101 protein-coding genes and 1 other RNA gene (2 of these 102 cut by a window edge) are annotated in these 114,768 nt (G+C 67.9%); 55 read left to right on the top strand and 47 right to left on the bottom strand.

Translation table 11 applies throughout. The features are described 5' to 3' along the window. Both IPG50_26170 and IPG50_26175 read left to right on the top strand, forming a co-directional pair. A protein-coding gene (locus IPG50_26170) for a glycerol-3-phosphate dehydrogenase/oxidase (GenBank protein ID MBK6695666.1) crosses the window boundary here: on the top strand, positions 1 to 295 show its final stretch. It extends 1,454 nt beyond the left edge of the window; the window shows 295 of its 1,749 coding nt (coding positions 1,455–1,749); the start codon falls outside the window, past its left edge; it ends in the stop codon at positions 293 to 295. A 171-nt stretch (positions 296 to 466) separates the two neighbouring features. Next, entirely contained in the window at positions 467 to 1,495 is a 1,029-nt protein-coding gene (locus IPG50_26175; GenBank protein ID MBK6695667.1) for a hypothetical protein, read from the top strand. Here the strand turns inward: IPG50_26175 and IPG50_26180 are convergent. Further along, positions 1,452 to 2,804 carry a sigma 54-interacting transcriptional regulator gene (locus IPG50_26180; GenBank protein MBK6695668.1) on the bottom strand — a complete coding sequence of 451 codons (1,353 nt, stop codon included), beginning with the start codon at positions 2,802 to 2,804 and terminating at the stop codon, positions 1,452 to 1,454. The two genes, IPG50_26175 and IPG50_26180, sit on opposite strands and share 44 nt — an antisense overlap. Positions 2,805 to 2,916: 112 nt before the next feature. Continuing rightward, the gene (locus tag IPG50_26185) at positions 2,917 to 4,029 is read right to left on the bottom strand and encodes a tryptophan 2,3-dioxygenase (protein MBK6695669.1); all 1,113 of its coding nucleotides are present in this window, start codon (positions 4,027 to 4,029) and stop codon (positions 2,917 to 2,919) included. A 486-nt stretch (positions 4,030 to 4,515) separates the two neighbouring features. Between IPG50_26185 and IPG50_26190 the strand changes: the two genes are divergently transcribed. After that, entirely contained in the window at positions 4,516 to 5,970 is a 1,455-nt protein-coding gene (locus tag IPG50_26190) for a serine/threonine protein kinase (GenBank protein ID MBK6695670.1), read from the top strand. After that, positions 5,967 to 6,818: a hypothetical protein gene (locus IPG50_26195; GenBank protein ID MBK6695671.1), complete on the top strand. Its 852-nt coding sequence runs from the start codon at positions 5,967 to 5,969 to the stop codon at positions 6,816 to 6,818. The genes IPG50_26190 and IPG50_26195 overlap by 4 nt, the downstream gene beginning before the upstream one ends. Here IPG50_26195 and IPG50_26200 read toward each other — a convergent pair whose 3' ends face one another. Further along, entirely contained in the window at positions 6,819 to 8,171 is a 1,353-nt protein-coding gene (locus tag IPG50_26200; protein ID MBK6695672.1) for a S41 family peptidase, read from the bottom strand. 261 nt (positions 8,172 to 8,432) lie between these two features. Between IPG50_26200 and IPG50_26205 the strand changes: the two genes are divergently transcribed. The 4 genes from IPG50_26205 to IPG50_26220 all read left to right on the top strand — a co-directional run bounded on the left by IPG50_26205 (position 8,433) and on the right by IPG50_26220 (position 12,325). Further along, entirely contained in the window at positions 8,433 to 8,663 is a 231-nt protein-coding gene (locus IPG50_26205; GenBank protein ID MBK6695673.1) for a TIGR04563 family protein, read from the top strand. A gap of 253 nt (positions 8,664 to 8,916) precedes the next feature. Next, on the top strand, positions 8,917 to 9,711 hold the full coding sequence (locus IPG50_26210) for an alpha/beta hydrolase (GenBank protein ID MBK6695674.1): 795 nt from the start codon (positions 8,917 to 8,919) through the stop codon (positions 9,709 to 9,711). Beyond that, on the top strand, positions 9,708 to 10,682 hold the full coding sequence (locus tag IPG50_26215; GenBank protein MBK6695675.1) for a hypothetical protein: 975 nt from the start codon (positions 9,708 to 9,710) through the stop codon (positions 10,680 to 10,682). The genes IPG50_26210 and IPG50_26215 overlap by 4 nt, the downstream gene beginning before the upstream one ends. Further along, positions 10,679 to 12,325 carry an AMP-binding protein gene (locus IPG50_26220; GenBank protein ID MBK6695676.1) on the top strand — a complete coding sequence of 549 codons (1,647 nt, stop codon included), beginning with the start codon at positions 10,679 to 10,681 and terminating at the stop codon, positions 12,323 to 12,325. The genes IPG50_26215 and IPG50_26220 overlap by 4 nt, the downstream gene beginning before the upstream one ends. Before the next feature lie 151 nt (positions 12,326 to 12,476). On the opposite strand, the gene IPG50_26225 is transcribed toward IPG50_26220, so the two are convergent. Further along, positions 12,477 to 15,806, bottom strand: coding sequence for a serine/threonine protein kinase (locus IPG50_26225; protein MBK6695677.1), 3,330 nt, complete (start codon positions 15,804 to 15,806; stop codon positions 12,477 to 12,479). A gap of 403 nt (positions 15,807 to 16,209) precedes the next feature. Next, positions 16,210 to 16,408, bottom strand: a non-coding RNA gene (gene ssrS, locus IPG50_26230) — 6S RNA. 100 nt (positions 16,409 to 16,508) lie between these two features. Here ssrS and IPG50_26235 point away from each other — a divergent pair. Next, positions 16,509 to 18,224, top strand: coding sequence for a hypothetical protein (locus IPG50_26235; GenBank protein MBK6695678.1), 1,716 nt, complete (start codon positions 16,509 to 16,511; stop codon positions 18,222 to 18,224). Positions 18,225 to 18,304: 80 nt separating this feature from the next. Continuing rightward, a complete protein-coding gene (locus IPG50_26240) occupies positions 18,305 to 19,801 on the top strand; it encodes an AMP-binding protein (GenBank protein MBK6695679.1) in 1,497 nt (498 codons plus the stop codon). 25 nt (positions 19,802 to 19,826) lie between these two features. Here the strand turns inward: IPG50_26240 and IPG50_26245 are convergent, their stop codons facing one another. Together IPG50_26245 and IPG50_26250 are read right to left on the bottom strand one after the other, a co-directional pair. Beyond that, on the bottom strand, positions 19,827 to 20,357 hold the full coding sequence (locus IPG50_26245) for a TlpA family protein disulfide reductase (protein ID MBK6695680.1): 531 nt from the start codon (positions 20,355 to 20,357) through the stop codon (positions 19,827 to 19,829). Further along, positions 20,354 to 20,983: a hypothetical protein gene (locus IPG50_26250; GenBank protein MBK6695681.1), complete on the bottom strand. Its 630-nt coding sequence runs from the start codon at positions 20,981 to 20,983 to the stop codon at positions 20,354 to 20,356. Before IPG50_26250 ends, IPG50_26245 begins: the two co-directional genes overlap by 4 nt. Before the next feature lie 146 nt (positions 20,984 to 21,129). Here IPG50_26250 and IPG50_26255 point away from each other — a divergent pair, with 146 nt between their 5' ends. From IPG50_26255 to tilS, 9 genes are all read left to right on the top strand, one after another. Continuing rightward, a complete protein-coding gene (locus IPG50_26255) occupies positions 21,130 to 21,837 on the top strand; it encodes a sigma-70 family RNA polymerase sigma factor (protein MBK6695682.1) in 708 nt (235 codons plus the stop codon). 52 nt (positions 21,838 to 21,889) lie between these two features. Next, positions 21,890 to 22,210: a hypothetical protein gene (locus tag IPG50_26260; GenBank protein ID MBK6695683.1), complete on the top strand. Its 321-nt coding sequence runs from the start codon at positions 21,890 to 21,892 to the stop codon at positions 22,208 to 22,210. Positions 22,211 to 22,283: 73 nt separating this feature from the next. After that, positions 22,284 to 23,363: a tRNA 2-thiouridine(34) synthase MnmA gene (gene mnmA, locus IPG50_26265; protein MBK6695684.1), complete on the top strand. Its 1,080-nt coding sequence runs from the start codon at positions 22,284 to 22,286 to the stop codon at positions 23,361 to 23,363. A 132-nt stretch (positions 23,364 to 23,495) separates the two neighbouring features. After that, positions 23,496 to 24,230 carry a hypothetical protein gene (locus IPG50_26270; GenBank protein MBK6695685.1) on the top strand — a complete coding sequence of 245 codons (735 nt, stop codon included), beginning with the start codon at positions 23,496 to 23,498 and terminating at the stop codon, positions 24,228 to 24,230. A 171-nt stretch (positions 24,231 to 24,401) separates the two neighbouring features. After that, positions 24,402 to 25,229, top strand: a complete 828-nt coding sequence (locus tag IPG50_26275) for a tetratricopeptide repeat protein (protein ID MBK6695686.1) — start codon at positions 24,402 to 24,404, stop codon at positions 25,227 to 25,229. Positions 25,230 to 25,283: 54 nt separating this feature from the next. After that, entirely contained in the window at positions 25,284 to 27,632 is a 2,349-nt protein-coding gene (locus tag IPG50_26280) for a serine/threonine protein kinase (GenBank protein ID MBK6695687.1), read from the top strand. Then, positions 27,629 to 29,341, top strand: coding sequence for a hypothetical protein (locus IPG50_26285; protein MBK6695688.1), 1,713 nt, complete (start codon positions 27,629 to 27,631; stop codon positions 29,339 to 29,341). Before IPG50_26280 ends, IPG50_26285 begins: the two co-directional genes overlap by 4 nt. A 61-nt stretch (positions 29,342 to 29,402) precedes the next feature. Further along, positions 29,403 to 30,737 (top strand): class I SAM-dependent RNA methyltransferase, encoded by a 1,335-nt coding sequence (locus tag IPG50_26290; GenBank protein MBK6695689.1) that lies wholly within the window; start codon positions 29,403 to 29,405, stop codon positions 30,735 to 30,737. After that, on the top strand, positions 30,734 to 31,681 hold the full coding sequence (tilS, locus tag IPG50_26295; protein ID MBK6695690.1) for a tRNA lysidine(34) synthetase TilS: 948 nt from the start codon (positions 30,734 to 30,736) through the stop codon (positions 31,679 to 31,681). Before IPG50_26290 ends, tilS begins: the two co-directional genes overlap by 4 nt. Here the strand turns inward: tilS and IPG50_26300 are convergent. Further along, a complete protein-coding gene (locus IPG50_26300) occupies positions 31,630 to 32,121 on the bottom strand; it encodes a YkgJ family cysteine cluster protein (GenBank protein ID MBK6695691.1) in 492 nt (163 codons plus the stop codon). The genes tilS and IPG50_26300 overlap by 52 nt on opposite strands. Positions 32,122 to 32,523: 402 nt before the next feature. Here IPG50_26300 and ftsH point away from each other — a divergent pair, with 402 nt between their 5' ends. The 7 genes from ftsH to IPG50_26335 all read left to right on the top strand — a co-directional run bounded on the left by ftsH (position 32,524) and on the right by IPG50_26335 (position 40,058). Beyond that, positions 32,524 to 34,473: an ATP-dependent zinc metalloprotease FtsH gene (gene ftsH / locus IPG50_26305; GenBank protein ID MBK6695692.1), complete on the top strand. Its 1,950-nt coding sequence runs from the start codon at positions 32,524 to 32,526 to the stop codon at positions 34,471 to 34,473. Between the two features lie 205 nt (positions 34,474 to 34,678). Further along, positions 34,679 to 34,909, top strand: coding sequence for a hypothetical protein (locus IPG50_26310; protein MBK6695693.1), 231 nt, complete (start codon positions 34,679 to 34,681; stop codon positions 34,907 to 34,909). A 248-nt stretch (positions 34,910 to 35,157) separates the two neighbouring features. Further along, on the top strand, positions 35,158 to 36,174 hold the full coding sequence (gap, locus tag IPG50_26315; GenBank protein ID MBK6695694.1) for a type I glyceraldehyde-3-phosphate dehydrogenase: 1,017 nt from the start codon (positions 35,158 to 35,160) through the stop codon (positions 36,172 to 36,174). Positions 36,175 to 36,192: 18 nt separating this feature from the next. Further along, the gene (locus IPG50_26320) at positions 36,193 to 37,431 is read left to right on the top strand and encodes a phosphoglycerate kinase (protein MBK6695695.1); all 1,239 of its coding nucleotides are present in this window, start codon (positions 36,193 to 36,195) and stop codon (positions 37,429 to 37,431) included. Positions 37,432 to 37,469: 38 nt separating this feature from the next. Then, positions 37,470 to 38,198, top strand: a complete 729-nt coding sequence (locus tag IPG50_26325; GenBank protein ID MBK6695696.1) for a triose-phosphate isomerase — start codon at positions 37,470 to 37,472, stop codon at positions 38,196 to 38,198. Positions 38,199 to 38,233: 35 nt separating this feature from the next. Then, positions 38,234 to 38,698, top strand: a complete 465-nt coding sequence (gene secG, locus IPG50_26330; GenBank protein ID MBK6695697.1) for a preprotein translocase subunit SecG — start codon at positions 38,234 to 38,236, stop codon at positions 38,696 to 38,698. Between the two features lie 19 nt (positions 38,699 to 38,717). Next, positions 38,718 to 40,058 (top strand): hypothetical protein, encoded by a 1,341-nt coding sequence (locus IPG50_26335; protein MBK6695698.1) that lies wholly within the window; start codon positions 38,718 to 38,720, stop codon positions 40,056 to 40,058. Here IPG50_26335 and IPG50_26340 read toward each other — a convergent pair. Genes IPG50_26340 through IPG50_26360 form a run of 5 tightly spaced genes read right to left on the bottom strand, consistent with a single transcriptional unit; the run spans position 40,012 to position 43,916 of the window. Then, a complete protein-coding gene (locus tag IPG50_26340; GenBank protein ID MBK6695699.1) occupies positions 40,012 to 41,694 on the bottom strand; it encodes an ATP-binding cassette domain-containing protein in 1,683 nt (560 codons plus the stop codon). The two genes, IPG50_26335 and IPG50_26340, sit on opposite strands and share 47 nt — an antisense overlap. Then, complete coding sequence (locus tag IPG50_26345) at positions 41,691 to 42,029, bottom strand: lasso peptide biosynthesis protein (GenBank protein MBK6695700.1); 339 nt, start codon at positions 42,027 to 42,029, stop codon at positions 41,691 to 41,693. The genes IPG50_26340 and IPG50_26345 overlap by 4 nt, the downstream gene beginning before the upstream one ends. Further along, positions 42,026 to 42,310, bottom strand: a complete 285-nt coding sequence (locus IPG50_26350) for a PqqD family protein (protein ID MBK6695701.1) — start codon at positions 42,308 to 42,310, stop codon at positions 42,026 to 42,028. Before IPG50_26350 ends, IPG50_26345 begins: the two co-directional genes overlap by 4 nt. Further along, positions 42,307 to 43,086, bottom strand: a complete 780-nt coding sequence (locus tag IPG50_26355) for a hypothetical protein (protein MBK6695702.1) — start codon at positions 43,084 to 43,086, stop codon at positions 42,307 to 42,309. Before IPG50_26355 ends, IPG50_26350 begins: the two co-directional genes overlap by 4 nt. After that, a complete protein-coding gene (locus IPG50_26360) occupies positions 43,083 to 43,916 on the bottom strand; it encodes a hypothetical protein (protein ID MBK6695703.1) in 834 nt (277 codons plus the stop codon). Before IPG50_26360 ends, IPG50_26355 begins: the two co-directional genes overlap by 4 nt. A gap of 124 nt (positions 43,917 to 44,040) precedes the next feature. Here IPG50_26360 and IPG50_26365 point away from each other — a divergent pair, with 124 nt between their 5' ends. After that, entirely contained in the window at positions 44,041 to 44,493 is a 453-nt protein-coding gene (locus IPG50_26365; protein MBK6695704.1) for a hypothetical protein, read from the top strand. Positions 44,494 to 44,607: 114 nt separating this feature from the next. Here the strand turns inward: IPG50_26365 and IPG50_26370 are convergent, their stop codons facing one another. Next, positions 44,608 to 45,087 (bottom strand): tail fiber domain-containing protein, encoded by a 480-nt coding sequence (locus IPG50_26370; GenBank protein ID MBK6695705.1) that lies wholly within the window; start codon positions 45,085 to 45,087, stop codon positions 44,608 to 44,610. A 138-nt stretch (positions 45,088 to 45,225) separates the two neighbouring features. After that, entirely contained in the window at positions 45,226 to 46,065 is an 840-nt protein-coding gene (locus IPG50_26375) for a nucleotidyltransferase family protein (protein ID MBK6695706.1), read from the bottom strand. Between the two features lie 119 nt (positions 46,066 to 46,184). Here IPG50_26375 and IPG50_26380 point away from each other — a divergent pair, with 119 nt between their 5' ends. From IPG50_26380 to IPG50_26390, 3 genes are all read left to right on the top strand, one after another. After that, positions 46,185 to 46,619, top strand: a complete 435-nt coding sequence (locus IPG50_26380) for a tellurite resistance TerB family protein (protein MBK6695707.1) — start codon at positions 46,185 to 46,187, stop codon at positions 46,617 to 46,619. 73 nt (positions 46,620 to 46,692) lie between these two features. Then, positions 46,693 to 47,940 (top strand): M48 family metalloprotease, encoded by a 1,248-nt coding sequence (locus IPG50_26385; protein ID MBK6695708.1) that lies wholly within the window; start codon positions 46,693 to 46,695, stop codon positions 47,938 to 47,940. Positions 47,941 to 48,055: 115 nt separating this feature from the next. Continuing rightward, complete coding sequence (locus IPG50_26390) at positions 48,056 to 48,754, top strand: pirin family protein (protein MBK6695709.1); 699 nt, start codon at positions 48,056 to 48,058, stop codon at positions 48,752 to 48,754. Between the two features lie 17 nt (positions 48,755 to 48,771). On the opposite strand, the gene IPG50_26395 is transcribed toward IPG50_26390, so the two are convergent. From IPG50_26395 to IPG50_26410, 4 genes are all read right to left on the bottom strand, one after another. Beyond that, complete coding sequence (locus IPG50_26395; GenBank protein MBK6695710.1) at positions 48,772 to 49,224, bottom strand: hypothetical protein; 453 nt, start codon at positions 49,222 to 49,224, stop codon at positions 48,772 to 48,774. Between the two features lie 59 nt (positions 49,225 to 49,283). After that, a complete protein-coding gene (locus IPG50_26400) occupies positions 49,284 to 51,116 on the bottom strand; it encodes a radical SAM protein (protein MBK6695711.1) in 1,833 nt (610 codons plus the stop codon). Between the two features lie 88 nt (positions 51,117 to 51,204). Next, entirely contained in the window at positions 51,205 to 53,664 is a 2,460-nt protein-coding gene (locus tag IPG50_26405; GenBank protein ID MBK6695712.1) for a DEAD/DEAH box helicase, read from the bottom strand. 167 nt (positions 53,665 to 53,831) lie between these two features. Further along, the gene (locus IPG50_26410) at positions 53,832 to 54,710 is read right to left on the bottom strand and encodes a hypothetical protein (protein MBK6695713.1); all 879 of its coding nucleotides are present in this window, start codon (positions 54,708 to 54,710) and stop codon (positions 53,832 to 53,834) included. Between the two features lie 113 nt (positions 54,711 to 54,823). Between IPG50_26410 and IPG50_26415 the strand changes: the two genes are divergently transcribed. Then, on the top strand, positions 54,824 to 55,327 hold the full coding sequence (locus IPG50_26415; GenBank protein MBK6695714.1) for a CopD family protein: 504 nt from the start codon (positions 54,824 to 54,826) through the stop codon (positions 55,325 to 55,327). A gap of 15 nt (positions 55,328 to 55,342) precedes the next feature. Here IPG50_26415 and IPG50_26420 read toward each other — a convergent pair whose 3' ends face one another. After that, positions 55,343 to 56,083 (bottom strand): hypothetical protein, encoded by a 741-nt coding sequence (locus tag IPG50_26420; GenBank protein ID MBK6695715.1) that lies wholly within the window; start codon positions 56,081 to 56,083, stop codon positions 55,343 to 55,345. 154 nt (positions 56,084 to 56,237) lie between these two features. On the opposite strand from IPG50_26420, the gene IPG50_26425 reads away from it, so the two are divergent. After that, positions 56,238 to 58,316: a hypothetical protein gene (locus IPG50_26425; protein MBK6695716.1), complete on the top strand. Its 2,079-nt coding sequence runs from the start codon at positions 56,238 to 56,240 to the stop codon at positions 58,314 to 58,316. 20 nt (positions 58,317 to 58,336) lie between these two features. On the opposite strand, the gene IPG50_26430 is transcribed toward IPG50_26425, so the two are convergent. The 6 genes from IPG50_26430 to IPG50_26455 all read right to left on the bottom strand — a co-directional run bounded on the left by IPG50_26430 (position 58,337) and on the right by IPG50_26455 (position 66,910). After that, the gene (locus IPG50_26430; GenBank protein MBK6695717.1) at positions 58,337 to 58,663 is read right to left on the bottom strand and encodes a hypothetical protein; all 327 of its coding nucleotides are present in this window, start codon (positions 58,661 to 58,663) and stop codon (positions 58,337 to 58,339) included. A 61-nt stretch (positions 58,664 to 58,724) separates the two neighbouring features. Then, a complete protein-coding gene (locus tag IPG50_26435; protein MBK6695718.1) occupies positions 58,725 to 59,996 on the bottom strand; it encodes a hypothetical protein in 1,272 nt (423 codons plus the stop codon). 2 nt (positions 59,997 to 59,998) lie between these two features. Beyond that, the gene (locus IPG50_26440) at positions 59,999 to 63,637 is read right to left on the bottom strand and encodes a HEAT repeat domain-containing protein (GenBank protein ID MBK6695719.1); all 3,639 of its coding nucleotides are present in this window, start codon (positions 63,635 to 63,637) and stop codon (positions 59,999 to 60,001) included. Beyond that, positions 63,634 to 64,008: a response regulator gene (locus IPG50_26445; GenBank protein MBK6695720.1), complete on the bottom strand. Its 375-nt coding sequence runs from the start codon at positions 64,006 to 64,008 to the stop codon at positions 63,634 to 63,636. Before IPG50_26445 ends, IPG50_26440 begins: the two co-directional genes overlap by 4 nt. Beyond that, positions 64,005 to 65,399 carry a HAMP domain-containing histidine kinase gene (locus tag IPG50_26450; protein ID MBK6695721.1) on the bottom strand — a complete coding sequence of 465 codons (1,395 nt, stop codon included), beginning with the start codon at positions 65,397 to 65,399 and terminating at the stop codon, positions 64,005 to 64,007. Before IPG50_26450 ends, IPG50_26445 begins: the two co-directional genes overlap by 4 nt. Further along, entirely contained in the window at positions 65,396 to 66,910 is a 1,515-nt protein-coding gene (locus IPG50_26455) for a glycosyltransferase family 2 protein (GenBank protein ID MBK6695722.1), read from the bottom strand. Before IPG50_26455 ends, IPG50_26450 begins: the two co-directional genes overlap by 4 nt. 311 nt (positions 66,911 to 67,221) lie before the next feature. Between IPG50_26455 and IPG50_26460 the strand changes: the two genes are divergently transcribed. Further along, the gene (locus IPG50_26460) at positions 67,222 to 68,328 is read left to right on the top strand and encodes a hypothetical protein (protein ID MBK6695723.1); all 1,107 of its coding nucleotides are present in this window, start codon (positions 67,222 to 67,224) and stop codon (positions 68,326 to 68,328) included. Positions 68,329 to 68,387: 59 nt separating this feature from the next. Here IPG50_26460 and IPG50_26465 read toward each other — a convergent pair whose 3' ends face one another. Further along, complete coding sequence (locus IPG50_26465; GenBank protein ID MBK6695724.1) at positions 68,388 to 68,702, bottom strand: hypothetical protein; 315 nt, start codon at positions 68,700 to 68,702, stop codon at positions 68,388 to 68,390. A gap of 236 nt (positions 68,703 to 68,938) precedes the next feature. On the opposite strand from IPG50_26465, the gene IPG50_26470 reads away from it, so the two are divergent. Together IPG50_26470 and IPG50_26475 are read left to right on the top strand one after the other, a co-directional pair. Continuing rightward, entirely contained in the window at positions 68,939 to 70,060 is a 1,122-nt protein-coding gene (locus tag IPG50_26470; GenBank protein ID MBK6695725.1) for a beta-ketoacyl-ACP synthase III, read from the top strand. An 84-nt stretch (positions 70,061 to 70,144) separates the two neighbouring features. Beyond that, positions 70,145 to 71,140, top strand: a complete 996-nt coding sequence (locus IPG50_26475) for a DUF481 domain-containing protein (GenBank protein ID MBK6695726.1) — start codon at positions 70,145 to 70,147, stop codon at positions 71,138 to 71,140. On the opposite strand, the gene IPG50_26480 is transcribed toward IPG50_26475, so the two are convergent. After that, positions 71,137 to 71,550, bottom strand: a complete 414-nt coding sequence (locus tag IPG50_26480; GenBank protein MBK6695727.1) for a hypothetical protein — start codon at positions 71,548 to 71,550, stop codon at positions 71,137 to 71,139. The genes IPG50_26475 and IPG50_26480 overlap by 4 nt on opposite strands. 268 nt (positions 71,551 to 71,818) lie before the next feature. Between IPG50_26480 and IPG50_26485 the strand changes: the two genes are divergently transcribed. Then, positions 71,819 to 72,946 (top strand): GNAT family N-acetyltransferase, encoded by a 1,128-nt coding sequence (locus IPG50_26485; GenBank protein MBK6695728.1) that lies wholly within the window; start codon positions 71,819 to 71,821, stop codon positions 72,944 to 72,946. Positions 72,947 to 72,954: 8 nt separating this feature from the next. Here the strand turns inward: IPG50_26485 and IPG50_26490 are convergent, their stop codons facing one another. The 9 genes from IPG50_26490 to IPG50_26530 form a co-directional block, all read right to left on the bottom strand. Next, positions 72,955 to 73,995, bottom strand: coding sequence for a serine/threonine protein kinase (locus tag IPG50_26490; GenBank protein MBK6695729.1), 1,041 nt, complete (start codon positions 73,993 to 73,995; stop codon positions 72,955 to 72,957). An 83-nt stretch (positions 73,996 to 74,078) separates the two neighbouring features. Beyond that, positions 74,079 to 75,956 carry a chloride channel protein gene (locus IPG50_26495; GenBank protein ID MBK6695730.1) on the bottom strand — a complete coding sequence of 626 codons (1,878 nt, stop codon included), beginning with the start codon at positions 75,954 to 75,956 and terminating at the stop codon, positions 74,079 to 74,081. A 116-nt stretch (positions 75,957 to 76,072) separates the two neighbouring features. Next, entirely contained in the window at positions 76,073 to 77,215 is a 1,143-nt protein-coding gene (locus tag IPG50_26500) for an NnrS family protein (GenBank protein ID MBK6695731.1), read from the bottom strand. A gap of 86 nt (positions 77,216 to 77,301) precedes the next feature. Further along, entirely contained in the window at positions 77,302 to 77,568 is a 267-nt protein-coding gene (locus IPG50_26505; GenBank protein MBK6695732.1) for a high-potential iron-sulfur protein, read from the bottom strand. A 128-nt stretch (positions 77,569 to 77,696) separates the two neighbouring features. Further along, positions 77,697 to 78,362 carry an SCO family protein gene (locus IPG50_26510; protein MBK6695733.1) on the bottom strand — a complete coding sequence of 222 codons (666 nt, stop codon included), beginning with the start codon at positions 78,360 to 78,362 and terminating at the stop codon, positions 77,697 to 77,699. Continuing rightward, a complete protein-coding gene (locus IPG50_26515; GenBank protein MBK6695734.1) occupies positions 78,359 to 79,147 on the bottom strand; it encodes a formylglycine-generating enzyme family protein in 789 nt (262 codons plus the stop codon). Before IPG50_26515 ends, IPG50_26510 begins: the two co-directional genes overlap by 4 nt. A 23-nt stretch (positions 79,148 to 79,170) precedes the next feature. After that, positions 79,171 to 80,676 carry a nitrite reductase, copper-containing gene (nirK, locus tag IPG50_26520; protein ID MBK6695735.1) on the bottom strand — a complete coding sequence of 502 codons (1,506 nt, stop codon included), beginning with the start codon at positions 80,674 to 80,676 and terminating at the stop codon, positions 79,171 to 79,173. 60 nt (positions 80,677 to 80,736) lie between these two features. Continuing rightward, positions 80,737 to 81,453: a Crp/Fnr family transcriptional regulator gene (locus tag IPG50_26525; protein MBK6695736.1), complete on the bottom strand. Its 717-nt coding sequence runs from the start codon at positions 81,451 to 81,453 to the stop codon at positions 80,737 to 80,739. Positions 81,454 to 81,530: 77 nt separating this feature from the next. Beyond that, positions 81,531 to 82,163 (bottom strand): adenylate/guanylate cyclase domain-containing protein, encoded by a 633-nt coding sequence (locus tag IPG50_26530; GenBank protein ID MBK6695737.1) that lies wholly within the window; start codon positions 82,161 to 82,163, stop codon positions 81,531 to 81,533. A gap of 89 nt (positions 82,164 to 82,252) precedes the next feature. On the opposite strand from IPG50_26530, the gene IPG50_26535 reads away from it, so the two are divergent. The 6 genes from IPG50_26535 (at position 82,253) to IPG50_26560 (ending at position 87,525) form a co-directional block, all read left to right on the top strand. Beyond that, complete coding sequence (locus tag IPG50_26535; GenBank protein ID MBK6695738.1) at positions 82,253 to 82,582, top strand: hypothetical protein; 330 nt, start codon at positions 82,253 to 82,255, stop codon at positions 82,580 to 82,582. Continuing rightward, complete coding sequence (locus IPG50_26540) at positions 82,524 to 83,042, top strand: hypothetical protein (protein MBK6695739.1); 519 nt, start codon at positions 82,524 to 82,526, stop codon at positions 83,040 to 83,042. The genes IPG50_26535 and IPG50_26540 overlap by 59 nt, the downstream gene beginning before the upstream one ends. A 124-nt stretch (positions 83,043 to 83,166) precedes the next feature. Beyond that, positions 83,167 to 84,591 (top strand): benzoyl-CoA 2,3-epoxidase subunit BoxB, encoded by a 1,425-nt coding sequence (gene boxB / locus IPG50_26545; GenBank protein MBK6695740.1) that lies wholly within the window; start codon positions 83,167 to 83,169, stop codon positions 84,589 to 84,591. Further along, the gene (gene boxA / locus IPG50_26550; protein ID MBK6695741.1) at positions 84,591 to 85,793 is read left to right on the top strand and encodes a benzoyl-CoA 2,3-epoxidase subunit BoxA; all 1,203 of its coding nucleotides are present in this window, start codon (positions 84,591 to 84,593) and stop codon (positions 85,791 to 85,793) included. The genes boxB and boxA overlap by 1 nt, the downstream gene beginning before the upstream one ends. 8 nt (positions 85,794 to 85,801) lie before the next feature. Further along, positions 85,802 to 86,581 (top strand): CBS domain-containing protein, encoded by a 780-nt coding sequence (locus IPG50_26555; GenBank protein ID MBK6695742.1) that lies wholly within the window; start codon positions 85,802 to 85,804, stop codon positions 86,579 to 86,581. Positions 86,582 to 86,757: 176 nt separating this feature from the next. Continuing rightward, positions 86,758 to 87,525, top strand: coding sequence for a hypothetical protein (locus tag IPG50_26560; protein MBK6695743.1), 768 nt, complete (start codon positions 86,758 to 86,760; stop codon positions 87,523 to 87,525). A gap of 2 nt (positions 87,526 to 87,527) precedes the next feature. Here the strand turns inward: IPG50_26560 and IPG50_26565 are convergent, their stop codons facing one another. The 6 genes from IPG50_26565 to IPG50_26590 form a co-directional block, all read right to left on the bottom strand. Beyond that, complete coding sequence (locus tag IPG50_26565) at positions 87,528 to 88,352, bottom strand: NAD-dependent protein deacetylase (GenBank protein ID MBK6695744.1); 825 nt, start codon at positions 88,350 to 88,352, stop codon at positions 87,528 to 87,530. Positions 88,353 to 88,370: 18 nt separating this feature from the next. Next, positions 88,371 to 90,581: a hypothetical protein gene (locus IPG50_26570; protein MBK6695745.1), complete on the bottom strand. Its 2,211-nt coding sequence runs from the start codon at positions 90,579 to 90,581 to the stop codon at positions 88,371 to 88,373. A gap of 54 nt (positions 90,582 to 90,635) precedes the next feature. Then, positions 90,636 to 91,358: a hypothetical protein gene (locus IPG50_26575; GenBank protein ID MBK6695746.1), complete on the bottom strand. Its 723-nt coding sequence runs from the start codon at positions 91,356 to 91,358 to the stop codon at positions 90,636 to 90,638. Between the two features lie 54 nt (positions 91,359 to 91,412). Further along, on the bottom strand, positions 91,413 to 92,102 hold the full coding sequence (locus tag IPG50_26580) for a hypothetical protein (GenBank protein MBK6695747.1): 690 nt from the start codon (positions 92,100 to 92,102) through the stop codon (positions 91,413 to 91,415). A gap of 102 nt (positions 92,103 to 92,204) precedes the next feature. Continuing rightward, positions 92,205 to 93,035: a crotonase/enoyl-CoA hydratase family protein gene (locus tag IPG50_26585; GenBank protein ID MBK6695748.1), complete on the bottom strand. Its 831-nt coding sequence runs from the start codon at positions 93,033 to 93,035 to the stop codon at positions 92,205 to 92,207. 135 nt (positions 93,036 to 93,170) lie between these two features. Further along, positions 93,171 to 93,812, bottom strand: a complete 642-nt coding sequence (locus IPG50_26590; GenBank protein ID MBK6695749.1) for a hypothetical protein — start codon at positions 93,810 to 93,812, stop codon at positions 93,171 to 93,173. A gap of 173 nt (positions 93,813 to 93,985) precedes the next feature. On the opposite strand from IPG50_26590, the gene IPG50_26595 reads away from it, so the two are divergent. Then, positions 93,986 to 95,104 (top strand): hypothetical protein, encoded by a 1,119-nt coding sequence (locus IPG50_26595; GenBank protein MBK6695750.1) that lies wholly within the window; start codon positions 93,986 to 93,988, stop codon positions 95,102 to 95,104. 57 nt (positions 95,105 to 95,161) lie between these two features. Here IPG50_26595 and IPG50_26600 read toward each other — a convergent pair whose 3' ends face one another. Beyond that, on the bottom strand, positions 95,162 to 96,052 hold the full coding sequence (locus tag IPG50_26600) for a hypothetical protein (GenBank protein MBK6695751.1): 891 nt from the start codon (positions 96,050 to 96,052) through the stop codon (positions 95,162 to 95,164). Between the two features lie 138 nt (positions 96,053 to 96,190). Between IPG50_26600 and IPG50_26605 the strand changes: the two genes are divergently transcribed. The 8 genes from IPG50_26605 to IPG50_26640 all read left to right on the top strand — a co-directional run bounded on the left by IPG50_26605 (position 96,191) and on the right by IPG50_26640 (position 103,718). Then, positions 96,191 to 97,975 (top strand): serine/threonine protein kinase, encoded by a 1,785-nt coding sequence (locus tag IPG50_26605; GenBank protein ID MBK6695752.1) that lies wholly within the window; start codon positions 96,191 to 96,193, stop codon positions 97,973 to 97,975. 242 nt (positions 97,976 to 98,217) lie between these two features. Further along, positions 98,218 to 98,814, top strand: coding sequence for a hypothetical protein (locus tag IPG50_26610; protein ID MBK6695753.1), 597 nt, complete (start codon positions 98,218 to 98,220; stop codon positions 98,812 to 98,814). Positions 98,815 to 98,885: 71 nt separating this feature from the next. After that, the gene (locus tag IPG50_26615; GenBank protein MBK6695754.1) at positions 98,886 to 100,409 is read left to right on the top strand and encodes an SUMF1/EgtB/PvdO family nonheme iron enzyme; all 1,524 of its coding nucleotides are present in this window, start codon (positions 98,886 to 98,888) and stop codon (positions 100,407 to 100,409) included. Then, entirely contained in the window at positions 100,406 to 101,800 is a 1,395-nt protein-coding gene (locus IPG50_26620; GenBank protein MBK6695755.1) for an SUMF1/EgtB/PvdO family nonheme iron enzyme, read from the top strand. Before IPG50_26615 ends, IPG50_26620 begins: the two co-directional genes overlap by 4 nt. An 88-nt stretch (positions 101,801 to 101,888) precedes the next feature. Beyond that, on the top strand, positions 101,889 to 102,326 hold the full coding sequence (locus tag IPG50_26625) for a hypothetical protein (protein MBK6695756.1): 438 nt from the start codon (positions 101,889 to 101,891) through the stop codon (positions 102,324 to 102,326). Between the two features lie 134 nt (positions 102,327 to 102,460). Then, positions 102,461 to 102,988 (top strand): hypothetical protein, encoded by a 528-nt coding sequence (locus tag IPG50_26630; GenBank protein MBK6695757.1) that lies wholly within the window; start codon positions 102,461 to 102,463, stop codon positions 102,986 to 102,988. Beyond that, positions 102,985 to 103,575: an AMP-binding protein gene (locus tag IPG50_26635; GenBank protein MBK6695758.1), complete on the top strand. Its 591-nt coding sequence runs from the start codon at positions 102,985 to 102,987 to the stop codon at positions 103,573 to 103,575. The genes IPG50_26630 and IPG50_26635 overlap by 4 nt, the downstream gene beginning before the upstream one ends. Continuing rightward, complete coding sequence (locus tag IPG50_26640) at positions 103,572 to 103,718, top strand: hypothetical protein (protein MBK6695759.1); 147 nt, start codon at positions 103,572 to 103,574, stop codon at positions 103,716 to 103,718. Before IPG50_26635 ends, IPG50_26640 begins: the two co-directional genes overlap by 4 nt. Here the strand turns inward: IPG50_26640 and IPG50_26645 are convergent. Further along, positions 103,709 to 104,767 (bottom strand): hypothetical protein, encoded by a 1,059-nt coding sequence (locus IPG50_26645; GenBank protein ID MBK6695760.1) that lies wholly within the window; start codon positions 104,765 to 104,767, stop codon positions 103,709 to 103,711. The two genes, IPG50_26640 and IPG50_26645, sit on opposite strands and share 10 nt — an antisense overlap. 28 nt (positions 104,768 to 104,795) lie before the next feature. Next, positions 104,796 to 105,407, bottom strand: coding sequence for a glutathione S-transferase family protein (locus IPG50_26650; protein ID MBK6695761.1), 612 nt, complete (start codon positions 105,405 to 105,407; stop codon positions 104,796 to 104,798). 116 nt (positions 105,408 to 105,523) lie between these two features. Between IPG50_26650 and IPG50_26655 the strand changes: the two genes are divergently transcribed. Further along, complete coding sequence (locus IPG50_26655) at positions 105,524 to 106,837, top strand: hypothetical protein (GenBank protein ID MBK6695762.1); 1,314 nt, start codon at positions 105,524 to 105,526, stop codon at positions 106,835 to 106,837. A gap of 9 nt (positions 106,838 to 106,846) precedes the next feature. After that, positions 106,847 to 108,295: a hypothetical protein gene (locus tag IPG50_26660; GenBank protein MBK6695763.1), complete on the top strand. Its 1,449-nt coding sequence runs from the start codon at positions 106,847 to 106,849 to the stop codon at positions 108,293 to 108,295. Positions 108,296 to 108,352: 57 nt separating this feature from the next. On the opposite strand, the gene IPG50_26665 is transcribed toward IPG50_26660, so the two are convergent. Next, on the bottom strand, positions 108,353 to 112,027 hold the full coding sequence (locus IPG50_26665) for a hypothetical protein (protein MBK6695764.1): 3,675 nt from the start codon (positions 112,025 to 112,027) through the stop codon (positions 108,353 to 108,355). Between the two features lie 254 nt (positions 112,028 to 112,281). Here IPG50_26665 and IPG50_26670 point away from each other — a divergent pair, with 254 nt between their 5' ends. Both IPG50_26670 and IPG50_26675 read left to right on the top strand, forming a co-directional pair. Beyond that, entirely contained in the window at positions 112,282 to 113,790 is a 1,509-nt protein-coding gene (locus IPG50_26670) for a hypothetical protein (protein ID MBK6695765.1), read from the top strand. A 129-nt stretch (positions 113,791 to 113,919) separates the two neighbouring features. Next, positions 113,920 to 114,768, top strand: partial view of a hypothetical protein gene (locus tag IPG50_26675; GenBank protein ID MBK6695766.1) — the 5' portion only. The gene runs 78 nt beyond the window's last position; only the first 849 of its 927 coding nucleotides appear in the window; it begins with the start codon at positions 113,920 to 113,922; the stop codon falls past the right edge of the window.

Genomic DNA, 114,768 nt, shown 5'->3' on the forward strand with positions numbered 1-114,768 from the left:
CGAGGCGGAGGTGCGACACGTCATCGAGACGGAGGGCGCACGGACCGTCGACGATGTCTCGCGGCGCACGCGGCTCGGCCTCGGCGCTTGCGGCGGCATGCGTTGCGCGGCGCGATGCGCAGCCCTCGTCGGTCGCGCCCACGAGCTGTCACCGGCCGAATCGCTGGCGCAGGCCCGGCGCTTCCTGGTGCGACAGGCGCGTTCGCGCGTCGTCGCGCTGACCCCCGACCAAGCGCGACAGGAGGCGCTTTCGCTCGCGCACCTGAAGTCGTCGCTCGGCGAGGAGACGCCTTGAGGGCCGTCGTCATCGGTAGCGGCATCGCGGGCACCGCGGCGGCGTGGGCCCTCGCGAGACGCGGCGTCGCCACCACCATCGTCATGGGCGCCCCCCGGCGCAACGCAGCTCGCGCCCGGCGTCCTCGACGAGAGCGCCATCGGCGCACCGGCAGCGCCCGTTAGCGGAGCGGTGGGCGCGCTCCTCACGGCGCTCGGTGGATATGTTGCGAAGCCGTGTGCCGTCGCGACCGATGCGGGCGTTGTTCGAAGCGGTGCGGCGCGCGATGGCGCGCTCCTCGACGTCAGCGCACTCTCCGGCGAGGTCGCCGTGCCACGCTTCTCACGCGAAGGCTGGGACGCCGACGCGCTCGTTTGGCTATTGAGCGGCAGCGCCGCGACCAAAGGCCTCGCCTTAACGTTCCGCGCCATCGACGTCGGACTCGCGCGACTAAGCGACGAGCGCCACGTCGGCGACGCGGCGATGGCCGCGCGGCACGACGATCCGACTCGCCTCGCGTGGCTCGCAGAACGCCTTCGCCAGACCAACCACAAGGGCCCCTGGCTGCTGCCTCCGTGGCTCGGTCGCGACGAAGAGCGCGCGACGGCGCTCTCGAGCTCGCTCGGCGCGCCTTGCGGCGAGCTGGCGACGGGGCTCGCGGGCCCTTCGGGGTTTCGCTTCGGCGCAATGCGCGCTCGTGTCCTTGCCGCGGAAGGCATCGCCGCCGTGAGGGGCTTCGCAGAAGCAATCCGCGAGGGTGCCGATGACGTCGTGGTCACCGCAAGCAACGGAGCCCGGCTTCGCGTCGACGTGGTGGTGCTGGCGACGGGCGGCCTTGTCGGCGGCGGACTCGGCTACGCGCCCAGCGAAGCGGGCGTCGGCGGCGAGCTACCGCTTGAGCCCCGCCCTTTTCTTGTCGAGTCGTTGGCTTCGTCACGGGTCGGGGTCGACGACATGCCGCTCTTGGTGCCCGGCTCCATGTTCGGCCGAGCGCCGGAGACGATCGCGTGGCCCTTCGTCGCGCACGGCGCGCTCGAGCGCGGCGGTGCATTGATTCACGACGGCGGGCGGCTACGCGGGCGGCAGCGCATCTTCGCTGCCGGTGATGTCGTCGCCGATCAGGCCCGAACGTGGCTCGCAGCCGCCGCCTCGGGACTCGAAGCGGGCGCCGGTGCGGCTACTTTCGCGGCCGCGGAAGGTCGAGCGAGATCATCCGGTTGATGAGCGTGCGCCTCGAGATGCCCAGCAACTCGGCGGCCTTGGTCTGATTTCCGCCGACCTGGGTGAGCGCTCGGAGGATGCGCTCTTTCTCCTCCTCGTCACCGGCCGAGAGGGGCATGGCCGCCGGCGGAGGGACCGTCTCGCCACCGCCGGTGCTTGGTGCATCGTAGTAACCGCCGCCAAAGGACGGCACCTGCGGCACGGCGCCAACGCCCTCGAAGTGCAAGTCGGCCGTGTCGACGACGTCGCTCGTGGCAAAGAGCGCGGCGCGCTGCACCACGTTGCGAAGCTCGCGCACGTTGCCAGGCCACGGGTGAGCGGCGAGCTCCTTCACGGCGGCTGGCGAGTACCGCAGACGGCCCTTGCCCATCTCGATGGCCGCGTCGCGCAGAAAGACGTCAGCGAGGGGCGCGATCTCCTCGGTGCGATCGCGCAGCGGGGGGATGTGAATCGAGACGCCGTCGAGGCGGAAGAAGAGGTCCTGTCGAAAGCGGCCCGCACGTACCGAGTCGCGCAGATCCCGGTTGGTAGCGGCGACGAAGCGAACGTCGACGGTGCGCGGTTTGAGGCTACCGATGCGCGTCACCTCTCCACTTTCGAGAACGCGCAGCAGCTTCGCTTGCGTGGAGAGGGGAAGCTCGCCGACTTCATCGAGGAACAGCGTCCCTTCGTGGGCGCCCTCGACGAGGCCAACCTTCGCTTGGTTCGCGCCGGTGAAGGCGCCCTTCTCGTAGCCGAAGAGTTCCGACTCAAGCAGCGACTCGACGAGCGCCGCGCAGTTGACCTTGAGAAAGACCTTGGCCGCGCGCGGCGACTGCCGATGGATGCGCGAGGCGAGGACCTCTTTGCCAACGCCCGTTTCGCCGAGCAAGAGGACGCTGAGGCGGCTCCGCGCCGCCACGTCGAGCATCTGGTGCACTTTGCGCATCGTCGGCGACGCGACGACGAGCGGCTCTTCGCTGGGTGCGTTCGGGGGGCGCTCCGAAGCCTGCGCGTCGGCTTGCACCGCCAGCAGCGCCGACCCGAGCTCGAAGACGGTGCCGATGGGGAGCGCCACAGGCGTCCCGGGCACCAACGGCGCGCCGCTGACCCGTGTGCCGTTGGAGCTGCCAAGATCCTCGATGCGCAGCTCTGGGTCGAGGTGCAAGACGGCGTGCCGCCGCGAGACCGAGGCGTGCTCGATGCGCACGTCGGCCTCTTCGTCACGACCAATAACGAGCCGACCGCGTGGTGGCAGGTCAACGACGCGGCTACCGGCGCCCGACAGCACCACCAGGCGCCTCGGGGCTCGATCGCCACCACCGACGATATCCGTCGCGATGTCTCGCTCAAACCGACTCACGTTGGTGCGAGCATACCTGAATCGCGAAGGAATCTCCGCTTGAGATGCACCGCGGCGGGCGGTGCTGGGCCCCTAAAGCTTAGGCCGACGCGAACCCGTAGAAGGACCGTTCCGTCAATGCGGGCAGTTCGGCGTGACGAATGAGGATGGTGCGCACGGCCCATAGATCGCGGAAGACCCGGTACCGAAGCGCCGTTTGATCGAGGTAATCGACACCGCTCGAACCGCCGGTCCCCGTACGCCGCCCGATGATGCGCTCGACCATGCGCGCGTGGCGCTGGCGGAAGATGACAAACGCCTGCTCGAGAGAGAGAACGACATCGATGACCTCGCGCGGCCACGCGAGAAGTGGCAGCTCGCGGTAGCCCTCGATGAAGACCAAGGACGCACGCGCCCGGAGCGTCTTCGGGCGAACCGCTTCGTCGACGTCTTCGGCGAAGAGGAACGACCGTGCTGCGGCCATCTCCTTTTCGTAGCGAGCCGCGAGGCGCTCTTGGTCGGCCTCGGTCAGCGCATCGGTGCGCGCGAGCTCCATGGCCGCACGGGTCGCGCGTGCGTGGCCCTCCAGGTAGCTTTCGAGGAACGCCTTCACCCGCGCCGCGTCGTCGGGCTGCCCCGCAATAGAGCCATCGATGGGCGTACGGGCGAGCCAATCGGTCACGACTTCGCGCAGCGTCGGGCCGCCGGCGAGGCGCCGCGCGACGCGCTGCGACGCCGCAGTCTCCGCTCCGCCTTCGCCCTTGAGGGCGCTCATGTAGCTCTGCTCGTGCCCCAGCGGCATGCGCTCGCCCTCGGCGAGGCCGAGGAGGATCTCGAGTTCGCGCATCTGAGCCGACTGGAAGCCGCTCGCGGGGCTCAGCTTGTCTCGGAAGTCGAGGTAGTCGCGCGTCGTCATGGTCTCCATCAAGCTGAAGTGCGACTGGAGATGACCGAGCAGGTTCTCGACGCGCCGCAGGCCGCGTACGGCAGCCGCGAGGGCGTGCTCCGGCACGGGATTTTGCGCGAACAGGTCTCGCACCGCGGTGAGCTCGCGGAGGGCGAGCTTGAACCACAGCTCGTCGATCTGGTGGACCGTGATGAAGAGGACTTCGTCGTTCGACAACTTCGCATCCGAGTCCTCGAGCCCGCGTTGCAACGCGAGCAGCTCTTCGACACGGATGTAGTCCCAATAGGCGGTGGGCTTTCGAGCCATACGCGGGACGGTGCCACCAAGCGGCCCCCGCATGCAACGGGTACGGGCGGTGGCCTACCGTGGCCCCCCCTCGTCCTCACGCGCGCCGTCCTCCTCGTCCTCAAGGTCTCCGGCGGGACTCGAAGGACGATTCCGTGCGTCCAGAACCACATCCGACGACGAAGAGCGTGTGAGGGCCCTGGCCCAACGAATGAGCCGCCTCGAATCCATGCACCGGGTGCCCAGCGTCCAATCGTGCTCACCACCTCGTCGCATGAGCAGCCCACCAGCAAGGGCCGTTCCGGACAAAAGCCCGCAAAATCAGGCTCGTGGTGCACTCGGACAGCAGCGCGACCGGTCCTCCCCCTGCACGCCGAGTGCACCGCCCGATCGGCGACAAAGCGCAAACGCGCGTAAAAGCTCTGCAGCGCGAATCTTGCAGGATGGTGAAACGTGGCTCACGCTGCTCAAAGACTGCCGACGCCAGCGTCGCTCTCCCTTAGGCCCATGCGCGAGATCCGCCCCATCGATGCAACGCCGGCTGAACCGGTCTCGGGCGAGAAGTCGCGGCGCTCGCCGGCCCAGGTCATTGGGCGTTACGCGCTCTATGACGAGTTCGCCTCCGGCGGAATGGCGAGCCTCCACTTCGGCCGACTCTACGGCTCCGCGGGCTTTGCGCGGACCGTGGCCATCAAACGGCTGCATTCGAACCTTGCCGGCGAAGCCGAGTTCGTCTCGATGCTCGTCGACGAGGCCCGCCTCGCGGCGCGAATTCGCCACCCCAATGTCGTCCCCACGCTCGACGTCGTGTCGAGCGATGGCGAGCTGCTCCTCGTGATGGAGTACGTCCACGGGCTGTCGCTCGCGCAGCTGCTGTCGGCAGCGGCGACGGCAGGAAAGCCCTGCCCCGTCACCGTGGCCATGGCCATTGCCTGCGACGCGCTCCGCGGATTGCACGCGGCTCACGAAGCGAAGAGCGAGCTCGGCGAGCCGCTCGAGCTCGTGCATCGCGACATGTCACCGCAGAACGTCCTCGTTGGCGCCGACGGCGTCACGCGCGTGGTCGACTTCGGCGTCGCAAAGGCCGCCGGCCGCGTGCAAGAGACACGCGAAGGTGAGCTCAAGGGAAAGATCCCTTACATGGCTCCCGAACAGCTCCGGGGCGACGCCGCGACACGCCGCTCCGACATTTACGGTGCCGGCGTCGTTCTGTGGGAGTGTCTAACGGGCCGCCGACTCTTCCGCGGCGACAACGACGCGGCCGTATGGCTGCGCGTCTTGAACGACACCGTCAAGGCACCTAGCGCTTTCACGCGCGGCATCCCGCGCGACCTCGACCTCGTGGTCCTCCGAGCGACATCGAAGGATCCGGCACAACGCTTCGCGACGGCCATCGAGATGGCCAAGGAGATCGAGTCGGTCTTGCCGCTCGCGAGTCCCCTTGAAGTGAGCGCGTGGATCGAAGACCTCGCGGCGCCGGTGCTTCAGCGGCGCGCCGAGTTGTTGGCGCGCGTAGAGCACGCCGCAGCCCCATCCGAGTCGTCGTTGCCTCGCACCGAAATGGTCGGCGACGAGACGTCGGTGGCCGCGCCCCTTTGGCAGAACCGCCGCGTGCAGCCTAGGGCGTTGCTGCTGATTGCGCTTCTGGCCTTTAGCATCACGGCGCTCGTCTTGCGGGCCCCGGCCGATGCGCCCCCGTCGATCACGCCCGCCACGGCCCTTCCGAGCATCGAGGCTCCGCCGGCAACTCCAAGCGCGAGCACCACGCCCCCGACGGCGACGACACAGGCGGGTCCGCAGGAGCTCGTCGTGGACTTCCCCGAGACCGCCGCAAAGCCGCCTCCCGTCGTCCAAGGGACCGTGCGGCAGCGGATCGTAAAGAAGCCGCCGGCGGCCGACTGCGATCCCCCCTTCACAATCGACAGCGCGGGACGCAAGGAGTACAAACAACGCTGCCTGTGACAGCGAGCCGCCGCGCCCTTCGACTTGGTGTGTGTTGCGTTGCGGCGCTCTCGTGGAGCGTCGGCGCGGACGCGCAGAATCTGTCGCGGAAGACGTGCGCCGAGGCCGCGAGTCGCGGGCAGGTGTTGCGCGACGAGGGCAAGCTCATCGAGGCCCGCGCGCGCTTCGTGACGTGCGCGCAGCCAGGCTGCCCGCCGCTGATCCAGAAGGACTGCGCCGAGTGGCAAACCAACGTCGATGCGCGTCTGCCGGGTGTCGTCGTGGCGGTCAAAGACGTCGGCGGTCGCGACATCGGCACCGCCACGGTCCAGATGGACAAGCGCCCCTTCCCGCAGAGCGCCGACGGCCGGGCCGTGCCGGTCGATCCCGGCAAGCACCTCTTTCGAGCCGTCGCCGAGGGCTTCGTCGCCACGGAGGTCGAAGCCGTCATTCGCGAAGGCGAGCGCGCGCGCGCGGTTCAAATCGTGCTGCCGCGGATCGGCGGCGAGCCGGCCACAAAGCCCGTCCTCGTCGAGCCACCGCCGGAGGTGCCCGCGAGCGGAGTGGGGCCGCTCCCTTGGGTCTTCGCGGGCCTCGGCATCGCGGGCCTCGGCGCCGGGACGCTCCTCTATCTTTCCGCAAAGTCTGACTTCGACGCCCTGGCGGGTCCCGGCGGCTGCAAGCCTCGCTGCACCGACGGCGACGTCTCACCGGTCGAAACCAAGGCCACCCTCTCCTACGTCGCGTTCGGCATCGGCGGCGCCGCCGCCATCACCTCGATCATTCTCTTCGCCACGAGCGGTGGCACCCGAGTCCGTGCTGGCGCCAGCGGCAGCGGCGCGGCTGCCTCGTTCGAAGGCCACTTCTGATCATCGAACGCGCGCACCGCGCGGCATCACCTGCTTGGTGAGGACATCGAAGGCCACGTCGAGGCCGTAGTCGGGCCCGCCGCGCGGGTCTGTGGGGATCGAGCCCAGCTCCGCCGGCTCGAGGCCTCCGTCTTCGGGTGCGACGCCCGCGTCGACGATCGCGCGCGCCGAGCGAGAGCCGCCGGCGTTGCCGCTGGGCTCAGCCGGCAGATGGTTCGCATAGTCGCGCTCACGAAAGCGCGACTCCGGATCGTTCAACTTGGAGGCGATGAGCACATCGGGGTGGATGCCATCGGCCTGCACAGCACGCCCGCTCGGCGTGTAGTAGCGCGCGGTCGTGAGCTTGAGTCCACCGATCCCGGGCAGCTCGACGATGGCCTGGACGCTGCCCTTGCCGAAGGTCTGCGAGCCGACGACGAGCGCGCGGTTGTTGTCCTGAAGCGCGCCAGCGAGGAGCTCTGACGCACTCGCGCTCCAGTCGTTGACGAGCACAACCACCGGCACCTTGGTAAGCGCGCCGCCGCGACGGGCGCGCACGTCGTCAACGACAAACCCGCGGTGACGTGTCGTGTAGATGCCGCCTTCGTCCAAGAGCTCGTCGGCGATGTCCATCGCCTCGTCGACGAGGCCGCCGGGGTTGGCACGCAGATCGAGAATGAGCCCTTTGAGGTCTCCGGCGGCGGCGGCGCGAAGGCTGGCCGTGTGGCGCAAGAGCTCGCCATGAACCCCTTCTTGAAACTGACGGATGCGGAGGTAACCCACGCCAAAGGCGAGCGGCTTCGAGCGGACGCTCGCGACGCGAACGACGTCGCGAATGAGATCGAACGTCAGCGGCTGCGCCACCCCGGAACGCCGAATCCGTAACTTGACCTTGGTGCCGGCCGGACCGCGCATACGCTTCAGGGTCTTCTCGAGCGAGGGCGCAACCACCAGCTCGTCGTCGATGGCGACGATACGGTCGCCCCCTTTGATGCCAGCGCGCTCGGCGGGAGAACCTTCGATGGGCGCGATGACCGTGATGGCATCGCCTCGAAGATCGACCTCGACACCGACGCCGGCAAAGTGACCTTGGATCTCGTCTTGCGCGTCTTTCCACTCCTCGGTGGTCATGTAGACGGAGTGCGGGTCGAGCTCTGAGACCATGCCCTTGACGGCCCCGCGGAGGAGCTTGGTTCGTTCGACGGGGTCGACGTAGTAGCCCTCGACGGTCGTCAGCACGCGCGCCAACGCCTGGACGAGATCGTACGGCGTCTCGCGACTTGGACCGGCATGGGCCGCGGTGATGAAAGCCCCGCCGCCGGCCCCCAAGAGTGTCGCAAGGGCGAGCGGACCCCATCGGCAAATGGCGTTCATCGCCCGACGGTAGCAAGCCCCAACGGGTCGCGATGAGATGAAAACGCCGGAATTCCCCGCGCCGAGTTGGAGGTGGGACACGGCGGCGGCGGCGCCCGCCAGCGCTCGTGGGGCCGGGTCGCCTTTTCCCGTAGCAAGGCGCCAAATAACGCTGATAGCCTGCTCGGGTAGATAGACGGCTCACTCGCAGGCAAGGCCGCAGCATGGCGCGCGCGCGCGAGCGAGGTCGTTGGGCGACCAATAAGGAGGTTCACCTTGGCGATCGGTGACAAAGACGCAGGCACGAGGAACCAGGAGTCCAAGACCGACAAGAGGAAGCAGAGCCTCTACTTCCCCGAGTCGATGCTCCAGGAAATCAAAGAGGAGGCGGCGCGTCTCGACCGCTCGCTCTCCTGGGTCGTCCAGCGTGCGTGGAAGATCTCGCGCCTCGAGATCAAGAAGCTCCCCAGCGTCAACGACGTCGAGGGCAGCGACGACGACGACAACGAGTGACGCGGCCGGGCGAGGCGTCGCCCGCCCTCTGCACGCGCGCATCGACTCGCGGTGGGCATGGGCCCTTCGCCGCGGGTTGCTGTGGTCGAGCTCGGGGCTTCGTGAGGCCGCTTCCAGGCGACCCATCGTGAGGTGGAATTCGAACGAGCTCGAGGCCCTCGTCCCCTGACGGCGACGAGCAGTCTTTGCCGCCGGCGACGACGGCACGCGCCTCTACGTTCGTTCGAAGACAGGCGCGCATCCGCCAGAGGCGGTGCGCGCTTTTTTTTGCGACGGCATCGTCTGCGAAGGTTTCATCTGGAAGTACCTCTGGGAAGACCTCGCGACCCTCGCTCCGCTCGTCCACTGGAACTACCGAGGCCACGGGCGCAGCTCGCCCCCTCGCGATGCCGACCGCATCGATATCGGTGCACATTGCAGCGACCTCGTGGCGGTCCGCAAACACGTCGGCGATCCGCCGGCGGTTCTGGTAGGGCACTCGATGGGCTGCCAGGTCGCGCTTGAGTGTGCGCATACGAACCCCGACAAGGTTCGAGGGCTCGTCTTGATCTGCGGGACCTACGGCCGCGTGACGCGAACCGTTCGTGGCGTGCCGGTGCTCGAGTGGGTGTTGCCGAAAATCGTCGAGCTGGCGACCAAGCGATCGCACGTGCTCCGCGCCATTTGGTCGCGCATTCCTCCAGAGATGGCGTTCCGGCTCGCGCTCCGGACCGGCGACATCGATCCGGAGAAGATCCGCGCCGAAGACATGATTCCCTACTTTCGCGAGATGGCGCAGATCGACGCGACGATGTTCGTGCGCATGCTGAAGGCTGCGGGCGAACACGACGCCGAGCCGTACCTCAAGGACATCACGGTGCCGACGCTCATCATCGCCGGCGAACGTGACATGCTCACGCCGCCGTTCCTCTCGGAAGCGATGGCGCGCGAGCTGCCGAACTCGGAACTCTTCATTGTGCCTGGCGGAACCCACGTGGCGCCAATCGAGCAGCCGGCGATCTTCCAGGAGCGCATCCGCCAGTTCTGGCGCGAGAAGATCGCGCCGTGAGGGGCCATCACGGGCTTGCGCTCGCGCTCGCGGTAACGTTGCTCAACGCGTGCCGCGACCGCGCGACTCACACGACGACGGTGCGAGAGGCCGACGCGGGCACGACGCCGCCGCAGCCGAGCGACGCGACCGCCCCAAGGGCCGTCGATGCGAGCGTCAAAGACGCCGACGTTCTCTTGTCCGCGAAGTCCATTGGCAACACGTCGGTCGTCTTCAAGTTAACCTTCGCAAGCGGCGCGAAGTGCGCGTGGAAGCCCCGGTCGAAGCGCGGCAAAGACCGCTTCCGCGGCGAGATTGCCGCGTTCCGGCTCGCCGGCGCGCTCGGCGTTCGAGGTGTGCCTGCGGCCACCTTTGCGGCGTTGCCTTGGAGTCAGCTTGAGTCGGCGCTCGGCGCTTCTCCATCGTCGCTCGCTCTTGCGCAGCGCGAAGTCACCGCCGACGACGCGGGCCTCGTGCCGGGCGCCCGCATCGACTGGATCGAGGGCCTCGAGGTCCTCGGTCTCGAGAGCGAGCCTCTCCGGGGCCGTTGGCGAGGGTGGCTCCTCGACGACGCGCCCCTGACGGACGCCGACCGGCCCCTCGCCGCGCAAATCGCCACGATGATCGTGTTTGATTCGCTCGCAGGAAACTGGGATCGCTGGAGCGGTGCAAACGTAGGCTTCTTGCCGGCCAAGAGCGAGCTCGTCCTCATCGACAACGACGGGGCCTTCCTGCCCAAAGCGCCGCCGCCCATGGAACGGCAACGCGAGCTCATGCGCGGGCTGCGCGTGTTCCCAAAGGCCCTCGTCGACGCCATCAGGCTCCTCGACGACGCGTCGATGCAGCGCGCCGTTGGCGAGGAACGCCCCGGCGTGCCGCTCTTGTCAGAAGCCGCGATGCGAGGCCTCGCCGAGCGACGCCTTACCGTCCTCGAGGCTGTCGACGCTCGCGTCAAGGCCGTGGGCGCAGCCAAAGCCTTCGCCTTCCCATGATGGGCCCCCTGGAGCTCCTCGAAGCGACGCGCGGCGTGGCCGTTGGCGAGTTTCTGCGCGCACGAACCATCCTGCGCGTCGCCGCGTCTACGGGGCTCGCCGCCTCGCTCTCCCGCCGCGGCCTCCTCGAGATCGCGCGCTCACTGCCGGGCGGCCAGAATCCATCGCTGCTCTTCCGCATCTACGCCGCCGACCGCCCTGACAGCGCCGCACTCGTCTACGAGGGTCTGTCGATCACGTGGGCCAACCTTTGGCGCGACATCACGCGGGCCGCGGCGGGCCTCCTCGAAGCGGGGGCACGACCGGGCGCGTCGGTCCTCTTGGTCATGAGAAATCGCCCCGAGTTTATCGTGGCGCAAAACGCCGCGGCGCTCATCGGCTGCGCCGCCGTGAGCGCCTCGTTTCACGCCACTGCCGAAGAGCTCTCGTACTTGGCGGAGCACTCGCGCGCTGCGGTGGCCATCGTCGAGCACTCGCTCCGAGACCGCTTGCCGGCACTGGTGCCGGAGATCGTCACCGTCGGCGCCGAGTCAGCTACGTGGCCGGCACTCTTGAGACGTGGCGCCCGCTCGCCGGTGACCGGCGCGACCGGCGAACCGAGCGTCGTTGTCTACACGTCGGGCACGACGGGCAAACCTAAGGGCGCGGTCCGCAAATTCCCGCGCGACAGCATGGCCGGCGCCATGCGCTTCATCGAGATCACGCCTATGAGGGCTGGCGATCGACACCTCGTCGTCGCGCCGCTGTACCACTCGACGGCGTACGCCTTCGCGACCATGACGCTTCTGCTCGGAGGCACGGTGGTCCTTGGCGCAGACTTTGAGCCGGCGCGCTTCCTAGATGACCTAGAGCGGCACCACATCAACACGACGGCCGTGGTGCCTACGCTGCTGCATCGGTGCCTGGAGTATTTGGGCGCGCGAAGGACGCGGCCGATGGCGCTTCCGGACCTCCGGGCGATCTTCAGCGGCGGCGCACCGCTCTCAGGCGCGCTCGCGCTCCGCGTGATGGATCGCTTCGGCGACGTGCTCTTCAATTTCTACGGCGCCACCGAAACTGGGCTTGTAACCCTCGCCACGCCCGACGATCTCCGGCACGCCCCAGGCACCATTGGACGCGCGGTGCCGGGCGTCGCACTGCGGTTCGCCGGCGCTGACGGTCGCGAGGTTCGGGCGGGCGAGACCGGCGAGCTCTTCGTCAAGGGCTCGCTCGTGTCGGAGGGGTACCTCCGCGATGACGACGCCACGCGCGCCGCATCGCAGGACGGGTACACGAGCGTCGGTGATCTGGCGCGTCAGGACCCGCAAGGCCGCGTGTTTCTGGAAGGGCGACGCCGCGAACTCATCATCAGCGGCGGCGTCAATGTCTACCCCATCGAGGTCGAACACGCGCTCGAGACCCATCCGCAAATCGCCGAGGCGGCCGTCGTCGGCGTTCCCGATGACGAGTGGGGCGAGCGCGTGCGCGCTTACCTGGTCCTCCGCGAGCAGCACGCACCGCTCGACCACGACGAGCTTCGCGCGTACATGAAGGCTCGCCTCTCTGGCGCGAAGGTGCCCCGCGAATACGTCACCGTTGGCGAGCTGCCGCGGAACCCAACGGGAAAAGTCCAAAAAGCACGCCTCGCTCGGGAGTATCCATGAAAGAGTCGACCATCGCGGCCATCGTGTTCTTGGTCTTCGGCGTCATCGCAGCCGTCACGATCGTCTACATGCGAAGCCACGCGAAGGCGTCGCTTCCATCGACGAGCCTCGACGCCGGAGGCCGGTAGCGTCGCGCCGCACGCGCCCGCCGCTAGCCAGCGGTCAATATCGCGTCCAGCTGCTGCTTGACGACGCCCGACGCCGTGGCAGCGCGCTCGCGCACGAGCTCACGGCCCTTGTCACCCCCCAAGGTGACGAGCGCGCGTGCGCTCGCGATGAGCACCATGGAGGAGTCCGTCGGCGACGCCATCGCATCCTTAAGTAGCCCCACGAAGCTCTTTCGCTGCACTTTCACGACGCGCGAGAGGATCCCCAAGGCCGTGCCACGGACCTCCGGCGCCACGTCGACAAGCGAGGCGGCGGCGGCAGCTCGCAGTTCCTCGCCGGAGGGCGAGAGTCCGCTCACGATCTTGTCGATGCGTGCCACCACATCGACGTCAACGGCCTTGACGCGTCGCAGCCCGGCGAGGGCGCCGAGGCGAACGCCGTCGTCGGTGCCCTCGAGCAACTCGAGGAGGGCTCCTCGCGCCGCGGGTCCCGACAGCGCGGCAATGGCGGTCGCGGCAGCGCGCCGCACAGTCGCGACGGGATGCCGTACGAGGGGCTCGACGATGCGGCCCGCGGCCTCGTCGGCGACGTCGGGGACGGCGCGCAAGAAATCCTCCAAGAGCGTCGCATCGGCATCGGCGCCGAGCTTCTGGAGCGCCGAAGATACGACCGGAAGCGCCTCGTTGCCCACGGCGCGCAGTGCCGCGACAAAGCGTGCTCGCAGCGCCGCGTCGCTGCCGGAGAGCTGCTGCCGCGCCTCCGCGAGGGGAGCCGCGGCTTTGGCTCCCGCTGCCGAGAGCAGCGCCTGCGCCGGCTCACGCATGGCGGCAGCGCCACCGAGGAGCGTGTGGGCCACACACATGAGGACCTCCGGCTCTTCGACGAGGCGCGCTGCCGCAGCGGCCCGTTGACGCACGCGAGGCGCGCGACGTTCGTCGGCAGCGTGGGCCTTGAATCGCTCCACGATGGCGACAATGCTCGGCAGGTCGCCGCGCCGCGCGACAACGCGAGCCGTGTATTCGAGAACCGACGCCTCCCGGTCGTACGCGTCGGGTGACGCTGCCCCATCGAGCACGAGAAGCGTGCCGGCCTTGTCGGCCACGAGACTCGTGGCGCGCTGTTCAGCGAAGATCCAGAGCTGGAGATCTTTCGGGAGATCTTGCAGCGTCAAGACACTGCGCTCGTAGAGCTGGCGAAGAAGCGCGTCCGACTCCTCGGTACGCTCGCGGACGAAGCGCGCCGCAAACGGCGTGAGCAGCGTCGCTGCGCCCACCCGAGGCTCCGCTGTCGGCGGCGCCGCCAACTCCGCGAGCAGGACTTGCGCGAGCGCCACGGCGGGACGCGGCGCCAGCGCCTGAACGACGGTATCGACCACCTGCTCGGCGCTGAGCGCGTCGTCGTGGCTCGCCTCCGCGGCGATGAGATCGGCGTTGTCGAGGATGACGCGCAGTTGCTCCACCTTGGTCACGACGCGGAGCACGTCGCCGACCATCTGCGTCCGCAAGGCGCGACGCTCGCTGTCCGCCATGCCACGCAAGAGCGGGAGGGCACGGAGATCGCGCGCCAGCCGCGAGACACAAAGGTCAACCTGCCAGGGCAGCTTGCGCTTGCGTCCCAAGAGGTCGGCGACGAAGAGGATCGAGATTTCCGAGAAGCCGCGGGCCAGGAACTTGGCGCGGAGCTCCTCCGCCGGGATCTCGGGTCCCGAGAGGAGGTCGACGGCGTCCGAGAGCTCTTCCTCCGGAACGCCGTCTCGGACGACCAGCGAGACGACGTTTCGTCGCACGAAGACGTCGCCAAATTTCTCCGCGTAGAGCTCGTAGACCGAGGCGGGAACGGCCTTCTTGAGCTCCTTCACCTCACCGGTGCCTGTCACCAACGTGAAGGTCACGGCGCCCGCGACGTCACGCCGCGAAAACGAGATCTCGCCCCGATGATCGAGCACCCGTTCCGCCGCCGACATGAGGCGCGCGAGCGCCGTGCCGGCTTCCCAATAGTTCCAATCGTAGTAACCCGTGCGCATGACGGCCGACGCGATGGCAACGAAGAACTCGGTGAAGCCAGCTTGTGGATCTTCGAGGGGCAGCGCCTTCTGGGCGTCGAGCATCTCGCGACGCCGCTCGCGGCGCGCGCCGTCGGCTGCCGGCTCGACGAGGGCACGCAGCGCCGTCCGAAGCTCGCGCGCTGACGCGTAACGCTCGCGCCGGTCTTTGGCGAGGCACTTGAGAATGATCGCGTCGAGGCGAAGGTCGAGGTCAGCGTTGTAGAGCGACGGCGGAGGCACTTCGTCGGTAAGTGCGCGCGTGAAGACCTCGGTCTGGGTTTCTCCGGTGATCGGCACGAAGCGTGTGGCCATCTCGTAGAGCGTCACGCCGAGCGCGTAGATGTCCGTCCTCGCGTCGAGCTCCGCGGCCTGCCACTGCTCGGGCGACATGTACTCGGGCGTTCCGCAGATGACCCTGTCGTCGGCGCTTGCCCCCGCGACACGGGTCTGGGCGATGCCGAAGTCGCAGACCTTGGCGACCTCCGCGGCCTTGCCGTCGTCGTCAACGCCGGCCACGAGGATCACGTTTTCGGGCTTGATGTCTCGATGCACGATACCGGTGTCGTGGGCCACTGACAGGCCGGCGCAGATCTGCATGGCGATGGGCGCGAGTCGCCCGAGCGACAGCGGTCCCTCCTGTTCGATGACTTCGTGAAGATCCCGGCCTTCGAGGAACTCCATGACGATGTAGAGCAGGCCCGTCGGCTCTTGCCCGAAGTCGAGGATGCGGAGCACATTCAGGTGGTCGATGCGGCTCGCGGCGAGCGCCTCGCCTTGGAAGCGTGACGCGTAGTCGGCGTCGGACTGATAGAACGGGTGAAGAACCTTTACGGCGACAGCCTTCTGGAGATCGCGGTGGAGCGCACGGTAGACACGGCCCGCGGCACCACTGCCGAGGAGTTGGTCGATGCGGAACTTGCCGCCGCCGAGCGTTCGCCCGACCAGCGGATCGGGCGCGGGCTTCGCGCTGACCTTCGCGATGTCGGCCGCCGACGGCGGCGGTGGCAGACTGCTGAGACGGTCGCTGGACCGCTCAGCCGAGTCACCGACGGCGAGCGCCGCTTCGAGACGGTAACGTTGCTCCTCGTCAAAGGGTCGCAGCTGCAGTGGGAACTGGCCGCCCTTGGCGAACCCGACAGGCTCTGCCAGGAGAACGAACGGCACCGTCGCTCCGGCGACGTGAACCTCGAGGATGTGCGTGGTCTGTTCGAAGGGAGGCTGCTCAAGCGGCAGGAAGGCGACCTCGCCAGCGAGCGCGGCTTTCACGGTGCTCGTCAGCGGGGCGCCGTCCTCCACCCACGCAACGAGAACGGGGAGCAGCTCGTCCACGGCTGCAGCCTAGCGTGGCAGGCTCCCTGGGGCGCAAGGAAGGTGCTCGCTCGGCAACAGCACGCCGCATCCGCGCGCTGGAAAAATGCCGCAAACGTAACGCCGGCGAGCTAACGAAAGTTCATCGGCGCGCGTCAGGCCCCCCTTTGGCCCGGCTGCGTTGGGCAACGGCGCGAGCGCCTGAAGTCCGATCTCAGGGGCTGATCTTGTAGAGGATCGCCAGCACGATGAGGATCGTCACGACGCCAAGCGTCGCCAACTTGCGGGCATCCCACTCTTCTTCAGCGCGGGTCGGGTCGTCTTTGAGGTCAGTAGCCATCGAGGCCTCGTATACCACAACTGGTTCGGTGAGAGTTCGCGCGAAGAGCCCGTCAAAAACGCTCCAAACCGACAAAAAGAAACGTTCCAAACCGCCCTGGCCGTGTGCGGGATCATGAACCCCTAGCCACTCGGCTAGGTGGGAAGCGAGGGCCGCGCTTCAGGCTTCCGAGTTATCCGCCACCGAAGTGGAGGCCCGGCGTGCACACCGAACGACCGTTTGCCTCCCGGGTTCGAGATATCCGGGATTCATGGATCCGCATTCACGAACCGAACAGAAAGGAACGTTCCACCCATCATAGGGACCCAGACTCACGGGTCAACGCCTCATGCACGCGCACCGAAAAGTGGGCCACACGGGCGCCCACCTCGTAGGAGAGAGCTATGGGTCAGCCAGTTCTGCCCGCGGTGCCCATGGACGCACGAATTCACGCGCCCGTGTGGCCACGCACCCTGGAACACGCATCGCAACCGACGGCGGCGTCAGGCGGCGTGAGCTTTGGCTCGGGAGACGAGCGCGTCGCGCGCGTGACAGCGTTGGTCAACGCAGGCTGGGCCGTCGTCGAGCTTCGCCCCTCGCCGCTGATGCGAGGTCGACTCGCCGACGCGATCCTGACGGCGTGCGACGCGCTGCTCGTGGAGTCCGCTGCACCGCCACCAGGGATGGGCGACTTTGGAAGCGTCGAAGACCGAATTCGTGATCGGCTCTTTCGTGCGCACCGCATCGGCAAGCGCGGTCTCGCGCTCGTGCTCGCCTCGCTTGGCCCGCTCGCGCGGCTTGGTGAAACGCGGCTTGGGGAGACGGGCGGCGTCTTGGCGCCGGAAGACGGCGAGACGCTCACGGCGCTCTCGAGGATGAACGATCGGCTGGCGGTGCTCCTTGAAGCGCGAGACGAAACCCTCGCGGTCTTCCGCGCCCCGGTGCCACTGGTGGAGGTGCTGCGGGACGCGACGGTCGGGCAGAGCGAAACGCGGCTCGTGGCCGCCCCGCCCGCCGAGCCTGCGAGCTCGACCTCGACCTCGACCTCGACCTCGACCCCGACCCCGACCCCGACCCCGACCCCGACCCCGACCTCGACCTCGACCTCGACCTCGACCTCGACCTCGACCTCGACCTCGACCCCGACCTCGACCTCGACCTCGACCCCGATCTCTGCGCCGGCCGACATCGCTCCCAAGGTCGAACAACACGTCTACCTCCCCGTGGCGAAGGCCGTCGAGGCGGCCGAGGCCCGCGTGGTTCAGCGTCCCCCGGCGCCGACAGTCGCGCCGCGCTCGCCGTGGCACACGCACACGGCGGCGCTTGATGCGGCACGCGGACCGCAGCCGCTCGCGGAGTTCGAGCGCCTCTTCGCCGAGCACTACATGCCCCTTCGCACAGCCCTGGAGCTGGGCCTCGAGGACGCGAGCGCCAAGGAGAGCGCCGACGAGTTCCGCCACACGTTCGCGCGAAGCTATTCGGAGGCGTTTCCCACCTTCGTCGTCACGGGCAAGCGTCCGCGACTCGTCCTCGACGCACCCGAGGTGGCAGGCCGCATCGCGCGACTTCATGGGGCGCGGTCGGTTCAACTCCTGATGGTCGATGGCATGCGCTACGACCTGGGGCAGCTCGTGCGCGAGACGCTGGCCGTGCGCCTCGGCCCCCAAGCCATGCTCGCTGACGAAGGCTTTCTCCTGGCGGCGCTGCCGTCCACGACGCCGCGTCAGTTAGCAGGGCTGGCTCGAGGCATCGACGGACTCAAGATGCCCTCCAACGACACCGCCGAAGGCGACGCGCTCGGCGGACGCACCGGCGAGATCGTGCGCCGCGTGCGCCTCGGCTCGCGCGACATCCTGAAGCTCGACTTGCTCGAGAGCGGCGTCCGCGAGAGCCAAGGCGGTGCGCAAGCGCAGACGGCCGGTCACTTCCCTGCCCTCGCGCGACGCGCCGCGGAAGCCATCGTGCGACACGCCGCGACCTTGCCGGCGCGCACGCTGCTCTTCGTTTTCGGCGACCACGGCTTCTTCCTGGACGCGCGCGGCGAGGCGCACCAGGGCGGTGCGTCGCCAGAAGAGGTGCTGGTGCCGGCATTCGCGTTCATCCTCGGCATGGTGCAGTAGGCCGCGGCGCCCCCGAAACGCGCTAGTCGGTGTGCCCTCCCCCGGCTCGCCTCCGACGACGAGCGGCGGTATGGAGGCGCATGGAACTCGGATTGCGCGTAGGGCCCGGCAGCGTCATCGTCGACGCCAGCGGAGCGCACCGCTACGAAGACGTGGCCGAGCGAAGCCAACGCATCGCTGGAGCGCTCGGCGCCCGCGCGGTGCAGCCCGCCGACCGCGTGGCGCTCCTTCTGTTACCGACCGCAGAGTTCGTAAGCGCCTTCTTCGCGCTGCTGCGGCTCGGCGCCTGCGTGGTGGTGCTTTCGCCGCTGCATCCGCCGCCCGAGATGCGCGCCATGTTGGATGACGCCGGCGTGGGGCTCGTGCTCACGGAATCGGCACTCCTGGCGCACCTCGGCGAAGCGGCGATCGGGCGCCGCGTCGTCAGGCTGGAGGACCTCTCCAGTGGCGCGTCAGGGGAAGGTCCGCTGGCTCCTTCAGCTCGCAAGGACGCGCTCCAGCTCTACACGAGCGGAACGACGGGACGCCCGAAGGGAGCGATCCTAACGCACGAGAACCTGGCGACGCAGCAGCGCCTCCTCAGGGACGCTTGGGCGTTTTCTGAAGCCGACGTGCTCCTCCACGCGCTTCCGCTGCATCACATGCATGGCCTCGTCATCGCGCTCATGACGGCGCTGGGCTCGGGAGCGAGCGTTCGCATGCTGCCGCGCTTCGACGCCCGAGTCGTGTGGGACAGCTTCGCTCAGGTCAGCGTCTTCATGGGGGTGCCGGCCATGTACACGCGGCTCGTGGAGGCGTTCCACGCGGCCGATGGCGCAACGCAAACGCGGTGGCGCGAGGGGGCGCGAGGACTCCGCCTCGCCACGAGCGGCAGCGCAGCGCTCCCCGTGCCAGTTGCCGATGCGTGGGAGGCCATCGCCGGGAGCATCCCGCTGGAGCGCTTCGGCATGACGGAGATCGGCGTGGGCCTGACGAATCCCTTGGCACCGGAGGAGCGACGGCGAGGGTTCTGCGGCGTTCCGCTGCCCACCGTCGAGGCGCGCGTCGTTGACGACGCCGGCGTCGACTCCGATACGGGCGAGCTCTGGATCCGGGGCCCGAGCGTCTTCGGCGGCTACTTCGGTCGCGAGGAGGAGAACCGGAAGGCCTTCGTGGCTGATCCGCTTGGCGGCGCGCCGTGGTTTCGGACCGGCGACACGGTGCTGCGCGACACGGCAGCGGGCGGCGCGTTCCGCGTCCTCGGCCGCACGAGCGTCGACATCTTGAAGAGCGGCGGTTACAAACTCAGCGCCCTAGAGATCGAGGGCATCATCCTAGAGCTCGGCGCCGTGGCCGCTGTCGCCGTAGTGGGCGTACCCGACCCGCGGTGGGGTGAGCGGGTCGTCGCGTGCATCGTGCCCGCCGAGGGCCGCGAATCCGAGTGTGACGCAAACACCGTGCGCGAGCACGTCAAACACAAACTTGCACCTTACAAGTGTCCCAAGGACGTAATTCTCCTCGCGGAGCTGCCGCGCAACGCCCTCGGCAAGGTCGTCAAGCCCGAGCTCATCAGGCGCTTGGCACGGCTTGCGCCCTAGCGAGCAGCGTGCAGGCCGCGATCGCTCAATCGAGGCTCATGGCCCCACGGAGTTCGTCGGGCTTGGCCAGGCCGACCTTCTGAAACCTTACGTGCCCCGACTTGTCGAGGACGACCACCGTAGGCACCGCTTGAACGTCGCCGAAGGGCCCGGCGCCGGAGAGCGTCCCGCGGTCCGCGACGGCCACGGGGAACTTGATGCCGAGCGTTGTGCGATAGACCTCGATGAGCTCTCGATCCTTGCCCTCTTGCAGGAAAACCGCCGCGTAGGCGATCCGCTCGGAGGGGCCATCGCGGCGTGCCATCTCCACGAGAAAGGCGACCTGCGCCTGGCTCGGCAGGTCCCACGTCGCGACAAAGGCCAGCACGACGACCTTGCCCGCGAAGGCCTGTGAGCTCACGCGACGCGCGTCGAGCGACTCGAAGGCGTAGAGCGGCACCGCCCGCTCAGGGCTCCGCGAGACGCCGATGTCGCTCACCGCGTCTCGAGGTCGCGACGGCCCGCACGCGAAGGGCGCCAGCAGCGATAGCGCCGCCGCAAGTCGCCGGACACTCACGGGGGCGCTCCCCACCCGAACAAGTCGGCGAACGGCACGAGCGCTTCGTTGGGGGCGCGACCGAGCCGGGCGTCGGCCAAGATGGCGTGCGCCAGCTCCTCGATGACGTCGTCAAAGGGCGCCGTTCGCAACGCCACGCCATCCCAAACCGTTGGGAGTTCGCCCTGACGGCGCATCGGTTCGTGGACGGCGCGACTGATGCCAGAGCCGAGCGTGTAGCGACAAGCCACGATGTCGATGAACTCGAGGTAGGCAGGCCGCACGAGCACCGCCACCCGCATCCCCGACGCCTCGTCGGCGCCCGCGAGCGCCTCCGGCGGGCGGTCGGAGCGGGGAAGCTCACCGATGGCCTCGCGAATGCGAGCGCAGAGCTCGGCGTCGTGTTCGACGGCCAAGAGCGGCGCGTAGAGGGCGAAGGCCGGAGCTTCGAGGCGAGCTGCATCCTCGTCGAGCGCGTCGAGCCATGCCGTACGCGCCGCAACCGGGAGGCTCTTGTAGGTGAGCGACGCGGCAACGGCGCAATCGCCGTCGTCGGCCAAGGACTGCAGGTACCGCAGCCACGCCGTGTAAGCGGGCCCCGGTGTCGTCGCCCGCTCCGGCATCTCGATGTCGCCCCGCCGCCGCACGACAGCAGGTATACCGCTCGTCGTGCGGCGCGCGTGAGCTTTCGCGGACTCGCGTAACAATCGGCCGTTCGATGCGCGGCGCGCCCGGCGCGAGATTTCTTACGTCACGACTTGACAGAAGCAGAGGCTCCCTCCGATCGTCAGGCATGACTCGGCCCCCCCGGGCGACGGACAAGGAGATCGAGGCGCTGGTCCGCGACTCGCTCGACCTCGTTCCGATCATCGCCAAGCAAGTGCGCCGCCAACTGAGCCCGCGGCTCGACTTGGCCGAGCTCGAAGCGGCCGGTCGCGAGGGGCTCTTCGCGGCCGCGTTGGCCTTCGATCCGGAGCGGGGCGTTCCGTTCCGCAAGTGGGCGGCCATTCGCACGCGGGGCGCGATGCTCGACGGGCTCCGGGCAAGCGGCGGCTTGCCGCGAGAAGTTTACCGACGGCTCCGCGCGCTCCGCGCCGCCGACCTCGTGCAAGAAGGACGCGTCGAGGACGACGCGACGAGCCCACCGCCGAACAGCGCCGTCGGCGACGCCCGCGTGGAGGAGACCTTGCAGAGCATGGCCATGGCGATGGCCGCTGGCTTCCTGGCCGCGTCGAGCGAAGGGCTGGCCTACGTCGTCGACGAGGGCCTCGATCCAGAGGAGGCGGTCGCTGAAAAGCGCCTACTCGAAACCCTTCGCGCCCTCATCGCGGCGCGACCCGAAGCGGAGCGGCGCTTGCTAGAGCGGCACTACTTCGACGGCGTCACGGTCGACGAAGCGGCGCGGGAGATTGGACTCTCGAAATCGTGGGCCAGTCGCCTCCACGCGCGGGCCATGGTCTCGCTGGCGGCAGACGCGAAGAAGCTCTTGTCCAACGGCTGACTTTTTTCCCCTGCGACGCAACTTCTCGAGCGGTAGCGCCGAAGGGCTCTCCATGTCGCTGAGCCGCATCGAGACAGTCCCCGTCGCGCCCTCCAGCGAGGCCTCCGGCCGCCTGCCGGCGCGGGCGCCGCAGGCACCCAGCTCCTCGACCTCGGGCCCTTCCTTCGCACGGACCCTCGCCCGAGTCGCTGGCGCCGTCGACGCCGGAGAGAAAGCCATCGGCCAAACCCTCGCCATGGGCCGCGACGCCTCGCCGCTCGAGCTGCTCACCCTGCAAACACGCATCTACCGGTACGCGGAGGCGGTGGACCTCTCATCGCGGCTCGTCGAGCGCAGCACCAACGCCGTGCGAACCGTCCTCCAGGGGCAGTGAACGGTGGCCGCGCCGCGGATGCGCCCGCCGTCTCGCGTTTCCAGCCTCCGATGGCTGCGCTATACGAAGCGCCGTGCGTGTTCTCGTGGCCATGAGCGGAGGGGTCGACTCGAGCGTCGCGGCGGCGCGGCTCTTGCGCGACGGCCATGAGGTCGTGGGCGCTACCCTTCACCTTTGGGACTACCCCGACGAAGGTCAAAAGGGCTCCCACGGGAGATGCTGCGCGCCGGAAGACCAATACGACGCGAGGCGCGTGGCCGACGCTTTGGGTTTTCCGCACTACACCTTCGATCGGCGCGAGCTCTTCTTGGAGACGGTCGTTGAGCCCTTCGTCGACGCGTACCTCCGCGGTGAAACGCCGAGCCCTTGCACAAGCTGCAACCGAGGGGTGAAGCTCGGGGAGCTCTTCGCCATCGCCGATCGGCTCGGCTGCGCGAAGGTCGCCACGGGACACTACGCACGCATCCTTCTCGACGAGGGCGGCCTAAGCGTTCTCGCAACGGGCCGCGACGAGACCAAGGACCAAAGCTATTTTCTCTACGCGACGGCCCAGGAGCGGCTCGCGCGACTCGTCTTTCCGCTCGGTGAGAGCGGAAAAGCCGAGGTCCGAGCGGAGGCCGTCGCACTCGCCTTGCCGGGCGCTACCAAGGGAGAGAGCCAGGAGCTCTGCTTCGTTGGCGAAGGCTCCGGCGCCTACGCCAGCTTCGTCGAAGAGCGCGCCAAAGGGCGATTGCGACCGGGCCCCATCGTCGACGCCGACGGCCGCACCGTGGGGATGCACGCCGGGATTCATCGCTTCACCGTCGGCCAACGCAAGGGGCTGGGCGTCTCCCTCGGCGACCCAGCGTACGTCGCGGCCATCGACCCCGAGTCGGCGACGGTGCGCCTCGGAAGCGAGACTGCGCTCCTCGCAAGGGGCGCGCGCCTCGACGACGTGCACCTCGCAAGCGGCGTCGCCCTGCCGCGCGCGGCCCGCATTCGCGTGCGCTACCGGCACGGGGGGGCTGCGGGCACGATCGCCCGCGATCCGATCGGCGTGCGCGTGGACTTTGACGCGCCGACGCGCGCCGTCGCACGAGGCCAGATCGCCGTCTTCTACGAAGGCGATCGGGTCCTTGGTGGCGGACGCATCGCCGAAGCGCTCGGGAACTAGGCCCTTAGATTGTCTGCGGGGTCTAGCGCTCCACACGCCGTCTGGCACCACGACGCCGCCAGCGAGCTGCTACGCTCCGCCGGTTCCATGATCGCAAGGAACGGATCCCGCAAGAAGAGATCTCTCCTGGGTGTGGCCCTCGTGACCGCGCTGGCGGCGGGCTCAGGCGTCGCATGCTCCGTCGGCGAGGGGGTGGGGGGCGCCGAAGGTACGCTGAACGTGCCCGATTGCTGGTCCGGCAACTTCACCCTTGAGCCAGACTTCTTCGCCGGCGTGCCGTTTCGCAACAGCGTCGAACTCCGCATTCAGGAGGGCGGTGACTACACGACCTACAGCGACGGCCTCGACATTCTCGTGCGCAACCTTGACGCCATCTTGCCGAGCGCCTCGAGCCCGGGCCTGCTGGGCCGCCCCCTTCCTGTGCGCATTCCGTCGAACGTGACGCCGCCCGACGTGCCCCTCGAGGCAGACCCGAGCCCGGCACTGATCGACATCGCCCTCTACTTGCAGCGAACGTGCAAGACGCAGAACGTGGCGCTCTACGCTGGCACCGTCGCCGTGGGCAGCGACGGGGCGTGCGAGCTGACGCCAGCGCCGCCACCTATCTGCCGGGCAACCGCCACCTCGACGGCACCGCCGGTTCGAACGGCAGAGAGTCAAATCACGTTCCAACACTTATTTAACGGCATCCCGGAAGAGCCCGACGCGACCAAGCGCCTCACGGAGGCCACCTTCGATCTGTACTTCGCCGAGCCGCGCGAGATATGCCCCGGCGGCCTCGGACCACCACCGCGCTGCCGGGGTCACCTCAAGGGCTCTTTTCGCTTCACCTTCGAGCGTGGACGTCCCGCCCAGCGGTTTCCTTGAGCCGCCGCGAGCGAGGGGTCCCGTGTGGTTCCTTGCGACGGCCGCTTGCGACCGATAACCTTCGTCTTCGACGGTGTGGGTGTTTCTCTGACGACCAGCGGCGCCTCCGAGCCCTCTTCGCGACGTCGAAGTGGCCGTGACCCCGCGCGAGGTGCTCGCGCTGCGCTAGCGATGGTGGCCTTTGCGGCGATGCTGAGCGCGCCGGCGCGCGTTGACGCCCAGGCGGCACGGTCGAAGGGCGTGCGGGAGCGCGCCGTTGCGGCCTGGAGCCGCGGCGATTTCGACACCGCCGAAACGCTCTTCAACGAGGCCCTGGAGGGAGGCGGCTTGAACCGCGCCGACACCCTCGACGTCTACGTGCACCTCGGGTCCACACGAGCGGTGCTCGGCAAGAAAGACGCGGCGCTCGTCGCCTTTCGGCAGGCCGCGCTCATCGAGCCAACGTTCAAGACGCCGACAGAAGCGGGAAAAAAGGCGTCTCTATTGGCCGACTCCGCGAAGAAGCAACAGGCGTCGCTGGGCCGCCTCGAGCTCATGGCCACGTTTCCGAAGCGCGTTCCGGCCGGCAAGACCTTCGACGTGCCCGTCCGCATGGATCCCACCTTCTCGGCGATCCTCACCAAAGTCGCGATCTCGGTCACCGACCGGCTGAGCGACCGCACCTATTCGAGCGATCAGCCGGCCGGTCCGGAGATGAGCTTCATGGTGCCCGGCAAGCTGGTCACTGGCGAGACGAGCCTGGCTGTCCGGCTGGTCGGGCTCGACGGTCGCGACAACGAGCTCGTGGCGACCGAGGGACGCGTGGCGGTGGAAGGCGGAAAATCCCCAGGCGATGCGGTTCTGGCGCCCGCCGATGACAAGCCCAAGCGCAGCTTCTGGCAGACGCCTTGGCCCTATGTGCTGGGCGGCGTCGCGCTCGCGGCCGGCGGGGGAGCGCTCTACTATTTTGTGCTCCGTCCGTCAGACCAGATCGCCGTTACGGGCATCAAGGTCCAATAAGGACGGATCCAGGCTATTCTCCAACGACACGGGACGCGAAGAGAGGGGCACGAGTTGGTTCACGATCCGAGAACGTCTGCGGCCTCCTCCGGAGATCCGGGCGCCGGCACGTATTTTCTCGGACGCTACCGCGTCGTCGACGAGATCGGCATCGGCGGCATGGCGAGCGTGCACCTCGCCCGCATGGACGGGCCTGGCGGGTTCCAGCGCTGGGTCGCCATCAAGCGCATCCATTCGCACCTCATCGAAGACGAGAGCTTCGTCCAAATGTTCTTGGACGAGGCGCGCGTCGCCGCTCTGATTTCGCACCCCAACGTCGCCGCGGTCATCGAGCTCGGGAAGCATCAAGATTCGTACTGGATCGCCATGGAGTACCTCCACGGCGAGCCACTCCGCGAACTCATGCGGCGCACCGACGAGCTCGGCGCGCCCATGCCGCCGGAGATCGCCTGCCGCATCATCGCGGACGCCGCCGAGGGCCTGCACGCCGCCCACGAGCTCCAAGGGAAGAACGGCGAGAAGCTCGAGCTTGTGCACCGCGACGTGACGCCGCACAACCTCTTCGTCACGTACGACGGCAGCACGAAGGTCGTCGACTTCGGCATCGCGAAGTTTCTCACCCGAATGTCGAACACGCGGCACGGCACCCTCAAGGGGAAGATCGCGTACATGTCGCCGGAGCAAGTGCACGGCGAGCAGATTGATCGCCGCACCGACCTCTTCGCCCTCGGCGTCGTTCTCTGGGAGCTCACAACCGGCAAGCGACTCTTCCGCATGGAGAGCGATCTCGACACGCTCGCCAAGGTGCAAGAGTGCAACGTGCCAAAGCCGAGCACCATCGTGCGCGGCTACCCGCTCGACCTCGAGAAGATCGTCCTCAAGGCGCTCGCGAAAAAGCGCGACGACCGCTTCCGCACGGCTCGCGAGCTCTCGCGCGCGCTCCAGGGACTCCTCATGCGGCGCGGCCTCTTCATCGCTGGCGATGAAGTTGCGAGCTACATGCAATCGATCTTCGCGGAGCGCATCCAGAAGCGCGACGCGCACCTGCGGTGGGCCGCCGAGGTCACGCAGACGATCAACCTCGACGTGGGGCAAAAGGTCGAGACGCAGAGCGCGTTGCTCGTGGTGCCCACGAACGCAGGTCCGCCGTCGTCGAACGATCGACCGCTCGCGCCGCGCCCCGCGGCCGGCGCACCACCGCCGCGCGTGCCGCAGGTCCCCATCAAGTCGGCTCACCCGCCGACCGGCTCGTCGCAGGCCGCGACGGCCCCACGGCCACCGCCGATCGCAGCGCCCTCTTCCCCGGGCGCGCCGAAGCCCCCGGAGTTGAACGCGAGCACCGGCAGCGGTGAGGCCTACTACGAAGACGGCCCCACGATCATGGACGACGCCCCCATCGAGGCCGACTATCCCGGCACCGAAGAGGAGTACGACGACACCATCATCACGACGACGAAGGTCGAGGCCGGCGGCGCTGCGGCGGCGCAGCAAGGCAAGCCCCTCCCGGCGGCGGGCCGTCCCGCCGACCTGGCGAAGTCAGCACCGCGCAGCGGCAGCAACGGCAACAAGGGGGCGTTCAATCCTCTCGCGTTCGACGAGACGCGACCGGCGCCCTCGGAGTCGCTTCCGCAGCCGCTCGCCCCGCTCCTTGCGCAGCAGCCAACAATGCCGCTCGTCGCGCCGTCGCTCACGGTGGGTCCCGCCGGTCCGCAGATGCTGTTGCCGACGGTGCCGCGTGTCGCCGTGCCGCCGGAGAACCGACGTCGCGGCTTGCCCGTTTGGCTCGTGGCGGTGGCCTCGGGCGTCGTGGCTTTGACCTTCGTCGGCGTGCTCTACGTCTTCTTCGCGAAACCCTCGGGAAGCCGAGAGGTGCGGCTGCAGCCGGGCCCCGTCGCCGGCGGGGGGCCCTTCGGCGCCGCTCGCAATTCGTTCATGACGGCCATCGCTCCGCGGCCCCAGGGCGCGTTGCAGGCGCCCGTGCCCGCAACCGCAACGCCACCGCCGGGCCCGACCGCGGCCGTCGCGCCAGCGCCCGTTGCCCCTACCCCCGCGCCGCCGCCCGTGGCCCCGACCCCGCCAGCGGAGAGGGTCGCGCAAACGCCACCCACTCCGCCACGGCCAGCAGAGCCAAAGGTAGACCGCAGACCCCCAGCCCCGGCGCCGACGCCGACGGCTATGGGGTACCTCTCGGTGTTCTGTCGCCGCGGCGGCCGCGGCATCGACTGCGATGAGGTCATCGACAACGGCGCGTACCTCGGAGCGAAAATCGAGCGGGTCCGCCTGCGCGTCGGCGAACATCGCATCACCGTGAGGACCAAGAGCCCCGCCGTGGAGAAGACCTGGACCGTCTACGTGAAGGCCGACGGCATCGAAATGCTCCGCGCCGACATGGATCCGAAGTGAATCTCCGCGCGCCGCGCCTCTTGGGAGCCGGTGCGGGGCGGCGCGTCCTTCGCGGTGTGGGCCTTGCGCTGCTTTTGGCGGCGCCAGCGGGTCTCGCGCCATCGTGCACAAAGACGAGCGACGTCTCGTTCGTTTTGCGCCTTCCCGGCGAAGCGAAGGACGGCACGCAATGGATCGAGGTCGGCGCGTACAAGTCGGAGACGTGCCCGAGCATCGGTCAGCTTGGTGGAGGGCTGCCGCGCGGCGGACTTCTGCGGCGCGTCGGCTTCGAGAGCGGAGGGGCGGCGCCGACGTTCACCCTCGACAAGGGCACCTACTCGTTTGCCGCGACGGCCCGCAACTCCCAGTGCGAAGTGCTCGCCGCCGGCTGCACGGCCATCGACGTCCCCGGTAGCGACGAGATCACGATCAACCTGAAGGCCGCGACCGTGAAGGGCGGCAAGTGTTCCAGCGGCTCAGCCTGCAAAGACGCCGAGTGCGTGGCCGCGCCAACGGCGGCGACGGTCGGCGAGGGCTGCACCCTGGAGGTGGTCGGCGCCGGACCGCTCGAGGCCTTGAGCACCGGCGGGTCGAGTGTGAGCCGGCCCGCCATATCCGCCGTGAGCGACGGCTTCGTCATCGGCTACAGCCAAATTGACGGCGACAAGTACCGCGTGACGACCATGAAGGTCGGCTTCGACGGCGGTCCCGTGAAGGCCAACGAAGGGACGTCCCTGCCCTACAACCGCTACAACATTCCGGGCGCCTGCAGCGAGGACTCACAGACTGAAGGTCTCGGCCTGTTCTTCGATGCGCCCAACGCCCAGACCGGCCTCGCAGTCGTCCCGCGGGCGCCCACGTGCGTAGCGGCGCTGGTCTCCATCTTCCAGATCCTGCCCGACGCTCACTTCGCCGCCACGGAGGCAAAGACGCCGCCCCTTAGGACGGCCGCGCAGCAACACGTCGTGACGAATCACTCGCTGGCCTACAACGGGTATTTCGCCAACGTCGTCGACAAGCAGGCGTACCTCCAAGTCCTCAGCGCGGCCGGGTTCGGTGCCGACGCGCCGGTGCCCGTCGGTGGAGCGCCGCCCCACGCGCGAGCGTGGGCCGCCGCGAGCCGTGACGCCATCGCGGTCCTGGTCCAAGCGGAAGGCGAAGGCGCCGCGCCCAGCGGCGATGGCGGCAGCGGCTCAAGCGACATCGACGCGCCGGAGCTGCGGCTCGAGGTCGCGCGCCGCGACAACGCGCAAACCCTCGGCATGGTGGAGCCGGCGCTGCGGGGACGCTTCGGCGCCTTGGCGATGCAGGGCGCGCGCGCCGTGGTCCTTTCGAGCGGCGGCCTCGACGCGCCTGTACAATACAACCTTCTCAACGTCGGCGACTCGGCCTTCAAGACCGGCAGCGTCCCCGTGAATGAGACGGGCCGAACGCTCGCCGCCGACGTCGCGCTCGCCGGCGACCGCATGTACATCGCGTCGATGCTCACGAACGGCGTCTCGGTGCTCGCCTTCGACAAGTTCTCTGGCGAGCCGAAGCTCCTCAAGGAGAAGGCACTGGCCCGCGACTTTCGAGTGAAACAATTCATGGGCGGTATCTTCAACGAACTGCGCGACGGCTACATTGCCGTGGCCGCTGAGGGCGCTCGCGTCGGCGTCGTGTGGATGACCGGCGAGCGCATCAACGCCGGCGAAGAAGTCGGCGGCTGGGCCGTTCTCGCCTGCCGCTGATTGCCCCAAGAAGGCCCTTGCTTCGCGGGCCGAACCTTCGCTATCGCGTGGCGTGGCTCCCATGAACAAGCGAGGCGTACCGCCGGTGTTGGCCACTCTCACGGTCGAAAACGTCGTGGCCGGGGGCAAGGGAATCGCCTTCGCAAGCGCCAACGGCGTTCGGCGCGCGGTCCTGCTCCCGCTCGTCGCACCGGGAGACGTGGTCCGCGCTGACGTCGATTTTTCGCGCAGCCCCGCTCGCGGCGTGGTCCTTGAAGTGATTCAGTCGAGCGGCGCTCGCGTGGTTCCCCCGTGCGAAGTCGCTGACCGTTGCGGCGGCTGCGATCTGATGCACATCGCCGCCGCAGCGCGCCGCAGGGCCCTCCTCGGCATGGTGCGCGACGCGCTCCCGCCGCCGCTCCAAACCGTCGCCGTGAAGGAGCACCACCTCACGGAGGAACTCCGATACCGGTCACGCGCGAGATTTCACATCGACGCGAAGAAGCCACCCCACGTCCACGTTGGCTTTCGGGCCGCCGGCTCGCACGACCTCGCGTCGCCGCGCGAGTGCCGTGTGCTGGTGCCGGCCATCGAAGAAACACGTCGGGCCCTCGCCGCTTGGTTGAAGGGCGCGAGCGGCTACGGCGAGGCGATGCTCGCTGGCACAGCGCAGGAGCGCGTCGTCCTCGATCTCACGTTCGCCGGTGAGCTTCCAGCGACGTTCTTCGCGGCGCTCGAGCAAGCGCTCGTCGACGCGCGCCTCCTCGGTGGCGCGCGCGTCTGGACGCAGGGCGCCAAGAGACCGGCCACCTTTGGGAGCCCGACGCCGGTCATGGTCGGCGCCGACGGGGCGCCGCTCGAGCTCGCCCCGGGTGGCTTTGGTCAGGCGTCCGACGAGGGCAACGTGCTCCTCGGCCGGTGCGTGGCCGAGCTCCTTGCCCCTCTTCCGCTCCACGGGGCCTCCGTTGTCGAACTCTTCGCCGGCGCCGGCAACTTCACGAGCCTGCTGGCGCGAACGGGCGCGCGCGTCACGGCCGTGGAGGCCGACGCGGAGGCGACGTCCGCCGCGAGGAGAAACCTGGCAGCACGCGGCCTCGACGCAAAGATCGTCACCGCCGACGCGGAGACGTATCCCCTTCGCGGTGGAGCCGAGCGCCCGCGCCTCGTTTTCCTCGACCCGCCACGCACCGGCGCCAAAGGGGCCGCGGCGCTGATCGCGAAAGCACGCCCAGATTCGGTTCTCTACGTCTCGTGTGATCCGCCGACGTTGGGGCGCGACCTTGGTACGCTCCTCGACGCCGGCTACGGCGTGTCTTCCATCGACGTCTTCGAGCTCTTTCCCCAGACGAGCCATGTCGAAACGGTCGTGCTCCTCCGGCATCGTCGAACGGTGCGCGAGCCGGACGCGGGACCATGACGGGTGGTCTCCGCGGCTCTCACCCACCGACGCTCCTGACGCTGGCGCGGCGCGCCCTCGCGGGCGAGTGTGGACCGGTCGCGGGGATGTCGATCTGCGTGGCTGTGAGTGGCGGGCGCGATTCGATGGCCCTGCTTCAGGTACTGGCGAAGCTGGCGCCTCAGCACGGCTTCACGCTGAGCGCCCACGGCATCGACCATGGCCTTCGAGCCTTCGCGGCCCGCGAGCTCGAGGGCGCGAGCCTCTTTGCGAAGAGCCTCGGCGTCCCCTTTCGCATCACGCGGGTCGATGTGGAGCGGGGCGGAAACCTCCAAGCGCGCGCCCGAGACGCGCGCCACGCGGCGCTCGCCGCCGCGTTGCCCAAAGGGGCCCTGTTGGCGACCGCCCATCACCAAGACGATCGAGCTGAGACGGTACTCCTCCGTATCTTGCGCGGCGCATCGGCCGAAGGCCTCGCGGTCTTGCCCGCCCGCGATGGGATGCGCCTAAGGCCGTTCATCCGCGCCGGTCGCGAAGCCATCGACGCGCACGTGAAGCGGCACGCGATTCCCTACTTTGACGATCCATCAAACGACGACCCACGCTTCATGCGCACGCGCGTGCGCCGCGAGGTCCTGCCGCTCTTGGAGAGCCTCGACGCCGGCATCGTCGGCCACCTAACCGGACTGGCCGACGACATGATCGCGCACCGGCAGGAGAACCCGTCCGACGACGCCGACGAGAGCCTGCCCCTCCCCCGGGCGACGCGCGACGCCCTCGCCGCGCTGGTCTCGCGAAAGAGTTCACGCACCCGCATTGCGCTTCCGGGCGGCCTCAGCGCTCGCTTCGATGCGGCTACCCAAAGCGTGCGTATTGAAGCGGCGCGAGGGCGTCCGGCGCGGCGCAAGGCCGCTCAGCCCGACGGCTCGCGCGCTGACTCGGTCGGTTCCGGGCGCCGGAAGTGACGATCGACCAACGACTTGAGGCCCCCAAGGTTGAGCAGCCAGTCGACGCTCGCCTGAGCGGAGCGCTCCGCCGTCTTGGGCCCAAAGATCGCCTCGGCCTTGTCCAGCAGGCCTTCGGCCCGCACTTGCGCCGCGAGCCCCTGTACCGTCGCGACGAGCCGCTCGGCATCGGCCAGCGCGACGGCCCCCGCAAGGACCCCCTTCAGCAGCTCGCACTGGTAGGCTCGGCAAACGGCGGGGCGCGTCTCGTAGCTGGAGCACTGGCGCTCCTTCAGCAACACGCACGGCAGTGTGAACCCTGTCGTCTCGCCGCGACTGAGGAGCGGAAGCCGGTGCTTCGTCGCCCAGTCGAGCTCGCCAGCCTCGAGGGGAGCGCGGTCCAGGAAGGTCCCATCGCAACATAGGCCGCACTTGGTGCAGAGGGCGGAGGACGCGGTCATGGACAGCCGGAGACGCTACCACGGCACCTCACGCGATCTCGAAGGTGAAGAATCGTGAAGAGCGATCGACAGCAGGGGGAAATTTCCGCTCTGATCCGCCTCGCGATCCGCAGAATCAGCCCCGTCGTGGGACGCAGCCCTTGTCGGCATCACCTCGCGAGCGCACCTTGTAACGTGGACTGACCGAAAACTCAGTCACGCGCCCAGCGACTCGGCCAGCGGTTCGGGTTGGTGGGTGTGAGTGCGACGCCCAAGGTCCCCAAGTCGGTGGGCGGCTCATCCGCAGAACGTCGTGTGGATGAGCCGGAAGTTCAGTGGTAGTTCTATAAAGTCGGGGCGTTTGCTCCATCCTTCATTCCCTCTTCTCGCCTGTCTGCGCCCCCGCGTCCTTTTGAGGTCATCGTGAAGCAATCCCACAAGACGCTCCTGCTCTGGGTCCTCTTGATCCTGATGTTCGTCGCGATTTGGCAGTTTCTGCAGCCACCGCCGAGCAAGCAAGTCGTCAGCTGGTCTGATTTCCTCAACGAAGTCCACGCCGGGACCGTCGAGCAGATCACCATCAAGGATCGGAAGTACCTCTTCCGCGTCCGCGCGAGCGAGACCACGAAGACCTACGTCGAGAAGGAGACCAAGGGGCCCGCCGCCGACGGCAAGATCCTCGAGTCGCTTAAGCCCACCGCCGCGGAGAAAGCCGACAAGGCGCCGCGCATCGTCTTCGAAGAAGAAGAAGCCAACCCGATGTGGTCGGGCACGCTCATCACGCTCCTCCCGATGGTCTTCATCATCGTGATGTTCTTCCTCTTCATGCGTCAGCTGCAGGCCGGTGGTGGCAAGGCCATGAGCTTTGGCAAGGCCAAGGCCAAGATGCTTAGCGACTCGCAGAACAAGATCACCTTCGCCGACGTGGCCGGCGCTGACGAAGCCAAGGACGAGGTCGAAGAGATCATCGCGTTCTTGAAGGATCCGAAGAAGTTCCAGCGACTCGGCGGTCGCATCCCCAAAGGGGTGCTCATGATTGGCCCGCCGGGCACAGGCAAGACGCTGCTCGCCCGCGCCATCGCCGGCGAAGCAGGCGTGCCCTTCTTCAGCATCTCCGGCTCCGACTTCGTCGAGATGTTCGTGGGCGTCGGCGCGAGCCGCGTCCGCGACCTCTTCGAACAAGGGAAGAAGCACGCTCCCTGCATCATCTTCATCGATGAAATCGACGCCGTCGGCCGCCATCGCGGCGCCGGCTTGGGCGGTGGTCACGACGAGCGCGAACAAACGCTCAATCAGTTGCTCGTCGAGATGGACGGCTTCGAATCCAACGAAGGCGTCATCATCATCGCGGCAACGAATCGCCCCGACGTACTCGACCCCGCCATCCTCCGCCCCGGCCGCTTCGACCGACGCATCACCGTCAGCCGCCCGGACGTGCGCGGACGCGAGGCGATCCTCCGCGTCCACACCAAGAAGACGCCGCTTGCGCCCGACGTCGACCTTGAAGTCATTGCCCGCGGCACGCCCGGTTTCGCCGGAGCGGACCTCGAAAACCTCGTCAACGAGGCGGCTCTGCTCGCCGCGCGGATGGACAAGGACGCGCTCGGCATGAGCGACTTCGAGCTCGCGAAAGACAAGGTCATGATGGGCTCCGAGCGCCGCTCGATGGTCATGACGGAGGACGAGAAGTGGAACACGGCGGTCCACGAGGCCGGCCACGCGGTCGTGATGCTCACCAACGCGCAGCATGACCCGGTCCACAAGGTCACGATCATCCCGCGCGGACGCGCCCTCGGCCTCACCATGCCACTGCCCAAGGGCGACGTGCTGGGCCGAACGAAAGATCAGTTCGAAGCGCAGATCCAAGCGGGTCTCGGCGGACGAATCGCCGAGCTGCTCTTCTTCGGGAAGCTCACCACCGGCGCTGCTAACGATATTCGCCAGGTCACCGACATTGCCCGCGCGATGGTGTGTGAGTTCGGCATGAGCGACAAGCTCGGCCCGCTGGCCTACGGCCACGATGAGGGTTCGCCCTTCCTCGGGCGCGACTTCACCCAGCGACAGAGCGACTACTCGGAGCAGACGGCCCGCGAGATCGACCAGGAAGTGCGCCGAATCATCCAGGTGCAGTTCGATCAGGTCACTGAGCTGCTCACATCCAAACGCGACACCATCGAAGCCATCGCGAAGGCCCTGATGGACCGCGAGACGCTCGATCACGAAGAGCTTGTCGCGCTCCTCGAAGGGCGTGAGCTCCCCAAGCGCGAGCGCGTGATCATCCCGACCTACGCCGACAAGGAGCGCAAGGAGAAGGACAAGCGCAAGGTCGCGAGCATCTTCGGGACAACCCCGCCCAAGCCGGCGACGAGCTAACGGGTCGCGTAGGCGGTAACGTCAGGCCTCGCGCTTCTCCGACGGGCCAGCCCCCGGTCTTGCTAGCGATCCTCAACCTTGCCGACGTCGAGCGAGGCCTCGTGCGAGTGGTCGCCGAAGGTAGCCACCACTTGCCGCGTTTCTGACCGATTGCGTCGGATCTCCGAGGGACTGGCCAGGCACGGCGTTTGCGAGCCCGACGAGCATGACGCATGAACTCGCCGACTCAGAGCTGGAGATTGTCTGCGGAGGACTGAAGTGGGAGGGGCATGAGCAGTCCTCGAACATTGAGGATCGTCGCACGGGTGGCTGGACCGAAGCGATGGAGATCAGAACGACCGGCGACTTCGCACGATGGGACCGTCAGTTCGGCCCGAGCGTGGGGGGTGGGGGAGGCGGCTGCAAATTCTCCTTCTTCGACTTCTGCTTGTTCTGAGCGCCGCCGATTGAGCCCTGCCGCGCGTCGAGCTGCTGTAGGCAGCTCGGCGCGCGCCATAAGAAGGGGGAAAATCGCAGCGGCTCGGTCGCTGGGTTGACGCTCACCGTGTACCGGGGCGTGGTTACCTACGCGCCCAAGTGCCAGGTTCACCCCGCGAAAGCCCGCTCTTGCCGCCCCCCGGGGCCACGACTACGGTCCGCCTCCCGCCCGAAGATGGGGCGAGAAACGCACCGGAGGAGCTGCTTATGGCCACGAAGATCGCCATCAACGGATTTGGTCGCATCGGACGCTGCATCGCCCGCATCCTCGCCGAAAAGGGCGTGAAGGATCTGGAGCTCGTTTGCATCAACGATCTCACCGACCCCAAGACCCTCGCGCACCTCTACAACTACGACACCGTGCACCGCACGGCGAAGGTCCGTGGCACCGCCGGTGAGGGCTCCATCGACTTTGGCCGTGGCGCCGTGAAGATCCTCGCGGAGAAAGACCCAGCGAAGCTCCCCTGGAAGGACATGGGTGTGAGCCTCGTCCTCGAGTGCACGGGTCTCTTCACCGACAAGGAGAAGACCAAGGCGCACTTCGACGCGGGCGCCAAGAAGGTCCTCATCAGCGCGCCTGCGAAGGGCCAAGACGCGACCATCGTCCTCGGCGTGAACCAGGGCAACTACGACGGCAGCAAGCACCACCTGCTCTCGAACGGATCGTGCACGACCAACTGCCTCGCGCCCGTCGCCAAGGTCATGATGGACACCTTCGGCATCGAGCACGGCTTGATGACGACGATCCACTCGTACACCAACGACCAAGCCATCCTCGACATCCCGCACCGCAAGGGCGACCTTCGCCGTGCACGCGCGGCGGCGCAGAACATGATCCCGTCGTCGACGGGCGCCGCAAAGGCCCTCTCGGAGGTCGTGCCGGCCTTGAAGGGCAAGTTCGACGGCTGCGCCATCCGCGTGCCCACGATGGACGTCTCGCTCGTCGATCTCACGCTCACGACCGAGAAGCCCATGACGAAGGACGCCATCCACGCGGCCATGAAAGCCGCCGCCGAAGGCCCCATGAAGGGCATCCTTGGCTTCTGCGATGAGCCGCTCGTCTCCAGCGACTTCATTGGCGATCCGCGCTCCTCGATCTTCGATGCCACGCAGACGCACGTCCTCGGCGATCGCTTCGCCAAGATCTTCGCCTGGTACGACAACGAGTGGGGCTTCTCGAACCGCATGGTCGAGCTGGCGCAGCTCATCTCGTCGAAGATGTAAGCGGAGACCGAGGACAACATGGCCTACCTCGACGGCATCCGCCCGATCCGTGAGCTCCCCATCGAGAACAAGCGCGTCTTCTTACGCGTTGATTTCAACGTCCCCCTGGAGAACGGGGTCATCACAGATGACGCTCGAATCAAGGAAGCGTTGCCGACGATCAAGCATGCGCTCGAGCGGGGCGCGCGCCTCATCGTCGCGAGCCACCTCGGGCGTCCCAAGCCCGGCAAGACCGAAGGTTTTTCGCTCGCGCCGGCTGGCGAGCGGCTCGCGGAGCTCCTCGGCAAGGAAGTGAAGATGCCCGAGGACTGCCTCGGCGACGCCGCCAGGAAGGTCATCTACGACCTTCGCGGCGGCGAGATCGTGCTGCTCGAAAACCTGCGTTTTCATCCCGAAGAGGAGAAGGACGACGAGGAGTTCGCTCGCAAGCTCGCCGACTACGCCGACGTCTACGTCGACGACGCCTTTGGAAGCGTTCACCGTGCGCACGCGAGCGTTCACGCGCTACCAAAGCTCATGCGCGATCGTGGATGTGGCTTCCTCCTCGAAAAGGAGATCGCCTCCCTCGGCAAGCTCGTGACGGGTCCCGACAAGCCCTACGTGGCCGTTCTCGGCGGAGCGAAGGTCTCGGACAAGATCGAGGTCCTGGAGGCGCTCTTGGAGCGCATCGATGCGCTCGTTATTGGCGGCGCGATGGCCAATACGTTCTTGGCGGCGCGCGGCGTCGCGATGCAGAGGTCGAAGATCGAAGACGACAAGCTCGCCTTGGCGCGGACCATCCTCGACAAGGCGGCGTCACGAAAGATCGATGTGCTCCTGCCGACCGACGTGGTCGTGGCCAAGAGCCTCGACGCGACGGCCGGGGATGTCGTCGCCGTCGGCGCCATGCCCGAGGGCACGATGGCCCTCGACATCGGTCCTGCCACGCTCGAGGCCTTCGCGAAACGTTTCGCAACGGCCAAGACGATCTTCTGGAACGGCCCGATGGGACTCTTCGAGAGGGCGGCCTTCGCGGCGGGCACCTTCGGCGCGGCCAAGGCTATGGCTGCCTCGGGCGCATTCACCGTCGTCGGTGGCGGCGACAGCGCCGCCGCCGTTCGCGCGGCCGGCGAAGCCATCGCACCGAAGATGGGGCACATCTCGACCGGCGGCGGCGCGTCCCTTGAGCTCATCGAAGGGAAGAAATTGCCGGGCATCGAGGTTCTTCGCTCGAACGTGCCGGCCACGCCGACGGCGGGCGCCGAGAAAACCTCATGAACGGCAAGCGAAGGCCCCTCGTTGCGGGTAACTGGAAGATGTTCCACGGCGGCCTGTCGGGCGTCGAGCTCGGTGCGTCCGTCGTGGCGCAGACGCGCAGCTTAGGCCGCGTCGACGTCGTGGTGGCGCCGCCGTTCACGGCGCTCGCTGCCATCGCGCACGAGTGCGAAGGCAGCAGCGTCTCGCTCGCCGCACAGAACATGCACGCGAAGGACTCGGGCGCGTTCACAGGCGAGATCAGTGCACCCATGCTCAAAGAGGCGGGCTGCCGCTGGGTCATCCTGGGTCACAGCGAACGCCGTCAACACTTCGGGGAGACCGACGCCATCGTGGCCGAGAAGGTGCGCGCCGCGCTCGCCGCGGGCCTAGTGCCCATCGCATGCGTCGGCGAAACGCTCGAAGAGCGTGACGCCGGAAGGACGCTCGAGGTCGTCGAACGACAGGTGAAGGCGTTCTTGCCTCACCTCGCCGCGACCGCTTCTCTCCCCTGCGCCATTGCCTACGAGCCCGTCTGGGCCATCGGAACCGGGAAGACCGCGGGTCCCGCGGAAGCCGAGGAAGTGCACGCGAAGATCCGCGCGCTGCTGGGGCCTGCCCTGGCTGATCAGACGCGAATCCTCTACGGGGGCTCGGTGAAGGCGGAAAACGCCGCGGCCCTGCTCGCCTGCGCGAACGTCGACGGCGCGCTCGTTGGTGGAGCGAGCTTGGATGCGGCTTCATTCGGTGCTATCGCCAAGGCCGCCGAAGAGCTCGCCCATCGCGGCTAGCTGCCGAAAGCCCTAAGAAAGACCACGACTTCCCCATGCACTCGCCCATCGTCGAGACCCTTCTCCAGATCGTGCACGTCATCACGTCGCTGTTCCTCGTCTTGGTGGTCCTGCTCCAGCAGGGCAAGGGCGGTGGTCTCGGCGCGGCCTTTGGCGGTGGCGCGACGGCTCAGGTCTTTGGTGGGCGCGGGGCCGGCAACGTCCTAACGCGCGCGACGGCCATCAGCGCCAGCATCTTCATGCTCACGAGCGTCTCGCTGGCGTACAGCTCGGCGTCCGGCGACCGAGAGCTCAAGGAGCGCGCAAAGGTCGAAGAGGCCAAGCGAAGCAAGCTGAGCCCCAAGAAGGACGAGCCCAAGGCTGCGGAGCCGAAGGGTGCGGTCGGGCCGACGCCGGCACCGGAGTCGACGCCTGCCGAGTCGAAAACGCCGCCCGCCGAGGGCGACAAGACACCCGCGGCGCCGGCTACCGACACGCCGCCCGCCGCCCCGGCGAAGTGATCGGGGCCACTGACCGCTCGTGACGCCGTCGGCCACGAGGGCGCTGGCCTTCGACGTCGCGCTTGCCACGGGCGTCTTTGGGCTCAAGATACTCGTCTCGGTCCTTCTCCTGCGACTCGGGTTCCGCCAAATCTCCGACGACGACTACGCGCGCGTCGTCATCGCGCAGACCTTTGCGAACACACCACGGCTGGATCCGAGCGGAACGAGCTGGCTACCGTTCCCCTTCTGGATGACCGGCAGCGCGATGCTCGTGTTGGGTCGGTCACTGGCGGTGGCGCGGGGCGTCGCCCTCGTCGCGAGCGCCCTTGCATCGGCGATGGTCTTCGTTGTGCTGCGGCGAAGCGGCGCCCCGCGGAGCGCGGCGCTCCTGGCGACGCTGGCGGCGAGCCTCGTGCCCTGGGCCGCCTGGAGTGGTGCGTGTCCCGTTCCCGAGGGCTTCGCCGGTCCGCTTGTCGCGGTGGGCGTCTTCTCGCTGCTCGCGGCCAAGGGCGACAGTGCCGGTGGCGCGCGCACGCTCGCCTGGGGCGCGGGCGCGCTCGCCATCGCAGCGCTCTCGCGCTACGAGACCTGGCCCGCGTGCGCCTGTTTCGCCGCCGCGGCGGTCCATCGGGCACGACGCGACGGCCACCTTCCTCGCGTTGTGGGGCCGCTCGCGATCTCGCTGGCGGCGCCCGTCGCATGGGTAGCGTGGAACCAGTACGCCCACGGCGACGCCTTGCACTTCCTCGCGCGCGTCACGAGGTTCCGCCAGGCGCACGGGGACGCCGGCGTCGATACGTGGGCGCGTCTCTCGAGCGTGCCGCGAGCGCTTTGGGCTGCGAGCCCCGAGTCCGTGGTGGCGGGTCTCGCGCTCGCTTGGCTCGCGCTTCGCGACCGGCGCCTGCGCTGGCCGCTGCTGACCGCCGCGGCCATCGTGACATTTCTCATCGTGGGTGAGCTGGGCGACGGCGCACCGACGCACCACCGCGAGCGCGCGCTCCTTGCGATTCCGTACCTGATGCTCGGGGGCCTCGCCTGCGGTTGCGCGCCGGAGGTCGGCGCTTCGGAGCGGCTGCCGCGCGCGCACGTCTACGCCCGGCGAACCGCGGGCCTCGTCGTCGCGGCGACTTGGCTCGTCAACCTACCGAGCCTGGCCCGCGACTTCCCCGGGACCGGGGCTGCCGACCGAACCACTCAGGTGGCGCGCGGCACCGCGCTACGCGCTCTTTCGCCGGAAGGCTTCGCGGTCTCGCCCTGCGCCTTTGAGCACTTCGCGCTGATGGCGGCCTATGGCGCACCAGAGCGCGTACGCGTCGCGGCAGCGCCCGGGCCTAGGGAGCCTGCGGAAGAGTGTCCGAAGATTTCACCTGGGCGGTGACGACGCCGTCGGTGACAAGCACAACCTGGTCGGCAAGCGGCTGAAGCGACGACGAGTGCGCTGCGACGACGATGATGCGTGACGCCTTCTCCACGGCGAGGACGTCCCGCAAGATCTCAACGGCGTCGACGTCGAGAGAAGCATCTGGCTCATCGAGGAGCCATACGGGCCTATCGAGGAGACCGATGCGCGCCAGCGCGAGGCGTTGCCTCTGCCCCGCGGAGAGATCAGCCACCTTGACCGCAAAGGGATCACCCGCGCCCTTGCGAGTGAGCACGTCGAGCAGAGCAAGGCGTTCGAGCCATCGAAGGGCCTGAGCGTCATCGCCAGCGGGCGCGAGAAGCCGTAGACCCGAACCAACCGTGGCTCGATCGGAGAAGTGGGCTCGCTGCGGCAGGTAGGCGACGGCGCCGAGCAACCGCGAGCCTCCGGGCGCTGCTTCCAGAACGGACTCGCCGTCGGCCATCACGTGGCCCCGAGCGGGAGCCTCGAGACCCAGTAGCACCTTCAGCAGCGTGGACTTCCCCCCGCCATTTGCGCCGATGAGCAGCGAGACCGTGCCTCGCGAGAACGCACACGACGCGTCTCGCAGCACGTCGGGGCCCTCCCTTGAATAGCGGAAGGTAACGCCCTGAAGTTCAATGCGCTCCGGCGGACCAACGGCGGTCGCGGCTGCCGGCTCGCGCTCCACGGACTCGCACAACAGAGTCGCGAGTGGCACAACGCGAACTCGGACCTTCGAGACCTCCATGAGCGCCCGAACGATCCCGCCGAACGCCGGCAGTGCTGCGCCAAGGAGCAGGAGTTGTCGGGACAACGATGTTGCGCTCATCGACACCGACACGGGTGAGGCAACGAGGACGAGCACCACGAGCAGGAGGCCCGCCAACAGCAGAGGAAGGCGGGCCACGACGGAGACGGTGGCCTCGAATCGGACGACCGTGGCGCGCCACCGCTCGAGCGACGCCCAGAGCGCACGCTGCAATGCCCCCTCGGCGCCGTTGGCGACGATTTCGAGTCGTGCCGAGAGTACAGCCGAGAAGTGCTCAAGCACGGGGCGATACCCGTTCCATGCCCTTTCGGACTCGTTCGCCGCAACCCGCCGAGCTGCCACGAGCAGGAGAACGGCGAGAGCGGCCGGCGCCAGCCCCAGCGCGAAGACCCGTGCGGGGACGACTCGATGCATTAGCCACAACGCTGCGATCGCCGCGACCACGTCGGCCGCTAACGAGGGAATCATGTCCGCACAAATGCGAACCCCTATGTCAATGGAATCCACGAGCGCCGATTCGCGCTCGTTCTCGCCCTTTCCAGGTGCCGCGAGGAGGTCGTGGCCGAGCAGCGATGCCGAGGCCTTCGCGTGCAGGAGGACGTAGAGGTGCCCTTGCGCAAGGCTCCGCGCAACAGCTCGACCTGCGGCGACGGCGGCGAAGGCCCCCGTCATCGCGACGGCGACCAGCGCGTTCCCCTCCGACCATGCGCCGCGACCAAGCGCTGACGGGACGACCACGGCCGTCGTGAGAAGCACGAGTCGGTCGGCAAGCTGCGCGGCCGCGACCAACGCCATGAGCCGCCGTCCGCGGGCGTCGACTGCCAAAACGACGCGAGCGATGGCCTCGAATCGCGGTTCGTTCACAGCCGCACAATCTCGTCGCCACGAGGATCAGCCTCGCGCAGAGGTCTACCCTTGTACTCAACCCACGCATGGGCGTGCACCATCGGCCCGACGGGCGCTCCCGGCTCAACGCCAACAACGACCGCCGCGCCATCGAGCAGCGACGTGACGACGAGAGCGCGGCTCAAGCACGTGCCGCTGCCATCGAGGGCATCGGCAAGACGGCGCGCCTCGTCTCCCGAGCGCAGGCGCGGGAGGAACCGCGAACAAGCGTCAATCATCGCCTTCGCGTCCCGCGGTGCGCGCGTACGAAGGGCAACCTGGGCTAAGAGATGAAGCGCGCGCACGCGGATCACGGGGACTTGAGGACGAGGAGTCCGCGGTCGACGAGCTCACCCGCGAGAGCGACGAGATCCGCGAGGAGCCGTTCCCCCGTAACCTCGAACATCCCTTCCAGCGACTCCGCGACTTGCCGCGCCGACTTCCCTTGCAGCGCACCGTCCCAAAAGCGAGCGCCGAGGTCATTGAGCCCGAAGTAGTCACCTCGCTTGAGGTCGACAATGACGGTCTCTCCGTCAAAGGCGCGCGCGTGGACGTCTGCGGCAGCTGCAAAGCGGTCGTCGGGCCCCACGTTCATGCGAGTCTCTCCAAGAGGTCCAAGGTCAGATCGATCGATTCGCCGAGGCGTTCAAGGGCCCGCGGACGCACGAGAGAGTAGATCGGAACGGCCGACGCTAGGCGTTCCAGTTGCTCGATTTCGCGCATCTGCACGGCCGGGTCGTCGATGACGAAACGCACAACAGCTGGCACGAGTCCCGCGAGGACGGCAACGCCTCGGATTCGTTCCAGCGTCGGCCGCTGGACGTCACCGAACGCGGGAACGACGAGGAGGCGCAAGGGCGCTCCCTCTGCGACCCGCGGTGGCGAAGCTGCGCTCTTGTACTCGCCCGGCGGCAAGTTGAAAGCTGCCCGCGCATCAGGCAAGAGCCAACTCACGTGCTCCGTCGCCTTAACGAACACGCCGCCGTCCTGAAACTCGATGGCCAACGTATCGTCCGCGAGGAATGCCGCCCGAGGCCTCCTCGCGAGCGCAGCGGCGAACGTCGACTTTCCGTCCCCACTTCGCCCTACCATCGCGACGGCAACGTCGCCGATCTGAGCTGCGGCGCCGTGGAGCGTCAGCTTCGCCTCCAGGTGCCGGAGAAGCGCTCGCGCGAGGCTGGTCTCCACCTTGGCGACAATCTCGGACTCGGCGCCTGGTGCAGCTTCGAATGAACTTGTGCCGCGTTGTGGATCGGCGCGAAGTGTTCCGACGCCCGGCCAATCGGCAATGAGTCGATCGCCTTCGCGCCCGATGCGAAAGCGCAGCTCGCCGTTTTCTGCATACTCCGAGAGCCAAAGAGGCGGCGTCATGGCGCCCCCTTGCGGTCCTCGTTCGCGAGGAACGCCTCGACGGACAACATCGACCAAATGCGAGACCAGTCGCGCGTCGGTCCTAGCGGATCGTTGGCGAGCGCCCAAAACTCAGCCTCGAATCGTCTTGGCTCGACGAGACCGAGATCCGCGCAGCGCGAAACTGGCGCCAAGTCGCGAAAGGCCGCGAAGCCGCCGCCCGCCTCGACAGCGGCAAGCATGGCGCCCTCGTGCTCAAACTTGTCGGGTCGCAAGCGGACCGAGTCGGGGACCAGGCCGCGCACGCTCTCGCGCAGGAGGCCGCGCATCTGGCCATTCTGAGCGAGCTCGTAAGGCTCGAGCGCGGCCACGAAGTCGAGCACCGCCGCGTCGATGAGCGGCTGCGCGAAGCGTATTCCTGCGAGCCTCTCGAGCCCGACGCGAAGCGCGGCGATTTCCGCGAAACGTGCGGTTCGCATGAAACCTAGTTGGCGCTCCGCGGCGGACCGCGGCGCAACCTCATCGGCCAGGGCCATCAAGTGGGCACGAAGCACTCGTCCCGCCCAAGGCACACGCCGCAGAATTCGACGCCGCCTCACCGCCACGCGCAACGGTTTTGGCGCGCGGTCCGCAAGGGCGGGGCGGACAAGGAATTCGAACACACGGCGGGGCTTCGAGTAGCCCCACGAAGGCTCAAAAGTAGCCGCGTAGGAAGCGCTTCGTGCGAGACCTTCGCGGCGAATCGCGGCACCGAACGCAGGGACGCCGCCGAAGATGAAGTCGCCCTCGGTACCGTCGAGGGCAACTTCGGCGCCCAGGTCCTTCGCGGCAAACGCTAGGGGCGTGGTCATACGGAGAACTCGGCCAAGGGCATGGAGCCGAGTCGAGGAGGAACGCTGAGCGCAGGTAGGCGCCCCCCAACGCGGGCGGCACCAGCACAGGCTTCAAGCCCAGGGCCTTGGCCAGGACCGCAAGGTGCGGTCGGTCATCGCCGGGGCCGCCACAGTCGAGCGCTACCGGGACGACGTCGTCGATGCCACGCTCCTTGGCTACTTCGTTCGCGAGCGCGAGGATGACGGACGAATCCACTCCCCCGCCGCCGAACACGGCAACACGCCGAGCGTTGCCCATCGCGCGCGCCACAGCCCCTTTCACGGCTTCACGCAGCAAGCGGGCCTGCGACGATCGCGCCGGCGCGCGGCCAAGCGTACGAGTTGGCGCAACGGTCGCGTAGTGCAAAAGACGGCCGTCAAACTGTCCGCCGAGACCTGGCCGGACACGCCCAATGGCCTGGAACGGCGTGCGGTCCACCACGCCGCTCGTGTCGAGGGCCACCACGCCCGCAAGGCGCCGCACGTCGATGGGTCCGCGCGGCGACTCGAGGAGCGCGGTCAGACTTCGGTCCACGCGCCCGTCACGAAACCGTAGGTACCGCGGGTCAGCACCAGCGGGCTCGGGAGCAAAACGCAACACGCTTGTCAGCCGTTGTCGGCAGCCGGTTACGGGCGGGAGGAAGTGTGCCGACCAGCGTCGTCGCGCCGACTAGGCGCGCTTGAGAGCCGCGAGCTCCGCTTCGAGCCGCCGAATGCTGGCCTGCTGCTCCTGAACGACGGCCGCCAGCGCGGTGGCGAACGCGTAGACGTCAACGACCTTCTCCTCGGGACGGACGAACGCCGCCTCCGGCGAGTCTTCGATGATGAAGCCGAAGTGTCGGCCCGGGGCCTCACCCACCTCGGCGCGGTAGTTGTACGTCGCGAGGCGAAGGCCGAGAACGTCCGAAGCGACGCGGGTTCGTTCCTCTGCCGTGAGGTAGTGGATCGCTTCCTTCGCGTCACGCGTGGACGACTTTGCGCCCGAAGCGGAGAATTTGTCGCCCTTGCCGCCGGTCCCGCCGAGCGTGAGCGCACGCACGGAGCCCAGGTGACGAAGCCGCGGAGCCTCATAGGCCCGTTTGGACGTCTCGTTCGAAACGGTCTCGTTCGAAGCCCCACCCACCGAGCCCACCTTCTTCTCCACGTCCATCGAGTCCTCAATTCTCCTGCGCCCGCCAAGCTTCAGCGCCCGCTTTCAAGCGTTTGGTGCACCGCCGTGAACCACATTCAGGCCGCGCGAGAGAACAGGAGAGCACGGGAGCCGCCCGAGGGCAACCCCTCCCCGAGTTTAGGCAAGTCCACGCAATCTCATAAAATCTCTGACGAATCTAGCGACCGCAAGGCTCCCAGAGGAGAGGACGTTGCCGGGCGTGTCGCCCACGAGGCGAACCACGAGAAACGACAGCCTCTCGGAGCGGCCCGCGAAATCCACAATGGTGCGCGAGACGGCCGCCGCGAGGAGCTGCTCCGCCGCGGAAGCAGCGCAAGCATCACGGTATCTTTCCCAGGCGCGGTCCTCGGCGGCGAGGTGCGTGAACGTCAGGAGCCCCACGCGTCGCAGCTCATAGGCTGCGAGACGGGCCGCCAAGTCACGGGGCTCCAGGCCGCCGAAGCGCTCCATCAAGCCGAGGTCAGCGCGAATGTTCGGGCTGCCGAAGTTTCCAAGGGAGTCCTTCGCATAGTTGGCCACCGTGAAGACAGCGGCGTCGAGCGTGTCAGGGACCAAGACTCGGGAGCCAAAGGCCGCCCGGTCAACGCGAGCGTGCGAACGGAGCGCATCTCGTCCCAGGGAACCAAACCGTGGCGGCAGGACGCGCTTGTGCAAGTCCACGTGCGCACCCGTCTCGCGGTCCGTAAGCCAATGGGCCGACACATTTGTGTCGTCGAGGTGCCAGCGCGACAGTGCACGAATGCGCGCCCCAGCTCGCTCGAAGCTCCCGCTCAAGACGAGCGCGTCGGCATCCCTCGCGAATCGATAGTCGGGTGATGGCGCAACGCAGAAGCTCAAGTGGAGGCCCTTGAACACGAGCAGCGTTACGTCGACGGCGGCTAGATCTTCGGCGAGGGCGATGACCGCCGCGCGACCGCGCTCAGCCTGCACCCAGTTCGTCGCACGCTCGGCGTCCACGAGAGGAGAATAGCGGACGCTTCACCTCCCCTCCTCTCGATCGCCCCGGCCCCCGTTGACATCGTCGCCGATGCCGCGCGACGCTGCCGGCTCGACAGTCAGAAACACGGAGGAATTCGATGGGTCTCTTCAGCCGGATCTTGGGAACGCAGCCGCAGAAAAAGGCTTCCGATGACGTGCTCCTCTTGCACTCGATGATGCTCATGGCGTGCGCCGATGGCGTCTTGGAAGGCGCGGAGGCCGCGACGCTCGAAGCCTTCATCAACACGCTGCCCGAATTTCGCGAGGCGGACTTCGATGAGCAGATGATCCAGGCGAAGAAGATCGCCGCGAAGTTCAAGGACTCGAAGGAAGCCGTTCGCGCGCTCACCGACATCTCGAGCGAAGCCGTCCGCAAGAAGGCCTTCATCCTCGCAGCGGACATCGCCCTCGCGTCCGGAGACATCGACGAGCGCGAAGAGGAGCTCCTCGGAGCCATGCAGCGCGTCCTCAACATTGACGACGCGCTCGCGCAGAAGGTCGTCGAGGTCCTCGCGCTCAAGTACGCGCAGTAAGGGGCGCCACAGAGTTCATTTTTCTCGCGGGCCCGACCTTCGGGCCGGGCCCGCCTTGCCGCGCGAGTGACCCATGCCCGTCGACTTGACCGTTCTCCAGGCACGCCGCGACCGGACCCTCCGTGAACACCTGTCGAAAGACCGGGGCGTCGGGAAGGCCATGGAGCTGTTCCGCGAAAAGGCGAGCGGCTACGGCTTCCGCCACCGTCGGGACCTCCTGGCCGGTGCCCTTCGGCTGAACCGCTCGATGGCGCCAACGGTGTCAGCGGCGCTGGCCGAATGCCGCGAGATCCTCGGCGTCACGACGCCCATCGAGGTTTTCGTTCGGCCCGACGCCATGTTCGGCGCGTTCGCCGCGAAGAACCCGGCAGGCCCCGTCATGATCGGCCTCACGTCTCGGCTCATCGAGAGTTTCTCGCCGACGGAGCTGAAGTTCGTCATCGGTCACGAGCTCGGGCACGTCGCCTTCGATCACTTCGGCATTCCGATGCCCATCACGGCCACCATCGAGGACGTCGGCGGTGCGCTCGTCTCGCGACCGACGCAGCTCGAGCTCTTCGTCTGGTGCCGCGCCGCCGAGGTGAGCGCCGACCGCGCCGGCTTCGTGTGCGCGCGTGATGAAGAAGTTGCGACGCGGGCCTTCTTCAAGCTTGCCAGCGGCGTTGCGACCGACGTGATCCGGCCCGACCTCGGCGCCTTCGTCAAACAGGTCGAGTCCATCGCTTCGGCCCCGGCGGCGCGCGTCGAAGATCGCGACGATGACGACATGCTCGATTGCTTCTCCACGCACCCGTACACGCCCTCGCGGGTGCGGGCGCTCTTGGCGTTCGCACGCTCGACGACGTATCGCTCTCTCACCGGCCTCGGTAAGGGCGACGTCGACGCCGCGGCCCTCGAGGCCGTTGTCGAGCGCGATCTCGCGCTCATGGAGCCGACCTACTTGGAGGAGAAGGGACCGACCTCGGACCTCATGCGTCGCCTCCTCTATTGCGCCGGCGTGTCGGTCGCCGCGGTGACCGGAGGGATTTCCGACGTCGAACAGTCGGCGCTTCGAGCCCTCCTCGGCGAGCGTGAGTCGCAGGCGCCTTCGAAGCTGGACGACGTGAAGCGCGAGCTTGAAGAGAAGCTCGACGTCGCCAACCGCGAAGTGGCGCTGGCGGGCCGGATGCAGCTCGTTCAGCACCTCACCGTCATCGCGGCCGCCGACGGCGTCGTCGACCGCGAAGAGCACGCGGAGATCAGCCGCATCTCGGGTCGCCTCGGCGTCGATGCGCGGATCGTCGAGGAGACGCTGCGCGGCGCCGCGGCGCCGATGGACTGACGCAATCCACTCATTTTGAGTGACCTCAAGGCACATCAAATCGATGTGATCAGTCTGAATTTGACGTAAATTTGGGCGTAATTCATTGGCACCGAGTGTGCGTCCTAGAGGAGCCATGATCGCCATCCGCAAAGCCACCGATCGGGGCCACGCCAACCACGGCTGGCTCGACTCGCACCACACGTTCTCCTTCGCCGACTACTACGACCCGGCCCACATGGGCTTCCGCTCCTTGCGCGTCATCAACGATGACCGCGTCCAACCGGGCATGGGCTTCGGGACCCATCCTCACAAGGACATGGAGATCATCTCGTACGTCCTCGAAGGCGCGCTCCAACACCGGGACTCGATGGGCACGGGCTCCATCATTCGCCCCGGCGACGTGCAGCGCATGAGCGCGGGCAGCGGCGTGACTCACAGCGAGTTCAACGCCTCGAAGTCCGACCTTGTTCACTTCCTGCAAATCTGGATCATGCCCGCTGAGCGCGGCATCAAGCCGAGCTACGAGCAGAAGACGTTCACGGCCGACGACAAGCGCGGCCGCTTGCGCCTTGTAGCTTCACCCGACGGCGCCGACGGCAGCGTCACGGTTCACCAAGACGTGCGCCTTTACGCCACGGTTCTCGGCAGCGGCGAGTCGATCGCGCACGCCTTGGCGAGCGGGCGCCACGCCTACGTGCACGTCGCCGCCGGCGAGGTGGAACTCAACGGGCAGCCGCTCGGCGAAGGGGACGGCGCTCGCGTGAGTGAGGAGGCGGCGCTTCTGCTGAAAGGAGTCCGCCACGCCGACGTGCTCGTCTTCGATTTGGTGTGAGCGTCTGGTGCGAGCGCCTACGGACAGCCCTGCATCACGGAGGCTTCACCGACGGACGTGTCGCGAGCGTACTCGAAGCGCCCCGTCTCGAGGAACGCGTCGCTCGTGAGGCGGCTGCCGTCGGAGGTCATGCCTACGGATTGTTCGACGACTCGTCCGGCTTGGTCCTGCTCAGTGGTCACGCCGTTCCCTGCGACAACCGTCTTTTTGAGCGTGGCTTTGAGCGCTGCACCTCCACCGCCTTCATAACTGAAGCACGTACGCTCGGTGATCTCGCCCTGCGACGCCGTGCGCTTCGAGAGCCGGGCGCCCTTGCCGGACGCGAAGGCCAAGGTCACCGTGACCGGCGTGGCCCCCGAGGCGTCGCTCCGCGTGAACACGCCGGTCGGTGCGGCAAGCCCCGTCGCCGCGTCGGAGCTACAGGCTAGGAGCGGTAACGCCAGAAAGAAGAACGTCGAGCGCGTCGTCATGGGAGGCGTTGCTATCGCCGCCCGCCGCCGAGCGCAAGGCCCGCTCGCCGAGACGCGCCTTAGGAAACGACCTTCAGCTTTCGGCCGAGGAGGCCCTTGCCGCTGCCCTCCATCTCGGGCGTCTTCACGAAGGTTGCTCCTTCGCGGGGCGCCGCCGGCGCGTCCCACGTCGCGAGATCGTCGGGAAGTGGGCCGGGCAACGTCGGCTGCATCGTGCGCTCGAGCAACTGAAAGTCGTGACGAACGAGGAGTTCGAGCGGCAGCCCGCGGCCCGGGCCGCCATCCTTGAACCACGCCCGCGCGCGCTGGACGTTCTGGATGAGGATCCAGTGTTGAGGATCGAGCTTCGCCGCCGTCGTGAAGTGCTCCATCATCAGGTCGAGATCACCGCGCGCCTTGGCGATGCACGCGAGGTGGTTGTAAACGAGGCCCGGCGCCGGGTACGAGAGGTCGAGGGCTCGCTTGATGTGGCGCTCGGCGTCGTCGAAGCGGCCTTCGTGGTAGTAGGCCGCGCCGAGGTCCATGTGCGCCGCGTGATGATCGCCGAGCCTGCCCAAGATGGCCTCGTAGTCTGCAGTCGTCTCTCGAAAGGCCGTGCGGAGTCCTGAGTTGTCCTTGAACCAGCTGTTGAGGAGCGCCGTAACGTCCTCCGGCGCATCAAACGGCGTCTTCAGCTCTTGAAACGCTTCTCGAAAGAAGACGTCGCGATCGAGCCAGGTCTTCTCCGCCTCCTGGAAGTCCTTCGTGCCGGGGTACACCGACAGGCACGAGAAGATGTACTCGTGCGGCTTGGCGCGCTGCAAGAACCCGAGCGTCTCGGCGAAGGACTCAGCCGTCTCGCCGCGATTGCCGAGCATCATGTAGTAGCGAACCTTGATGCCGTAGCGTTTCGCGAGCTCCGTCGATGTGAGGATCTCCTGGACCGTGATCTTCTTCTCGATGGCATCGAGGATGCGTTGCGACCCGGACTCGACGCCGAGCGAGAGTCTTTGGCAACCGGCGAGACGCATCTCCTTCAGGAGCTCGTCGGTCAAGAGGTCGACGCGCGTATCGCAGCTCCAGAGGAAATTCAGGCCGCGCGCGCGAATGGCGCGGCACAGCTCCACGACGCGCTTCTTGTTGGTCGTGAAGGTGTCGTCCTTGATTTGGATCATCTTCACGGGGAGACGCTCGAGCGCCGACGCCATAGCGTCCACCACGTAATCGACCGAGTTGGCACGAAAGCCTCGCCCCCACGACGTCTCGGCGCCGCAGAAGGTGCATGCCCACGGGCATCCGCGTGACGTCATCAAGATGTGCGTAGCGAAGTGACGCTGGACGCACTCGAGGTCGTCGAGGTTGCGGATCGAAGCCCGCTCCGGTCCCTTCGACACGTGCCCGTTCTCGCGCACCCACGCGCCGGGCGTGCCCGCGAGCGGCTGACCGGCGGCTCTCTTGGCGATGAGCTCCAGCAAGGTCTCGTCACTCTCGCCGGTGCAGACGGCGTCGACCGACGCGTAGTGACGCAAGAGCTCCGGCGCGAGCGGCGTCGCGTGCGGTCCGCCGACGACGACGAGGGCGCCGGGATGATGCGCCTTGATGAGCTCCGTCACGTAGCGCACGCCGCGCCGATTGGCCGTCCAACAAGAGAGGCCGAAGACCTCGGCATCCAGCCCGGAAACCACGGTCTCAACCTTCGGCCACTCAAAGCCCGACAGGTTCATGACCTTCACCTGATGCCCTGCGCGAATGACGCCGGCGCCGAGCGCCAAGAGGCCGTAGGGAATCTGATGGAAGTCCGCGTCGAGGTCGCCGTCGCGGTAGCCGTCGGGAGGCCCCTCACCATTCAAATACGGCGGCGCGCCGGCGGCGGCGACCTTCCACGGCGGCGGGTAGAGGAGTGCGACGCGCATCGGGAGCGATTGTAGCCTCGAATGCCGCGGCGCCGATGCTCGGTCGGCCGAGGTTCGTCCAGGCGCCGGCCCGTGCGCGGGGGGCGGCCTACGCGCCGAGCGGCGCGAAGAGGACCTCGACGTCGTCTTCCGACAGCGTCGCCGTGGGCGCCGCTGCGCCAAGGATCGCGTCAGCCACGCCGCGCTTCCTCTTTTGGAGTCGCAACATCCGCTCTTCGACGCTTCCCGCAACGAAGAGGTTGTAGACGAACACGGGATTCGTCTGACCGATGCGGTACGCGCGGTCCGTCGCTTGCGCCTGAACCGCGGGGTTCCACCAGGGGTCGTAGTGAATGACCGCGTCGGCGCGCGTCAGCGTCAGCCCCGTACCGCCGGCCTTGAGGGAGATAAGGAAGACGTCCGGCGGCGCTTCGCCGGGCGCCGTCTTGACGCCTTGAAACGCGTCGACCTGCGCTGCGCGGTCCACCGTGTCGCCCGTCAGGAGGGCGTAGCGAATGCCCTTCTGGTCGAGGCCACGTGCGATGATCCGCAACATCGTCGTAAACTGCGAGAAGACGAGGACGCGATGCCCCTCGGCGCGAAGATCCCCCAGAAGGGCCTCGAAGGCCTCGTACTTTGCGGAGCCAGTCGCGCCCGGAGCGGCGCTGCGGGCCCGATCCGTTCCACCGAAGCCGTCACCCACGAGGCGCGGATCGCAGCAGACCTGCCGGAGCTTCGTGAGCGCCCCCAGGATGGGAATCGTCGACGCGGAGAGGCCCTTCTTGCGAATGAGCCGCCGCACCTCGGCGTGGGCCGCCACGCGGATGCTTTCGTAGAGCTCTCGTTGGGGCCCGCCGATCTCGATGGGGCGGAACAGCTCCGTCTTAGGCGGTAGCTCCTTGGCGACCTCCGCCTTGGTGCGGCGAAGGATGTAAGGCGCAAGCAGTTCGCGAAGCGCCGCGAGCCGCTCTTCGTTGCCCGCCTTCTCGATGGGCACACGGTAGTAGCGGCCAAACGACAGCTCGTCGCCGAGGAGGCCTGGGTTCAGGAAGTCCATCAGCGACCACAGCTCCCCGAGATGGTTCTCAACGGGGGTCCCGGTGAGGCAGAGGCGGTGCTTGCCGCGAATGGAGCGCATCGCTTGATGGGCGCGGCTGCGCTGATTCTTGATGGTCTGCGCCTCGTCGAGGATGACGAGGTGAAACTCGTGGGCTGCGAAGCGTTCCTCGTCGCGAATCGCGATGGGATAGCTCGTGACGACGACGTCGGCGGCGTCGATGGCAGCGAAGCGGTCGTGCCTTTGGGCGCCGTGCAACTCGACCACGCGAAGGTGCGGCGCAAAGCGACCGAGCTCGCGCGACCAATTGGAGACGAGGCTCGTTGGCGCGACGATCAGCGCGGGCCGGACGAGGCGCCCCTCGATCTTCTCCGTCGCAATGTGCGCGATGGTTTGGAGTGTCTTGCCGAGACCCATGTCGTCGGCGAGGATTCCGCCGACGCCGAGGCCCGCCATGTGCTGGAGCCACGCCAGCCCCGCCTCCTGGTACGGTCGGAGTTCGGCGCGTAGCCCCTCGGGCGCCGACAACGCCGCCGGCGGCGACGAGAGCCGCGCGCCGTGGGCACGAACGGTCTCGCCGCCCGTCCACTGGACGGTGATGGCGGCTCCCGTGAAGAAGGCATCGAGCTCGGCGAGCGCGGCGGCGCGACCCTTGGGAAAGCGAAATTCGCCGAGCGGGCTCCGACCCTCGTAGAGCTCGGCGAGGATGCCCAAGAGCGAACGCATTCGCTCCGCCGGAAGCGCCAAATACAGGCCATCTTCAATGGGCACGGCCAAGACGCGAGGTACGCGCCGCCCGAGTTCGCGAAGCCCCTGCCCTTCGGCCATGCGCTCCAGGAGGTCGACGAGCGCGGGGAGGAGATCGACGCGGCGGCCGTCGATGTCGACGCCTAGCTCGAGGCTGAACCAGTCCTCTTGTTCGTCGTCGGGTTCGATGTCGGCGTACCAGCTCGGCGCGACCTCGAGCGTTCGGTAGCGATGATCAGCGGCTACGTCGACCTGCCAACCGAGGGCCCGTAGGCGCGGGACGACATCGGCGGTGAAGGCGCAAAAGTCGTGGACCGTGCCTTCGCAGCGAACGACGTAGTCGGCTTCGACGTCAGGAGCCACCGCGTAGTCGTCGAGGCACTCGAGCTCCACGGCGCCGTAGGTTTCGAGGAGGCGGCGCGCGCGCGACTCGCCGGCGAGGTCGCGGTCGTCGTCGGGCCGATCGCTCGCGCGTACCGTGGTCCCGTCGTAGTCGAACGAGAGCGCAATGAGCGGAAGCTTCAGCGTCTCGTAGCGAGAGGCGAGGCCCTCCGGGCAGTGCACGAGGACGTCGTCGGAGAAGAGTCGGGCCACCGGACGGAAGCGGGCGCCGAAGGGCGCGGAGCCCGGCGCGATGCGCACCTCGCTGACGCGCGCGGCGCGCTCTGACGGCCAACCGGTGGTCGCCAAATCGTCATCGGAGGCGGCCTCGCACACCGCATTTGCTGCGTTGGCCGCCGAGGGCCCGTAAGCCGTTACATTCACGGAGATCTTCTCAATCACAACCGTTCGATCTTGTCGATCTTTCAGAGGATTTCGCCCTCTTTTCGGTCAGGGAAGATCGCACCTTGTCCCATCCATGCGCATCCATGCTTACTCCATGGGACTGGCAGTTGCCCTCGAGGCACCCTCGTCAACACGCGACGAGTGACTCAGCGCGCCGGCGCCTCACGCGGCTCGCGGGGCGCGTCGGAGGCTCGCACGACGCCGCGCTCGCTGCACAGCCCCCGAGAGGACGCGATGCGAGCTGCCTCCTCGGGACCGTATTGGGCCGCCAAGTCGCGCTCAAAGGCTTTCTGCTCGGCAGTCATGGCGAGCATCAAGGCCTCGACCGGTGGAAGCGCATCAGCGCTCGGCGGCGCCGGCCGCGAGCCACCGTTCACCTCGGCCACGCGAGAGAGCGCGCCCTTCATCTTCTCCGGATCTTCGCGGCGCGACGCATCGGTGATGGCGGTCATGCACGCTTGCGGACCAATTTTTTGCGCGAGCTCAGGGCTGCCCACGACGCGAGCGCAGAGCGGCACGACGGCCGCCATCATGCGCTCGTTGGACTTTGCGTAGGCCTGCTTCAGCACCTCGCCGTCGGAGGGTGCGAGGCCGATCCGATCAAGCTGCCGCTCGGAGGGGACGAAGGGGGTGCTGCGAAGGCACGGGATGCGATACGGCACCGCCCCCTCTTGGGCGAGCGCCTGCCAATCGGGCGGCGCCGCAGGATCGCGTCCCCGGCCGCCGCGGCGCCCGCTCGGGCTCGGGGAAGGAGCGACGAGGGCGGACGAGGGCACCGCCGCAACCGCGCGCTCGCCCTTGGCCCCGAGACGGCGATTGCACTCTTGGAGCGAGCGAACCAGCGAAGCGTTGGCGGCGGTGAGCTCGTCGTCACCGTCGTCGTCGCGCTCCACAATGGCTTTCTCGTTCAGCGCCTTGGGCAATGGCATAGGCCTTGGTTCCCGCACGAGCTGCATCGCGAAGGCGCCCGCGCCCGCCCCGACGGCGAACAACAGAGCGGAGAATGGAAGGCTCGCTTTCGGCATGATTGCGTCAATCCTCGTGTCGAGCGACGGGCTATCGGCGCGGGCCGAGTCGGTCGCCGGCGCCCCCGAAGAAACGCTATCATGCGCACCCGCGCCGCGGGTTGCGGCTCCGAATGCACGCCCTCTACCTCTTGTCCGTTCTCCTCCACATCCTCGCCGCGACGGCATGGATCGGAGCCATGTTCTTTCTCATGCTCATCGTCGTTCCGATGTTGCGACGAGGCGATCGCGCGCAAGGCGCGGCGTTCCTTTCGGCGAGTGGACCGCGGCTCCGCACGATGGGCTGGGCGTCCTTCGCCGTGCTCCTCCTGACGGGACTTTACAACCTGTCTCGCCGCGGCGTGCACCTCGAGGACTTGACCCGACCCGATTGGGTGACGTCGTCGTTTGGGCACCTCGTGCTGCTCAAGCTTGCGCTCTTCGTAGCGGTCGTCGGCCTTAGCGCCATCCACGACTTTCGCATTGGCCCGAACGCTGCTAGGGCCGTGGCGAAAGATCCGACCTCCGAGGAAGCGCAACGGCTCCGCCGCATGGCAAGCATCATGGGTCGCGCGAACGCCCTCTTGGCCCTCGTCATCGTGGCCGTTGCGGTGATGCTGGTGCGCGGCGCTCCGTAAAACCGTCGGCGTGACTCATCGCACTTCGCCTGCCGCGTCGGCCTCGGGTGCCGGCGCGACGTCGATGGATGCCGCGAAGCGCCGCTGCTCTGGCGGTGCATCCACGTAGGGAACCTCCAGCTCGACGCGATAGGTGCCTTTGCCCAACGGCAGTGGCACGGCCTTCGGATAGTAGCGGTTCCCCGCGTCGTCCTCGAAGGGCCGCGGTGCGGCCGGGAGCCGCAACGCGGTCCAGGCAACCGTCTTGGTCAAGCTGCGCCCCGGCATCAGCACGACGCGAAGGGAGCGGGCGCATAGCACCTGCGTACCGAGCTTGAGCTCATCGACGCTGGCGTCGCGATAGTCGAGCGTACGCGTCAGCCACGGGATGCGCGGTCGCTCGCAGCCTTGGTCGGGCTTCGGCGGAGAAACGCCCGAGAGTCGCTCCCAGCCGGTGGCGATCGACGATTCGGTGCGAAAACAGAGCGGCTGCGGCGTTGCGCCGACGTTCTTGATACGCAGCACGAGCGCGCCCGTTCCACCGGGAAGGACGCTCCGTGAGAGCGGCTCAACGGTCGCCTGGATAACCTTTACGTCGGGGACCTCGTTGCACCGAACGGCACATTCGCTAAGGCGCTCCAGAGCGTCGATGGCGCCGTCATGAACGCACGACGCGGCGGCATCGAGCACGTGGCGAGCGGCATCAGGCGACTCGCGCGCGCGGCGAGGCTCGGCGTCGCAAGCCGAATTGCCGCAGACCATCGCCACGGCGAGCACGGCCCTCCCCTTGCGGCGCGCGATCGGTCTGCCTCTCCCCCGCACTCGTCAGTTTATAGAGCGCATTTCAACGGTCCGGTACCAACAAGGTTTGGCGCGGTCGCGCCCCCGAGTGTTCACGTGCGACGAACTTTGAGATAGTCGATGAGACTTGATGCGTTCGCCCAAACCACTCTCCTTCCATGAGCTCCTCGCTCCGCTGCGTACCAAGAAGAAGCCGCGCCTCACCAGGGAATCGACGGCGTTCCAGTCTTGGCTCACGGCCAACGGCTCCGGCGAGCTCGTTCAGTGGAACAAAGCGCTCTCGGCGATGGCGCCAAGGGCCGGCTACCGCAACGAACTCTTCGCCGCTGTCACCACGTCGCTCTCAGGCGCGCTCGCCATCGACGACGACGGGTGCCGCGCGGCGCGGCTGCGGGGACTGTTTCTGGGGATGAGTCCGGTCCTCGAAGACGCCGAGGAGCTGTGGTTCGCTACATGGGCGGCAACGCCCAGCACGAGCAGTCAGGTTTGGGCCTCGCATCAGGACGAGCGCGAACTCACCTTGCTCGACGACTCGCTCCGCAACTTTGTGATCCGACAATACCGCGAGGATCCCTATTTCAGCGGCGACGATCCCGCGGAGCGCGTGGTGCTTTCACCGGAGCTCGCGCGGCTCAAGGTCGGCAAGGCCACGAGCGGATTGCCGCGCGGTCTTTCGCCGCGAGATCTCGAACCGCGGACCGATTGGATCGTCGCGCTCTTCTTTCCTGAAGGCGACTGGTACGGACTCGGCGATGGCCTCGAGGGCGCCCCGCCGTTTTCCGCCTTCGCTAAGGAGGCCAACCTCATCAAGCGATGGCCCCACTACCAAGCGTATTGGCTCCTCCATCATCTCGCCTTCGGCAACGACGGCGCGCTGCGCCAGCTATTGCCGCTCGTCGAAGCGAGCTACGCGCCGGCGGGCGAGCTCGCGAAGCTGGCGAAGGCGGCCCTCGCCAAGGGCAACGTCAAGCTTCCGCACACCTCGGAGAAGCGCCTGCAAGGGCTCCGCGCGTCGGCACGCGACGCGCGTCCCGACGTGTTCGCGGACGGAACAAAGAAGGCGGCGGGGCCGCGCGCCGACGGCGCCGATGCAGCGCTCGCGTCTCTCGAACGGGAGGCGAAGCGCGACGCCGCGCTCGCGGAGACGCTCGAGACCTGGCAAGCCCTCGCGAGCGGCGCTGGGCACGTCGCCGACCTCGAGAAGGCGTTCATCGACGAGTGGTTCGAGGGCCAGCTCGAGAAACAGATCGAGACGTTCATGTTGGCGCGGCGAGGGAATGCCCCGGCGCTTCAACACGTGCTCCGCTCGCTCGCGAGCGGCATCGACGCCCGATGGTTTGCGCTCGGCGAAGCGCTCGTGCGTCGCGGCGCTCCCTTCGAGGAAACGCACGCGCTCGTGCATCCCGGCGCGACGACGGCGCTGGTGGTCGCGACGGGTGACTTCAAGTTAGGCGCCGGGCGCATCACCGAGTTGTGCGGTCCAGTGGAGGAGCTCGGGCGGCTGCGACGCCTCGAGCTGGCCGTAGCGGCGGAGGAGTTGGTCAAGCGCGGCGCGAAGAACGCGGCCAAGGCACTGCAATTTCTCGTAGGTGAGGCGCGGCGCTTTGCGAAGCAGATCGATTCCTTCGACACCGACACGGCCGCCTCGGCGCTCGGGTTCCTCCTGCGGCAGGGCGACAGCGCGGCGGTAGCGTTCGTCCGCAAGATGTTCGAAACGGCGAGCTTTTCTGGCGCCAACTGGCGCACGCTCATGGGAATCGTGACGCTCGTCGACCGCGAGCTCCACGGCCCCTTGTTCGCCGACGCCCTCGAGGCGGCGTTCGCGCGGGAGCTCGGGCGCCACGACGACGGGGACCGAGCATACGTCGCGGCAACGTTCGCCAAGTGCGCGCCCGCGCGCGCGCGGCGCTACTTTGAGAAGCGCCTCGCCAACGCCGCCACCCCGCAAGACTCGGCGGCGCTCCTCGCGGGGCTCGTCACGGCCGCGCCCGCCGACGCGAGGATTCGCAAACAAGCGACAGCCCTACTGGCGAAGCTCAAGCCGACCGATGAGGCGGAGTGCGGAGCCGCCTTGGCGCTGCTACGGGCCGCTCACGAGGCCGGCGCGCGCGGCTACGCGGCCGAGGGGCGCCGCTGGGTCGCGGCGAAGAAGACCAAATACGTGAACAAGGAGCTCGCCGCGTGGCTCCGCGCCGCCAACCTCCGCTGATGGGCCGCTGATCGACAGGGCTATGCGGCCCGGACGAGCGCGCCTCCGGTGACGCCGCTGGTAGCCGCAGCCTCGAAACCTTCTGCGCGAAGGACCGCTCGAAGGAGTGAGAGCGCGAGCATCAAGCCATCGGGGCGGCCGGCTCGCGCCGCGGAGACGGCCTCCAAGCAGAGCTCGTAGGTGCCCTGCAAGTGCCGCGCGAGCTCGGGATGGCGGACCGGATCGAGATCGGCGGAGAGTCGCGCGAGGCACCGTTCGACTTCGTGCCAGACGTCGATGCACTCCACGCCATCGAGCGCTCCCTCGAGAAGCCCAACGAGGCGCGCCAGCTCGCGATTCTTCGACATCGCCCTTGGGAACGGCAGGCGGCGCCGCGACTTTAGGCTGCCGGTGACGATTTCGACGCCCTCATTCCGCCACGAGGAGGGTGGGAGAGGCAGGCAAGCGCGCGAGATCAAAGCGCACGAGCTCGGCCCAGGCCGTGCCTGCGATGCTGGACTTCGTGTCGAATAGAAACGGAATATCGAGGGTGAAGGTGGGCAGAGCTCCCCCTCTGCGAAGCGGCTCGAGGCCCTCCAGCAAAGCTCGGGCCCGCTCCGGTCGACCCGTGCGGAGTGCAGCAAACGCTACCCCCGCCGTGCCCTCCGGCCATACGGCAGCGAGGCTCTCCCAACGCTCCGTTTGGAGCGAAGCCGCGTAGCGCGCGCGAAGGACGGCGCTCTCCAGGATGATTCCGTTCGCGTAGGGTCGATGCCCGACGGCGCGCGACTTCGGATCGTTAGCGAGATAGCGCGCGTCGGACACCGCGTAGGACGTGTCCGCGCGCGCGCGGTCACCCAAGGCCGCGAAGAATGCCGCTCCCCAAGACGCGCAGTCGAGCGGCAGCGCTCCGTCGACACCGTCCTTGCTCACGCCGCCCACGAGCTGCCCGCGCTCGGCCGCAAACATGCGCGACCCGAGAGCGTCGGCGATTCGGTCGGCGGCAAGCCGATAGCGTGCGTCGCCGCTGACCCGCGCGAAGCGGCGCAAGAAGAAGAACGCGTCGATGTTGTGTTCGGTCGACGCGAAGACAACGTCGCCGGGAACGAAGGTCTCGACGACACGGCCGCGACGCACCTCGTAGCGAAACGAGCCGCTCCCACCCATCACGAGGCCGTCGCGAGGGTCTCCTGCCTTGTTGACTTGGTGCAACAGCAAAAACCCCGCCGCACGATGCGCGAGGTTCGCGATGGCGTCGCGGTGGCCGCCGGCGGCCCCCCCATCGAGGACCTCGGCGGCCGCATAGCCAACCCACGCGATGGCGCCGCTTCGCACGTAGTGCGGCGCGGCGCGGCCTTCTGCGGGGACAAGTGAAAACGGGAGGCTCCCGTCTTCCCGCTGCAGCGCCGCGAGACCGACGAGCAAGCGAGCCGCTTCATCGAGGCGCCCGCTCCGAAGCATCACCAAGGCCACGAGGGCGCTGTCGTAGATGGCCACGCGGCCGTTGTCGAGATCGGTCACGGCGAGTAGACCGGGGCCGCTGGCGGGCCACGGGATCAGGCGACTCGCGAGAAAGGAAAGCGCCCCGCCGCCTTCGAGCGCGCGGGCTCCCGCGGTGACGTCGCGCGGCGGTCCGCCACAACCGGTGACCAAGAGCGTGAGGAGCAGCGATGCGGACGCGAACCGCGCGGCGCGTCGCACCGTCAGCCGACCGTTCGGAGCATGGATCGCCTCGCCGCGTCGCGAACCGACGCCTCTGGGTCGGTCAACAGGTCCGTGATGCGGGCGCGGATGGCCTCGTCGTCGCTGCTGGCGAGCGCTCGGACGGCGGCGACGCGGACCTCCGGTGACGGGTCGCGAAGCGCGGGCAAGAGCAGCGAGCCGCGGCCGCCAGCGCCCAAGGCACCGATGGCGAGAACGACAGCGCGACGCTCGTCGACGCCCCCGCTGGAGGTCAGTCGCGCCGCGAGCACCTCGGAGATCTCCCTGGCGCGCGCGTCCTGACGAATCGCCAAGCGAGTGTCGAGGGCGGTCTTCGCGAAGAGCTTCGCAAAGATCATGACACCGTCGCCGTCGGGGCTCGCGGCTAGCGAGGCCAAGGCGGCGCCCCTCACCTCGGCGGCCGCGTCGGAGGTCATCTCAGCGAGCGCGTCGTGGGCGAGCGCGGCGGTCGAGCCCGTCACGCTCGCCAAGAGTGTGGCGGCACGACTTCGAACCTTCGTCGACGGATCTTGCCGGAAGTGCGCCGACGCATCGAGGAACTCCTCTCGCTTCGAGAGCACCTCGAGGACCGAGAGGCGAACGCCCTCGTCGGGATCGGTGGCGAGACCACGGAGCGATTCGCCAACGTCCGCCATGGGGAGCACACCGAGCGCGCGCGTGGCCTCGGCGCGGACGAGGGCAGACTGCGAGCGGAGGAGCTCGCGCAAGAGCGACGCCGTCTCCGGCGACGCGAGGAGGCCGAGCACGCGCACACAAGGCACGAGCAACATCGGCACGTCGATGCCCATCATCCAATCGACGAAGGCCATGGGATCGTCGCGGAAGCGCACTGCGAGCGTCTCCTCCACGAGCCCTTGCGCCGACGCCTCACCGCCACCAAGCCGCTTGAGCAACGCTTGCGTGACCTCCGGCTCGCGGCGACCCATGAGGCCGCGCACGCTCGCTTCCGCCACCCTTGTGTTGGGGTCCGAGATGGACCGCACGAAGGCTCGTCGGACCGCGGCCACATCGGCGTGCGGCTGGAGCGCGTCGGCGGCGGCGAGGCGGACCCCTTCGTCGGGGTCGGCCGTAACAGCGTCGCCCAACACCTCGTAGGCGCGCTCCACGCGAAGACGCGCGAGGGCCCGCACCGCGAGGCGTCGAGCGCTGACGTCGAGGCTCGACCGCAAGAGGCCCTCGTACTTCTCGACGAGCCCCCTCTGATCAACGTCGCGCACGACGTCGGCACCAGGGTCATCGAGCCCGACGGCGGAGAAAAACGCCGCCCGCACGACCGGATCCTCCTTCGCGAGAAAGCGCGTCGCCGCGTCGAGCGCCTGCGGGCGCGTCACCGCGTCGAGGACCATGCCCGTAGCCTGCTCCGTCCCCACAAGCGCGAGAGCGACCATCCGCGCCGCCGAATCGACGTCTTTGGCGGAAAGAATGACCTCCTCCGCCTCGTGGCGCGCCGCTCGCGCCAGCGAGACGAGCGCGCGATTGCGCACGAACGGGTCGGGGTCGGCGAGGCGGCGCGTCAGCGTCGGCACTACGCGGGCATCGCCAGCGCCACCGGCGCGACCCAAGGCATTGACGACGGCCGCTCGCACGCGTCCGTCGGGATCGTCGGCGGCGACTACGAGCACCGCCAGCGAGTCGAGTGTCTCGATCTTCGCGAGGGCGCCGGCGGCGCTCGCGCGGAGCGGCGCGCTCGGGTCTCGGAGGAACCGCGCAAGGACCGGCACGGCTCGCGGATCGAGCGTCTTTCCGAGCGTCCACGCGACACCGAGCCGCACGTCGAGGGACGTGCTCTTTTCGAGCTCGTCAAGGCGCGCGAAGAGCAGATCGCGGGCTCCGCGCGAGAGCGCCTCGGCGATCCTCTCGCGCACGTCGAGCGGCGCACCGGTCAGCGCCTTCATGAGCCCTTCGAAGGCCTCGGGGCTCACCGCAGACCCAAGCGCCGACACGGCCGCCATGCGGACCTCGAGCGACGCGTCGGTCAGGCGCAGGACGAGCGGCTCGACGATGACGTGACCCCGCCGGTCGCCAAGGGCGGTGACGGCGCGCAGACGCACCACGTCGCTCGGATCGCTGCTCGCACGAACGAGCAGCGGGTCAACCTCCTCAGACAGCACTCGCGCCGAAAGAATGATGACGTGAAGGCGCACCGGCACCGTGCCCGTGTCGTAGGCGGCGGCGATGGCCGCCACGTGCGTCGCCAACGACTCGGGCGGGTAGTTCGTCAGGGCCTCCGCGGCCGCTTCACGCACGGGCTCCTCGGGGTCCGTCAGCCGCTTCACCAGCGTCGAAATGCTCTTGTCGTCTCGCAGTCGCCCGAGGGCCTCGGCGATCGCCGCGCGAACCGGCCACGACTCGTCATCCATGGCCGAGGCCAAGAGCGGCGCGACACGGACTGCTCCGAGTTCGCCAGCGGCGCGCGCCGCGAGCGCGCGGACCTCAAACGATGCATGGTGCACATACGATGCGACGCTGTCGACAAGGCCCGCGCGCCCCAACTCCAAGAACGACTCGTAGGCGCGCTTCTGCGTCGTCGGGTCCTCCGACTGCAGCCGTTGAATAAGCTGTTCGAGGTGCCCAACGCGCTCCAGGGCGAGGGCGGCGCGACGGCGAACTTCGATGTTCGGGTCGCGCAGCGCCGTCTCGAGCGGCGTCGTGTCGAGCGCTCGCATGGTCTCGAAGGCCTCGAGGGCGCGAAGCCGAGTGGCGTAGTCGGGGTCGGCGAGGGCCGCCACGAGAACGTCGACGGCGCGTTCACCTTCGATCTTCGCCACGGCGCCGGCGGCGTGGGCGCGCACCTGCGGCGCCGGGTCGCGCAGCGTCGCTCGCACGAGGGGTTGCAGCGCCCGCGCGTCGCCGATGCTGCCGAGCGCCTCGGCGGCGGCCATGCGGAGAAGGTCGTCGCGATCGTTCAGGCGCGCCACGAGAGGATCGGTTGCGCGCCCATCGGCGATGCGTCCAAGCGCGCGGGCCGCCCAGACGCGAGCCGGCGACGGACCGCCACCGGTGACGAGCTCAAGGAGCGGCGGCACGGCCAACTCGCCGAAGGCCACGAGCGCCTCGGCGACTGTGCGCGAGGCCTTTCCGTCAGTGTCGCTCAGCTCGGCCACCAAGAGCGGGATGGCGCTCTGGTCGCGGAGCTTCGCGAGGGCCGTGGCGGCGGCGACCTTCACCGAGTCCTCGTCCTCGTGGGGATCACGCAGCGCCGCCACGAGGGCGGGCACGGCGGCCGGAGCCGCGGCGGCACCGAGCGTCTCCGCCGCGTGCGTGCGCTCGCTCCACTTGCGCGCATCGCGGAGGAGCTTCGCGTATTGCTCGACCAGCCCGAGATCCACGAACAGCCTCTGCCCGAGCGCCCTCGTGGCCGCGTCTTCGTGATGAATGAGCTGAAGGACGACGCGCTGCCCCGTGATGGGGTCGAAGCGGGCCTTGAGCTCCGCCGCGAGATCTTCCGGAAGACGGTCGGCGTCGGCAGCGAGGAGCTTGCGGGCCGCCTCGACCTTCGCCAAGGCGCGCTTCGTACCGCGCCGGCGCAGCGCCTCGCGCGAGAGGATCCAGAGCGTCGGCGCGAGCGCGAGCGCCACGAGCAGCGCCGTCAGGATCTGCGCGACGCCAACGGGCTTCATGGCTGTTCGAGGAGCGCCGTCACCTTCTGGATGACGGTCGCCGGATCGATCGGCTTGTTGAGGAACGCGTCGGCGCCAGACTGCATGGCCCAGAAGCGGTCGGCGGGGTCAGTCTTCGCCGTGAGGATGATGACCGGGATGTTCTTGTCGATCCGCTTAATGGCGCGGCACGCCTGGTAGCCGTTCAGCTCCGGCATCGTCACGTCGAGCACGACGATGTCGGGCCTGTCGCGTTCGACGCACGCGATGGCCAGCTCGCCATTTTGCGCAATGGTGGTGCGATGACCGAGCGCCTTGAGGCGCACCTCGAGGATCTCCAGACCCATGGGGTTGTCGTCGACGAGCAGGACGTGCGCGCTGGCTTTGCTCACCGACCGCCCCCGCGACTGGTCGGCCCGGAGGCGTCGTCGGCGGCTTCCCGCAGCGCCGTCTCGGTGACACGGAAGCCGGTCCGGGGGATCGCGACAACGGTCCTGCAATCGCCGATGAGCTCGACGAGCTTCGCGCCGTCGGCTTCGACCTCCTCGACGCCCCACACCTCGAGCGCCGCGACCAGCCGCTGCGCCGCGGCTGCGTCGTCGACGAAGAGGACCCCTTGCTCCCTGCGCCGGCGCAGGTCGAGCGGCAAGGTGACGACGAAGGACGCGCCACCCAACTGGGAATCGCGGACGACAACGTTGCCGCCGTGGAGCTGGACGACGTCGCGACAGACCGCGAGACCTACGCCTGTGCCTGGCACGTGCGAGTGCGCCGCGACGCGATACCCGCGCTCGAACACCTTCTCGCGCTCGGCTTCCTCGATGCCGGGCCCCGAGTCGTTGACGACGATGCGGGCGCACCGTCGGCCTTGAACGCCGGGCCCTTCACCGGTGGCGACATCGACGAGTACGGCCACCGCGCCCCCCTCCGGGGTGAACTTGATGGCGTTGACGACGAGGTTCGTGACGAGCTGCTTGAGTTGAGTTGGATCACCCCAGATGTAGCGAGGGCCGGCGGCCTCGATGCTGAAGCGAATGGATCGATCGGCGGCGAGGCTCTCGAAGAGGCCCGCGGTCTTCTGCACCAGCGCGGCAAGATCGAAGCGATGCCGGCGGCGCGCCAGCCGGCGGACCGAGGGGGGGGGCGCATCGGGGACGTCGGCTTGCGCGCGCGCGGTGCCGGAGAATCGCTCTAGCAGCGTCGTGAGCCCTTGTATGGCCGAAAGGATTTGCGCGACGTGCGTCGCCTGTGGCGGCGTGAGATCGCCAGCGAATCCATCGCGCATGTTGGCCGCGTAGCCCAGCGCCACACCGCAAAGTGCGCCGGCGTCGTGAGCGGCCGTCTGCGCGTCGCGAACCATGGCACCGAGTCGCTTCCCGAGGACCTCGGCGCGCTCCATGTGAAAGCCCACATCCGAGTGCCGCGCCCGCGACAGGGCCTCGTCGATGCGCAGGGCGAGCTGACCGTCATCGCTCGAGAGCTCAACCATCGACACGGGGCCGAGGAGCGCACACCGAAACGCCGGCAGGCCCGCGTCAACGAGCGCGACGGCCGGCGTCAGGCGCCGCGACGACGCGTGAAAGGCCGAAGCGAACGCCGCGAACAGCTCGGGGCTCGTTCCGACGTCAAGGACGAGCGCGTCGACGCCGGAATCGAGCTCGGGCGCCAAATCGGCCACGGGCACCTCGCGGACCGTGGCACCGACGGCCAAAAGCAAGTCGGCGGCGCGACGGTCGACGCCCGGCGCCATGACGACGAGAACGATGCTCCCGGCGAGGCTCATGTCGCCCTCGGCGCAAAGCCCTTGCGGGCAAATTTGTCCCAGCCTTGCTTGCCCTTCATGAAGTCCCAGAGCCCTTTGAGTTGCCACGCCACCAGGTACTGGCGGTAGCCGAGGTTCGAGATGAAGCCGGCAAACAAGAGCACGACGATGTCCCTCAGGCGGCCGTAGCGAAAGAGCGTCATTCCCTCGGCATCGGTCTTCGTGCCGCGCGAAGACATCACGCAGAGAAGCACCGAGAGTGAGCTCAGCGCGAGGTTCACGGCGGCCGCGAGGCCAATGAAGGTGAGGAGGGCCGTGCCTGAGAGGACGCCGAGGGCCAGCGTCATCAGGAGAATGATGTAGCCGGCACACTCGATGATCGGCGCCGCAGCCTCGAAGACGAGCTGGTACGGGAGCGAGAAGAGCCCGATCTGCTTGAAGCGCGGGTTGAACATCATGCTGCGGTGGTAGCTAAGGACCTCCAAGAGGCCGCGATACCAGCGCGAGCGCTGCTTGCCGATGTCGCGATAGTTTTCCGGCGCTTCTGTCCAGGCCGTGGCGAAGGGCAGAATGACCACTTTGCCGGGGATCTTCTTGTCGAGCAGGAAGCGATGAAGGCGGACGACGATCTCCATGTCTTCGCAGACGGTGTGCACCCCGGCGCCGCAATATTCGATGCCAACCTTGGAGCGCATGGTCTTGGTGAGAAACCCGCCGATGCGAAGCACCAAGTCGCGACGCATGAGCGCAAAGACGCCGAAGAGCACGAGGAGCGAGCGCAAGGCGGCGAAGGCCACGCGGCCTTGGGCGAAGGACCGCATGTACTCGACGATCTGGAAGCGTCCGATCCACGTCTTGGGCAAGCGCATCTCGACGACGCGCCCGTTTTCGACCAGCGAGCCGTTCGAAATTCCGACCTGCACCCCCACCGCGACGATGCCTTCCTTGTCCTCGACGATGGGCCGGGCCGCGAGGAGCAGCGCGTCGGGCGTCAGGAGGCTATCGGCGTCCATGCTCGTGACGTATTCGCCCTGCGCGACGTTGATGCAGGCGTTGAGGGCGTCGGCCTTGCCGCCGTTCTCCTTGTCGATGAGCATGAGGCGCCTAAGGCCCGTAGGGAGCGGCCCGCGCACCTCGTAGAAGCCTCGAATCGGCGCGGTGGCGAGGCGGTCGTCGTAGTCGAGTTCCGTGCGGACGAAGTGAAAGGCCCGGAGCAACTCTTCCACCGTCTTGTCCTTGGAGCCGTCATTGCAGATGACGATCTCGAAGGACGGGTACCTAAGGCGCAGGAGCGAGCGGATGCTCTCGCAGATCGTGACCTCTTCGTTGTACGCGGGGACGAGCAAGGTGATGTGCGGGAGGAAGTGGTCCTTCTCCTTCGCGAGCGCGGGACTCACGTGCTCTTGGGCGAGCACCTCGCCGATGCGCCGGAGGCTCATGAGGACGAAGGCCATGTTGATGGCGAAGAACACGACGATGTAAGCGAGGACCGCGGCGTCGAGCGCGAAGAGGAGCGTCGTAACGAGCCGCATGGGAGGTGTGCGAGGGTGGCCGGTGCCGTGACCGGTGGCCGAGCAACCCCCGAAATTTACGGCGATTCCGGCGCGGCCGCCAACAATCGGGAGGGGCTCCCGGTAGGGAACGGACGAGCAGGTAAAATGGCGACCGCGCCCCCCCTTTCCCCCGAAGGGAGTGCCCCCGAGGGCTCGCCGCCAGGCTTTTGGCACGCAAGGGGGCGCGGCGCGCGCTCACCGAAGCGCTTATATCGGGAGGTCGCCGGCGAGCCTCGGCAGCCTTCGACGTCCGATGGCGGGCGCCGCGACGGGGGCGGTAGAGTGCTCCGATGCGGCAGCGCATCCTTCGGATCGCGCTCGTGGTCCTCATCATGGGCGTCGTCTTGTTCGGGCCCCACATCGCCTGGCGACTCTTGCCTGCCCGCACGCTGGCCGTTGTCGTCGTCGACAAGACCGTCCCCTTCAAGAAATACAGGGAACACGCAGCCATTCCGTGGCTCTTGCACGCCATGAAGGTGCGGGACAAAGCTGGCGCGTTTCTCGACCCGGCGCGCGACTACGTCGGCTTCGACCCCGAGAGCAAGAAGGGCCACGACCTCACTGCCGCTCACCTCGACGGCGCCGACGCCCTCGTCATCGCCGACACCTACGGCGTCTACGTCGGCGACTACGAGAAGCCTGGCGACATCGCTGCCCTCGAACGTTCGCCAAAGATCTACGGCGGCTTCACGGGCGAGGAGGCCGCCGCGATCGAGGCCTTCGCCGCGCAAGGTCACCTCATCATCGGCGAGTTCAACACCTTCGCGTCGCCCACCGACGACCGTGTTCGGGCACGCCTCGAGGACGTCTTCGGTGCACGGTGGACGAAGTGGGTGGGCCGCTACTGGCCCAAGCTCGAAGACGAGAACGAGGTTCCGCGCTGGGTGGCGCGGGTCTACGAGCGCCTGGAGAAGAAACCCTTCTTGTTCAGGGGCGGCGGCTTCGTGCTCGTGCGCGAGGACGCGGAGATCATCGTGCTCGAGGAGGGCAAAGACCTGGGCCCGGCAGTGGTGGAGCAGCGACGGACACCCGCCGGCGCCGAACTTGGCTTGCCGGAGCGGGGTGGCTTCTGGTTCTGGATGGACATCGTCGAAGCGCGCGGCTCCGAGGTGCTCTTCGAGCACGTGCTCGACGTCACGCCGACGGGCAAAGAGAAGCTCGACGTTCACCGCGTCCCGGCGCGCTTCCCGGCGCTCGTCCGAAAGAAGAGCGTCTACTACCTTGCCGGCGACTTCGTCGACACCGCCCTCGAGCTCGGTGATCCGGAGCGCGCGGGCCTCCTGCCGTACCGGCGCCGCGCCCTCGGTTGGGGCGGCGGCACCTCGTCCGACGAAGCGTTCTTCTGGGGCTTCTACGCGCCCATCGTGACGCAGCTTTTCACGTCACGATTGCCTTAGCGCGCACTTCTTGGCGCGAGCGCGCTCCCATCGCGGCGTCCCCGTGTGAGCGCACAAGGTTAATGGAGCGGAGCCGGGGGCCGCGAGCTGCGAATGCGGAGGCTCGTGACCGCGGCCGTCGCGTGGAAACGAATGTCGGCGACGTCGGCCGTCGGCTCGCTCGCGACGACGAGCGCGCCCGTCGGCAAGCGACGCACCAGGAGCCGCGCGCCAGGCACATCGACCAGCGTCCCCTCCGGGGAAGCCGCGACGTCACTCATCGTCTGGAGCAGCTGCACATCGCCCGCCGACGTGACAACGACACCGCCATCGTCGAACAGCGCGACGGCGCGCGCGCCCCGAGCCATGCACAGTCGCTCAACCACTTCTTTCATGATCGGCCCCCCCTCGCGCCGTTCATCGGCACAAGCACGCGGAGGGTAGTGCCTGCGCGAGCCGCGATCGATCCGGAAGACCGCGCATTTGCGGCGGTTCCGCCCGATTTGTCCCCCCAACGCGGACCAATTCCAGCGGCAACGCCAAGTTCGTCTCTCATGGGAGACAGGCGAAAGCAGCCGGCGTGCTGCGAATGCGTTGCGCGATGGGATCCGTCGAAGTAAACCCCCGTCGAATGACCTCCATCGCCATCACCGGCACCGGACTCTACGCGCCCGCCGACGTTGTCTCCAACGATGAGCTCGTCGCGTCGTTCAACGCCTACGCCGCCGCGGAAAACGAGAGGAACGCTGCCCTCATCGCGAGCGGCGCGGCGGTCGCCATCGAGCCTTCAAGCTCGGAGTTCGTATTCAAGGCGTCGGGCATCGCGAGGCGCCATGTCGTCGACCGCCGCGGCGTGCTCGACCCCAAGATCATGGCCCCGCGCATCGCCGAGCGGGACAACGATCAGCATTCGCTGCAGTGCGAGATGTCGATCGCGGCCGCGCGGCAGGCCCTTGATGAGGCGCGGCGCGACGCCGAGGGCGTCGACGCGGTCATCGTGGCGTGCTCGAACCTGCAACGCCCCTACCCCGCCGTGGCCGTCGAAGTTCAGGAGGCGCTCGGTGCCCGCGGCTTCGCCTTCGACATGAACGTCGCGTGCTCGTCGGCCACCTTCGCCATCTCGATGGCACGGGACTTCATCGCGCAGGGCAGCGCGCGACGCGTCCTCGTCGTCAATCCCGAGATCTGCTCGGCCCACCTCAACTTCCGCGATCGCGAGAGCCACTTCATCTTCGGCGACGCGTGCACCGCCGTGCTCGTTGAAGCGCTCGACGGCTGTCGTGCGGCGTCGCCCTTCGAGATCTTGTCGACGCGACTCGTCACCAAGTTCTCCAGCGCCATTCGAAACAACATGGGCTTCTTGAGCCGCGCGGCGCCAGAACGCCGCGACGACGCCGACAAACTCTTCGTTCAGCAGGGCCGCAAGGTCTTCAAGGAGGTCTCGCCCATGGTCGCCGACCTCATCGGCGACCACCTCGACGAGACGGGCATCGACCGGGCGCAGGTTCGGCGCATGTGGCTCCATCAGGCCAACCTGACCATGAACCAGTGGATCGCGCGAAAGGTCCTCGGCCGCGACGTGAGCGCCGAAGAGGCTCCTTCTGAGCTGGCCGAATACGGCAACACGAGCTCTTGCGGTTCGATCATCGCGTTCCACTCGCACAAAACCGGCCTCTCGCGGGGCGACGTCGGCGTCATCTGCTCGTTCGGCGCAGGCTATTCCGCGGGGAGTGTCCTCGTGGCCGCGCGCTAGCGTAGCCAGCCAGCGAGTCGCGCCCTCCTTTTTTTCTCGAACGCCGCGCGCGCGGTGCGGTACACGAGGGCTCCGGTTCGCGCGATGCTCCTTGGCTTTCGTCTTCTTGCGGGTGCGGCGCTGCTCGCGGCGGCTCCCCTAGCCACGGCGGCGGAGCCGCCCGACGCGAAGGCTTTGGCGCCAGCCGCCAAGGCCCCCGACGACGCCCCCGTCGTCGGCAAGGCGCCCGACGACGGAACCGTGATCGCTGTGTCTTCCGGCGGCATGCTGACGAGCGGAAACTCGCGCGTCCTCGCCGTGACCGCGAGCGGCGTGTTCGAGTCGCGCTTCGGAAGAAACGCCGCCGGCGCGTCCCTGCTGGGCAACTACGGCCACGGCGCGGCGCCGGGGAGCCCCGTCGCGGCCACAGCGCAGAACATCCAAGGGCGCCTTCGATACGATCGGTACGCCATCGATCGGGCGAGCGTGTTCCTCTTGCTCACCGGTCGCCATGACCGCTTCCAGGGTCTCGACTTCCGGTTCAACGTTGACCCCGGCCTGAAGGTCCTCTTCGTCAAGGACACGACGTCAGCGTTTTGGGGTGAGGCCGGCTACGACCTGCAGCACGACGTCAGGCGCGACGACGCGCGCGTCGTGCTCGACGGCGACAAGACCCCAGTGCTCGATGGCGGCGGTCATCCGGTGCGCGTCGACAAGACGCTAACGGATCACTCGTCACGCCTCTTCGTGGGCTACCGCCGCGCCTTCAACCGAGAGGTCACGCTGACGTTGGGGCTTGAGCACCTGCAGAGCGTCATCGCGAGCACCAGGTGGCGGATGAACTTCGACGCGCTCCTCGCGGCAAGGATCGTCGGGGGCTTGGCCTTCGGTTTTGGCTTCGGCGCTCGATACGATCACGCGCCATTGCCGGGCAAGGCCGACATGGACACAACGATGACGGCGAGCCTCATCTTCGCGTTCAGCGACCTGCCCAGAGCGAAAGACAAGACCGCGCCTTGCCCTGCGTGCCCGCCCCTCACGCTGCCGCCGCCGCCGCCGCCACAATTCGAGCCCGCGGCCGAGACAACGCGCGCTCCTTAGCGGTTTCGGCGCCGATCGAGGTCGGCTCGCCTCGGGGCGCGCCCCGCCGACACCGGTGGCGGCACCAGGCTGGTGATCTTGATGCCCCGTAATAAGGCGTCGAGCTCGCGACGAGCCACCTCACGCGTCGGGCCTTCGGGGATTCGACTCAGGAGCGCGTGCCCGAGCGCCAGCGCCGAGACCATGTCACCCGGCTCGCCGTGTTCGGCGATCTCGGCGGTCACCCACTTCCGAGCCTCGGCCCCGGCGTAGCTCTCGATGAACGGCACGAACGCCGCCCGAATGCGCTCACCAAACGACGCGAAGCGAGCTCCGCCCACGGTCTCGACGGGGGCCACCCCGGCCCACGGTGAAATGAGATCTCGAACGGTGCTGCCATCGAGCTTCGAACCGCCCTTGGTATCCGCCATCTCTGCCTTCCCGGCCGCGCCAAGCGCATGAAGCGACCAGCTTCGAAGCGTCGCAGGCCAACGCGCCTCTGTCGAGCACGCGAGAGCGGCGCAGGCGTGCCTACAGTGTCGGCGCGAGCAGCATCGCGCGCTCATTTGGTGATCCGCCATCTTGGGAGCGGCCATGAGGGCTGTGAGTGCCATGCGCGAACCACCGCCAGCCCCCCCGTCGCACACCACCTCCCGGCCCTCCTCCGTCGCCGCGCCCAGCAGCAGGCCACACTGCGTCGTGCGCGAGCTCCGGGACGTTCGCGAGCTCGAGGCTCACCTCGATGCATTGTACAAGCTGCAGCACGAGGCCCTGGAAGACAACGGCTACGTGGCGCCAGCGTTCCTCCTGCCACTGCTGCGGCAGTTCGAAGGCCCAAGCACGCGCATCCTGACAGTCTGGAACGACACGACTCGCGAGCTCGTCTTGGTGATGCCGGTGACGCGCCTGTCGCCGTCTCGGCGCGTGCCACTGCCGGCGCTCTCAACGTTCACGACCCCGCACGGCCGAATGATGCAGCCCATCGTGCACGGCGCGTACGCCGCAGCGGCGCTTCGGGCCCTGTGGGACTGGATCGAGGCTCCGGAGCGCCCCTGGCACCTCGTTCTTCTCGAGCACGTCTGGGACGAGTCACCGTTCTACCGGCTGCTGCGAGCCGAACTTCAGCACCGCGGCTCGCCGCTCTTGACGCGCGAAGCGACCCTGCGGCCAGTGCTGCAGCGGCGCGCGTCGTTCGACGCGTACCTCGGAGAGCTCGCGGCGGCGCGACGCAAAGGGTACCGGCGCAAGCTGCGTGACCTCGAGAAACGCGGCAGGGTCAGCGTGCACGTGCATCGGGATCTCGCACGCGACCCTGCGCTCGCGACGCGCTTCATGGAGATCGAGCGGAGGGGATGGAAAGGCGCGGCCGGCACGGCGCTCGCGGCGGCGCCGCGGGACCGCGCCTTCTTCACCGAGTGCGTGGCCCGCTCCGCGGCTCGCGGCGAACTGTACGCTGTAGAGCTCCAGCTCGACGGCGTGGCCATCGCGATGTCGGTGAACTTCCTCGTCGGGGAGACGCTCTTCGCCTTCAAGATCGGCTTCGACGAGGCCTTCGCCGACTACTCTCCCGGCATCTTGGTCGAGCTCGAAGGGCTACGGCACCTGCACGAGCAACAGGTGGCGAACGTCGTCGAGACCGGAAGCGCGGTCGGCTCATACGTGGAGAGCTATTTCTTCGACCGACGCCGAATGCAGTGGTTGTGGACCCCCACGAGGCGTCCTTCGGGACGAGCCCTCATCACGCTATTCCCCGTGGCTCAACGCTTCCGCGCGGGGGCGTTGGCTGCGCTCGCACGGTTGCGGACCGCTACGAGCCGCGCCGTCTGAGCGCAGCTCTATTCGCCCTCTTTCGCCTCGGTGTCACCGAACGACGTATCGACGATGATGCTCGGTTCGACCAACGCGTCGAAGATCGCGCTGAGCGCCAGCGACGCCTCTGCAGCGGAAGGCGGCGCCGGGGCTCCGCTTAAGGCAGGCCTCACGCGCGCCGCCTCCTCCTTCAGCTGAGCGAACGTCGAGCGAACTGCCTTTCGCATCTCGGCGGCGTCGGCCCAACGCTCACGCTTGTCGAAGGCGAGCGCCTTGTCGACGACGCCCACGACCCACGTGGGAATGTGCGGTGCCACCTCTCCGAGCGACGGCGCACGATGCTTCATCGCCGCAATGAGACGCTCCATTTGCGTCTTGCCGGGATGAATGGTGCGCCCCGCGAGGGCGCGAAACATCACGGCGCCAACGGCGAAGACGTCGCTTCGGGCCTCGACCTCACCGCTCTTGCCTTGCGCCTGTTCGGGCGCCATGTACGACGCGGTCCCCAGCACGATGCCAGCGCCGGTCTGCGCGAAGCCGGGAGCGTCGCGCAGGCGAGCGAGCCCGAAGTCGAGCACCTTCACGACGCCGCTCTTCGTCAGAAACAAGTTGGCCGGTTTGATGTCGCGATGGACGACGCCGCGCTGGTGAAAGGCGCCGAGCACGTCGAGCGCTTGGTCGGCCACCGCCAAGACGTCGGGCACCGGGAGGGTGCCGGCGCTTCGTTCAATCCACTGCTCCATCGACTCGCCCTCGAGCAGGTCCATGACCAAGAACGGCGCGCCGTCGGCCGTCACGTCGTCGTCGAGGACGCTCACGGCGTCGGGGTGCTCGACCTGGTTGGCGACATAACCCTCGCGGAGGAAGCGCGCGCGAACCTCTTCCTGCTCTGCGAACGCAGGGAGCAACATCTTGATGGCGACGCGCTTGCCGTTGCGGTGGGTCGCCGCGAAGACCGCCGCCATGCCGCCGGTGTCGATGAGCCGATCGATGGTCCACTTGTTGGCGAGCGTTTGACCGACGCGCCGCTGCATCTGATCCCGCGGATCGGGCCCTTTGCTCGTCATGCGCGCCAAGCATTCGTGCTTCGCGCCACCACGTCAAGCGCGGCGCGGCTGTGACTCGCCGGAGCCACCCGCACCCCCAAGCGCTACGCCGGGTCGCGTCGACCTGCGAGGCGCCGGTAGCTCTGCACGATCTCGCTCTCATCGAGGAGCCCTACGATGCCACCGGAGGCATCCACCACGAGGACCTCGCGGAGATGTTGGCTGAGCATCAACTCCAGCGCCGTGTGGAGATCGTCGGTGTCACGCACCGACGCCGGAGCCCGCATGAGATCGTCCGCGACGGTCATCGCTTCCAGCTCTCGATCGGCAGCGATCGTCCGCAGCACGTCAGCGTCGATCATTCCGAGGAGAATGCCGCCGTTGTCCCGAACGGGAAACACCTCTTGCGTGGTGGCTTCGGCGATCTGGCGCACGATGTCCCGCGCCGAGTCCTTCTGATTGAACGCGACGAACGCACGCGTGCGGTCCACCACCTCGAGGGTGGGCACGCCGCGAAGCACGTCGAAGATGAGCTCTTCGCGGTGCGCCGGCGAATCGCGGCGCGTCGGCACTTGCGCTGTGTAGAGCGTACGCCGGCGAAGCGCCACGAAGGCGATGCCCTCGGCGAGCATGAGCGGAACGAGCAGGTCGTAGCTGCCGGTAAGCTCGCAAATCATCACGAGAGACGCGAGCGGCGCGTGGGCGATGCCTCCGTAGAAGGTGGCCATCCCCACGAGGGCAAAGGCTCCCGGTTCGATGCGCGGATCTTGAAGGACGAGCTGCGCTGCGCGACCAAATGCGCCGCCAACGAGGCCGCCGACAACGAGCGATGGGCCAAAGTCGCCGGCACTCCCGCCGCTTCCTACGGAGAGGCTTGTGGCGATCATTTTTGCGAGCGCGAGCAGCACGAGGAGCTGCACGTCACGGCTACCCCCGGGCAACCACGAGGCCCCCGTAATGGCCGCCTGCGCCGCGCCGTAGCCGCCCCCAAGAATGCCGAGTCCCTGCCCCTCACGGCCAACCGACGGGCCAACGAGCAGCAGGATGGTCGTCGCAAAAGCGCCGAGCGCGAGCCCTCCAATGGCCGGCTTGAGCCAGAGCGGCACTCGCATCGCCTTGGCTACCCGCGCGACCGCCGACAACATCCCGCAGAAGGTCGCAGCGAACACGCAGATAACCGCCGCTAGGAGAGCGTAGAGCGGGAGGTGAGCCGGTATGAAAGGATAACGTCCGTGCGCGAAGAGGGTGCTCTCGCCGAAGAGCGAAATGAACACCGAGTACGAGACGACGCTCGCGAGCACGGACGGCACGAGCGCGTCGGACTCAAAGTCGTCGCGATGAAGCACTTCGACCGCGAGCAGCGCGGCGCCGAGCGGCGTGCGGAAAACGGCAGAGATCCCGGCGGCGGCTCCGGCGACGAGGAGCACGCGACGCTCCCGCTCCGTTACCCTCAGAAGTCGGCCGATGAGCGAGCCGATGCCGCCGCCGATGAGCATGGTGGGCCCCTCGCGGCCGCCGGAGCCGCCCGTTCCCAACGTGAGCAGCGTCGTCAGGGCTTTCAGCAGGGGGACGCGCGAGCGAACCTCACCGCCCCGGTGATGGAAGGCCGAAATGATCGCGTCGGTTCCGCCGCCAAACGTCTCTGGTGCAAAGCGCCAGGAGATGAACCCTGCGGCCAGCGCCCCGAGCGCTGGCACGAAGACGAGAAGCCACGGACGAAACTCCGGGCGGCGAACGATTGTGAGGACCTCTTCCCCGTGCGCCAGGAGCGGTATGTAGCCCGTCGTCACCTCGAGCAAGGCGTGTTGCACTGCCTCGAGCGCCACGAAGAAGAGCGACCCCGCCACGCCCCCCGCAAGGCCCACGAGCGCTGCGTGGAGGAGAACACGACCAAGGACCTCGAGCTCGAGAGGCGCGCCTGGACCGGCGAGGCCGAAGAGAGACCGCACGCGTTGTCCCGGCGGCAACGCGCCCGGTCTCATGCGGAGCGACGCCGAAGTGGGCCCTTCCCTCCGAGATGGCGGCGCTGACATGAGGATGATGAGGGTACGCCATACCGAGTGGGCTGGCGACGCACCGTGACGCCGTTCCGCTCGCTTCAGCCGGCCTTGCCGTCGACGCGCGCGTTCATGCACACGGGCAAGTAGGTCACGAAGTACAACGCGAACGCGGCAGCCCAGAGGACTCCCGCGACGGCGACCCACGTGGCATGACGGCCGGGGGCGAAGAGCACACCAACGACACGTGCCAGCGCGGCACCGATCATGAGGACGAAAGCCACCACGACCGCACGCGACGGTTCGAGCAGCCGCCCCGTGTGCCCCAGCGCAACGCGCGCCATCATGCCGAGCGTGAGGCAGCCGATGGCACCAACCGTCAGCGCGTGGGTGCCGACGGAGGGAGGCACGCTGCCGCCGGCGGCCCTTAGCGCCAGGCCGATGGGAATGAAGCCGTGGCCCACGTGGAGAATCCACAGGAGCGGCACCTTGACAGCCCGCAGCGCACCCCACGAGTGAGAACGTGCAACGAGCAGCGCGGCGGCGACTCCCGCTACCGCGCGCGTGCCGCCGTCGGGGACCCCAGATGCGTCGGCGACGAAGACGAGGACCACCGCTAAGATCGAAAGCACATCGAGCACTGGTCGACCGCGGATGGTTTCGTCGCGGGTCGCATTGCGCGTGAACATGGGGATGACGCGTCCAGAAATGATGACCAGCAGCACGACGACGACGTCGACGGCGAGGAGCACGCCGGCCCGCGTGCCGCCGCGAAGACTGCCGCCGAAGTGCGTCCAAAGCTCGGCTCCCCACAACGACGCAAGCACCGCGAGCATCACGAAGTTCCTCCGGTTCTTGACCGCCAAGAGAGGCCGCGCGAGGACCAAGGCGAGCGCCGGGAGGAACGCCAAGTCGAGCACGCTCGCCAGCGCCGGGAGGTGTCGCTCGAAGGCCGTGACCATCCGCCCGAGAAGCCACAGTGCCGCCAGCCCTGCCAAGAGAGGTCCCGTCGCCGTCTCGCGTCCCGTCCAATTGCCGACGGCGGTCAGCAAGAAGCCGGCGATAACGGCGCTCGTGAAGCCGAAGAGCATCTCGTGGGCATGCCAAAGCTGGGCGCCACCCTCGCCGCCGGGCGTCAGCACTCCGCGCAGCGCGAGCACCCAGACGAGCGCGACGACGACGCCGTGGAGCGACGCCAAGAGGAAGAACGGACGAAACCCTTTCTGAAGGAGGGCAAGGCGCACGTCTGGCACCGCCGGCCGCCGAGCCCCGAGCTGCGCCAGACGCTCCCCCGCCGCGGGCGGCGAGGACGCGACGCCTGATGGCTGCGCTACGCCTTCTTCGCCCATGATTTGCAGGTGCCAGCCGGGTGCACCGGCCCCTTCATGATTTGGCAGCCGCCGCACTGGTCCGGTGCTGCCGGCTTGTAGAGCTGGCAGGTCGAACACGGCTTCGCCGGATCGCCGCTCAAGTCGACGTACCCAAGCACGGTCCTCATGTTCACCTCGTCTGCCGAGAGGCCCGCCGTGTCTGTGCAGGTCAATGACTTCTTCCCGCAGCCGAGCAGTGCGGAAGGCGCGATGAGAACGGTCGCCATCCCAACGAAAGCCTCACGTCGATCCATGCGCTTCATCAAAACCTCCTGCTCCCTCGATTCGTTGCCTACTGTGATGCCCGTGGCGCGTCGCGTCGATGACATGGATCATCGCCCGGCCCCTCGCTCCGTCAACGCTTCGCCAAGAGCTCGCGGATGCGCGCCGATGCGGCGGCTCGCGTGTCGGCGATGCCGTCGTAGCGAGCGTCGATGCGCCCCTCGCGGTCGAGCAGCGTAATGACAGACGAGTGATTCAACGTCCCGTCCATCTCCCGGTACTTCACCCCCAGGACCGCGGCGGCGTCGCGGATATCATCGTCTTTGCCCGTGAGCAGCTTCCATCGGCCCGCGTCGAGTCCAAAACGCTTGACCACGCCCCGCAGCACGTCTGGCGTGTCGTTCTCCGGGTCGATTGTGATGAGCAGGACGCGAAGCCCCTCGCGCTCCTTCGGAGTTAGGGCGGCTTCGATCGCTTTCGTGTTGTTGATGAGCCGCGGACAGGCCTGCGGGCACGACGCAAAGAACATGGCGACCAAGGTGATCTGCCCGCGAAACGCGTCGATCTTCGACGATGCGCCGTCCTGGTCGACAAACGGCGAAGGCAGCGCGTAGATCGACACGCCTCGAACGACGTCGAGCGTCGGCAGGACACCGACCGCGCTCTCGGAGGGCGACGCCTGCGCCATCGCCGCCGGAGACGCCGACGGAGCCGGAGCCGGCGCTCCGTCCGACTTCGCCACCGACTTGTTGCAGCCGACGAGGAGGACGAGACCCAAGAAGAAGCCGATTCGGCTCATCGTCGCGGCCCCTTTCCTGTCGCGCCGGCATCACCGCGGGGCGCGGTGCGTGCGCAGCGAAAGCCGAGCGTCTTGGTTGTGTAATCGCCGCGGAGGGAGCTCCGCATGGCGATGCGCATGAAGCTCGGATAGTCGGTCTTGTCGGTCGCCGAGAGGGCGCCGGCGCCGCAGAAGCGCATTTTGTCCTTGTCGCCGCTCTCGCGGCTGTCGGCGCTGACGAGGGTGCTGTTGAAGTCGAGCACCCACTCCCAAACCACGCCGTGAAGGTCTTGGACGCCCCAGTAGTTCGGTGGAGTGCTCCCGACGGGTGCGAGCGCCTTCGCCGGTCGCGAGTACCAGTCGACGATGCGTGCGCGCCACGCCACATCCTCACGTGCGTCGGGAGCCTTCTCGCTGGCCATGGCGGCAAGCTCCCACTCGCTCTCCGTTGGAAGACGCGCACCGCGCGCTGCGCAGTAGGCCTTTGCAGCGAACCAGCTCACCTCCACGACCGGCGCTTCGGGGACGAGGCCCTTGCCTAGCTCATCGGGCGAGGCCCACGACGCGAGGTATCCGGCGTCGGCGAAGAGGCGGTCGACGGAGCCGCGACGCCAGACCGGGTGAGCCCGGACGAAGCCCAAGTAGCTGGCGTTCGTCACCGGCAATCGATCGAGGTCGAAGGCCGGCATCGGGATCTCTGCCTCCTTCGGGCTCGCCGGGTAGAAGGGGCGATACACCGCTGGCCCCACGCGTCGCATGTCGGCGCTCGCAAGCGCCAGGAGCGTGAGAACCAGCGGCGACAACACGACCTTCCTCTACCTCTTCCTCGTCAGTGGCCGGCACCCGGCGGCCGCTTGGTCGCCGCGCGGACGTCGGCAACCTCTTTTGGAGAAACGGGGTCGCCGGTATTGCCCCAGGAGTTGCGCACGAAGGTGAGGATGTTGGCGAGGTCGTCGTCCGCGATATGACTCATGGGCGGCATCACGGAGTCGTACTCTTTGCCGTTGACCGTCACCTTGCCCTTGAGGCCATTGAGCAGCGCCTCGACGCTCCTCTTCTTGTCGGCCATCAGATAGTCGGACTTCGCGAGTGGCGGGAACGCGCTCGCGAGCCCCTGGCCCTCGGGCTGATGGCACGTGGAGCAGGTGCCGAGGTAGAGCTGCTTACCCGCCTGAATCTGCGCGTCCTTCGACAGCGCTCCCTTCTCGAGCTGGGCCGCGGCCGTCACGAGCGCGCCGGACGATCCCTGCGCCTTGTCGCTCAGGTACACCGAGTCGACCTCCTGCCCCGAGTAGATGTCCTTTCGCTCGGGTCCCTCGACCTTGAGCATGGCGATAGCGCCCTTGTTGAACGCACGGAAGAGCGCGTGGTCCACCACGATGTACGTGCCCGGCACTTCGACGGTGAACTCCACGATCGTGGAACCACCGGCCGGAACCATCGTGGTCTGGACCTGCTCCTGCACCTTCATGCCGCCTTCCATGTAGACCTTGTCGAAGATCTCACCGATGACGTGGAAGCTCGACGAGAGGTTGGGCCCGCCATTGCCGATGAACAGGCGGATCTTCTCGCCGACCTTGGCCTTCATGGCCTTGTCGCCCACGAGCGAGCCCTCGGAGCCGTTGAAGACGACGTACGTCGCGTTCTCTTCGATGGCCTTCTGCATGTCGAAAGGCTGGAGGCCCTTCTCACGGTATTTACCGACGGTATAGAAGTCACCTTGCATCACGTAGTACTCGCGGTCGACGGGCGGCAACGGCTCCTTCGGCTCCACATAGATGAGACCGTACATGCCGTTGGCAACGTGCATGCCCACGGGGGCCGTGGCGCAGTGGTAGACGTAGAGGCCCGGGTTCAGCGCCTTGAACGTGAACTGCGTCTGGTGCCCCGGCGCCGTGAAGGTGCTCGTGGCGCCGCCGCCGGGTCCTGTGACGGCGTGCAGGTCGATGTTGTGAGGCATCTTGCTGCTCTCGTGGTTCTGCAGGTGGAACTCCACGGTGTCCCCCTCGCGAACACGCATGAACTTCCCCGGCACGCGGCCGCCGAAGGTCCAGAACGTGTACTGGACGCCGTCGGCGATCGGCATGGTCACCTCTTTCACCTCGAGTTCGATGGTGACCTTCGCCGGCCCCCTTCTCCCTGTCGCCTTTGGCACGTCGGGGGCGAAGGTGAGTTCGGCCTTAACGGGCGTGGTGACGGGCACCTCGGGTGCCGGGGCCGTAGCCGAAGCGCTAGTGCCAGCGGTCCCGCCGGGCGCGGGCCGGTCCTGCGAGCAAGACCCAAGGAGCAGAACGGCGCTCGTTGCGACGAGACGCGCGAGGATGTTTCGAGCCATGTGGCCCTCCCTTTGGTGCCTACGTTGCGCCGGAACCCTTTCGGGGCGCGATGACCTAGATCATGTCGGGTTCGATTCCGCCGCGGCGCCGCTCGCCTCGCGACGCAAGCGCTCGGATCCATGGATCAAGAACCCTTCGCCGGTTGTCTCGACGAAACGCTCTTTCTCCCAGCGCGAGAGCACTCGAATCACCGTCTCGACGCGAACCCCCACGAGGCGAGCGATGACGCGCCTCGTGAGCGACAAGGGCACGTGAAGCTCGCCGGGCTGCCCCTCATCGCCGAAACGCTCCGTGAGCAGCAAGAATAGGGTCGCCAAGCGCTGAGGCACCTCGCCCGCTGTGAGCACGTCGACCTTCTCGCGAAGCACCGCGTTGTGGTGGCCCATGACGCCGCTCATCGCACGAGAGACGGCGCCATCGTCTTCGAGGGACGACAGGAGAGCTCTTCGCTCGACGCGGAGGCTTTCGGACTCTTCCGACAGGCAGCGCGCACCAGCGGGAAACACCTTGCCGTCGACGACGGCGAAGAGGCCGGGGCACTCGCGGGGACCGAATAGGGCGAGCGCCACCTCTTCGCCATCGGGCGTGACGCGGGTCACTTCCACGAGACCTCGGAGCAAGAGCACGGCGTGCGTCGGTTCGTCACCCCGGCGCCACAGCGCGTCGCCTTGCCGGAGGCTTACGGCGTGCGTCGCCGTGGAGAGGCGCTCGAGCGTCTCGGGACGCGCGTCTTTGAAGAGCGGAAACGCGCGCAGCTTGTCGCCAAGAGAGGACACTCGCTGGCCAGCGTATCGGAAGGCTCCTTGCCTGTCCCGACCGGTCGGCCGGGAGGCGGCGTTTGCTCGTGCGCGGGCTACGTCGGCGCCGCCACGACGCGAAAGGTCTTCTCGGCCCCTGCGACCACGACCTCGAGCGGTTCGAAGGTAACGCCGGGCACCGCCGCGGCGGCGACCCGCACAGCATCCGTCACGAGGATCTCGCGAGCCTGCGCAATGTCCTCTCCCAGCTTCGACGCCACGTTGACCTCTTGTCCGTAGACGTCGGTGTCGCCGATGCGCAAGAGCGGTCCGTAGCCGATGCCGAGGCACAAGAGCACTTGCTCCTCGGGAGCTCGGTCTTGGTTGTACTGGGCGCAGGCCTTCTGCATCGCAATGCACGCACGGAGCGCGCTATCAGCTCGCTTGAAGATGATGAGGAAGCTGTCGGCTTCGACCTTGATGAGGATGCCATCGTGGGCGGCGGCGATGGGCAAGAGGAGACGCTTCTGTTCGAAGATCACCTGCAAGAAGTGAGTGATGCCGAACGCAGCGACGCGACGACTGAAGCCCGACAGATCGGTGAAGACCACAGCCCACGTCTCGCCGAAGAGGTCCCAAATGCGCCGATCGATGTCTGCGACATTGGCTCCATCCGCTGCTCGCTCTTCGATGAGCCGCCAGAGACGAACCTCGGAGCCCTTGAGTTCACGATCGGGGTCGCTGCTCATGCCGGCAGTCTACACGGAGCCCGGCAGCGGCTGACCACAAGGAGGCTTGCATTTCCCGAGAGGGCGCGCACGTGCCATGCTCGACGCCGATGCGACGGCGGCTCCTCGTGCTCGGCGTTGGCTACGCGGGCGAACACATCCTCGCCGCGAGAGGCCGCGAGAGCTCGTTGGGGCTCGTGCGTCGCGAGGTCCGCCGCGCCGAGCTCGAAGCGCGAGGCCTCGACGCGGAGCGAACCGACGAGCTCGCGAGCCGCGTGCTCGCGCTGGCCGACGAGACGACGCACGTCGTGGTCACGTTTCCCCGATGGCACCACCGACCAGCACGTCGCCGACGCCCTCTCGAAGGCACGGCTCGGTGCTGTGACTTACCTCTCGTCGACGGTCGTCTACGGGGAGCGCCGCGGCGTCGTCGACGATGAGACACCGGTGACCGAGGCACCGTCGCCAGCGGCCGCGCTGCGACTCTCGGCAGAGGAGGCCTGGCGAAGGCTGGGCGCGACGATCTTGCGGTGCCCCGCCATCTACGGTCCCGAGCGGGGGCTTCATGTGCGCGTCCTGGCGGGCTTGCACAAGGTGGCCGGCGACGGCAGCGGCGCCACCTCGCGCATTCACGTCGAGGACCTCGCCGCGCTCGCGCTCGCGGCTCCGCAGGCTCCGCGACGAACGTTCGTCGTCGGAGATGCCGAGCCGGCTCGGCAGCGCGACGTGGTCGATTGGATCGTCGAAACGTACGGCGTCTCGCAGCCGCCGTCGGTTCCGGCGGCGATGGTGCACGAGACGCTGCGGGGCGACCGCCGCGTGGACGGGCGCGGCGCCCTCGAGGCGCTCGGCGTCACCCTTCGGTATCCGAGCTTTCGCGACGGCATGGCTCGACGGTAAGTCGATCGACGGCGCGCACGTCGTGCGCCTCCGGCGCAACCGCTGCACCAGCCTCGCGCGACCCTTCCGCGAAAAAGACGAGCCGCGCGAACTGTGCACGACTCTTGCTGCGGCGACGCGCACGATGGCCATCGACTACAGCTCCCGCATACCCAACAATGTCGACCTCGATCAGAACAAGGTCCTTCAGCGCGCGCTCGAGCACTGGCAGCCGAAGTTCCTCGACTGGTGGCGCGACATGGGTCCCGAGGGAAGCCCCGCCTATGACGTGTATCTCCGCACCGCTGTCAGCGTCGACGCGAAGGGCTGGGCCCACTTCGACTACGTCAAGATGCCGGACTACCGCTGGGGGATTTTCCTGACGCCGCCCGAGCCGGGGCGCACGATCGGCTTCGGCTCCCACAAGGGGCGTCCCGTCTGGAACGAGGTCCCCGGCGAGCTCCGGAGCACGCTGCGACGGATCATCGTGACGCAAGGCGATACGGAGCCGGCGAGCGTCGAGCAACAGCGTCACCTCGGGCGCACGTGCCCTTCCCTCTACGATCTTCGCAACCTCTACCAAGTGAACGTGGAGGAAGGCCGGCATCTCTGGGCGATGGTCTACCTGCTGCACGCGCATTTCGGTCGTGACGGCCGGGAGGAAGGCGAAGCGCTCCTCGAGCGACGGTCCGGCGACGCGGACAAGCCTCGCATCCTCGGCGCGTTCAACGAGAAGACGCCCGACTGGCTGTCGTTCTTCATGTTCACCTTCCTCACGGACCGCGACGGGAAGTACCAGCTCGCGGCGCTCGCCGAGTCTGGCTTCGACCCGCTCGCACGCTCCACGCGCTTCATGCTGACGGAAGAGGCGCACCACCTCTTCGTCGGTGAGAGCGGCATCGGTCGCATCATTCAGCGCACGTGCGATCTCATGAAAGAGGCGAAGACCACCGACCCGGCAAAGGTCCGCGGGCAAGGCGGCATCGACCTCGAGACGTTGCAGCGCTACCTAAATTTTCATTTCTCTGTGACGCTCGATCTCTACGGCTCGGAGGTGTCGTCGAACGCGGCGACCTTCTACAGCATGGGCATCAAGGGGCGCTTCGAGGAGAGCAAGCTCCACGACGATCACGTCCTCGTGAACGACGAGTATCCGCTGCTCGACCTCGCCGGCGACAAGCTCGTTTCGAAGCACGGCAACGCGCTTCAGACGCTGAACGAGCGCCTCCGCGACGACTACATCACCGACTGCCAAGGGGGTGTGGATCGCTGGAACAAGATCATCGAGAAGGCCGGCTTCGAGATGCGCCTGAAGCTCCCCCACAAGGCCTTCAACCGGAAGATCGGCACCTTCGCGGGGGCTCACGTCAGCCCCGATGGTCGCGTCGTCTCCGAGGCCGAATGGACGCACCAGTCTCGGGCGTGGCTTCCGAGCCAAGACGACCACGCCTTCGTCCAATCCCTCATGGGCCGCGTCGCCGAGCCGGGAAAGATGGCGGGCTATATTGCGCCGCCGGCTCGGGGCATCAACAACCAGCCCAGCGACTTCGAATACGTGCGCTTCCACTGATGTCGCTCGCGCGTCAGCACCTGATCGATCCGGAGGTCTGCATTCGCTGCAACACCTGCGAAGAGATCTGCCCGACGAACGCCATTTCCCACGATCGGCAGAACTACGCGGTCGACTTTCAAGCCTGCGACGGCTGCGGCGACTGCCTGCCGCCCTGCCCCACCGGTGCCATCGACAGTTGGCGCCAGGTCGCCGTGCCCCATTCCGTGCCGGCCCAGCTCCAGTGGGAGGCTCTTCCGCAGGACGAGGCCCCTTCAGCGACGTCCTCCGTGATCCCCGCCGACGTCGCCACGATGTCGGCCGCAGCCAGCCGCGCCGAAGGCGGTCGCGTGCCGCCGCCGTGGTCGGCCGCGCACCCGTACGTGGGGCTCTACGCGATCGACGAGCCTGCCATGGCCACTGTGACAGGCAACTACCGCCTCACGGCGGACGACGCCTCGAGCGACATTCGCCACATCGTCCTCGACTTCGGCAAGACGGCCTTTCCGGTGTTAGAAGGCCAATCCATCGGCATCGTACCGCCGGGCATCGACACGAAGACCGGCAAGCCTCACCACGTAAGGCTCTATTCGGTCGCGAGCCCGCGCGATGGGGAGCGACCGGCACACAACAACCTCGCCATCACTGTGAAGCGCGTCACCACCAGCCCCGACGGTTTGCCGGTGCACGGTGTCGCCTCCAACTACCTCTGCGATCGTGCGCGCGGCGATCAGGTCCGCGTCACGGGTCCCTTCGGCACCACGTTCCTCATGCCAAATCACCGGGGCGCGAAGCTCCTGATGATCTGCACCGGAACGGGCGCCGCACCGATGCGGGCGATGACCGAGAGGCGGCGACGGCGCGCGAGCCTCGACGAGGGCGTGCGACTGGCACTCTTCTTTGGGGCGCGGCGCCCGGAGGAGCTCCCATATTTCGGCCCGCTCATGAAGCTCCCGCGCGAGCTCATCGACGTCGAGTTGGCGTTCTCTCGCCTCCCCCACAAACCCAAAGAGTACGTCCAGGACCGCATTCGCGCCCGCGGCGATGCGGTCGCCAAGCTCCTCGCCGACGACGACACCTTCGTCTATTTGTGTGGGCACACGCGCATGGAGGAGGGCGTGATGCATGCGCTGGCGGACGTCAGCACGAAGGCCGGCTTGAGCTGGGAGACGCTGCTCGGACGCTTGCGCCGCGAGGGGCGGTTCCACGCGGAAACCTATTGAGGCACAACATGACGATCGACTCCGCGCCGGGCATGCCCACAGTTCGCTCACGCATGACGGTCGACGTTCAGTGCGTCGGGCCAAGGGAGCTCGTGACGCACCTCACCGAGCTCCTCCTTTCGAAGAACATTTCGGCCGTTCCCGTGACGGAGGAGGGCCGCCTCGTCGGCGTCGTGTCAACGACGGACCTCGTCGCGGAGCTCGCTCGAACACCCGGCCCGAACGAAGGGCCGCGGCTCGCAGCCGACGTGGCCCAGAGGCCGGTCGTCACCATCAACGGTGACGCGACGCTCGCGGCGGCGGCGGCGCTCTTCCAGAAGGAGCGCATCCATCGACTCGTGGTCGGTGACGGCACCACCGTCGAGGGCGTCCTCACGCCGCGCGACTTGCTCAATGATGTGAAGGCCCGGCCACGTGACCTCTTGCTCTCCGCGCTGATGGTCCGCGCCCTCGCGACGGTCGACATCGGCGACACCGTCGACGAGGCGGTCGCGCTGCTCGGCCGCGCGCAAGTCCACGGGCTCGTAGTCAAGGACGGCTCGCGTCCCGTCGGGGTGTTCACGCATCGCGAGGCGCTGCAGTCGCGGAAGCTCCCCGCAGCGCTCCGCGCTCAGCCTGTCGAAGACGTCATGAGCTACGAGACCATCTGCCTCGACGATGACACGCCCGTGCATCGCGGCGCCGCGTACATGCTCGCGATGGACGTGCGGCGCATCCTCGTGGTGAAGAGCGGTCACCTCGTCGGTATCGTCAGCGCCCTCGACTTGGCCGGCACGCTCGCCATGTAATCGGGCACAATGGCGCGATGCGTTGCGCGCTCGTGCTCTTCGCCGTCGCTTCGGCCCTAGCGGCCTGCGTGAGGAGCGCGCCTCCCGCGAGCCCGATGCTTGCGGCACCGCCGGCAGAAGCCCCGACGCCCGCGCCGCAGAAGACGCGCCCCCAGCTCCCGATGGGCGGCCGGGAGATCTTCCCGTCCCACCGCCTCGTGGGCTTCTGCGGAACCCCCGGCGCACCGGCGCTCGGGAAGCTCATGGGAAATTTGTCACAACGCGCCGCGGAGCTCGCGACCTACGCGAAGAAGTACGAAAACGGTCGCAAGGTGCTCCCGGTCTTCGAGCTGATCGCTGTGGTGGTGCAGGGCATCGCAGGCCCCGACGGCAAGTACCGTAGGCGGGTCCCGGAATCGGTCATCGACGCGTACCTGAAGGCGGCCCGCGAAGCCAAGGCGTTGCTCCTCCTCAACGTGCAGCCGGGTCACTCGGACTTCATGACGGAAGTGAAGCTCTTTGAGCGCTTCCTCCGCGAGCCCGATGTGGGCATCGCGCTCGACCCCGAGTGGGCCATGAAGCCGAAGCAGAAGCCTGGCGTCTACTACGGCCAGTCCAACGGTCCGACGGTCAACGAGGTCGCCGAATACATGTCGAAGCTCGTCAAAGAGCACGACCTGCCGGAGAAGGCGCTCGTCTTTCACCAAATGAATGACTACGTCTTCAAAGACGACGCGGCGCTCAAGGAGTTTCCCGGCGTGGTGCTCATCAAGAGCGTCGATGGGCTCGGCCCCAAGGCCGCCAAGATCGTCACGTACAAGTTCCTCATGAAGACGACGCCGCCGATCGTGCACGCGGGGTTCAAGCTCTTCTTCGACGAAGACACGCAGCGCGGAAGCAAGCTCATGACACCCGACGAAGTGCTGGCGCTGTCGCCGGAGCCCGAGTACGTCATGTACGAGTAGCCTCAGGCAAGGAGCTCGGCGAGCCGCGCCAGAACGGCACCGGTCGAGCCTTCAAGCTTGCGCGTGGCGCGTTCCTCGCCTCGAACGGGCCCGCGGTTGACGATGAAGATGGGCATTCTTCGCTCCGACGCGCGGAGGAGGAAGCGGTAGCCGGAGAAGACGGCGAGCGACGTTCCCAGGACGAGAAGCGTCTCAGCCTCGGCGAGCCGGTCGAACGCTTCCTTGGTGACCTCGGCGGGGACCTTGTCGCCGAAGAAGACAACGCGGGGTTTGAGATCGCCGCCGCAGCGCAGGCACAGGGGAACGACGAACCGTTCGACAACCTGCTCGGCGAGCTCGGCGTCGCCGTCGGGTGCCATGGGCGACGGACCGTCAAGCCAAGAGGCGTTGGCTTCGCGCATGCGGCGCTGGACGTCGTGCCGATCCTCGAGGGCGCCGCAGGCGAGGCAAACGACCTCTGCCAGGGCGCCGTGAAGCTCCGTCACGCGCCGACTCCCGGCGCGGTGGTGGAGGCGGTCGACATTCTGCGTGATCACGCTCGACAGCAAGCCCCGCGATTCGAGGCTAGCGAGGGCGCGGTGCGACGGACCCGGCTCGGCGCGGCCGAAGTGCTCCCAACCGGCCATGGCGCGCGCCCAGTAACGACGGCGCAGCGCGGCCGAACGCACAAACTCGGGCCCCTGAATGGGTCGACGCGGCCGCGCCAATGCGCCCGGGCTTCGGTAGTCCGGAATGCCCGACTCGGTGCTCACGCCGGCGCCCGTCAAGGCGACGACGCGACGCCCCCGCAGCGCGTCCGCGAGCGTGACCGCAGCCTCCTCTTCCATCTCACCCGTAAGGTAGGGCTACGCGCTCACTTTGACACGTCGTGCTTTGAGGGCCGCGACGACCTCGCGTTTTCTCGCGGCGTCGACCTTCACGCCGGTGAGGTCGATCTCCTTCAGCTTCGGCAAGGTCAAGAGGGCCTCGGGCAGCTCGCCGAGCGCCTGACCGTGCAAATCCAACTTCTCGAGATTCACGAGCTTGCCGATGCTCTCGGGAAGGCCGCGGAGCTTCGGCTTCGTCTCGCTCTGACCGAACTCAAGGACTTTGAGCGCCGTAAGCCGCGTGATGACCTCAGGAAACTCCGCGATGCGGTTGCTCGACAGCGACAGCTCCTCGAGTTTGGTCAGGCGTGCGAGGCCGTCGGGAAGCGACTTGAGGTCATTGTCGTCGAGCGTGAGTACACGAAGGTCCGTGAGGCTGAGGAGGGCGTCGGGCACCTTCTTCAGGTAGGCCCACGCGAATCCCACGCGCTTGATGCCCTTCATGCGCGCCAGCGGTGCCGTCTCCACCGCGGGGCCGATGCGCGCCTCGAGGCCCCCGAAGGAAATGCCGTCGCCCTGGCGAGCCCGCTCGAGAGCCTTGAGTGCGAAGTCCGCGTCCTTCGTCTCGAGGGCGAAGAGCAACGCACGCGATGACGAGAGCTCGCCGGCTTCGAAGTAGTCGTCGTCGTCTCGCCCCATGAGGTCCATCGCGAGCACTCGGCCCGAGATGGCTCCGCCGCTCTTCTCCTCGAGCTCCTTCAGGCGCTCCGCGAGCTTCGTCGCCCCCGACTGAAAGAGATTCGTCCTCGAAAGCACCGCCTTGACGACCTTCGGAAACGTGGGGAGCTTCTGCGTCGCGAGGTCCGTAACCGCCTTGCGTGTCAGCGGCGGCGTCTTGGGGTTCTGAAGGACGAGTAGCATCGCCTCGAGGACGCCGTCGGGGACGCCGCCTTGCTCCATCATCGAGACGGCCAGGGCCATGTTGGCGGCGTCGGAAGAGAGCAGCAGCTCCCTTAGGCGCGTCGCCGTTTCGCCGTTGTCCTTCTTGGCCAGGTGGCGGACACCCTTCGCGTCGAGTCGCCGGACGAGATGCGTCTCGTGAACCAGTGGAACGTTCGCGGCGCGAGCGGCCTTGAGCGCCGCCCGCGGATGAATACCGAGAAGCGCGTGCGTGGTCTTTGGGCCGAGCTTCTTCTCGAGCGCGCCGCCGGCCGCGGCGAGCTGCGTCCCGAGGGCTGAGGCCTTCGTCATGGGCTTTCCGAGAACGAGAACGCGCGCTCCCTTGAGGCTGCGCGGCGCTTCGAGGTGGGCCGCGAGGAGACGCAACGCGGTCTTCGCGATGGACTCGTTGGGCGCGTCGAGCGCGGCCAAGAGGGCGTCGGTCTTTGCGGACTCCTCGAGCGCCGGGTCGTCGGCCAAGAGACGCACGTAGAAGGCACGCGCCCGCGGCGGCACGTTCGTCTCGCGCATCCACTTGAGAACTCCGTTGAGGCCGGCGCCGTAGCGGTCCTTCATCTCGTGGCTGAGGTCGATGCGCAGGAGCTTCGGCGCGAACAGCAGCGCGTCGGGCAGCACGCAGTCGCCGCCGTAGATGATGAGTTCGCGGAGCTCGGGGAGTTTTCCGAGAGGCGCAAGCCTCTCTCCGTCGTTGACGCCGTACAGCGTGAGCCGCTCCACGGCGCGGAGGTCGTCGACCTTGATCGGGCCCTTCAACCCTTCGAGATCGAGGCTCACATCCGTTCGCTCGCCAAGGTCTGTGGCCTCGCCGAGGTCTTCCAAGAGCGGGCCGAACCGCGCCGAGACGATCTCAGCAAACGAAGGCGCCTCGACCCGCAACATGGTCCCGGGCCGATGCTCCGTGAGAATCCGTACTCTCCCCTCGGCATCGAGGCCGTAGATCTGGTGGGTGCGCTGCCAACGCATGAAGAAGAGCGCCTCGTTGACGTAGCGTGCATGCCGCCCACTCTGTCCGTGCTCGGCGCGCACGCGGCGCGTCTCAAGGATGGCGTCATTGGGACCCCAGATTTGGCGCAGATCGCTCGACCACCCGTGAAAGTCCGGCGGCGTCACGTCGCCGATGGCGCCGACCTCGGTTACGAAGCGAACGTACTCGGCCGGCAGCGCGCGGCCGAGCTCGGCTTCGGCAGAGGTGACGTCCGACGCCGAGGCCTTGGCGCCCAGGTTGAGCTCACCCTTCGCCGCGAGCGTCGCGGCGGTCTTGAAGAGGCGCGCGAGCGTGTCTTGGCTCATGGCTCGCCAGACTATCGACGCGCGCTCGCGGTGGGCAGAGGTGAAAGACGCGGCTCAGAGACAGACGGGAGGCACGACGCCGCGACAGGTCGCCATCACGCGTCCCTTGCAGACGATCGGCTCGCAGACGCCGACGGCGCAGTCGAAGTCCGACGAGCAGAGCGTCGCCTTGTCGGTGCCCGCACACACGGCCTTGCATTCGGCCGACGGAACCGTTGGCTCGTAGGCGTCGGGCGCCAAGCAACAAGACGCGCCGAGGCTGCAGTCGGGCGCTTCATCGCAATAAAGTTCGCTCTTCGCGACGCAGGTGTTTGAGGCCGCGACGCAGTTGGCCGATGGCGATGAGAAGTCGCCACAGCAAAACTTGTTTGTCGACACGCTGCACCAGCCGGCTCCGCACGCAACCTCACCTGGCGTCGAAGGGCCGATGGCCGCGTCTTTGCTCCCCCCTTCGACGGGAAGCCCCGCGTCGAGACCGCTATCGGCCGGTCCGCTGTCGGCCGGTCCGCTGTCGGTGGGCCCTGCCTCACGCGAGCCCCCATCGCCAGCGCGACCGTCGGGAGATCCACCGTCTGCGTTGCCACCGACTTCCGACGCAGCGGCATCGAGCTCGCCAACAGCGGCATCGGTGGCAGGGGCGTCGTTCGAGAGCGAAGCATCGACGGCCCCTTCGCGAGGGCCGCCGGCGCCATCGAGGCCCGCCGCGTCCACGAGCAGCGAGCAGCCGGCGACGGGCAGCAGGGCGAGCACCGACGACCCAAGCAGGCGCCGAACCATCAAAGCAGTATAGGCCGGCCGAGCAGCTCGGCGCGAGCGTTGTTGTTGCGACTGTCAGCGCACCTTGATGAGAACGACGCGTTCGCCGCCGGGACCGCCGCCGGCCGCCCGGGCCTCGGGCCCGTTGACGGGAAATCGCCCAATGTAGCGACCCGGCCCTTGCCGCACGAAGGTCGCGGAGACCGGATGCGTGCAGCCACCAAAGGGGCAGAAGAAGGTGCCGCTGAAGGCGAGGCCGCCGTTGGGCAACTTCTGGATCGGTCCCTTGAAGCGCTGCGACCCGGCCAGCTTCTCCAGCGTGCCGTTGGCGACGCGGCACGGGAAGGCTGGCGTGTCGTCCATCGCGCACGTGTAGTTTCCAGCCAGTTCGTCGCGCTCCGCATCAGACAGAGGCTGAGGCGGCGGCTTCGTGGAGGCGCTCGGGCTCGCGTCCACCACATCCGCGAGGACCGGGCCCGGAGCCAACGTTGATGACGACGTCGCGCGGGGCGCCGGCGCGCTCGGTTCCGATCGGAGGGCCACGAAGGCGACACCCGCGAGCGCGCCGACGACGCACAGGGCGAGCAGCGCTGCACCGACCCAAACGAGCGGCGACATCGCCGTGGGCGCGCGCGGGGGGGCGCCTCCCTCGAGGGGAAAGGCCTGGCCGCACGAGAGGCAGGCGGCCGTCGGACCGCGCCGCGCGTCGGCACGCGCGCCACATCGGGCGCAGATGGGAGCTGCCGTGACCCTGTTCGTGTGCATCGCCGCGGCATGAGAGCGTACGTCCCCTTGCCGTCCGTCGGCTACGCTCGCGTTGGCCCGTCCCTCGCAGCCGCCGTCGACGCGTCGCCCTCGCCGACTCGCTCAACGTCCCGTGAAGGTGGGCGGCCGCTTCTCGAGGAACGCCATCATCGCTTCTTTCAGATCATGGGAAGGAAGGAACGCGGCGTTCCACAAGGCGACCGTGCGAAGGCTTTCGCCGGCCGCCCGCTCCGACGCGGCATTCAAGACGCTCTTGATGCCGCGAACGACGAGCGGCGGGTTCAGCGCCACGCGTTGCGCGAGCGCTTGCGCCGCGTCGAACAGCGCCTCGTGCGTGTCGTAGACGTCTTGCACGAGCCCAATCCGAAGCGCGCGAGCGGCGTCGATGTCGTCACCCGTCAGCGCGAGGAGGCGCGCGTGCCCTTGCCCCACGAGGGCTGGGAGTCGGGCGAGCGTCCCGACGTCAGCGACCATCGCGAGGCGCACCTCGCGCACGCTGAAGCGGGCGTCGGCAGCCGCCAAGCGGACGTCGCAGGCCGTGGCCAAGTCGACGCCGCCGCCGATGCAGACGCCGGCGATGGCCGCGATGACGGGCTTCTGACAGGCGGCCACCGAGGAGATGCTCTGCTGAAGTCGCTCGATGAGCGTGAGGAGTTCGGTGCGCTCCTTCGCCATGGCCTCGCCGGAGAGCACCGGGGCGAGCTCGCCGCCCATCGTTTGGAGGTCGAGCCCCGAGGAGAAGTTCGCGCCCTCGCCACGGAGCACGACGACACGCACGTCGTCCTCGCCATCGACCCAGGCCATGGCCTCCGGAAGCTCGCGCCAAAACTCCGGGCCCATGCGATGGACCTTGCCGGTGGCCTTGAGCAAGACGGTCGCGACATGAGCCGCGACATCAACAGTGAGGGACTTGAATTCCGGTGCGTGGGCCATGGCGCGCACCATAGCGCCCACGCCGCGTCGCCGTCTCGCGCGTAGTCCATCTTGGCCAAGTCTTCGCGGCAGAGAGCGACACGGGCTCTCGGATCAATCCCCGGTCGACGTGACCGGATCCGGCTTGCTTGCCGGTTATGGATCGGGACAGTCGGGCCGCGACGCGGTGACGCGCGAAACGATCGGATCGAAGAGCCCGCGCTCCGCGTCACCGTACTCGAAGACCACGCGCACGAAGCAACCGGGATCACCCTTCGCCGTCCAGAGCTTGCCGTAGTGGATGCGGTCGCCCTTGCGCCACGAGAGCGCGTAGGAGTCGGCGCGGAGCGCCTTCACGGAGAACTTCACGTCGGGTGCGTCGCGCGCGATGTCCTTCTGATCACGCTCAAAGAGCTCGTTCAGGGCCGTCGGGCCACACGTTCCGCTAAAGACCATGCGCGCCCGATTGGGCCCCACTTCTTTGCCGCTCTTGAGGACGAAGGCCTTGCGACCGTGTTCGCCGCGGTCGGAGTCGTCTTCTTTCATCAAGGCCGACGGGTACGAGAGGCAATACGGCACCATCTCGATGTTTCGCATCGTGCGCATCGCCAACGGATCGGCCCCCGCGTCAACGCTCGCAAGCGCGACCGGGTGCGCCGGGACCACCGTTGCGACCGCCCCGCTCGCGGAGGGCGGCGGCGGCGCGGCGTCGCGCGAAGCGAGCGCGAGGGGAGCACTCTCGCGACAGGCGACGAGGCAGGTGGCGAACACGAACCCCGGAAGGAAAACGCGCGGCATCAGCGCCCTACGTTACGGTTTCAGACGCTGGCTTGCGATCCCTTGTCACGTCGTGGCCTACGCCACCCTGGATCGTCGCCCCCCCCTTGCACTCGAAGCGGGGCATTTACGGTGTTGCTTGCAGCAGAACCGTTGGACGCCTGCCTGGCACGACTGTTGAAGCAGAAGGCCCCATGAAGCCTCGCTCCGCCGCGCTGCCGGTCGCCCTTGCCGCACTTGCTCTCTTCGCCGGCGGCTGCTCCGGCGACGCACGCGACGACGACAGCGAGCTGTCCGACGACGAGCTCGCGACCTTCGATCAGAACTACACGTTCCGCTACGAGCTACCGCCGAACGACCTGTTCAAGGCGCCCTTCACGCAGGAGTTTCCCTTCGAACTCGAAAAGCACGGCATGAAGCTCAAGGCCATCATCCGTCCCACGGCGAAGGTCCACGTCCAGAGCCCCGTCATCGAAGGGCACGCGACCGTCGGCAAGCGCCGGTTTGCGAGCCTGCTCGCGGGGCGCCCGGTCCCGAAGATCCTCGACGCCGAGCTGAAGGCGTCGTCGACCTACAGCACCGATCTCAGTGTCGACGTCGACCTCCAGTGGTCGAACACCAACGGCATGGCGTGGAGCAATTATCCGCCGCCGGAACAAGCACGCAGCATGGCCGACCTCCTCCGCGACATGGACGTCAAGGCGCTCGCCAACCGCGCTCTCACGTTGGCGACGGGGCTCGGAAAGAAGAAGGTGCCGCTCGTCGCCAAGGACGGCACGACGCGAGAGGACTTGCCGGTGGGCGTTCACTACGACGTGGTGGTCACGTGCGACATCGAAGAACTCGATGGCAACCTCAAGGGGACCTTCCGCACGGGCGCCACCGGAACGGTCGTGGCTCGGGCCATCTACAACGTTGACGGCGTCGAGCAGCGCCGCTTCCGGCGCGATCCGACCCACAAGTTCGAGATCGACACGAGCGACTTCAAGATCTCGCCGGCGCCGTCATTCCACTTCGACGGCGTCACGCAACACGTCAAGGGTTCTTGCTCCGTGCAGCCGGTCGCGGTTGTGAAATTCGCCGAGGATGTCGGCGTGCGCGTCCGCCTTGACGCCCGCTCCAGCTTCGAGACCCGTGTCGAGGCTGCGTCCGACATGACGCCCGAGTGGCGACTCCACGCGACGCCGGAGCTCGCGCTCTGGGGCGAGGCCGACATCACGTTGCCCATCATCCACCGGACGCTCGACAAGGAGACGCTCCTCTTCTCGAAGAAGTTTCCGGAAGTGAACACGACGGTCGGCGGCGCCAAGTAGCGCGGTGTGTGCCGCCGAGTCCTCGAGTTGCCACTGAGTCGCGGGCGCGAGGTCGCGCTACTTCTTGCCGCGCATGTCACGCACCCATGCCTTGAGCTCATCGTTGGTCGGGTAGGTCTTGGCGCTCCCGCCGAAGGCCATGAGCGGGCATGAGTCTTTTGCTTTGAAGTCCTTGCTGGCCAGCGACTTGGTCGAGCGGGCGTCGTAGATCGTGACCTTCTGATCGACGAGTTCGAGCACGAACGACTTGGTCTTGTCGCTCGCGTTCTTGCCGGATGCCTTGTAGCCGTCGCAGACCTTGCCCTTTCGCTCCGGAAGGTTGGTCACGACCGCCACCTGGTCGATGGCGTCGACCGTGGCCGCCGGACCGATGGGCTCGGCGCTGCCGGCGCCCACGAAGAGCACCGTGTGCTCCTTGGGCGGTGGAACCGGCGCGGGAAACGGAACCGGCGTGTCGGAGGCCTTCTTGAAGGCGTCGCCGAGACCGAAGTTCACGTTGCTCGGGGGCGCGTCGACGCTGAGCTTGCCCGCGGGGCCGTAGTCGAGCTCAACCTTCACCTGCGGATCGAACTTGAACTTGAAATCGAAGGCGTCACGCGGCGTGAGCTTGGCCAAGCGGTCCACGAGCTCAACGGCGAGTGACGCGTACCCGCTGGTGCTGGTCGTCGTCTTCTGCGTGCCCGACGAGATGGTCATGCCGGGCGGCAGGTCGCGAAAGTTCATCGTGAGCTTCGTGCCCGAGACCAAGAACGTGGCTCCGCCCTTCTGCCCCTGAAAGCTCAGCTCGTGATCCTTCCAGACCGGCGTAGGCAAGGCACCGCTCGCGGCAGACGAACCGCCGTCACCGGCAGCGGCGAGCACGCGTTCTTTGATCTTCGAGCAGGCGAACGACGGGAGAACGAGGAGGAGGATCGGCAAGACGCGGGTCGCGTGAACGTGAAAGGGCATTGTGCCGATGCTACATGCCCGACTCCCCGCGCCGCACGCGGAAAGACCCAACGGCGCTGCGATCGGCAGGTTCAAAGCGGACACACGGTGCCGGCGCCCGTACGAACGGCCGGCGCCTCGGCTACCATCGCCCGCGCGATGTTGGACCTCACGGGGCAGGTGCTTGCGGGTCGCTTTCGCGTCGACTCGTCGATCGCATCAGGCGGCATGGGCGCCGTCTACGTGGCCACCGACACCACCATCGGGCGACGCGTCGCGCTCAAGATGCTCCATCCGGACTTGGCCGTAGACCAAGACAACTTGGAGCGCATGCGCGAAGAGGCCTTCTCGCTCGCGTCGCTGCGGCACCCCAACATCGTTCAGCTCTACGACTTTCATCGAGGTGGTCCGGAGACCACGTTCACGGTGATGGAACTCGTGGAAGGCGAGAGCCTCGCCAAGGTGCTCGTTCGGCAGCCGCGGCTGCCCGTCGAGGTGGCGGTCGACTACGCCAAGCAGACCCTCTCGGCCCTCGCCGCGGCGCACGCGCAGGGCATCGTGCATCGCGACATCAAGCCTGCCAACCTCATGGTCGTGCCGCTCCCGGCGCGACGCGAGCTGATCAAGGTGCTCGACTTCGGCATCGCGAAGCTGACAGAGGCGACGATTCGGCGGCGGCCGACGACGTCGAGCCTCATGCTGGGTACGCCTGCCTTCATGGCGCCGGAGCAGACCGCTGGCGGCGCGATCGATGGGCGCACGGATCTGCACGCCGTGGGCATCTTGCTCTACCGCATGCTCGCCGGTGAAAACCCGCTCGCGGGGCCTGACGTTCCGACGACGTTGCAGTTCGTGAACACGCGGGTGCCGGCGGACATCCGGACGCATCGCCCCGATGTCCCTGAAGAGGTGGCGAGAGCCATCGCTCGTGCCCTTGAGAAGGCGCCGGCGCTCCGTTTCTCGTCGGCGGAAGAGTTCGCGGAAGCGCTCGGTGTTGGACACCTCACGTCGCTCGCGAGTCGCCCTGGTTCAACGCCGGCTCGGACCGGGCCGGGCCTCTCGGGTCCGGTCTCGGGCACGGTCTTGGGACCTGGGCCGAGGCCCGCCGTTGCGGTCTCCCAGACGGATGCCACCGCCGAGGGCGCTCGGTGGGGCCCGGCCGCGCAGCCGGCGAGCTCGGCAGCGGGCGAACACACGGGCGCGTCCTTTCCGTCCCAAGCATCGCGGCTCGAACAGCACACTACCGGCGCGAAGGCGCCGGCGGCCGCGAAGAGCCACGCGCTGCTCGTGGGGCTCGGTATCAGCCTGGTCGCCTTTGTTCTCTTGGCGCTCACTGGCACCGTCGCCTGGCTCGCGTCACGGCACCCCGAGCAGGCCGCGACCGCGCCCCCGGATGCCGCGCCACCGCCCGCCGACGCGAGCGCCGCGCCAACGCCTTCCACGCCACCCGCCGCGAGCGTGGCGCCGTCGACGGCGACGTTGCGACCGGCGCCAAAGGCGCTGACGGCGGCGACGGCGGCAGCGCCGACCGCAGCGCCCGCAGCGGCGCCAAGAGACGACCGCGGCAAGTGCCAGTGCCTGCCGCTTAGGGGCAACCGGCACCACGGTGACAACATGGCCCTTGCCCCGAGCCCCATGCCCACCGAGTGCGAATGCGAGTCGGCGGCCGGGTCGCTTTGCCCCCACGCGATCTCGCCGGTGCCGTGCCAAGGCCGCCCCGGCTGCGACAATTCGTGTCGCGGCCGATTCTCTGTCGGCACCCTCGGTGCGCCATGCACCGGCTTCAACTCGCAGGGCCTCATGAGCTCGAGCGTGTTCAAGAGCTGCCGTTTCCCCGCGAGCGCTCGGACCTACGAGGGCCCGCCGGGACGCGCCTGCAAGGGACTGACGGTCGACGGGCAGATGGTCGACGGGAAGGTCTTTTGCCCGGCAAGCGCGCGATAGACGAAACCTTGGGCTCGCGCCTTCGATGCGAGTTGCGCGTACGGCCCGAGTCCGTGCGCCTTGCGAATAACTGCAGTTTGCACTCATTTACGATTTACGCACCGCGCTGCCATTGAGGTCGGAGCGCTTCCGCATGACGGCACCGTCGGTGACGTGACACGGTTCGGCACACGGCGTCGCGCTTGCTGCGTCGCGACTTGCCGCGGACGAGACCCGGGCACGAATGCTGCTTAGGACCGGACATGATCCGATTCGCATCCCTCGCGTCGTGCCTCGTTGCAGTGGCTTGTGGGGCAACCGTGGGCGAAACCAACGGCGACTCGAAAGCGAGCGCCGACGGTGGCGCGGCTTCCTCGAACACCCTACCTGGAACGCCCCCGCCCGACGGCGCCCCCGGCGCCTGCTGTCCGCCAAAGGGCGGCGCCTGTGCGCTCGTGGGCGGCTACGAGCCCTCGGGCCGGTGCCCGACCCAAGCGACGCTCTGCGACAACCTTTGCAACCAACGCTTCGTGAACGACGAGCACGGGTGCAAGAAGTTCGAGTACGACGCTTGCTCGAGCACGTGGCCCGAGAGCCCCCCGCAGACGCAGCCTGGCCCGGTCGCGTGCAACTACCCGGTCGTTCACAACGACGTTCGCTGCCCGGCGACGTACAGCTTCACATGGGTCAGCAAGGCATGCCCGCAGGTTGGCCTCACGTGCGCCTACCCGGGAGCCGGTGACGGAGCGCCCTGCGCCGCAACGGCCATGATGTGGTGCGTTGGTGACGCCGGCGTCGCCGGCATCGGCGCGGACGCCGCGGTCGACGCGGGACCAGGCACCTGGCTCATTGCCCAATAGCGCGGCCATTTTGCGGGGGGGATGCGCCTCGGCGTTGCGCGTCCCCGGGCATTGGCTAGAACGCGCCTGGCATGCGCATGCCCTGGACGCGCCTCTCCTCTTGCGGCCCTGCCGCGCGCGCCCTCTTGGCGATTTCGGTCGTAGCGGCGGGCGGCTGCGGGCAGGTCGAAAAGGCCCCCCTCCCCGAGGCGCTTGTCGTCGTCGACACGAACCTGCCGGTGCCGCTCGTCGTGGGGCGCCTGCGCGTCGACCTCTACACGGAAGATGGCACGTGGTTCGAGTCCAACGACTTCGGCCGCGCCGACGTGCGCGATTGGCCCGTCAGCTTCAGCGTCTATTCGCCTGACGAAGGCGAGGGCCGGGGCATCTTCGTCCGCCTCCGCGCCTACCCGGAAGGCTACGTCGAGACCTACGAAGGCGAGCGCGTTCGCGATTGGGATGCCCCGCTCGCGCAGCCCCAGGCGACGAGGGAGCCACGCCTTCTCCGAGACGGCGTCGACGCCACGCCGGCGGAGGCGCCGCTGCCGCTCATGACGGTCGACCGGCTGGTATTCGTTCGCCTCGAGCCGGGCAAGCGAGGCCGGCTTCCGGTTTTGCTGCATGGTGCATGCGTTGGAACCATGGCGCACGTCGGGCCGGAGGGGCGCCCAGCCTTGGGCGTCTCCACCTCCTGTGTCGACAAGGAGAAGGAGCGGAGCCTCGTCGCCGAAGGAGCCCTCGAGGCCAACATGGACCGCCCCACGAGCTCGGCCATCGGCACGTGGCTCCGCGAGCCCTGCGAGCCGGACGCCCCCGACTCGCCCACGGTGTGCATCGCGGGTGGAGCGACCGTGCTCGGCACCGTGGAGAACAGCGACTACGCCGCGAGCATCGCGTCGATGCTGAACACCGTGCCGGTACGCATCTTCGGCCTTCACCGCTACTACCTCGACCGCGATGAAGTGACCGTCGCGCGGGCCCGCGCCGCGATTGAGGCGGGCTACACGGGCGCGAGACCGGCGCGCAACGACGGCCCCGTGGGGCCGCGGACGACGCGCGACCAAGACTGCACCTTCTCCTCCACGCCGATGGGCCGCGAGGACTACGCCGCCACGTGCATGGGCTGGGACGGCGCACGAGCCATGTGCCAGTTCTTCGGCGGCGATCTCCCCACGGAGCTTCAGTGGGAGCACGCGGCGACGGTCGCCGGGCACGCGCAGAAGCGCCGCTTCCCTTGGGGCAACGATGCACCCACCTGCGAACGGACGGTCGTGGACCGAGAGCCCGCGGGCGGGCCCTCGGGCCACTGCGCTGCGCTCGGCCGCGGGCCGAGGCCTTCGAGCGAGAGCGAAGGCGACTTGAGCCCCCTGGGCATCAAGCGCCTCGCGGGCAACGTGTCCGAGTTCGTGCTCGACGAACCCCTGCCCTACACCGCCGACTGCTGGCTCAAGGGTCCCTTGGTGAATCCCTTCTGCCCTCCGCCAAAGAACGCCGACCGACGTCCGTTCCGGGGCGACGGGTTCATCCAGCTGAACCCTCGTCCCGCGTATCGAACGCAGCTCTCCACGTACGCAACGCTAGGGTTTCGCTGCGCCTACGCCAGGAGGCCTCGATGACCCGTGCGCTGTCGAGCGCGTTCGCCGTCGTGCCCTCGCTCACGCTCGCGCTCTTGGCCGCGTGCGGCGGCTTGACCGATCGCGACGCGCTTCCACCGGAGGGCCAGCTGCTCCTCTACGTCGACACCGACGCGTGGTTGCCCAAGGGGCCCGGCGAGGCGACCTCGCCCGACGACCGCCCGGCACTCTTTCAGCGCCTCCGCGTCGAGCTCTTTCCTCCGGGCCAAAACGAAACGTGCGCCGGCTGCTCACGAGACTTCGGCATCGACCGAGGCGTGGTGAAGCGCGGCCGGGCCTCGATTGGGCTCTTGCCTCGCGTGGGCGTGAGTGGCTACCGCGCTCGGGTTCGCCTGTATCGTCTCGGCGGCGCCGGTGAGACGCTGGTCGACGCGCGCACACCGTCAACGATCGAGTCCGTTGTCGCGCTGCCGAGCACGGCGGCGGAGGGCATTCGTGAAGTCACCGTAGTCCTCCGCACCGACACCGTGGGCCAGCCGCAAGGCACGCTCGATGCGCCCATCGCCGCGCAGGAAGGCCGCCCAACCAAGAGCCTCGTGGGCACATGGCGTGAAGAGATCCGTCGCGATTGTTCGCGCCCCGCTGGTGACGGTGAGGTGTGCGTGCCGGGAGGTGCTCTCTGGATGGGCGATCCGAGCTTCTACGATCCGTTGCCGGAGCGGCTCGTGGCCCTCTCGCCGTTCTTCATCGATCTCACGGAGGTCACCGTGCGAGCGTTTCGCAGGTCGAGGCTCGCGACGCTCGACGAGGACGCCGCCAAGGCCGATCCGTACCTCTACTCCTCGAAAACGAACCTCTACTGCCGCTACACCAACACGCCGGGGCAGTTCGAAGACGCTGCCGTCAACTGCGTGTCAAAGGCCATCAGCGAGAAGTTCTGCGCCGCGCAACGTGGCGGGACGTTGCCTTCGGAAGCGCAGTACGAATACGTCGCGGGCGCGCTGCGCAATCTCCCCTTCCCCTGGGGCTCCGACGACGCGAGCTGCGAAGACGCGGTCTTCGGTCGCCACTACGACGAGTCGGCCCCCGCGCCGCAGCGCGTGTGCGTCAGCTTCGGCGTTGGGCCGGCGCTCCCGGGCTCGGGCCGCCGCGATCGCGTTCGCATCGGCGACCGCGAGGTGGTGGACCTCGCCGGCAACCTCTCCGAGTGGATTCGCGACGACTTCTCTCCGTCGACGGAGCGCTGCTGGCAGACGCAGGCCACGCTCGATCCCGTGTGCACCGAGTCGGCATACAAGGACAAGGTCCTCCTGCGTGGCGCCAACTGGACCGACCTCGGCGCCACGATGCTCCGGGCAAACTACCGGGAGACCGCTCCGGCGAGCACTCCGCAAAACACCCGCTCCGGATTCCGCTGCGTTCGCGCCGACTGAGGGGCCCTCCAGGCCCGAAGCTGGCGCCGGCTAGGGCATTTTTGGCGACGAAATGGCGGTGGCACGGCCGCGTGCTAGAGCGCCCCCCATGCGAGGCGGCGTCTCCTACTCCTTGGCTGTGGTCTTCACGAGCGCGGCGCTCTACGCGTGCTCGTCCTCGGAAAGCGCACCGGCGACTCCCGCGGAAGGGGCTGACGCTGCGGTAGCCGAAGACGCCGGCGTCGAGGAGGCGAGCACCACCGGCCCCGTCGACGTCGCCTGCGTGCCCCAAGTACACACGAACCGAAAGGTCTGCGACGACTGCCTCCTCAAGAAGTGTTGCATCGTCATCAACACTTGCTTCGACGACCCCATCTGCTCGGCGCTGAGCGACTGCTCCAACGATTGCCAGAAGCTCGGCACGAAGACCGACGCCGGCGTCGAGTGCATTCGCAAGTGCTCCATGGACCACATCAAGGGCGCGCAACGCTACGCGGACATGCTCGATTGCCAGCAGGGCTCCTGCGGCACGCCCTGCAAGGCCTGACACCACGGCGCTCGCGCGCTACGGCGACTCCCATCGCTGGCCGGCGCCAGTAGGCTCCGCATAGGCACGATGGACCTCGTGGCACGACGCCAGAAGTGACGCAGCCGGCGCGCCGGCCGTGATACGCCTCGCCCATGGGCCTCCCGCAAATCATCATGATGGTGGTCTTCCTGGGCGTCGTCGTCTTCTTCGTCGTGCGATCGAAGGGCATGGTGGCAAAGGGCGCCGCGGCTCTCGACTTTCGTCCGAGCCTCGCGGCCCTTCGTACCGGCGCCGCAGCGAGTCGCGAGCCGGGCGAGTCTGAACCCGTTTGCGTGGTCGCGTACCACTACAGCGGCACGTCGGCGCAGCCCGTCGTCGTCGGAGTGACCGAGCGCCACATCTTCGTCGTCAAGGGAACGAGCCCCATGATGACCTTCCCCTACGACTACGAGGGCGAGCACTACTCATCGAAGGAGAAGACCAAGCAGAAGAAGGGCTTCTTCGATTGGTCGCACGGCCACTTTGACGATGGCACGAAGGGCTACAGCCCGAAGGTCAAGGTCGCGCCCTTCGCCGGCGAAGAATGGCGCATGTACCCGACGATGGAGGGCTTCCCCGAGCAGAAGGACAACCTCCGCGAGTTCTCCGGTCGCTTCTACTTTCAGTGGTTCTACGATTGAGCGAACTTCGCTCGGAGACCGCGCCGACGAGGAGCAACGATCCGATGCTCGACATGGTGACGCTCCTTCAAACCCAGCGGGCGAAACACGGGCCGCGTCCGCTTTTTGGTCGCAAGGTTGGCAGCGCTTGGCGCTACGAGACGTACGAAGACTTTGGGCAACGTGTGGACGCGTGCCGCGCGCGCCTCGCGACCCTCGATGTTGCGCCCGGCGAACGCGTCGCCATCATCTCGGGCAACTGCATCGAGTGGGTCGCCTACTGTTTCGCGGCCTACGGCCTCCGCGCCGCGTGGGTCCCCATGTACGCGGCGCAGCTCGAAGACGACTGGATGTACATCCTCCGCGACTCGGGCGCGCGCATCTGCCTCGTAGAAGACGAGGCCCTTGAGAGCCGCATCGCGGCGCGGCGCTCATTCACGGCGACAACCGACCGCACACGGTCGCGCTCGTGGCGCCGGACATCGCGGAGCTCCGCGCCTGGGCCCAAGCGAACGCACCGGACCTCGTGTCCGACACATCTCTCCTCGAGAACGCACGCGTACTCCGCTGCGTCACGGCCGACGTTGAACGCTACCTCGCCGACGTGAAGTCGTACGAACGACCCAAGCGCATCGCGCTCCTGGCCGAGGAGTTCACGACCGCCAATGGCCTACTCACGCCGTCGCTCAAGGTGAAACGCAGCGCCGTCCTCGCTCGATACGCAGAGGTCGTCGCGTCGCTCTACCGGTGAGCGGTGCGGGGGCGCGGCGACTGGCGAACTTCGACGAGGTAGACGTGCGGCAACAGCGCGCGATAGAGCGCCTCGGCGACCTCCTCGTTCACGAACGCTCCGTGATACGGAAGCTCTCGCCCTCCGCGGGGTATGCGAAAGAGCGGCGGCGCCTTCTTCGCCGCCTTCGCGTCGACGACGAGATCCTCGGTGTAGAGGCTTTCGAGCGACTCGGGGTCGTGCCGCGCCTTCGCGTGTCGGCACTCGTAGAGGGTCAGCGGATGAATCAGGAAATGCTCACGTGAAATGGGCTTTCGTTGACTCGTCAGGATCTCGACGCGCGAGGACTCGAAGGCCGCGCCCGTCGCGTCGAAGACCGCCTTCACGGCTTCGTGGACCAAGAGCAAGGAGCCCTTGTTGCCCACGACGGGCGTTGGGAGCGACGCCTTGGGTCGCGCCGTGAAGACGACCCCCTTGGGAAGCCGCTTCCCGAGGGCACCGACGCGCAGCAAGTCGAGGTTAACGCGAGCCACGGCAGCGGGGATGTCAGCCACGAAGGCGAGGTCCGGGTTGCCCGACGCGCCGCGAGTGTCGAGCTCGTAGACGCCAGGCGCTCCTGGCCGGAGCGCGGGATCGAATTCGCGGCGATGGTCTTGCGCCGCGCGCTTGATGGCGCGCGCGCGCTCGTGTTCAAGCCCCAAGGCCTTCTCGGTGATGCACATCGCCTTGCGCATGAAATCGGCGGCCACGGCCTTCGCACCGCGCGCGTCGAAACTCATCGCAACCGACAGCATGGCCGTCGCCAGGTCATCGTCGTCGGGGGCAAGCTGGCGAACGCGAATCGAATAGGTCGCGTAAGCGGCACGCTCGCCGTCGGCGTAACGCTTGGCGGCCCACGCAACGCGGAACGTTCGAAGAAGCGAGCTCGCGACCTCGAGGCCAATGGGCTTGGCGTACGTGCTCGCGCGAAGAACGCTCCCGATGGCGCGGAGCGCGCCCTCTGAGTCGTTGGCCTCGAGACACGCATCCGCCTTCGCGAGCGCCGCCGCGACCTGCGCCTTACCGATCACAACGGGCCCCTTCGTTCGCCGGCCCCGCTCAGCCGCGCGCGTACCAAGCCTTGACGGCGGCGTCGTCGCGGAAGGCGTCGTGGAGGCGCATGACCTTCGGGAACGGGGCGAACACCGTCGACGGGATGTGATCCACAGTGCCGCTCGCGAACCAGCGGATCGCGATGTAGAGCTTGATGTCGGCCACGTGGATCTTGGCGCCCGCCAAGAACGGCCCCGCCTCGAGCTGCCGCTCGATCTTCTCGGCCCAGGTCGGCAGGTAGGTCGTTGCGAGGGCCTCGCGCGCCTTCTTCTTCTCGGCTTCGTCGGTCATGCGGAGCGTGGGCGTCACGTGCGCGCGGAGGTCTTCGACGTGGCAAAGGACGGCCTCGTGGCGAGCGGCCTCGAAATCGTCTTTGGGGTGCAGCCCATGACGGCGGCCGACGAGAACGAGGATGGCGTTTGATTGCGCGAACACGCCGTGGCCTTCCATCTCGAAGATCGGCAAGGCACCGTAGGGCGTCTTCGGCTTGAGCGCGGGCCACTCGTCGCGCTTGATGCGAACGTCTTCGAAGTCGACGCCGGCAAGGTGGAGGGCAAGGCGGCACTCTTCGCCGCGGCTCACGGGAGCATCGAAGTAGGTCAGCTTGGGTTTGGACATGGCCCGAAACGTTAGGGACAGGGCCGCGCGGCGTCCAGCCGGCGCTCTTGCGCGCAAAACCGGGGGCTCCTTCGCGACGCGGGTAGACTTGGCCCTGTTCTAACGTATGCCTCGTCATGCCCGATTTTGTCCGAGTCATCGGCGTGCGCTGCAGCGATCGTCGGGTCTGGGCCGCTCAGGTGCCCCCCTTTCCCGAAGTCGGCGAAGACGATCACACGGTGGGGACCTTGGTCGAGGCGCTCAAGGTCGCGGCGGAGCGCGTACCGGCCCTTGACGTGGACGTCCTGTACGAGGGGAGCTCCGAGTGGTTCGAGGTCGGGCACGTCGGGCTACGCGCCGGCGCCTTGGTACGCGAAGGCGTGACCCTCTCGCGTGAGGCCGAGCGCGCGGTGACGCCCGACGTCGAGTTCGCCCCGGACGACGTCATCGAACTCGACACGCTCGCGGACTGCTTCCTCGATGAGCTCACCGCGGCGGCACTCCACGGCGACCCCGACGCCGACGAGAACGCGCTCACCCTTCCCTTCGCGTTTCGTGACCTCGCCCCGACGCTCGACGCGCTCGCGAAGGTCGCCCGCCACGTCGAGGTGACCTCGACCGTGATCGTCGTCATCGACGATGTGCCTTACGTCGCGCGCTTGTCGGTCGAAGACGGCGCGTCGCTGGAGCCGCTCTTCGTCTGGACCGACGAGCCCGAACTCCGCGCGTGGATCCGATCGCTACTCCCACCGCCCGGCAAGGTCGCAACGCAACGGCTGGTCACGGCGAAGCGCCGGCACGTGCCCGTCGATCGGGCCCGTCCGCTGGTCACTGGCTCCGCTGCGCACCGACTCCGAACCATCAGCGACCTGGCGCATCCGGAGATCGTCCGCGAGGCCGGCGGCATGCGCATCACCTCATGGTCTGACACGGCCGTGCCCGGCGCTTACGAACGCTTCGTCGAAGCCGTGCAGGCGCCGGAGAACAGAGGACCCGACTTCGACGAGGTGCGGCAGGCACTCTACGCGGCCATCGCCGGTGCAGCGCCATCGGCCGACGCAGCGGCCGCGGTCCTCGAAGGTGCGCTCCATGTCGACTCGGAAGCGCTCCGCGCTGAACTCTACGATCTCTTGTCGAACCTCGACGCCGAGGTCGCGCATCGGGCGTTGGTCTTCGGCTTCAAGCATGACTCCGACATGCCGCAACGGCGCATCCGCAGCGTCATTTGGCGCTCGACGCCCGCCGTTGAGATGCTCGTGTCGGACGAGCTTGTGCCGGCCTGGATCGCCGAAGGTCCTGGCTCGCAGTTCGCTCGACGCGTGTTGAAGCTCATTCAGAACGAGCACCTCCATGTTCAGGATGCATGGCTCGCCGCAGCACCCGACGACTTGCGCGCCGCGGTCGCAACGGTAAACGCGCTTGGCATGGGCAACGAGGCGGCCTCCGGGTAGCCTCCTCGTGTGCGCCCCCGCGGTGTTCTCGCAGGCTCCTTCTTGACCGTCGCCGCCGTCATTGGATGGGCGTGCCTCCGGCCTACCCAGATCACCGTTCGGCTGACGACCGACGTACCGTGCACGTCACTGATGGGCACCAGCATCTACAACGGCAGCGGCGCGGATGGCGTTCCCGTCACGACGACTCGTGATTGCGTCGAGGGCTCGCCGCACACCGTAGGGACGCTCGTGCTGGCTCCCAGCGGGAACGACAACTCCGCGCTCGTCACGATTACGACGGTTGCCGGCGTCCACGTTCGCGCCGAAGAGTGCACGGCGGCCAATCAGTGGAGCGGCTGCATCGTCGCGCGTCGCAAGCTCCGCTACGAAAGGCACGAGCCGCTCGACCTCCCGATCTTCCTCGCGAGCGCGTGCCGCGACTTCGCCTGCGGCGAGGAGGAGACGTGCGTCCCTTGCGCAAAGGAGCCCTGCGCCAAAGACGCCGTGCCCTTGTGTGCTCCGGCGGAGGCCGTTGACCGATGCGCGGAGCCGGGAGCGAACTGCCGCCCTGCCTCGAGTGACGGCGGCAGGGGCAGCGCCGACGGGACCGTCGACCCGAGCGACGGCGCGACGGGGGACGCGGCGCCCGTAGCCGACGCCGGCGCACCGACCTTCGTACGGCTCGTACCGTCGGCAGCGGGCGAGCACGTATACGGCCTGGCGTTCCACGCCGAGCGACTGTATTGGACCACGGGCAAGGCCCTGTGGTCGGCCCCCCTCGTGACGCTCCTCTTGAGCGACGGCGACGCGGGAGCGCAAGAGCCCGCGCCGGCGGGGAGCGAGTTCCGCGGCCTTGACGTCAATGACGCCGGGATTGCGCTCGCGGGCCGGTGGGCGGCAGGCAAGTGCGGCTCGGTCTTTCCACATGGCTACCCCGATGCGGCAACTCTTCTGCCGTGCTTGTCCGGCTCTCCCTTGGGTATCGCCTTCTTTCCCCGGGACGAGGCGACGCGCGGCGTGCGAACGTTCAGCCTAGACGGGCTCTCGAGCTGGAGCCTCGATGGCGGCACGGGTTCGGGCAACGTCATTTGCGGAACGAGCTACATCCGCACGGCCTTCGGCTCGCCACTCGTAGCCGGTCAGGACGTGGTGAACGGCGTCAACGGCATCGCGCCAACGATCGGGTACGGCAGCGCTCCAACAGGTTTGGCCACTTGCACGCAGGATGTTGCCGGGCCCGCGAGCGAGACCTTGGTCGCCGGAGCCGTCACTCCGAAGTTCGACCGTTACGCCACGACGACCAGCGGCCGCGTGTTCCGCCAGCTCAATGGGACGCAGACATGGATGCAGATCGCTGAACTCTCGGGCGCCGCGGACATCTTGGCCGTCGACTCCGCCCAGCCGGGGAGGGTCCATGTTCTCGTCGCCGCGGACAACGGCATCTGGATCGCGCGCGACGTGAAGGACGGCCCTTGAGGTACGCAGGGCGAGGCGGGCGCGGAGTCCGCTGCGTGCGCGCCTGCCTGGCGCGCCTCAGGTCCGCAACGTCGCCAACGCGCGTTCGTAGGCGGGCGTGCCTTTCCACGCCTCGAGCCACTCGCGCGCCGTGCCCTCTTGCCAGCCGTATTTCGCTTCTTGTACGCGGAGCATGGGCTCGACGAGCGAGTCATCCGCAGGTAGCTCCGCCGCGTATCGAAGCGCGGGATCGCGGATGTCGCGGTGTGGATGGAGCAGCGCCTCGCGGGCCAGCGTGATGAGCTCCGACGACGGCCCGAGTTCGAGGAGCGCGCGAAGCGTCCACCTTAGCGCGTAGCCCACGTCGCGTGAGACCACGGCCGCTACCTCGCGCGGGATCGCGTCCACCTGAGCCTTGCCGAACGCGAGGAGACCCCCGCGGGCGGTCACGTCGCCAAGCTCACCGAGGCGCCGCGCGACGTTGGTGCGAAAGAACGCTCGCTCGTCGGCTAGCGCCACCAAGAGGCCCGGCACCCCCTCGCGCGCTTCGAGCGTGGCGACCGCGAGCCGGTCCATGCGTCGCGGTGCGGGCCCGTCGTCACCCAGGACCCGCGCGGCTTCCTCCGCCGCGTCGCGTACGCGCCGCTCGTCACGGAGCCGCAGCGCCGCGACGTGCTGCACGACGGCGCCATTCACAGCCGGGCTCACGGCCGCGAGGCGCAAGGCAAACGTGTGCTGCACGTCCGTCGTCTCGGCATCCCAACCTGGCACCGTCAGTCCCCTCGCGAGCGTGTCTGCGAAGCCTTCGGGCGCCGCCCCCAGTCGCTGCCGCACGCCGACCTGCAAGAGTTCGAGGTAGAAGACGTTGTAGCGCGGCTTCCAGTCGGTGACGGCCGCGACCATCTCCGCACGTGTTGTCGTGTCGGCCTTGGCTCCAAGCTCGCCCACGGCCCACAACATGAATGCCGCGGGCTTCCGCTCGAGTGAGGCCGAGGCCGAGAGGATCAGCTTCCAATCGGAGACCGAGCCCAGCGCCGCGAGCGCCATGGCGGCGAAGGAGTGCGCTTTCTTGTAGGAGGAGAGCGACTCGGTCACCATGCGACGCAAGACCGGAATGGCTGCGGCGTCACCGATGCGCCCCAGCGCCTCGGCGATGGCCGCGTTGAGATCGCCCATACTGATCGACGCGAGGAAGTCGTCCGAGGCCTTGGCCTCGCCGATCGCGATGAGGCGAGCGACCGCCTCGGCGTCGCGGGCTAGTCCGAGCAGTCGGGTCGCGGCCACACGTCGATGCTCGAAGCGCTCCGGCTCCTGGTCGAGCTCGCGCCGAAGCGGCGGCAGCAAGCGAGCATCGAAGCGGCCCCTGGCAACGAACGCCGTGAGGATCTCCGCCGCTTGAAGCGGCAACGCCGACGCGACGCGCACCGGTCCCTCCTTGGCTTCCGACGGGTCCCTATCGCGAAGGAACGCGCCAAGGAGCAGTGGCACGACGCGAGCGTCACCCACATCCTCGAGGGCCTCGAGCATGTGGGCCTTCTCGTGGCTGAGTGACAGGTTCTCCCGCGACCAGCCCGTGCCGACGATGAAGTCGAGGCCCGCGAAGGTCAGCGTGAGGGTCTCGTCGCGTCGCAGCACCTCCTCCACGGCCTCGTGGAGCGGCCCGTCGGTGAGCCCATCCCAAAGCAGCGCCGTCAGATCTTCTCCGGCGATGGCCTTGGCTTCGATGGCGGCGCGCATCTCAGCGCGGCGGGCAGCGAGGGCCGCTGCCTTGGCCTTGGCCTCCGCCTCGCGCGCTTCGGCGCGCGCCGGGTCGAGGTCGAGAGCGATAAAGCGGCGCCTCAAGTCATGAATGTCGGCGATGCTCCCGAGCTCCTTCCGTCCGTCCTCGAGGGCCGCAGCGAGGGCACCGGCGTCGCGGGCGAGGCGCGAGGGTGAGGCCTTCGCGATGGCGATGTAGTCGCGGAGGCGGGGCTTGTCGTCAAAGAAGAACGTGCGCCAAAGCGCGTAGAGGAGCGTCGGCACGAACTCCTGGGACGACTCTTTCCAGCGAGCGTGGAGCGCGTCATCGAGGACGGGATTCAAGTTCGGATGAAACAGGTTCTTCGTGTCGTCCACGGAGACCACGCCGTCGTTGCGCAGGAGGTAGATGATCCAGCGTGCGCGCGCTTCCCAGTAGCGGCTCTGCATCGTGGGATGCTCGTAGCCTTCGAGCTTCTCCTTCTTTCCGAGCACGGCTTCCACCGTCGACCGGAAGTGCCACGTCGGGTTGATGCCGCCGGCGAGCCCGTCGAGAGCACGCCTCGCGACCTTCGGAGACACCGCCTCATCTTGAATCGCCTGCGCCAGCGCGGAGAAGTAGACGAAGCGCGAGACGCTGGACGCAACGACGAGCGCGAGCGAGTGCTCCTCGTGGTCGAAGCAGTGGAGCGTGCGCGGCCCTGCGGGCGAGACCGAGATGTCGTCGCTGGCGCGCCGATCGTCGTAGATGGACGCGAGGTACGTGTCGCCGTTCCCTAGCGACCCCAGGCAGACGGTGCCCGAGAACGCCTCCGGGAGCCCCGTCCCGAGGTAGGCGCTCTGATCGCGACGGACCAAGAACTCGAAGAGGTTCTCGCCGTGGGGCGCTTCCGGCAGACGTTCGGTCTCCGGCCTCCACTCGTAGAGGCGCTCGTTGAACGCGCCAGCTTCCTCGAGGCGCAGGAACGCGCCAAGCTCGTCGGGGAGCGGCGTCCCCCAGCTCTGCTCGAAGCGCTCCGCCTCGCGCGCGGCCGCGCCCGTGGGCAACTTCAAGAGCTCGCTCGCAAGGAACGCGTCGGGAGCAACCGCCCAAAGCGCGTCACTGGCCCTCGGCTCGTCGGCGAGGGTATCGGGACGGGCGCTCCACGTCGTGTCGTCGGCTTCGTGAAGCCAAAGAAGCGCGCCGTCGTCGCCGCCAATGAGCGCGCCCGAGCCCGTGGGCCACAGGCTCCAAAGGTGCTCCGTCGCGTCGTTGTCGATGAGCTCGAAGGAGCGCCCGTCGTCACGCGAGACGAAAATTACGCCTTCGGCGCCGACCGCCGCGAGGCCGACGGGTGTGACGGCGATGGCCTCGAGATCGCAAGAGGTGTCGACCTTCACGGCCTCGAAGGCGCCCCCGGCGGAAGGGGCCCGAAGGACGAGCCCGCCGTCACCGGTCACCACGAGCGCGCCGGTGGGCGTGCGCACGATGGACGTGACGGGGTGCTCGGCTTTGAAAAGCGTCTTGGTGTCACCGCCGCAATGGGCGAGGAGGTGACCGTCGTGGCAGCGGACGTAGAGCACGTCGTCGATGACCGTGAGGCCAGAAATCCGCGAGGTCGTGCCGAGATCGACACGCTCGAAGGACTGCGCGTCGGAGGCCGAGCGGAGTACGAAGCCGTCGTCGCCCGCGACCCAGATGGCGCCCGACGCGTCCTGGGCGAGGCCGAAGAGGCAGCCGCGCGTTCCCGTCGGGATGACGCGCCACGTGGCGGCGCCGTCGAGCGACTCGGCGAGCATGCCGTATTCACCGACCACCAGAAGGCGCGACTCGCTCAGCCAGAGAAAGGCGCGGAGGCCCGGCGTGTTCGGCGTGGCGCGACGATAGAAGTGTCGCCCGTTGGTGGAGACAGCGAGCGTCGCGTTGTGGCGCGTACCGCCCACGGCCCAGAGTCGGTCACCAGCGAGATGCAGCTTCCCGAAGTATCCGAAGCGTTCCGAGGGCTCGCAGAGGAGCGTCGTCTGGAGCGTGCTCATGGCGACGTAGAGTAGCGAGACCCCAACGCTGTAGGGCGCCCGATTCTTGGGGTCACGATGGACGCCTGCAGCCTGCGATGCGGCGACCATCGGAGCCGTGATCTACGAGTCGTTTCGAAGCGCCCTCACTTCGCGCCTCTTGCTCGCCGCCGCAGCCTACGGAGGCCTCTGTGTTGCTTGCCGTAGAGACGCTTTGACCGGGTCACGCCGGGTGCGCGAGACCGCGCGCTCCGCGGCGAGGTAGCATCGGCCTGATGGCGCGGCGCCACGTCTACGTAACCCTGCTCGGCGCGGCCGTGACCTTCGCCGCGCTCGCGTGGGCCTGCCTCGAGCCCACGCAAATCACTGTGCGCCTCACGACGGACGTGCCATGCGCGGAGCTTCGCGGCACGTCGATCTACAACGGCACCGGGGCCGACGCGATTCCCGTCACGACCACAAACGACTGCCTAGAAGGTTCGCCCCACACCATCGGCACCCTCGTGCTCGCCCCCAGCGGAACGAGCAAAGACGACCTCGTGACCATCACCACCGTCGCTGGCGTCGACGTTCGCAGCGAAGAGTGCACCGCCGCGAATCAATGGAAAGGCTGCATCGTCGCGAGGCGCAAGCTGCGCTACGAGAAACACGAGCCGCTGGACCTTCCCATCTTCCTCGCGAGCGCCTGCCGCGACCGCGCTTGTGGCGACGACGAGACCTGCATCCCCTGCGCGAGGGAGCCCTGCGCCGCGGGGGCTCCGCCGGTGTGCGCGCCCGCCGAGTTCGTGGACCGCTGCGACCAACCGGGTGCAAACTGCAAGCAAGCCGTCGCGTCAGGCGCGTCAAGTGCGTCCGACGCAGGCTCGACGCTCGACGGGGCAAGCGACGCAACGGTCGTGTCGGACGCGGCCCCCAACGACGCGACCTCGGGCAACGACGCGAGTGTGGAGCTCGACGCGGGGCCCGTCGCGTTTCGCCTGTTGAGCCCGCAGGGCCCCGCCTTCGGGCTCGCTCACGCGGAAGGGCAACTCTACTGGACCAACACCAGCAGCCTTTGGGCGGCGGCATTCGGCGCGCTTCGGGTCAACGGCGACGCCGGAGCCACATTGACGACCCCCCCCTATTTCTCGGGCAACCTCCGCGGCGTTGACGTCGCCTCGGGAAGGCTCGCGCTCGCGCTCACGGGCTTGGGCACCACGTGCATCTACACCGCCCCGCTCGGGGCGACGGTTGCGGGCAGCACGCTCGACTGCGGCGGCCTCACGAACGCGACGGGGGTCGCTTGGTTCCCTACCGGGGCCCTTACCGGCGGCCTCTTAGCATCCAGCCAATTCAGGCGTTGGGAGCTCGACGGCGGCGGACGTCTCCTCCCTGCGAGCTGCCCACGCGACTCTTACCTTCGAACGGGACTCGCCGCGCTGCCCGATGCCAGCGTCCCCGTCGAGGTGGTGTACGGCGTCTCCAACACGGGCGTGATCATGGCTCACGACTTCGTGTCTTGGGACCCAACGAGTGGCGGCTGCACCGTAGTGACCCCGGGGCCGGGCGGCACCAGCCTCCGCGCTGTGGCCGTCACCCCAAGCGGCGTCCGCTACATCACCGCAAGAACGAGCGGCCAGGTCTTCACGCGAGCACTCCTCGCGCCAGCGTGGGTCTCCTTCGGAGGCGCCGGCGTCCCCGGCGCAGAGGACATCTTGGCCGTTCCAGCGGGCCCAGGCCGCGTGCACATCGTCGTCGCTGGCACGGCCGGCCTCTGGATCGCCGAAGACGTGGCCGATCCGTAAGTTCGTCGGCGCGCTTTGCCGCGGACGACGGCGACACCGCCTCGACGGGAACGGTGACCGGTCCATGGGCGACAGAAGGGCGTCCGTGGTTGGCTGCATCGCAGCGCTCGCGCCTTCGTCAAACGGCTCATGCAGCTTCGCTTTCCCTTCTTGGTCGCCCTGATGGGCCTCGCCCCGCAGGCCTCGGCGGCCGATGCCGCCAAACCGACAGTTGTGCACCTTGAGGGCCTTGTGGTCATGACGCCCTCGCCGACGCAGCCGCCGCCACCGGGCTTGCGTCTGAGAACGATGGTGCGACCCGCCGATCGGCTTTGGATAGGCGTCGATGTTCCGAAGCACGTACCGCTCGAGATCGGTGATCTCTCGCTCGAGCTCTTGGATCCGAAACCCGGCGGTGGATGGGTGGCGACGTACCGCGAGCGCTTCGAGCCTTGTTACGCGCGCGGCGCGAGCGCGAACTGCAAGGCGCTCGTGAAGCTCTTCGATGCGAACAAGCAGGAGGTTGCGTCGACTTCGCTCAACGAATTTCTCTCACGCGCGAGCCACCTCGAGGTGCAAGACGTGCGGTACGTGGAAGAGGGCGGCGCGGGCACGCTCTACTTCAACGAAGCGTGCCAGTCGTACTCGCGCGGGGCGGGAGGCAAGTGCTCGTCGCTCGTGGCGCTGGACCCGGTCGCGAAGAAGGTCTTGTGGCGCACCGAGCCGCTCGCCTCGAACAACGCATTCTTGGTCGTGGGCAAGTACATTGTTTCAGCCTACGGCTTCACCGGTGAGGCGGCGTCGATTCGCGTCGTGCGCCGACGCGACGGCAAGGTGATGGAGCGTCGCCCCCTTGCGAGCACGAACTACGAGATGGTCGCGGACGGCGACGCGCTCTCGGTTGAGATGTACCAGCGCGTGGGCCGCGCGAACTTCCGCATGCTGGGCTTCGACGGTGACGCCCCGAGGTTGGTCGCGCTCCCGACCACGCCTCCCGAT

This window comes from Myxococcales bacterium, assembly GCA_016703425.1.
Classification (GTDB): Bacteria; Myxococcota_A; Polyangia; order Polyangiales; family Polyangiaceae; genus JADJCA01.

Excerpts from the sequence above, each read along its gene's own strand:
- IPG50_26450 (MBK6695721.1), bottom strand. The coding sequence starts at position 65,399 with ATGAGCCTCGCCGGGAGCATCGTTCTCGTCGTCATGGCGCCGGGCGTC.
- IPG50_26290 (MBK6695689.1), top strand. The coding sequence starts at position 29,403 with ATGAACAAGCGAGGCGTACCGCCGGTGTTGGCCACTCTCACGGTCGAA.
- IPG50_26300 (MBK6695691.1), bottom strand. The coding sequence starts at position 32,121 with ATGACCGCGTCCTCCGCCCTCTGCACCAAGTGCGGCCTATGTTGCGAT.
- IPG50_26325 (MBK6695696.1), top strand. The coding sequence starts at position 37,470 with ATGTTCCACGGCGGCCTGTCGGGCGTCGAGCTCGGTGCGTCCGTCGTG.
- IPG50_26620 (MBK6695755.1), top strand. The coding sequence starts at position 100,406 with ATGACCCGTGCGCTGTCGAGCGCGTTCGCCGTCGTGCCCTCGCTCACG.
- IPG50_26220 (MBK6695676.1), top strand. The coding sequence starts at position 10,679 with ATGATGGGCCCCCTGGAGCTCCTCGAAGCGACGCGCGGCGTGGCCGTT.
- IPG50_26490 (MBK6695729.1), bottom strand. The coding sequence starts at position 73,995 with ATGACGAGCAAAGGGCCCGATCCGCGGGATCAGATGCAGCGGCGCGTC.
- IPG50_26185 (MBK6695669.1), bottom strand. The coding sequence starts at position 4,029 with ATGGCTCGAAAGCCCACCGCCTATTGGGACTACATCCGTGTCGAAGAG.
- IPG50_26480 (MBK6695727.1), bottom strand. The coding sequence starts at position 71,550 with ATGGCGGATACCAAGGGCGGTTCGAAGCTCGATGGCAGCACCGTTCGA.
- IPG50_26465 (MBK6695724.1), bottom strand. The coding sequence starts at position 68,702 with ATGAAAGAAGTGGTTGAGCGACTGTGCATGGCTCGGGGCGCGCGCGCC.
- IPG50_26255 (MBK6695682.1), top strand. The coding sequence starts at position 21,130 with ATGACTCGGCCCCCCCGGGCGACGGACAAGGAGATCGAGGCGCTGGTC.
- IPG50_26610 (MBK6695753.1), top strand. The coding sequence starts at position 98,218 with ATGATCCGATTCGCATCCCTCGCGTCGTGCCTCGTTGCAGTGGCTTGT.
- IPG50_26400 (MBK6695711.1), bottom strand. The coding sequence starts at position 51,116 with ATGCGCGTCGCACTCCTCTACCCGCCGCCGTGGAAGGTCGCCGCCGCC.
- IPG50_26590 (MBK6695749.1), bottom strand. The coding sequence starts at position 93,812 with ATGCCGCGCGTTTTCCTTCCGGGGTTCGTGTTCGCCACCTGCCTCGTC.
- IPG50_26665 (MBK6695764.1), bottom strand. The coding sequence starts at position 112,027 with ATGAGCACGCTCCAGACGACGCTCCTCTGCGAGCCCTCGGAACGCTTC.
- IPG50_26585 (MBK6695748.1), bottom strand. The coding sequence starts at position 93,035 with ATGGCCCACGCACCGGAATTCAAGTCCCTCACTGTTGATGTCGCGGCT.
- IPG50_26565 (MBK6695744.1), bottom strand. The coding sequence starts at position 88,352 with ATGGAAGAGGAGGCTGCGGTCACGCTCGCGGACGCGCTGCGGGGGCGT.
- tilS (MBK6695690.1), top strand. The coding sequence starts at position 30,734 with ATGACGGGTGGTCTCCGCGGCTCTCACCCACCGACGCTCCTGACGCTG.
- IPG50_26395 (MBK6695710.1), bottom strand. The coding sequence starts at position 49,224 with ATGACGACGCGCTCGACGTTCTTCTTTCTGGCGTTACCGCTCCTAGCC.
- IPG50_26440 (MBK6695719.1), bottom strand. The coding sequence starts at position 63,637 with ATGAAGCCCGTTGGCGTCGCGCAGATCCTGACGGCGCTGCTCGTGGCG.
- IPG50_26495 (MBK6695730.1), bottom strand. The coding sequence starts at position 75,956 with ATGAGACCGGGCGCGTTGCCGCCGGGACAACGCGTGCGGTCTCTCTTC.
- IPG50_26350 (MBK6695701.1), bottom strand. The coding sequence starts at position 42,310 with ATGAACGTGGGGCCCGACGACCGCTTTGCAGCTGCCGCAGACGTCCAC.
- IPG50_26355 (MBK6695702.1), bottom strand. The coding sequence starts at position 43,086 with ATGACGCCGCCTCTTTGGCTCTCGGAGTATGCAGAAAACGGCGAGCTG.
- IPG50_26360 (MBK6695703.1), bottom strand. The coding sequence starts at position 43,916 with ATGACCACGCCCCTAGCGTTTGCCGCGAAGGACCTGGGCGCCGAAGTT.
- IPG50_26605 (MBK6695752.1), top strand. The coding sequence starts at position 96,191 with ATGTTGGACCTCACGGGGCAGGTGCTTGCGGGTCGCTTTCGCGTCGAC.
- IPG50_26430 (MBK6695717.1), bottom strand. The coding sequence starts at position 58,663 with ATGTCGAAGAATCGCGAGCTGGCGCGCCTCGTTGGGCTTCTCGAGGGA.
- IPG50_26600 (MBK6695751.1), bottom strand. The coding sequence starts at position 96,052 with ATGCCCTTTCACGTTCACGCGACCCGCGTCTTGCCGATCCTCCTCCTC.
- IPG50_26370 (MBK6695705.1), bottom strand. The coding sequence starts at position 45,087 with ATGGACGTGGAGAAGAAGGTGGGCTCGGTGGGTGGGGCTTCGAACGAG.
- IPG50_26425 (MBK6695716.1), top strand. The coding sequence starts at position 56,238 with ATGCGTTCGCCCAAACCACTCTCCTTCCATGAGCTCCTCGCTCCGCTG.
- boxA (MBK6695741.1), top strand. The coding sequence starts at position 84,591 with ATGTCGCTCGCGCGTCAGCACCTGATCGATCCGGAGGTCTGCATTCGC.
- IPG50_26505 (MBK6695732.1), bottom strand. The coding sequence starts at position 77,568 with ATGGCGACCGTTCTCATCGCGCCTTCCGCACTGCTCGGCTGCGGGAAG.
- IPG50_26385 (MBK6695708.1), top strand. The coding sequence starts at position 46,693 with ATGCCCGTCGACTTGACCGTTCTCCAGGCACGCCGCGACCGGACCCTC.
- IPG50_26580 (MBK6695747.1), bottom strand. The coding sequence starts at position 92,102 with ATGCACACGAACAGGGTCACGGCAGCTCCCATCTGCGCCCGATGTGGC.
- IPG50_26625 (MBK6695756.1), top strand. The coding sequence starts at position 101,889 with ATGCGAGGCGGCGTCTCCTACTCCTTGGCTGTGGTCTTCACGAGCGCG.
- IPG50_26380 (MBK6695707.1), top strand. The coding sequence starts at position 46,185 with ATGGGTCTCTTCAGCCGGATCTTGGGAACGCAGCCGCAGAAAAAGGCT.
- IPG50_26455 (MBK6695722.1), bottom strand. The coding sequence starts at position 66,910 with ATGCGGCTCGTTACGACGCTCCTCTTCGCGCTCGACGCCGCGGTCCTC.
- IPG50_26460 (MBK6695723.1), top strand. The coding sequence starts at position 67,222 with ATGCGGCAGCGCATCCTTCGGATCGCGCTCGTGGTCCTCATCATGGGC.
- gap (MBK6695694.1), top strand. The coding sequence starts at position 35,158 with ATGGCCACGAAGATCGCCATCAACGGATTTGGTCGCATCGGACGCTGC.
- IPG50_26570 (MBK6695745.1), bottom strand. The coding sequence starts at position 90,581 with ATGAGCCAAGACACGCTCGCGCGCCTCTTCAAGACCGCCGCGACGCTC.
- IPG50_26670 (MBK6695765.1), top strand. The coding sequence starts at position 112,282 with ATGGCGCGGCGCCACGTCTACGTAACCCTGCTCGGCGCGGCCGTGACC.
- boxB (MBK6695740.1), top strand. The coding sequence starts at position 83,167 with ATGGCCATCGACTACAGCTCCCGCATACCCAACAATGTCGACCTCGAT.
- IPG50_26510 (MBK6695733.1), bottom strand. The coding sequence starts at position 78,362 with ATGAGCCGAATCGGCTTCTTCTTGGGTCTCGTCCTCCTCGTCGGCTGC.
- IPG50_26275 (MBK6695686.1), top strand. The coding sequence starts at position 24,402 with ATGGTGGCCTTTGCGGCGATGCTGAGCGCGCCGGCGCGCGTTGACGCC.
- IPG50_26190 (MBK6695670.1), top strand. The coding sequence starts at position 4,516 with ATGCGCGAGATCCGCCCCATCGATGCAACGCCGGCTGAACCGGTCTCG.
- IPG50_26615 (MBK6695754.1), top strand. The coding sequence starts at position 98,886 with ATGCGCATGCCCTGGACGCGCCTCTCCTCTTGCGGCCCTGCCGCGCGC.
- secG (MBK6695697.1), top strand. The coding sequence starts at position 38,234 with ATGCACTCGCCCATCGTCGAGACCCTTCTCCAGATCGTGCACGTCATC.
- IPG50_26535 (MBK6695738.1), top strand. The coding sequence starts at position 82,253 with ATGCGACGGCGGCTCCTCGTGCTCGGCGTTGGCTACGCGGGCGAACAC.
- IPG50_26200 (MBK6695672.1), bottom strand. The coding sequence starts at position 8,171 with ATGAACGCCATTTGCCGATGGGGTCCGCTCGCCCTTGCGACACTCTTG.
- IPG50_26650 (MBK6695761.1), bottom strand. The coding sequence starts at position 105,407 with ATGTCCAAACCCAAGCTGACCTACTTCGATGCTCCCGTGAGCCGCGGC.
- IPG50_26235 (MBK6695678.1), top strand. The coding sequence starts at position 16,509 with ATGGGTCAGCCAGTTCTGCCCGCGGTGCCCATGGACGCACGAATTCAC.
- IPG50_26240 (MBK6695679.1), top strand. The coding sequence starts at position 18,305 with ATGGAACTCGGATTGCGCGTAGGGCCCGGCAGCGTCATCGTCGACGCC.
- IPG50_26320 (MBK6695695.1), top strand. The coding sequence starts at position 36,193 with ATGGCCTACCTCGACGGCATCCGCCCGATCCGTGAGCTCCCCATCGAG.
- IPG50_26390 (MBK6695709.1), top strand. The coding sequence starts at position 48,056 with ATGATCGCCATCCGCAAAGCCACCGATCGGGGCCACGCCAACCACGGC.
- IPG50_26630 (MBK6695757.1), top strand. The coding sequence starts at position 102,461 with ATGGGCCTCCCGCAAATCATCATGATGGTGGTCTTCCTGGGCGTCGTC.
- IPG50_26575 (MBK6695746.1), bottom strand. The coding sequence starts at position 91,358 with ATGGTTCGGCGCCTGCTTGGGTCGTCGGTGCTCGCCCTGCTGCCCGTC.
- IPG50_26310 (MBK6695693.1), top strand. The coding sequence starts at position 34,679 with ATGACGCATGAACTCGCCGACTCAGAGCTGGAGATTGTCTGCGGAGGA.
- IPG50_26530 (MBK6695737.1), bottom strand. The coding sequence starts at position 82,163 with ATGAGCAGCGACCCCGATCGTGAACTCAAGGGCTCCGAGGTTCGTCTC.
- nirK (MBK6695735.1), bottom strand. The coding sequence starts at position 80,676 with ATGGCTCGAAACATCCTCGCGCGTCTCGTCGCAACGAGCGCCGTTCTG.
- IPG50_26555 (MBK6695742.1), top strand. The coding sequence starts at position 85,802 with ATGACGATCGACTCCGCGCCGGGCATGCCCACAGTTCGCTCACGCATG.
- IPG50_26410 (MBK6695713.1), bottom strand. The coding sequence starts at position 54,710 with ATGCCGAAAGCGAGCCTTCCATTCTCCGCTCTGTTGTTCGCCGTCGGG.
- IPG50_26470 (MBK6695725.1), top strand. The coding sequence starts at position 68,939 with ATGACCTCCATCGCCATCACCGGCACCGGACTCTACGCGCCCGCCGAC.
- IPG50_26475 (MBK6695726.1), top strand. The coding sequence starts at position 70,145 with ATGCTCCTTGGCTTTCGTCTTCTTGCGGGTGCGGCGCTGCTCGCGGCG.
- IPG50_26655 (MBK6695762.1), top strand. The coding sequence starts at position 105,524 with ATGCCCGATTTTGTCCGAGTCATCGGCGTGCGCTGCAGCGATCGTCGG.
- IPG50_26260 (MBK6695683.1), top strand. The coding sequence starts at position 21,890 with ATGTCGCTGAGCCGCATCGAGACAGTCCCCGTCGCGCCCTCCAGCGAG.
- IPG50_26595 (MBK6695750.1), top strand. The coding sequence starts at position 93,986 with ATGAAGCCTCGCTCCGCCGCGCTGCCGGTCGCCCTTGCCGCACTTGCT.
- IPG50_26415 (MBK6695714.1), top strand. The coding sequence starts at position 54,824 with ATGCACGCCCTCTACCTCTTGTCCGTTCTCCTCCACATCCTCGCCGCG.